This window comes from Acidovorax sp. NB1 (assembly GCF_005405905.1).
Classification (GTDB): domain Bacteria; phylum Pseudomonadota; class Gammaproteobacteria; order Burkholderiales; family Burkholderiaceae_C; genus Acidovorax.
On record NZ_BJHU01000016.1, the window covers coordinates 1 to 110,331 of the forward strand.

107 protein-coding genes, 1 tRNA gene and 1 pseudogene (1 of these 109 only partly in view) are annotated in these 110,331 nt (G+C 65.0%); 69 read left to right on the forward strand and 40 right to left on the reverse strand.

All coding sequences use genetic code 11. The features are described 5' to 3' along the window. Positions 1 to 474: 474 nt before the first annotated feature. The 3 genes from AvAM_RS06715 to AvAM_RS06725 are packed head-to-tail and all read left to right on the forward strand — an operon-like array spanning position 475 to position 2,049. Positions 475 to 864 (forward strand): type I restriction endonuclease subunit M, encoded by a 390-nt coding sequence (locus tag AvAM_RS06715; protein ID WP_249367985.1) that lies wholly within the window; start codon positions 475 to 477, stop codon positions 862 to 864. 1 nt (position 865) lies between these two features. Next, a complete protein-coding gene (locus AvAM_RS06720) occupies positions 866 to 1,603 on the forward strand; it encodes a hypothetical protein (protein ID WP_249367987.1) in 738 nt (245 codons plus the stop codon). Then, the gene (locus AvAM_RS06725) at positions 1,600 to 2,049 is read left to right on the forward strand and encodes a hypothetical protein (protein ID WP_137746360.1); all 450 of its coding nucleotides are present in this window, start codon (positions 1,600 to 1,602) and stop codon (positions 2,047 to 2,049) included. The genes AvAM_RS06720 and AvAM_RS06725 overlap by 4 nt, the downstream gene beginning before the upstream one ends. Positions 2,050 to 2,066: 17 nt before the next feature. On the opposite strand, the gene AvAM_RS06730 is transcribed toward AvAM_RS06725, so the two are convergent. After that, complete coding sequence (locus AvAM_RS06730; RefSeq protein ID WP_137746361.1) at positions 2,067 to 2,474, reverse strand: helix-turn-helix domain-containing protein; 408 nt, start codon at positions 2,472 to 2,474, stop codon at positions 2,067 to 2,069. A 56-nt stretch (positions 2,475 to 2,530) separates the two neighbouring features. On the opposite strand from AvAM_RS06730, the gene AvAM_RS06735 reads away from it, so the two are divergent. Together AvAM_RS06735 and AvAM_RS06740 are read left to right on the forward strand one after the other, a co-directional pair. Next, complete coding sequence (locus AvAM_RS06735; protein ID WP_249367989.1) at positions 2,531 to 3,724, forward strand: hypothetical protein; 1,194 nt, start codon at positions 2,531 to 2,533, stop codon at positions 3,722 to 3,724. 6 nt (positions 3,725 to 3,730) lie between these two features. Further along, entirely contained in the window at positions 3,731 to 4,756 is a 1,026-nt protein-coding gene (locus tag AvAM_RS06740) for a dienelactone hydrolase family protein (RefSeq protein ID WP_249367991.1), read from the forward strand. Between the two features lie 226 nt (positions 4,757 to 4,982). On the opposite strand, the gene AvAM_RS06745 is transcribed toward AvAM_RS06740, so the two are convergent. From AvAM_RS06745 to AvAM_RS06755, 3 genes are all read right to left on the reverse strand, one after another. Beyond that, positions 4,983 to 5,072, reverse strand: a tRNA-Ser gene (locus AvAM_RS06745). An 84-nt stretch (positions 5,073 to 5,156) separates the two neighbouring features. Then, a complete protein-coding gene (locus tag AvAM_RS06750) occupies positions 5,157 to 6,074 on the reverse strand; it encodes an SPFH domain-containing protein (RefSeq protein ID WP_137746362.1) in 918 nt (305 codons plus the stop codon). A gap of 51 nt (positions 6,075 to 6,125) precedes the next feature. Next, positions 6,126 to 6,551 carry an NfeD family protein gene (locus AvAM_RS06755; protein ID WP_137746363.1) on the reverse strand — a complete coding sequence of 142 codons (426 nt, stop codon included), beginning with the start codon at positions 6,549 to 6,551 and terminating at the stop codon, positions 6,126 to 6,128. Positions 6,552 to 6,698: 147 nt separating this feature from the next. Between AvAM_RS06755 and AvAM_RS06760 the strand changes: the two are divergent. Together AvAM_RS06760 and AvAM_RS06765 are read left to right on the forward strand one after the other, a co-directional pair. Next, positions 6,699 to 9,068: pseudogene (locus tag AvAM_RS06760) on the forward strand (Orn/Lys/Arg decarboxylase N-terminal domain-containing protein). Positions 9,069 to 9,248: 180 nt separating this feature from the next. After that, a complete protein-coding gene (locus AvAM_RS06765) occupies positions 9,249 to 9,809 on the forward strand; it encodes a fasciclin domain-containing protein (RefSeq protein ID WP_137746364.1) in 561 nt (186 codons plus the stop codon). Positions 9,810 to 9,859: 50 nt separating this feature from the next. On the opposite strand, the gene AvAM_RS06770 is transcribed toward AvAM_RS06765, so the two are convergent. Both AvAM_RS06770 and fabI read right to left on the reverse strand, forming a co-directional pair. Continuing rightward, the gene (locus AvAM_RS06770) at positions 9,860 to 10,687 is read right to left on the reverse strand and encodes a DNA ligase (protein ID WP_137746365.1); all 828 of its coding nucleotides are present in this window, start codon (positions 10,685 to 10,687) and stop codon (positions 9,860 to 9,862) included. Between the two features lie 123 nt (positions 10,688 to 10,810). After that, positions 10,811 to 11,611 (reverse strand): enoyl-ACP reductase FabI, encoded by an 801-nt coding sequence (gene fabI / locus AvAM_RS06775; protein WP_137746366.1) that lies wholly within the window; start codon positions 11,609 to 11,611, stop codon positions 10,811 to 10,813. 104 nt (positions 11,612 to 11,715) lie between these two features. Here fabI and AvAM_RS06780 point away from each other — a divergent pair, with 104 nt between their 5' ends. The 5 genes from AvAM_RS06780 to AvAM_RS06800 all read left to right on the forward strand — a co-directional run bounded on the left by AvAM_RS06780 (position 11,716) and on the right by AvAM_RS06800 (position 18,056). Then, positions 11,716 to 13,545: an extracellular solute-binding protein gene (locus AvAM_RS06780; protein ID WP_249367993.1), complete on the forward strand. Its 1,830-nt coding sequence runs from the start codon at positions 11,716 to 11,718 to the stop codon at positions 13,543 to 13,545. Positions 13,546 to 13,556: 11 nt separating this feature from the next. Further along, a complete protein-coding gene (locus AvAM_RS06785; RefSeq protein ID WP_137746367.1) occupies positions 13,557 to 14,600 on the forward strand; it encodes a microcin C ABC transporter permease YejB in 1,044 nt (347 codons plus the stop codon). 13 nt (positions 14,601 to 14,613) lie between these two features. Then, entirely contained in the window at positions 14,614 to 15,669 is a 1,056-nt protein-coding gene (locus AvAM_RS06790) for an ABC transporter permease (protein WP_171012151.1), read from the forward strand. Between the two features lie 17 nt (positions 15,670 to 15,686). Then, positions 15,687 to 17,312, forward strand: coding sequence for an ABC transporter ATP-binding protein (locus tag AvAM_RS06795; protein ID WP_137746369.1), 1,626 nt, complete (start codon positions 15,687 to 15,689; stop codon positions 17,310 to 17,312). Between the two features lie 150 nt (positions 17,313 to 17,462). After that, on the forward strand, positions 17,463 to 18,056 hold the full coding sequence (locus AvAM_RS06800; protein WP_212742259.1) for a hypothetical protein: 594 nt from the start codon (positions 17,463 to 17,465) through the stop codon (positions 18,054 to 18,056). Positions 18,057 to 18,132: 76 nt separating this feature from the next. Here AvAM_RS06800 and AvAM_RS06805 read toward each other — a convergent pair whose 3' ends face one another. Continuing rightward, complete coding sequence (locus AvAM_RS06805; RefSeq protein WP_137746370.1) at positions 18,133 to 18,495, reverse strand: FlxA-like family protein; 363 nt, start codon at positions 18,493 to 18,495, stop codon at positions 18,133 to 18,135. A gap of 89 nt (positions 18,496 to 18,584) precedes the next feature. Next, positions 18,585 to 19,484 (reverse strand): LysR family transcriptional regulator, encoded by a 900-nt coding sequence (locus tag AvAM_RS06810; protein ID WP_137746371.1) that lies wholly within the window; start codon positions 19,482 to 19,484, stop codon positions 18,585 to 18,587. A 114-nt stretch (positions 19,485 to 19,598) separates the two neighbouring features. Here AvAM_RS06810 and AvAM_RS06815 point away from each other — a divergent pair, with 114 nt between their 5' ends. From AvAM_RS06815 to leuD, 4 genes are read left to right on the forward strand one after another with little or no spacing between them, the layout of a single operon-like run. Further along, complete coding sequence (locus tag AvAM_RS06815) at positions 19,599 to 20,615, forward strand: tripartite tricarboxylate transporter substrate binding protein (RefSeq protein WP_137746372.1); 1,017 nt, start codon at positions 19,599 to 19,601, stop codon at positions 20,613 to 20,615. 23 nt (positions 20,616 to 20,638) lie between these two features. Next, entirely contained in the window at positions 20,639 to 21,541 is a 903-nt protein-coding gene (locus tag AvAM_RS06820) for an alpha/beta fold hydrolase (RefSeq protein ID WP_137746373.1), read from the forward strand. Between the two features lie 30 nt (positions 21,542 to 21,571). Next, complete coding sequence (gene leuC, locus AvAM_RS06825) at positions 21,572 to 22,990, forward strand: 3-isopropylmalate dehydratase large subunit (protein WP_137746571.1); 1,419 nt, start codon at positions 21,572 to 21,574, stop codon at positions 22,988 to 22,990. Next, the gene (gene leuD / locus AvAM_RS06830) at positions 22,987 to 23,655 is read left to right on the forward strand and encodes a 3-isopropylmalate dehydratase small subunit (RefSeq protein WP_137746374.1); all 669 of its coding nucleotides are present in this window, start codon (positions 22,987 to 22,989) and stop codon (positions 23,653 to 23,655) included. The genes leuC and leuD overlap by 4 nt, the downstream gene beginning before the upstream one ends. A gap of 101 nt (positions 23,656 to 23,756) precedes the next feature. Here leuD and AvAM_RS06835 read toward each other — a convergent pair whose 3' ends face one another. Continuing rightward, positions 23,757 to 24,743: a PhnD/SsuA/transferrin family substrate-binding protein gene (locus tag AvAM_RS06835; RefSeq protein ID WP_137746375.1), complete on the reverse strand. Its 987-nt coding sequence runs from the start codon at positions 24,741 to 24,743 to the stop codon at positions 23,757 to 23,759. 241 nt (positions 24,744 to 24,984) lie between these two features. Between AvAM_RS06835 and AvAM_RS06840 the strand changes: the two genes are divergently transcribed. The 4 genes from AvAM_RS06840 (at position 24,985) to AvAM_RS06855 (ending at position 29,874) form a co-directional block, all read left to right on the forward strand. Further along, positions 24,985 to 25,815: a hypothetical protein gene (locus AvAM_RS06840; protein WP_212742260.1), complete on the forward strand. Its 831-nt coding sequence runs from the start codon at positions 24,985 to 24,987 to the stop codon at positions 25,813 to 25,815. Positions 25,816 to 25,839: 24 nt separating this feature from the next. After that, a complete protein-coding gene (locus tag AvAM_RS06845) occupies positions 25,840 to 26,301 on the forward strand; it encodes a hypothetical protein (protein ID WP_137746376.1) in 462 nt (153 codons plus the stop codon). Between the two features lie 136 nt (positions 26,302 to 26,437). Further along, on the forward strand, positions 26,438 to 27,673 hold the full coding sequence (locus AvAM_RS06850; RefSeq protein WP_137746377.1) for a hypothetical protein: 1,236 nt from the start codon (positions 26,438 to 26,440) through the stop codon (positions 27,671 to 27,673). Then, on the forward strand, positions 27,658 to 29,874 hold the full coding sequence (locus tag AvAM_RS06855) for an ATP-binding protein (RefSeq protein WP_137746378.1): 2,217 nt from the start codon (positions 27,658 to 27,660) through the stop codon (positions 29,872 to 29,874). Before AvAM_RS06850 ends, AvAM_RS06855 begins: the two co-directional genes overlap by 16 nt. Positions 29,875 to 29,953: 79 nt before the next feature. Here the strand turns inward: AvAM_RS06855 and AvAM_RS06860 are convergent, their stop codons facing one another. Then, on the reverse strand, positions 29,954 to 30,946 hold the full coding sequence (locus tag AvAM_RS06860; RefSeq protein ID WP_137746379.1) for an NAD(P)-dependent alcohol dehydrogenase: 993 nt from the start codon (positions 30,944 to 30,946) through the stop codon (positions 29,954 to 29,956). 166 nt (positions 30,947 to 31,112) lie between these two features. Between AvAM_RS06860 and AvAM_RS06865 the strand changes: the two genes are divergently transcribed. Then, the gene (locus AvAM_RS06865; RefSeq protein ID WP_137746380.1) at positions 31,113 to 31,682 is read left to right on the forward strand and encodes a 2'-5' RNA ligase family protein; all 570 of its coding nucleotides are present in this window, start codon (positions 31,113 to 31,115) and stop codon (positions 31,680 to 31,682) included. Between the two features lie 82 nt (positions 31,683 to 31,764). Here AvAM_RS06865 and AvAM_RS06870 read toward each other — a convergent pair whose 3' ends face one another. Continuing rightward, complete coding sequence (locus AvAM_RS06870; RefSeq protein WP_137746381.1) at positions 31,765 to 32,658, reverse strand: LysR family transcriptional regulator; 894 nt, start codon at positions 32,656 to 32,658, stop codon at positions 31,765 to 31,767. Between the two features lie 106 nt (positions 32,659 to 32,764). On the opposite strand from AvAM_RS06870, the gene AvAM_RS06875 reads away from it, so the two are divergent. Genes AvAM_RS06875 through AvAM_RS06885 form a run of 3 tightly spaced genes read left to right on the forward strand, consistent with a single transcriptional unit; the run spans position 32,765 to position 35,556 of the window. Further along, positions 32,765 to 34,135, forward strand: coding sequence for an acyclic terpene utilization AtuA family protein (locus AvAM_RS06875; protein ID WP_137746382.1), 1,371 nt, complete (start codon positions 32,765 to 32,767; stop codon positions 34,133 to 34,135). An 11-nt stretch (positions 34,136 to 34,146) separates the two neighbouring features. After that, positions 34,147 to 34,518, forward strand: a complete 372-nt coding sequence (locus tag AvAM_RS06880) for a hypothetical protein (RefSeq protein WP_137746383.1) — start codon at positions 34,147 to 34,149, stop codon at positions 34,516 to 34,518. 45 nt (positions 34,519 to 34,563) lie between these two features. Continuing rightward, positions 34,564 to 35,556: a tripartite tricarboxylate transporter substrate binding protein gene (locus AvAM_RS06885; RefSeq protein ID WP_137746384.1), complete on the forward strand. Its 993-nt coding sequence runs from the start codon at positions 34,564 to 34,566 to the stop codon at positions 35,554 to 35,556. A 270-nt stretch (positions 35,557 to 35,826) separates the two neighbouring features. Here AvAM_RS06885 and AvAM_RS06890 read toward each other — a convergent pair whose 3' ends face one another. Further along, positions 35,827 to 36,720 carry a LysR family transcriptional regulator gene (locus AvAM_RS06890; protein WP_137746385.1) on the reverse strand — a complete coding sequence of 298 codons (894 nt, stop codon included), beginning with the start codon at positions 36,718 to 36,720 and terminating at the stop codon, positions 35,827 to 35,829. 125 nt (positions 36,721 to 36,845) lie between these two features. On the opposite strand from AvAM_RS06890, the gene AvAM_RS06895 reads away from it, so the two are divergent. From AvAM_RS06895 to AvAM_RS06905, 3 genes are read left to right on the forward strand one after another with little or no spacing between them, the layout of a single operon-like run. Next, on the forward strand, positions 36,846 to 37,712 hold the full coding sequence (locus AvAM_RS06895) for an MBL fold metallo-hydrolase (RefSeq protein WP_137746386.1): 867 nt from the start codon (positions 36,846 to 36,848) through the stop codon (positions 37,710 to 37,712). A 36-nt stretch (positions 37,713 to 37,748) separates the two neighbouring features. Further along, positions 37,749 to 38,021, forward strand: a complete 273-nt coding sequence (locus AvAM_RS06900; protein WP_249367995.1) for a hypothetical protein — start codon at positions 37,749 to 37,751, stop codon at positions 38,019 to 38,021. Positions 38,022 to 38,024: 3 nt separating this feature from the next. After that, a complete protein-coding gene (locus AvAM_RS06905) occupies positions 38,025 to 38,687 on the forward strand; it encodes a DsbA family protein (RefSeq protein WP_137746387.1) in 663 nt (220 codons plus the stop codon). Between the two features lie 232 nt (positions 38,688 to 38,919). Here AvAM_RS06905 and AvAM_RS06910 read toward each other — a convergent pair whose 3' ends face one another. Together AvAM_RS06910 and AvAM_RS06915 are read right to left on the reverse strand one after the other, a co-directional pair. Next, positions 38,920 to 40,062, reverse strand: coding sequence for a zinc-binding dehydrogenase (locus AvAM_RS06910; RefSeq protein ID WP_137746388.1), 1,143 nt, complete (start codon positions 40,060 to 40,062; stop codon positions 38,920 to 38,922). Between the two features lie 197 nt (positions 40,063 to 40,259). Then, the gene (locus tag AvAM_RS06915) at positions 40,260 to 41,135 is read right to left on the reverse strand and encodes a LysR family transcriptional regulator (RefSeq protein ID WP_137746389.1); all 876 of its coding nucleotides are present in this window, start codon (positions 41,133 to 41,135) and stop codon (positions 40,260 to 40,262) included. Positions 41,136 to 41,228: 93 nt separating this feature from the next. Between AvAM_RS06915 and AvAM_RS06920 the strand changes: the two genes are divergently transcribed. Beyond that, the gene (locus AvAM_RS06920) at positions 41,229 to 42,200 is read left to right on the forward strand and encodes a DMT family transporter (protein WP_137746390.1); all 972 of its coding nucleotides are present in this window, start codon (positions 41,229 to 41,231) and stop codon (positions 42,198 to 42,200) included. Positions 42,201 to 42,215: 15 nt separating this feature from the next. Here the strand turns inward: AvAM_RS06920 and AvAM_RS06925 are convergent, their stop codons facing one another. The 4 genes from AvAM_RS06925 to AvAM_RS06940 all read right to left on the reverse strand — a co-directional run bounded on the left by AvAM_RS06925 (position 42,216) and on the right by AvAM_RS06940 (position 45,554). After that, entirely contained in the window at positions 42,216 to 42,788 is a 573-nt protein-coding gene (locus AvAM_RS06925) for an ATP-binding protein (protein ID WP_171012152.1), read from the reverse strand. 362 nt (positions 42,789 to 43,150) lie between these two features. Beyond that, positions 43,151 to 44,020 (reverse strand): alpha/beta hydrolase family protein, encoded by an 870-nt coding sequence (locus AvAM_RS06930; RefSeq protein ID WP_375708140.1) that lies wholly within the window; start codon positions 44,018 to 44,020, stop codon positions 43,151 to 43,153. A 114-nt stretch (positions 44,021 to 44,134) separates the two neighbouring features. Then, the gene (locus tag AvAM_RS06935) at positions 44,135 to 45,082 is read right to left on the reverse strand and encodes an NAD(P)/FAD-dependent oxidoreductase (RefSeq protein ID WP_137746392.1); all 948 of its coding nucleotides are present in this window, start codon (positions 45,080 to 45,082) and stop codon (positions 44,135 to 44,137) included. Further along, a complete protein-coding gene (locus AvAM_RS06940; RefSeq protein WP_137746393.1) occupies positions 45,057 to 45,554 on the reverse strand; it encodes an Rrf2 family transcriptional regulator in 498 nt (165 codons plus the stop codon). The genes AvAM_RS06935 and AvAM_RS06940 overlap by 26 nt, the downstream gene beginning before the upstream one ends. Before the next feature lie 255 nt (positions 45,555 to 45,809). Here AvAM_RS06940 and AvAM_RS06945 point away from each other — a divergent pair, with 255 nt between their 5' ends. Together AvAM_RS06945 and AvAM_RS06950 are read left to right on the forward strand one after the other, a co-directional pair. After that, on the forward strand, positions 45,810 to 45,989 hold the full coding sequence (locus AvAM_RS06945) for a hypothetical protein (RefSeq protein ID WP_212742261.1): 180 nt from the start codon (positions 45,810 to 45,812) through the stop codon (positions 45,987 to 45,989). Positions 45,990 to 46,164: 175 nt separating this feature from the next. Continuing rightward, positions 46,165 to 46,695, forward strand: a complete 531-nt coding sequence (locus AvAM_RS06950) for a class I SAM-dependent methyltransferase (protein ID WP_137746394.1) — start codon at positions 46,165 to 46,167, stop codon at positions 46,693 to 46,695. A gap of 125 nt (positions 46,696 to 46,820) precedes the next feature. On the opposite strand, the gene AvAM_RS06955 is transcribed toward AvAM_RS06950, so the two are convergent. Next, complete coding sequence (locus AvAM_RS06955; RefSeq protein ID WP_137746395.1) at positions 46,821 to 47,168, reverse strand: hypothetical protein; 348 nt, start codon at positions 47,166 to 47,168, stop codon at positions 46,821 to 46,823. Continuing rightward, a complete protein-coding gene (locus AvAM_RS06960; RefSeq protein ID WP_137746396.1) occupies positions 47,165 to 47,665 on the reverse strand; it encodes a hypothetical protein in 501 nt (166 codons plus the stop codon). The genes AvAM_RS06955 and AvAM_RS06960 overlap by 4 nt, the downstream gene beginning before the upstream one ends. A 475-nt stretch (positions 47,666 to 48,140) precedes the next feature. Here AvAM_RS06960 and AvAM_RS06965 point away from each other — a divergent pair, with 475 nt between their 5' ends. From AvAM_RS06965 to AvAM_RS06990, 6 genes are all read left to right on the forward strand, one after another. Beyond that, positions 48,141 to 49,379, forward strand: a complete 1,239-nt coding sequence (locus AvAM_RS06965) for an ROK family transcriptional regulator (RefSeq protein ID WP_375708141.1) — start codon at positions 48,141 to 48,143, stop codon at positions 49,377 to 49,379. Beyond that, positions 49,376 to 50,866: a sugar ABC transporter ATP-binding protein gene (locus tag AvAM_RS06970; RefSeq protein WP_137746397.1), complete on the forward strand. Its 1,491-nt coding sequence runs from the start codon at positions 49,376 to 49,378 to the stop codon at positions 50,864 to 50,866. The genes AvAM_RS06965 and AvAM_RS06970 overlap by 4 nt, the downstream gene beginning before the upstream one ends. Next, complete coding sequence (locus tag AvAM_RS06975) at positions 50,847 to 51,908, forward strand: ABC transporter permease (RefSeq protein WP_171012153.1); 1,062 nt, start codon at positions 50,847 to 50,849, stop codon at positions 51,906 to 51,908. The genes AvAM_RS06970 and AvAM_RS06975 overlap by 20 nt, the downstream gene beginning before the upstream one ends. A 102-nt stretch (positions 51,909 to 52,010) precedes the next feature. Continuing rightward, positions 52,011 to 52,991, forward strand: a complete 981-nt coding sequence (locus AvAM_RS06980; RefSeq protein WP_121419798.1) for a substrate-binding domain-containing protein — start codon at positions 52,011 to 52,013, stop codon at positions 52,989 to 52,991. Positions 52,992 to 53,319: 328 nt separating this feature from the next. Further along, positions 53,320 to 54,330, forward strand: a complete 1,011-nt coding sequence (locus tag AvAM_RS06985; RefSeq protein WP_137746398.1) for a sugar phosphate isomerase/epimerase — start codon at positions 53,320 to 53,322, stop codon at positions 54,328 to 54,330. A gap of 56 nt (positions 54,331 to 54,386) precedes the next feature. Further along, positions 54,387 to 55,550: a Gfo/Idh/MocA family protein gene (locus tag AvAM_RS06990; protein ID WP_137746399.1), complete on the forward strand. Its 1,164-nt coding sequence runs from the start codon at positions 54,387 to 54,389 to the stop codon at positions 55,548 to 55,550. A gap of 22 nt (positions 55,551 to 55,572) precedes the next feature. Here AvAM_RS06990 and AvAM_RS06995 read toward each other — a convergent pair whose 3' ends face one another. Then, positions 55,573 to 55,929: a hypothetical protein gene (locus AvAM_RS06995; protein WP_137746400.1), complete on the reverse strand. Its 357-nt coding sequence runs from the start codon at positions 55,927 to 55,929 to the stop codon at positions 55,573 to 55,575. Positions 55,930 to 56,211: 282 nt separating this feature from the next. Further along, positions 56,212 to 57,711: a PLP-dependent aminotransferase family protein gene (locus AvAM_RS07000; protein WP_137746401.1), complete on the reverse strand. Its 1,500-nt coding sequence runs from the start codon at positions 57,709 to 57,711 to the stop codon at positions 56,212 to 56,214. Between the two features lie 151 nt (positions 57,712 to 57,862). On the opposite strand from AvAM_RS07000, the gene AvAM_RS07005 reads away from it, so the two are divergent. From AvAM_RS07005 to AvAM_RS07060, 12 genes are all read left to right on the forward strand, one after another. After that, complete coding sequence (locus AvAM_RS07005; protein WP_137746402.1) at positions 57,863 to 58,615, forward strand: c-type cytochrome; 753 nt, start codon at positions 57,863 to 57,865, stop codon at positions 58,613 to 58,615. Positions 58,616 to 58,627: 12 nt separating this feature from the next. Next, on the forward strand, positions 58,628 to 59,920 hold the full coding sequence (locus AvAM_RS07010; protein WP_137746403.1) for a cytochrome c: 1,293 nt from the start codon (positions 58,628 to 58,630) through the stop codon (positions 59,918 to 59,920). A 51-nt stretch (positions 59,921 to 59,971) separates the two neighbouring features. Beyond that, positions 59,972 to 60,376 (forward strand): thioredoxin family protein, encoded by a 405-nt coding sequence (locus AvAM_RS07015; protein ID WP_137746404.1) that lies wholly within the window; start codon positions 59,972 to 59,974, stop codon positions 60,374 to 60,376. Between the two features lie 171 nt (positions 60,377 to 60,547). After that, positions 60,548 to 63,961 carry a DEAD/DEAH box helicase gene (locus AvAM_RS07020; protein WP_137746405.1) on the forward strand — a complete coding sequence of 1,138 codons (3,414 nt, stop codon included), beginning with the start codon at positions 60,548 to 60,550 and terminating at the stop codon, positions 63,959 to 63,961. A 262-nt stretch (positions 63,962 to 64,223) separates the two neighbouring features. After that, a complete protein-coding gene (gene rimP, locus AvAM_RS07025) occupies positions 64,224 to 64,817 on the forward strand; it encodes a ribosome maturation factor RimP (protein WP_137746406.1) in 594 nt (197 codons plus the stop codon). Between the two features lie 78 nt (positions 64,818 to 64,895). Then, positions 64,896 to 66,383: a transcription termination factor NusA gene (gene nusA, locus AvAM_RS07030; RefSeq protein WP_137746407.1), complete on the forward strand. Its 1,488-nt coding sequence runs from the start codon at positions 64,896 to 64,898 to the stop codon at positions 66,381 to 66,383. 24 nt (positions 66,384 to 66,407) lie between these two features. After that, positions 66,408 to 69,275 carry a translation initiation factor IF-2 gene (gene infB, locus AvAM_RS07035; protein ID WP_137746408.1) on the forward strand — a complete coding sequence of 956 codons (2,868 nt, stop codon included), beginning with the start codon at positions 66,408 to 66,410 and terminating at the stop codon, positions 69,273 to 69,275. Positions 69,276 to 69,307: 32 nt separating this feature from the next. Then, entirely contained in the window at positions 69,308 to 69,688 is a 381-nt protein-coding gene (gene rbfA, locus AvAM_RS07040) for a 30S ribosome-binding factor RbfA (RefSeq protein WP_137746409.1), read from the forward strand. Then, on the forward strand, positions 69,685 to 70,653 hold the full coding sequence (gene truB, locus AvAM_RS07045) for a tRNA pseudouridine(55) synthase TruB (protein WP_137746410.1): 969 nt from the start codon (positions 69,685 to 69,687) through the stop codon (positions 70,651 to 70,653). Before rbfA ends, truB begins: the two co-directional genes overlap by 4 nt. 27 nt (positions 70,654 to 70,680) lie before the next feature. Then, entirely contained in the window at positions 70,681 to 72,504 is a 1,824-nt protein-coding gene (gene typA, locus AvAM_RS07050; RefSeq protein ID WP_056645675.1) for a translational GTPase TypA, read from the forward strand. 68 nt (positions 72,505 to 72,572) lie between these two features. Continuing rightward, entirely contained in the window at positions 72,573 to 73,448 is an 876-nt protein-coding gene (locus AvAM_RS07055; protein WP_137746411.1) for a DMT family transporter, read from the forward strand. Beyond that, positions 73,445 to 74,551, forward strand: coding sequence for an enoyl-CoA hydratase/isomerase family protein (locus tag AvAM_RS07060; protein ID WP_171012154.1), 1,107 nt, complete (start codon positions 73,445 to 73,447; stop codon positions 74,549 to 74,551). Before AvAM_RS07055 ends, AvAM_RS07060 begins: the two co-directional genes overlap by 4 nt. 105 nt (positions 74,552 to 74,656) lie before the next feature. Here the strand turns inward: AvAM_RS07060 and AvAM_RS07065 are convergent, their stop codons facing one another. From AvAM_RS07065 to smpB, 4 genes are all read right to left on the reverse strand, one after another. Next, a complete protein-coding gene (locus tag AvAM_RS07065; protein WP_375708142.1) occupies positions 74,657 to 75,571 on the reverse strand; it encodes an anti-sigma factor family protein in 915 nt (304 codons plus the stop codon). Further along, a complete protein-coding gene (locus AvAM_RS07070) occupies positions 75,571 to 76,101 on the reverse strand; it encodes an RNA polymerase sigma factor (RefSeq protein WP_137746412.1) in 531 nt (176 codons plus the stop codon). The genes AvAM_RS07065 and AvAM_RS07070 overlap by 1 nt, the downstream gene beginning before the upstream one ends. Positions 76,102 to 76,179: 78 nt before the next feature. Further along, positions 76,180 to 76,545, reverse strand: coding sequence for a hypothetical protein (locus tag AvAM_RS07075; protein WP_137746413.1), 366 nt, complete (start codon positions 76,543 to 76,545; stop codon positions 76,180 to 76,182). A 260-nt stretch (positions 76,546 to 76,805) separates the two neighbouring features. Beyond that, a complete protein-coding gene (smpB, locus tag AvAM_RS07080) occupies positions 76,806 to 77,279 on the reverse strand; it encodes an SsrA-binding protein SmpB (RefSeq protein ID WP_137746414.1) in 474 nt (157 codons plus the stop codon). A 132-nt stretch (positions 77,280 to 77,411) separates the two neighbouring features. Here smpB and AvAM_RS07085 point away from each other — a divergent pair, with 132 nt between their 5' ends. Both AvAM_RS07085 and AvAM_RS07090 read left to right on the forward strand, forming a co-directional pair. After that, positions 77,412 to 77,852 carry a type II toxin-antitoxin system RatA family toxin gene (locus AvAM_RS07085; protein ID WP_137746415.1) on the forward strand — a complete coding sequence of 147 codons (441 nt, stop codon included), beginning with the start codon at positions 77,412 to 77,414 and terminating at the stop codon, positions 77,850 to 77,852. Positions 77,853 to 77,871: 19 nt separating this feature from the next. Beyond that, positions 77,872 to 78,237, forward strand: coding sequence for an RnfH family protein (locus tag AvAM_RS07090; RefSeq protein WP_137746576.1), 366 nt, complete (start codon positions 77,872 to 77,874; stop codon positions 78,235 to 78,237). Between the two features lie 81 nt (positions 78,238 to 78,318). Here the strand turns inward: AvAM_RS07090 and AvAM_RS07095 are convergent, their stop codons facing one another. Next, positions 78,319 to 78,861 carry a DUF4124 domain-containing protein gene (locus tag AvAM_RS07095; protein WP_137746416.1) on the reverse strand — a complete coding sequence of 181 codons (543 nt, stop codon included), beginning with the start codon at positions 78,859 to 78,861 and terminating at the stop codon, positions 78,319 to 78,321. Positions 78,862 to 79,095: 234 nt separating this feature from the next. Here AvAM_RS07095 and guaB point away from each other — a divergent pair, with 234 nt between their 5' ends. From guaB to AvAM_RS07125, 6 genes are all read left to right on the forward strand, one after another. Beyond that, entirely contained in the window at positions 79,096 to 80,571 is a 1,476-nt protein-coding gene (gene guaB / locus AvAM_RS07100) for an IMP dehydrogenase (RefSeq protein WP_137746417.1), read from the forward strand. Between the two features lie 109 nt (positions 80,572 to 80,680). Beyond that, on the forward strand, positions 80,681 to 80,941 hold the full coding sequence (locus AvAM_RS07105; RefSeq protein ID WP_137746418.1) for a type II toxin-antitoxin system Phd/YefM family antitoxin: 261 nt from the start codon (positions 80,681 to 80,683) through the stop codon (positions 80,939 to 80,941). Continuing rightward, positions 80,938 to 81,372, forward strand: coding sequence for a type II toxin-antitoxin system VapC family toxin (locus AvAM_RS07110; protein WP_137746419.1), 435 nt, complete (start codon positions 80,938 to 80,940; stop codon positions 81,370 to 81,372). Before AvAM_RS07105 ends, AvAM_RS07110 begins: the two co-directional genes overlap by 4 nt. A gap of 12 nt (positions 81,373 to 81,384) precedes the next feature. Beyond that, a complete protein-coding gene (guaA, locus tag AvAM_RS07115; protein ID WP_137746420.1) occupies positions 81,385 to 83,001 on the forward strand; it encodes a glutamine-hydrolyzing GMP synthase in 1,617 nt (538 codons plus the stop codon). Between the two features lie 79 nt (positions 83,002 to 83,080). Further along, complete coding sequence (locus AvAM_RS07120; protein ID WP_137746421.1) at positions 83,081 to 83,668, forward strand: 2'-5' RNA ligase family protein; 588 nt, start codon at positions 83,081 to 83,083, stop codon at positions 83,666 to 83,668. 105 nt (positions 83,669 to 83,773) lie between these two features. After that, on the forward strand, positions 83,774 to 84,844 hold the full coding sequence (locus AvAM_RS07125; RefSeq protein WP_137746422.1) for a DUF6352 family protein: 1,071 nt from the start codon (positions 83,774 to 83,776) through the stop codon (positions 84,842 to 84,844). Positions 84,845 to 84,944: 100 nt separating this feature from the next. Here the strand turns inward: AvAM_RS07125 and putA are convergent, their stop codons facing one another. Next, on the reverse strand, positions 84,945 to 88,703 hold the full coding sequence (putA, locus tag AvAM_RS07130) for a trifunctional transcriptional regulator/proline dehydrogenase/L-glutamate gamma-semialdehyde dehydrogenase (protein ID WP_137746423.1): 3,759 nt from the start codon (positions 88,701 to 88,703) through the stop codon (positions 84,945 to 84,947). A 126-nt stretch (positions 88,704 to 88,829) separates the two neighbouring features. Between putA and AvAM_RS07135 the strand changes: the two genes are divergently transcribed. From AvAM_RS07135 to rlmD, 3 genes are all read left to right on the forward strand, one after another. Then, positions 88,830 to 89,303, forward strand: a complete 474-nt coding sequence (locus tag AvAM_RS07135; RefSeq protein WP_055398143.1) for an Lrp/AsnC ligand binding domain-containing protein — start codon at positions 88,830 to 88,832, stop codon at positions 89,301 to 89,303. Between the two features lie 113 nt (positions 89,304 to 89,416). Beyond that, positions 89,417 to 89,722 carry a hypothetical protein gene (locus AvAM_RS07140; protein WP_137746424.1) on the forward strand — a complete coding sequence of 102 codons (306 nt, stop codon included), beginning with the start codon at positions 89,417 to 89,419 and terminating at the stop codon, positions 89,720 to 89,722. 58 nt (positions 89,723 to 89,780) lie between these two features. Beyond that, the gene (gene rlmD / locus AvAM_RS07145; RefSeq protein WP_137746425.1) at positions 89,781 to 91,241 is read left to right on the forward strand and encodes a 23S rRNA (uracil(1939)-C(5))-methyltransferase RlmD; all 1,461 of its coding nucleotides are present in this window, start codon (positions 89,781 to 89,783) and stop codon (positions 91,239 to 91,241) included. A gap of 100 nt (positions 91,242 to 91,341) precedes the next feature. Here rlmD and AvAM_RS07150 read toward each other — a convergent pair whose 3' ends face one another. Both AvAM_RS07150 and AvAM_RS07155 read right to left on the reverse strand, forming a co-directional pair. After that, on the reverse strand, positions 91,342 to 91,722 hold the full coding sequence (locus tag AvAM_RS07150; protein WP_137746426.1) for a hypothetical protein: 381 nt from the start codon (positions 91,720 to 91,722) through the stop codon (positions 91,342 to 91,344). Positions 91,723 to 91,834: 112 nt separating this feature from the next. Further along, positions 91,835 to 92,530 (reverse strand): Bax inhibitor-1/YccA family protein, encoded by a 696-nt coding sequence (locus tag AvAM_RS07155; protein ID WP_137746577.1) that lies wholly within the window; start codon positions 92,528 to 92,530, stop codon positions 91,835 to 91,837. A 241-nt stretch (positions 92,531 to 92,771) separates the two neighbouring features. Here AvAM_RS07155 and AvAM_RS07160 point away from each other — a divergent pair, with 241 nt between their 5' ends. Beyond that, positions 92,772 to 93,179 (forward strand): heme-binding protein, encoded by a 408-nt coding sequence (locus tag AvAM_RS07160; RefSeq protein ID WP_015014564.1) that lies wholly within the window; start codon positions 92,772 to 92,774, stop codon positions 93,177 to 93,179. Positions 93,180 to 93,502: 323 nt separating this feature from the next. On the opposite strand, the gene hemP is transcribed toward AvAM_RS07160, so the two are convergent. The 9 genes from hemP to AvAM_RS07205 all read right to left on the reverse strand — a co-directional run bounded on the left by hemP (position 93,503) and on the right by AvAM_RS07205 (position 101,226). Then, complete coding sequence (gene hemP / locus AvAM_RS07165; RefSeq protein WP_137746427.1) at positions 93,503 to 93,724, reverse strand: hemin uptake protein HemP; 222 nt, start codon at positions 93,722 to 93,724, stop codon at positions 93,503 to 93,505. A 261-nt stretch (positions 93,725 to 93,985) separates the two neighbouring features. Beyond that, positions 93,986 to 94,393, reverse strand: coding sequence for a biopolymer transporter ExbD (locus tag AvAM_RS07170; RefSeq protein ID WP_063460710.1), 408 nt, complete (start codon positions 94,391 to 94,393; stop codon positions 93,986 to 93,988). Between the two features lie 3 nt (positions 94,394 to 94,396). Next, positions 94,397 to 95,116 carry a MotA/TolQ/ExbB proton channel family protein gene (locus tag AvAM_RS07175; protein WP_137746428.1) on the reverse strand — a complete coding sequence of 240 codons (720 nt, stop codon included), beginning with the start codon at positions 95,114 to 95,116 and terminating at the stop codon, positions 94,397 to 94,399. A 43-nt stretch (positions 95,117 to 95,159) separates the two neighbouring features. Beyond that, positions 95,160 to 95,846, reverse strand: a complete 687-nt coding sequence (locus AvAM_RS07180; protein ID WP_137746429.1) for an energy transducer TonB — start codon at positions 95,844 to 95,846, stop codon at positions 95,160 to 95,162. A 98-nt stretch (positions 95,847 to 95,944) separates the two neighbouring features. Then, entirely contained in the window at positions 95,945 to 96,217 is a 273-nt protein-coding gene (locus AvAM_RS07185; RefSeq protein ID WP_063460707.1) for a bacterioferritin-associated ferredoxin, read from the reverse strand. A 176-nt stretch (positions 96,218 to 96,393) separates the two neighbouring features. Beyond that, positions 96,394 to 97,539, reverse strand: a complete 1,146-nt coding sequence (locus AvAM_RS07190) for an alpha-hydroxy acid oxidase (protein ID WP_137746430.1) — start codon at positions 97,537 to 97,539, stop codon at positions 96,394 to 96,396. A 126-nt stretch (positions 97,540 to 97,665) separates the two neighbouring features. Continuing rightward, positions 97,666 to 98,358 (reverse strand): Fe2+-dependent dioxygenase, encoded by a 693-nt coding sequence (locus AvAM_RS07195; RefSeq protein WP_137746431.1) that lies wholly within the window; start codon positions 98,356 to 98,358, stop codon positions 97,666 to 97,668. Between the two features lie 70 nt (positions 98,359 to 98,428). Continuing rightward, positions 98,429 to 100,666 (reverse strand): TonB-dependent siderophore receptor, encoded by a 2,238-nt coding sequence (locus tag AvAM_RS07200; RefSeq protein WP_375708143.1) that lies wholly within the window; start codon positions 100,664 to 100,666, stop codon positions 98,429 to 98,431. 239 nt (positions 100,667 to 100,905) lie between these two features. Further along, positions 100,906 to 101,226, reverse strand: a complete 321-nt coding sequence (locus AvAM_RS07205) for an SWIB/MDM2 domain-containing protein (protein WP_015014555.1) — start codon at positions 101,224 to 101,226, stop codon at positions 100,906 to 100,908. A gap of 277 nt (positions 101,227 to 101,503) precedes the next feature. Here AvAM_RS07205 and rraA point away from each other — a divergent pair, with 277 nt between their 5' ends. Further along, entirely contained in the window at positions 101,504 to 102,016 is a 513-nt protein-coding gene (gene rraA, locus AvAM_RS07210; protein ID WP_137746433.1) for a ribonuclease E activity regulator RraA, read from the forward strand. Between the two features lie 24 nt (positions 102,017 to 102,040). Here rraA and AvAM_RS07215 read toward each other — a convergent pair whose 3' ends face one another. After that, positions 102,041 to 102,949 carry a DMT family transporter gene (locus tag AvAM_RS07215; protein WP_249368003.1) on the reverse strand — a complete coding sequence of 303 codons (909 nt, stop codon included), beginning with the start codon at positions 102,947 to 102,949 and terminating at the stop codon, positions 102,041 to 102,043. Between the two features lie 84 nt (positions 102,950 to 103,033). Between AvAM_RS07215 and AvAM_RS07220 the strand changes: the two genes are divergently transcribed. From AvAM_RS07220 to pheT, 8 genes are all read left to right on the forward strand, one after another. Further along, complete coding sequence (locus AvAM_RS07220) at positions 103,034 to 103,453, forward strand: gamma-glutamylcyclotransferase (protein ID WP_137746435.1); 420 nt, start codon at positions 103,034 to 103,036, stop codon at positions 103,451 to 103,453. Between the two features lie 253 nt (positions 103,454 to 103,706). Further along, a complete protein-coding gene (gene aceA, locus AvAM_RS07225; RefSeq protein ID WP_055402695.1) occupies positions 103,707 to 105,038 on the forward strand; it encodes an isocitrate lyase in 1,332 nt (443 codons plus the stop codon). Positions 105,039 to 105,356: 318 nt separating this feature from the next. Further along, the gene (thrS, locus tag AvAM_RS07230; RefSeq protein WP_137746436.1) at positions 105,357 to 107,276 is read left to right on the forward strand and encodes a threonine--tRNA ligase; all 1,920 of its coding nucleotides are present in this window, start codon (positions 105,357 to 105,359) and stop codon (positions 107,274 to 107,276) included. A gap of 81 nt (positions 107,277 to 107,357) precedes the next feature. After that, positions 107,358 to 107,963, forward strand: coding sequence for a translation initiation factor IF-3 (gene infC, locus AvAM_RS07235; protein ID WP_082836404.1), 606 nt, complete (start codon positions 107,358 to 107,360; stop codon positions 107,961 to 107,963). A 183-nt stretch (positions 107,964 to 108,146) separates the two neighbouring features. Next, positions 108,147 to 108,350 carry a 50S ribosomal protein L35 gene (rpmI, locus tag AvAM_RS07240; protein WP_008904041.1) on the forward strand — a complete coding sequence of 68 codons (204 nt, stop codon included), beginning with the start codon at positions 108,147 to 108,149 and terminating at the stop codon, positions 108,348 to 108,350. A 26-nt stretch (positions 108,351 to 108,376) separates the two neighbouring features. Continuing rightward, positions 108,377 to 108,736, forward strand: coding sequence for a 50S ribosomal protein L20 (gene rplT, locus AvAM_RS07245; RefSeq protein WP_055402682.1), 360 nt, complete (start codon positions 108,377 to 108,379; stop codon positions 108,734 to 108,736). 101 nt (positions 108,737 to 108,837) lie between these two features. Further along, positions 108,838 to 109,890: a phenylalanine--tRNA ligase subunit alpha gene (gene pheS, locus AvAM_RS07250; RefSeq protein ID WP_137746437.1), complete on the forward strand. Its 1,053-nt coding sequence runs from the start codon at positions 108,838 to 108,840 to the stop codon at positions 109,888 to 109,890. Positions 109,891 to 109,979: 89 nt separating this feature from the next. Further along, a protein-coding gene (gene pheT / locus AvAM_RS07255; protein WP_137746438.1) for a phenylalanine--tRNA ligase subunit beta crosses the window boundary here: on the forward strand, positions 109,980 to 110,331 show its beginning. The gene runs 2,096 nt beyond the window's last position; only the first 352 of its 2,448 coding nucleotides appear in the window; the start codon lies at positions 109,980 to 109,982; its stop codon lies off the right edge, out of view.

Genomic DNA, 110,331 nt, shown 5'->3' on the forward strand with positions numbered 1-110,331 from the left:
CGCAGGAGGGGGCCTCGCCTGACGGCTCGGGAATACCAACTACCAGTTCAAAAAAAGGAGGTGCTACCGAACCATCCAACCTATAGTTATCCACAGCTGGCTTCTAATGGAACCAGCTTCAGCCCCTGGTCAATGTTCGACTGGCACTGCTGATCACGATTGCACTGGCGCTAACAGCATCAGTGCCGATGGAGAAATGCCCTCACTTCTGAGCGTATGGCTATCAGCTACTGACCAATTTGCGGACTGGATCGAGCAGCCATACGCCTCGGACTCTGATCTGCTGACCGCGCTTTGCCAAGCGCAAGTTTCGTTGATGGCCTCTCGCTGAGACCCTGTCTCTCGTCGGCTGCTTTTCTGCGACCGCACTGATTTCTCTCTCGCTTGCCTTCCATCCGCCATTCGTTCGCGGAGGACTACGCACGCTCGTTTGTTTTCGCCGCTTTGTTTCGTTCCCTACCTATGGAGATTCCCATGACCACAACACCCGAATCCACATTAAGTCTGGCGTCATCTTCACCTACCGTCGCCACCGTCATCTACTCCAACACTGCCAAGTTTCCGCTGGGCCAAATCGTCGCCACGCCAGGCGCTTTGGAACTGCTGCAAGAAACTGGCTTCAGCGCGGCAGCCCTGATCAGCCGTCACGTGCATGGCGATTGGGGCGATCTGTGCGACGAAGACCGCGCAGAAAACGACTTCGCCATCTCCCGCAGGTTGCGGATTCTGAGTTGCTATCGGCTGGTCGATGCAGAGCGACTGGCTGCGACACCCAGAGACAAACGTTCGTCGCTTCCAACACTATGGATCATCACTGAAGCCGACCGTAGCGTGACTACGCTGTTGTGTCCAGATGAGTATTGATATGTCCAATGCCGTCTCATCGAAGCGCGCTGAGCCGTCCTACACGTTTCAGCGCGTCCATGCGGCGCTGCAGACTGGCCATGCACTAACTGTTCAACAAAAGCGCGAAGAGCCGGTGCCAGTCTTTATGCAGCAATCGGTTTTGGACGCATCTTGTGGGACTCACATGCTGGCGATGCTGTTGATCACCCTTGGACAGGCTAAGGCGTCGGCACTGCACGACATGTCACGGCGCAAGCATGGTGTAGCAGCTGCAGTTTGGACCGCAATGTCCCCGTACTACTTCACCGGCATCAATCCGAAAGATTGGGTGGATGCAGTGAACAGCCTTGGACTGCCACTTGAACTCACCGCTCGCTACTGCATTGAGCACGAAGTGGATGCCCCCGCCGTCAAATGGCTCATGCAAGGCGATCTGGTTGCCATTGCATTTGCCTCGGTGAAGCATCACCGCACCAAGCATTGGGCTCTCGCGGTAGGTGTGGAGGGTTTGGTGGTCGGGAAAAGCCACTTTCCGCAGCGCATCCTGCTACTGGACAGTGGTGGCGCAGAACCATGTTTCTACGCCCATAACGCACGGCTGCGTTTGCCAGATGCTGGCCCTGGTAGCCGTCGTGCCAAGCCTGGTTGGCATAAAGAGCCCAAGCAGAAGATGATTATCTGGATGCACGAGTCGGAGTCTTGGCAACCTGAGGCGGTTCGGTTGCTAGCGGCCATACGGGTTCGGAGAACGTCATGACACTAAACCGGCGCGAATGTTTGCGGACGCTGGCTCTGGTGTGCATGCCAACTCCTTCTGTCGTGTACTCGGAAAGGGTTCTTGACGATCTGTGGGCGGCGACAGAGCTAGACGCGATGCCAGCATTGGACTGGGGCGATTTGAGCGCGGTGATGGCGTGTTGGGGGCGGTCCACCTGGAACCATGCCGTTACCGGCCATCACTGCGACCTGCAAACCATGCTCCACGACAGCATCACGGCCACCGCACAGCAGGTGTCAGCAGAACACCCATCGACTGTCATCGTGGTGCTACGCGGCGGCTGCGGCTTGCATCTGGATCAGTGCAGGGCGGTATCCAGCGCGTTCCATAGCGCGGTGGCAGCTCGTTCTGAACTGTGGTTTGCAGCAGCGCCTGCCCCGGCATTGGTGGACAAGCTGCGACTGACAGTGGTCGTGAGCGGCTGAACCGAACTGATCAGCACCTACTCAGCGGCAGCTTTACCCGGCACTTTGGCGCGCTTGGCTGCTGGCTTCTTGTCGAGCACCGCTTGATTGGCGCGACGCAGTGGCCCACCCTCGGTGGTGGGTGGATGTGCCAGCCGAATGCCACCGAACAAGTCGGCCAGGGTGATGTTCAGCACGTGGCAGATGGTGGCGAGTGTCAAAACACTCGGGTTCACCAGACCCAGCTCCAGTTTGGACACCCGAGTGCGCTCCACCTCGGCACTCATTGCCAATTCCAACTGCGTCATGCCGTTTTGCTCGCGGAAGTGCCGCAGGTTCTGACCGACCGCCAACGTGATGGCATTCGGTATGAGTCGCACCTTGCGGCGGCGCTGAACCGGCGTCTCGCTGGCAGTGCTTTGTTTCTGTGGGGCAGTCCGTGACATGCTCCACAGGCTCTCGAAATGTGCCTACTGAGGAAACGTCTTATAAGGAACATTACATGCCAGAATGTTCCTTGAGAGGCACAAATTTTTACAATCAACAGGAAGAAAAAATGAACCCCAAAAGAGCTACCGCCGTGACCTTGGCGGCAACGTCCGTGGTCTTGCTGGCTGCATGCGGTGACAAAGCGCCGTCCTGCGCTGATCCGGCCACGGTGTCGCTGGTCCAGCAGATTTACCAGCAGAGCTTTGACAAAGAGCATGCCAGCATGAGCCCTGAGCGCCAGCGCAGCGTGCAGATCACCAGCAAGAACACCAAAGTCACGGTGGAGTCCATCACCACCGCTCGCAGCGACGAATCGACAGGGAAGAAAACCTGCTCAGCGGTCCTGACGGCGGTGATGCCGCAAGACGCCATTCCCACCGATCAACGGATGCTCAATCATCTACGCGGCACGTATGAGCCTCAAGGCGCAGCGTTGGATGGCAATACGGTCAAGGGCAATGTGACCTACACCGTCCAGCGCACCGAAGACAGCAAGGAGGTTCTGGTCAAGCTCACGGGACACTTGGCATTCATGGGGTTGTTCCACGATCTGGCGATGCTCCGGGTGTTCGACAAGAGCGAAGCGGAGATTGCCAAGATCGCTGGAGAAGCTCCACCAGCAGCCGAGGCTAAGCCAGCGGAGCCAACTCCAGCGGAGGTATCGCCAGCCACCCAACCTGCGCCGGCCGTAGCTACGCCACCGCCAGTGAACATGACACCCGCTGCGGCGCCAGTCGCTCCGCCAGCCAACGTGACGGCTGCTGCTCCGGCTGTGGCTGTCCCTCACCTATGTACGGCCGCTGAGACCCCGATCTTTGCGTGTTCCACCGGAAAGAAGCGCGCCTCAGTGTGTATTGGTCGTGCTGGTGGCAATGAGCAGTTGGCGTATCGGATAGCACCGCAGGAAGGCGCAGTGGAGATGGAATATCCGAGTGGTGGCGCTGGTGCGGCTTCAGTTTTCCAGCGTGGCTCACAGGTCGCTCAAGACGGCACTACTGTGAGCTTCTTGTCCTTTGACAAAGGCAACTATCGCTATGTTGTTTATGCCGGTGACGGTGAAAATGGACGCAAGGGAGTGGTGGTGGAGCAGGGCGGCAAACGCATTGCTGATCTGCGTTGCCAAGGTGATGCTATGTCCCGTTTCGACCCCGCGCAGCTTCAAAAGATGGGGCTGAGCATAGACAGCCGGACGCTGCCACTGCAGTGAGCACCTATGTTGGAGTCAAAACAAAAAATGAAAAATCAACCTCGCACCGCTTTTCGCTCGCTTCTTGGTGCCGCAGTGCTATTTGTGGCATCCACCTCATCCTGGGCCGCCTCAGACGATGTGATTCCCATCGAGAAGTACCAACCACCCATCGTGGAGCAGTATCCACCGGCATCGTCCCATGGCTGGAACATGGAGCGACCGCTGGTGAACAATGGGCTCAACCTGTTCGCCGCCAACGTCCCGTCTTATGACGGCAAGGGCATGCTGTTCTCTAGCTGGACAGCACAGAACGGTCGAGTGTTTGAGCGCCCCACCATCATCATCGTTCATGGTGGTCACGGTGTGGCACCCGGCAACCTGGACACCGCTGTGTGGGCCAAACGCAACCTCGACGCCAACATTCTGATTCTCGATTCGTATTGGTCACGGGGGCGCACGGAAAACTGGCTCAGTTGGACTCGCTTTGGTGCCAACATGCGTGTGCTTGATCTAATCGCCGCTGCACGGTTCACACAATCCGAAGGTGCTGATCCTAAGAAGACGTTCGTGATTGGCGACAGCCAAGGCGGATGGACTGTGTTGCGAGCTTTTACCAATCACAACCTCAGTGGCGAAGTGAAGTCACTGCTGGCTGGTGGCGTTTCGCTGTACCCCAACTGCTACGTGAAAGAGTCCATTTTTGGTCGTGCGCCCAGCGGCAGTACGGATCGTGAAGACGCTCCTCCGCTGGGCAACTATGTGGCACCTGTGATCGCTTTCACCGGAACTGCCGACACCGCCACGCCGCTGTCTCAGTGCAACGTGGACAAAGTGTTCAAGGGCGTCGAGAAGTGGACGAACTTTGAAGGCGCCACGCACGCATGGGACTCGCCAACCCGAGGTGTTGGTCGTCGGGCGGAAGACAACGTGTGCACGCGGGCGCTCAACAAGTACAACCCGTTCCCGATTTGCAGCAGCAACAAGTTCACGGACATTACGCGGAGCGACATTCTGGCGTTTGTTGAGAGGCACCTTCCAAAAGCACCGTGACCGATTAAGCGGCACTAGATCAAGCCGGACAGCATTCAATGTGCCAATTGCTCTCAAGACGAATGAGCCTTCGGTGCGATCAGAATTTGTACTGATCGTCCGAGGTGGTCTAGCGGAATCCTATTGAAGCCACCAATGAAAGATGGTTAGAAAAGTGGCTAGAAAACAAAAAAGCCACCTTGCGGTGGCTTTTTGCTTTCTAAATCAATAACTTAGAAAATTTTTGTGGCGGAGAGGGCGGGATTCGAACCCGCGGTGGGGATTAGCCCACACACGCTTTCCAGGCGTGCGACTTAAACCGCTCATCCACCTCTCCGAAGCCCTCGATTATAGCCACAGGTTCCCACCGATCTGAGAGAACGGCGGCATCGAAGGCAAAAAAACTGGTGCTTGTCCGTCCTCAGCCTGCTTTCTGCGACGTCTGTACCATCTTCATGGCCGAGCCGATCAAGGCCGACACCTCGGTCATGTTGCTGGGCACGATGAGGGTGGTGGTGGCGTCGGATGCCACCTGGCTGTAGGCGTCCACGGCCTTCTCTGCGACCTTGAGCTGCACGGCCTGTTCGCCGCCAGGCTGGCGGATGGCGGTGGCCACGCGCTCGATGGCCTCTGCGGTGGCCTGGGCCACGGCGCGAATGGATTCGGCCTCGCCCATGGCCTTGTTGATGACAGCCTGTTTTTCACCTTCGGAGCGGGCAATGAAGGCTTCGCGCTCGCCGGTGGCGATGTTGATCTGTTCCTGGCGGCGGCCTTCAGAAGCCGCAATCAGCGCGCGCTTTTCGCGCTCGGCAGTGATCTGGGCCTGCATGGCGTGCAGGATTTCCTTCGGCGGTGTGAGGTCCTTGATTTCGTAGCGCAGTACCTTCACGCCCCAGTTCAGCGCAGCCTCGTCGATGGCCTGCACGACCTGGGCGTTGATGATGTCGCGCTCCTCGAAGGTCTTGTCCAGCTCCAGCTTGCCGATCACGGACCGCAGCGAGGTCTGTGCCAGCTGCGTGACGGCCATGATGTAGTTGCTGGAACCGTAGCTGGCTCGCATGGGGTCGGTGACCTGGAAATACAGGATGCCGTCCACCTGCAGCTGCGTGTTGTCGCGCGTGATGCAGACCTGGCTGGGCACGTCGAGCGGAATTTCCTTGAGGCTGTGTTTGTAGGCCACCTTGTCCACAAACGGCACCAGGAAGTTCAGGCCCGGTGTGAGGGTGCCTGCATATTTGCCCAGCCGCTCTTTCACCCAGGCGTTTTGCTGGGGCACGACCTTGACGGAGCGTGCGATGAATATCACGGCAATGATGAGAATGACGATGGCGACTTCCATGGGAAACCTCTCTTTTTTTGTGAGCTGCAAAGCTAAAGTGATGGCCGGTCTCTAAAGTGGATCCACCAGAAGGCGATTGCCCACCAATTCCGCCACCCGGTGCATCCCGGTGGAGGGTGTGACGCCAGGGCGGTGAATGGCGATCCAGGACGCGCCCCGATATTTCACGGTGGTGGTTCCATCAGGGTTCCAGCCCTCGATCAGGATCGTTTCTCCCACATCCAGATTCACACTGCGGTCGGCGCGGGCAGAGGGCTCTCCAGGCTTTTTCTTCTTGAGGTAGTACCAGCCCACCACAGCACCGCCGCCTACCAAGGCTGCTGCCACCAGTTGAGCCGCAATGGGCAGTCCCAGATGGGCTGCCAAAGCTGCCGCCGCGAGACCTACGGCCACCATCAGCAGATAAAACGTCCCGGTAAGCAGCTCCGCAACGACCACTGCCCCCGCTGCCAGCCACCAGATGGTGGATGCCTCCATGCTGAACCTCCTTGGGTCGGTTGTGTTTAGTGCACCACATTCTGGGTCAAAAGAGTGGCAGTTCAAAGGCGCGTCAACGTTATTCCTTACACTTCGCGCCTATTTCGTTTTTTGGCCGGGCAGGGCACGTTTGCACGGAGGCTGCGCATGAAGTTTCGCTTTCCCATCATCATCATCGATGAAGACTATCGTTCCGAGAACACCTCGGGTCTGGGTATCCGCGCCCTGGCGCAGGCCATCGAGGCCGAGGGCTTTGAGGTAGTCGGGGTCACCAGCTATGGGGATTTGTCCCAATTTGCGCAGCAGCAAAGCCGCGCCAGCGCATTCATCTTGTCCATCGACGATGAAGAGTTCACTGTTGGCGAGGGGCTGGACCCCATCGTTCTGAGCCTGCGCAACTTCATCGGCGAAGTGCGTCGCAAGAACGCCGAAGTGCCTATTTACGTGCACGGCGAGACCAAGACCAGCCGCCACCTGCCCAATGACATCCTGCGCGAGCTGCACGGTTTCATCCACATGTTCGAGGACACCCCCGAATTCGTGGCGCGCCACATCATCCGCGAGGCCAAGAGCTACCTGGAAAGCGTGCAGCCGCCGTTCTTCAAGGCCTTGCTGGATTACGCCGAAGACGGCTCGTACAGCTGGCACTGCCCCGGCCACTCGGGCGGCGTGGCGTTTTTGAAGAGCCCCGTGGGCCAGATGTACCACCAGTTCTATGGTGAGAACATGCTGCGCGCCGACGTGTGCAACGCGGTGGAAGAGCTGGGCCAGCTGCTGGACCACAACGGCGCCATTGGTGAATCGGAGCGCAACGCCGCGCGCATCTTCAATGCCGACCACTGCTTCTTCGTGACCAACGGCACGTCCACATCGAACAAGATGGTGTGGCACCACACGGTGGCGCCGGGCGACGTGGTGGTGGTGGACCGCAACTGCCACAAGTCCATCCTGCACAGCATCATCATGACCGGGGCCATCCCCGTGTTCATGAAGCCCACGCGCAACCACTTCGGCATCATCGGGCCCATTCCGCAAAGCGAGTTTGAGCCTGCTGCCATCCAGGCCAAGATCAAGGCCAACCCGCTGCTCAAGGGCGTGGATGCGAAAAAGGTCAAGCCGCGCGTGCTCACGCTCACACAGAGCACCTACGACGGCGTGCTCTACAACACCGAGACCATCAAGGGCATGCTTGACGGTTACGTGGACAACCTGCACTTTGACGAGGCCTGGCTGCCGCACGCCGCCTTCCACCCGTTCTACGGCAGCTACCACGCCATGGGCAAGAAGCGCACGCGCCCCAAATATTCGGTGACGTACGCCACGCAGTCCATCCACAAGCTGCTGGCCGGCATCAGCCAGGCATCGCATGTGCTGGTGCAGGACTCGCAGACCGCCAAGCTCGACAGGCACCTCTTCAACGAGGCCTACCTGATGCACACGTCCACGTCGCCTCAATACAGCATCATCGCCAGCTGCGACGTGGCCGCAGCGATGATGGAGCCGCCCGGCGGCACCGCGCTGGTGGAGGAAAGCCTGCTCGAAGCCCTGGACTTCCGCCGCGCCATGCGCCAGGTGGAGGAAGACTTCGGCAAGAACGACTGGTGGTTCAAGGTCTGGGGCCCCGACAAGCTCGTGGACGAGGGCCTGGGCCGTGCCGAGGACTGGATCATCCGCAGCGATGGCAAGGGCAAGAAGAGCGGCAGCAAGTGGCACGGCTTTGGCCAGCTGGCCGATGGCTTCAACATGCTGGACCCGATCAAGTCCACCATCGTCACGCCGGGCCTCAACCTCGACGGCAAGTTCGACAAGACAGGCATCCCCGCGTCCATCGTGACCAAGTACCTCGCCGAGCACGGTGTGGTGGTGGAGAAGACGGGCCTGTACAGCTTCTTCATCATGTTCACCATCGGCATCACCAAGGGCCGCTGGAACACGCTGCTCACGGCGCTGCAGCAGTTCAAGGACGACTACGAGAAGAACCAGCCCATGTGGCGCATCCTTCCGGAGTTCTGCCAGCAGCACAAGCGCTATGAGCGCATGGGCCTGCGCGACCTGTGCCAGCATGTGCACGAGATGTACGCCAAGTACGACATCGCCCGCCTGACGACCGAGATGTACCTGTCGGACCTCACGCCCGCCATGAAGCCCTCGGACGCCTATGCACACATTGCGCACCGCACGACCGAGCGGGTCGAGATCGACCACCTCGAAGGCCGCATCACCGTGGGCCTGGTCACGCCGTACCCGCCGGGCATTCCGCTGCTAATCCCCGGCGAGGTGTTCAACAAGAAGATCGTGGACTACCTCAAGTTCGCCCGCGAGTTCGCCAAGCTGTGCCCGGGTTTCGAGACCGACATCCACGGCCTGGTGGAGGTGGAGGACGAGAATGGCCAAGTGCGCTTCTACGCCGACTGCGTGGCGTAGCCAACCATGCCAGACAAGGAGCCTGGGCCTTTGGCTCCTGTCAAGAATCTGGCGAAAGTAAACGAAGACGGGTGTTACGGGCGCAACCTGTAGTCACTGTCTTTGCGCGGGTGTATATACACCTGCCTCCCAAAAATCGCTCCCCCGGCATGGCTGGCGGAGCGATTTTTTTTGTGCACTTGAATCCGCTGAGGTGGCGCTGCCGTATTGACTCTTAGCCGCGTGGTTCGCATGCGGTGACGACTGTCTTCACCTACCTTTCAGGAGATTCTCATGACCTTCCGATTCAACGCCCGCCTCGCCACCATTGCCCTGGCTGCTGCAGTGACCGCTGCTGCAGTGCCCGCGATGGCACAGGTCATGGTGGGCGGTGCGCCCATGCTGGCCAGCAAGGACATCATCGACAACGCCGTGAATTCCAAGGACCACACCACGCTGGTGGCGGCAGTCAAGGCGGCTGGTCTGGTGGATACGCTCAAGGGCCCTGGTCCGTTCACCGTGTTTGCGCCCACCAATGCAGCATTTGCCGCATTGCCCGCAGGCACGGTGGACACGCTGCTCAAGCCCGAGAGCAAGCCCACTTTGACCAAGGTGCTCACCTACCACGTGGTGGCTGGCAAATACGACGCAGCAGCCTTGTCCAAGCTGATTGCCGATGGCAAAGGCATGGCCAGCCTCAAGACCGTGGCGGGCGGCGCACTCACTGCCAAAGCCAGCGGCAACGCCATCATGGTGATGGACGAAAAGGGCGGTACGGCCACGGTGTCGATTGCCGATGTGTACCAGTCCAACGGCGTGATCCACGTGGTGGACAAGGTGTTGTTGCCCAACTGATGGGTGATGATGGGCGAAAGGTAGGGTCGCCCGCAGCCTCCGCGCAGCCTTTAGCGAGGTGGCTGCATATCGCTCCGCACCCGCACAAAACTTGCAAAACGCGGCAGGCCGCCGTCGTGCGTGCCGCGAAAGCGGTAGGTCACCCAGCTGCCAATGGGCGGCGGATCGGCGCGGTCGGCATCGGTCAGCCCTGCGCCCAGCTTGAAGCGCTGGCCGGTGGGCATTTCCACCAGCAGTGCGCCCAGCCGCCCGGCGTGTTTGCCCTTGCCGGGCAGGTGGCCCACCACCAGGGCCTCGGTGTCTTCGTGGGTTTTGAGTTTGATGAGATCGTCGCTGCGGCCCGAGCGGTACAGCGAACTGCCCTTGTGCAGCATCAGCCCCTCGCCGCCAGCGCGCACCGTGCGCTGCAGAAGGGCCTGCAGGGCAGCATCGGTGGCCACACGCTGCTGCGGCACGGCCTGCACCCAAGGCTGGTGGATTTGCGCCACCAGCGCTTTCAAGGCGGTGAGGCGATCGTCAAACGGGCCGGCCTGGGCGGGCAGGTCAAACACCATGAAGCGCATCTGCCGCCAGGCCGCATCGTCAGGCTGTTGCTGGCGCGTGGTGGACTGGGCATGTGCAAAACGCCCGCGCCCGGCCCACAGCTCGCCGTCCATGGGGGTGGCAGGCCAGCTTGCGGTGAACCACGCGGGCGCCGCCACGGTTTCACCGCCGCGCGTGCGCAGCGTGTGGCCGTCCCAATAGCCGCGCACGCCGTCGTACTTCTCGCTCACCCAATAGTCGGCCAGCGGCATGCCGGGGCGGTACACGTTGGCCAGCAGCAGGGCAGGGGGCTCTGCCGCATGCACTGCCGTCGCCGTGGGCAGCAGGCCCAGCATCGCCAGGCCCAGGCAGTGCCTGCGGGTTAGATTGCTATTGAAAATATAGCTGCTTGCGCTTGATGGACGCGCGGTAGCAGCCATTTTTCTTTAGATTTTGATGTGATCCGACGCGTGGTGTGCTCAGACTTGGTCGGCAGACAGGCCCGCCGTCTGGCTGAAGCCGCCGTCCACGTAGGTGATCTCGGCCGTCATGCCGCTGGCCAGGTCGGACAGCAGGAAGGCTGCCACGTTGCCCACGTCTTCAATCGTCACATTGCGGCGCAGGGGCGAGGCATCGGCCACGCGGCTGAGCAGCTTGCCGAAGTCCTTGATGCCGCTGGCTGCCAGGGTCTTGATGGGGCCCGCGCTGATGCCGTTGGCGCGGATGCTGCGGCCGTCTTCGGTGCGGCCCACGGCTTCGGCCAGGTAGCGCACCGAGGCTTCGAGGCTGGCCTTGGCCAGGCCCATGGTGTTGTAGTTGGGGATGGAGCGCAGCGCGCCCAGGTAGCTCAGGGTGATCAGCGACGACTTGTCATTCAGGTAGGGCAGGGCCGCCTTGGCCATGGCCGGGAAGCTGTAGGCGCTGATGTCGTGCGCAATGCGGAAGCCTTCGCGGCTCAGGCCTTCGAGGAAGTTGCCCGCAATCGCCTCGCGCGGCGCAAAGCCGATGCTGTGCACAAAGCCGTCAAATTGGGGCCAGGTCTGCGACAGCTCGGTGAACATGCGCTCGATCTGCTCGTCGCTGGCCACGTCGCAGTCAAACACCAGCTTGGAGTTGAACTCGGCTGCGAAGTCGGTGATGCGGTCCTTGAAGCGCTCGCCCACGTAGCTGAATGCCAGCTCGGCACCTTGCTCGTGGCAGGCCTTGGCAATGCCGTAGGCGATGGAGCGGTTGGACAAAACACCTGTGATGAGCAGCTTCTTGCCGGTCAGAAAACCCATGTTCAATCTCCTTTTGGAATAGCGGAATGTGGGCCGGCGGGCGGGGGCATAGGGGTATGCGCTAAGTGCCACGGGGGCCGGCGAACGTAGTGCAGAATTGTCGCATGCGCCTTGTAGCAGTCTGTTCTCGCTGGGCCCGCGCGGCGTTGTGTGCTGTGTGTGGCATGGTTTTGGGTCCTACCTCCTGGGCCGCACATGCCTATGCCCAATTCGGCGATGTGAAGTACCCGCCTGGTTTCACGCATTTTGACTATGTCAATCCGAGTGCTCCCAAGGGGGGCGAGATTCGCCTGGTTCCGCCGATTGCAGTCACCAATTTCGACAAGTTCAATCCGTTCACGCTGAAGGGAACGCCGCCTGCGGGGATGCTGGAGCTGGTTTTCGAGTCCCTGTTGATCGGCAATTCAGAGGAGCCGTCCACAGGGTATGGCTTGCTCGCAGAAGATGTGGAAGTGGCGCCGGATGGTTTGTCGGCCACCTTTCGCATTCGCAAGGAAGCGCGATTCAGCGATGGGTCTGCAGTGATGGCCGCCGATGTGGTCCATTCTTTCAACACCCTGATGAGCAAGCAGGCATCGCCGCAGTTCAAGACGATCTTTGGGGATATCAAAGCGGTCCGGGCCCTGGCTGAGCGCTTGGTCAAATTTGAATTTGCCAGTTCCAATCGAGAACTGCCGCTTGTGGCTGGGAGTGTCCCGGTCTTCAGCCGGAAATGGGGGGCTGGAAAGCCCTTCGATGCAGTCATCACAGATGTGCCCATTGCCTCGGGGCCCTACCGGCCCTCCAGTGGGCAGCTGGGGCGCGACATCACCTACGTTCGCGACAAGAACTACTGGGGGGCTTCCTTGCCGGTGCGCAAGGGTCTCTATAACTTCGATCGCATCACCTACAAACTCTATCTCGATGACACCAGCCGGTTTGAGGGACTCAAAGCGGGTGAATATGACCTGAAGCGGGAGTTCGTTTCCAAAAACTGGGCGCGCCAATACAAGGGTAAGGCCTTTGACTCCGGAGCCGTCAAGAAGCAGGTGTTCGAGCACCGCAATCCTGGTGATTTCCAGGGCTACACATTCAACCTGCGCAACCCCAAGTTCAAGGACATTCGCGTTCGCAAGGCCATTGCGCTGACGATGGACTTCGAGTGGCTCAATCGCCAGATGTTTTATGGTTTGTACAAGCGGGTGGAGGGGTATTTCCCGAACAGTGACTTCCATGCGTCGGGGCTGCCAGGGCCTGCAGAAATGGCTTTGCTGGAGCCGCTGCGCGACAAGCTGAGTCCCGACGTGTTTGGCCCGGCCTTGCGATCACCGAGTACGCTGCCTCCATCCAGTTTGCGGGACAACCTGCGCCAGGCGAAACAGTTGCTGGCGGAGGCAGGCTGGGTCTACCGTGACGGAGCCCTGAGAAATGCCCAGGGCGATGCGTTTGAGATGGAGTACCTGAATGCACAGCCGTCCTCGGTGCGGCTGGTCAGCCCCATGCAGATTGCTTTGAAAAAGCTGGGGATCAATCTGAAGATACGCAATGTGGACGGAGCCCTCTACCAGCAGCGAATGGATGAGTTCGAATTCGAGCTGGGCAGCCTTCGCATACCAGGACGGACTTCCCCAGGCAGCGAACTTTTTGAATACTTTGGCTCCAAGGCCGCCGCGACACCCGGCTCGGCCAACATGTGGGGCATTGCCGATCCGGCAGTGGACAGCCTGATTCGTTCCGTGCTCAGTGCCCAGACCAAGGCGGATGTATCGGCTGCGATGCGCGCGCTGGATCGTGTTTTGTCCCACGGCTATTACTCGATTCCCCAGTGGTACAGCGATGAGTTTTTCGTGGGCTATCGGCCCGCTGGTTTTGTGTTGCCCTCGACAATTCCGCCCTATTACCAGCCGGATTCTTGGGCTGCCGCCACGTGGTGGGCTTCGCCAACCAACCGCTAGGGTCACACCGCATGCTCAGCTACATACTCAAACGCATCTTGTTGATGGTGCCCACGCTGCTGGGGGTGCTGCTGCTGACCTTTGTGGTCATCCAGTTTGTGCCCGGCGGGCCGGTGGAGCAACTGGTGTCGCAGTTGCAGGGGCGCTCCTCTGGTGGGGAGGGGGCTTCGCCGAGTTCAGGAGCAGGGGGGGACTACCGTGGCCGCCAAGGGTTGAGCCCGAAGCAACTGGAGGAAATCAAGGCGCTGTACGGGTTCGACAAGCCTGCGCATGAGCGCTTCGCGCAAATGCTTTGGTCGTTTGCACGGTTTGACCTCGGGCAGAGCTTCTATCAACGAAAGGCCGTCTCTGACCTTGTGCGTGAAAAGCTCCCCGTTTCAATAAGCCTGGGTCTGTGGACTTTTTTCATCAGCTATCTGGTGGCCGTGCCGCTGGGTGTGGCAAAGGCGGTGCGGGCCGGGTCACGGTTTGATCTGGTCACCACCTTGCTCATCCTGGTCGGCTACGCCATACCCGGCTTCGTGCTGGGTGTGGCGCTCTTGGTGATCTTCGGCGGGCAACTGCAGTGGTTTCCGCTTCGGGGGCTCACATCGGCCAACTGGGAGCAACTGTCCTGGGGCGCGCGCATCGTGGACTATTTGTGGCACATCACGCTTCCCGTCACGGCCATGGTGCTGGGCAGTTTTGCCGTCACGGCCATGTTGACCAAAAACGCGTTCCTCGAGGAAATCCGCAAGCAGTATGTGCTCACGGCCCGCGCCAAGGGCCTGAGCGAGCGCCAGGTGCTGTGGAAGCATGTGTTCCGCAATGCGCTGATTCCCATCATCACGGGCTTTCCCGCTGCCTTCATCGGCGCGTTCTTCGCAGGTTCGCTGCTCATCGAAACCCTGTTCTCGCTCGATGGCCTGGGTCTGCTCAGCTACGAGAGCGTGATCCGCCGCGACTACCCGGTGGTGCTGGGCACGCTGTATTTGTTCACGCTGATCGGGCTGTTGACCAAGCTCATCAGCGACCTTTGCTATGTGTGGGTGGACCCGCGCGTGAAGTTTGACTAGCCCGAACGCACCGATGGCCCCGATGAGTCCTGCCGCTACACCGCTTTCACTCTCCCCGTCCCGCCGCGCCTGGCTGCGCTTCAAGCGCAACCGTCTGGGGTACTGGAGCCTGCTCATTTTCTGCGCCCTGGTGCTGATCAGCCTGGGGGCTGAACTGGTCAGCAATGACAAGCCGCTCATCGTGCGTTACGAAGGGCAGACCTATTTCCCCATGCTCAAGGACTACCCCGAAAAGACTTTCGGGGGTGACTTCGAGACCCCCACGGATTACCTTGACCCTTTCATCAAGGAGCGGCTGAGCATGGGCAGCAATTGGGCGCTGTACACCCTGAACCCCTACGGCCCCAACACGCTCAACTACTTTGCCAAGGCGCCCAACCCCTCGGCCCCCACGGCCGACAACTGGCTGGGCACGGACGACCGGGGGCGTGACCTGCTCGCGCAGCTGCTGTACGGCTTTCGGGTGAGTGTGTTGTTTGGCCTGGCGCTCACCATGACCGGCGTGATTCTGGGGGTGGTCACTGGCGCCATCCAGGGGTTTTTTGGCGGCAAGACCGACCTTGCCTTTCAGCGGTTTATCGAGATCTGGGGCTCCATGCCCGAGCTGTATTTGCTGATCATCTTCAGCGCGGTGTTTGCGCCCAGTGTGTCGCTGCTGCTCATTTTGCTGAGCCTGTTCGGCTGGATGGGGCTGTCGGACTATGTGCGTGCCGAGTTCCTGCGCAACCGTCAGCTCGACTACGTGAAGGCGGCCCGCGCGCTGGGGGTGAGCAATACGCAAATCATCTGGCGGCACATCCTGCCCAACAGCCTCACGCCCGTGGTCACCTTTTTGCCGTTCCGCATGAGTGCGGCCATCCTGGCACTCACCTCGCTCGACTTTCTGGGCCTGGGGGTGCCGCCCGGCACGCCGTCGCTGGGCGAGTTGCTGAGTCAGGGCAAGAACAGCATTGATGCGTGGTGGATCTCGCTGTCTACCTTTGCCGTGCTGGTCACGACCCTGTTGCTGCTGACGTTCATGGGCGATGCGCTGCGCGATGCGCTCGACCCCAGAAAGGCCGACCTGTGATAGCGACCTCATCGGCCATGAATCTCGCCTTGCTGCAGGTACAGGACCTGCATGTGCGCTTTGGCCCTAAAGAGGTGGTGCGTGGCGTCAACCTCCACATTGCCGCAGGCGAAAAGCTTGCCCTCGTGGGCGAGTCCGGCTCGGGTAAGACCATCACCGCGCTCAGCCTGCTGCGCCTGGTGGGCGATGCCACCATCACCGGTCAGGCCCACCTGCAAGGGCGTGGCGACCTGCTGGCATTGACCGAGCGCGAGATGCGCGGTGTGCGCGGCGACGACATTGCCATGGTGTTCCAGGAGCCCATGACCGCGCTCAATCCATTGATGACGATTGGCGCGCAGATTGCCGAAATTTTGCAGCTCAAGCGCGGCCTCACAGGCGCCCAGTGCGCGCAGGCCACCATCGATCTGCTGGCACAAACGGGCATCCCCGAGCCCGCGCGCCGTGCCAACAGCTTTCCGCACCAGCTCAGCGGCGGCCAGCGCCAGCGCGCCATGATCGCCATGGCCCTGGCCAGCGCGCCCAAGCTGTTGCTGGCCGACGAGCCCACCACGGCGCTGGACGTGAGCCTGCGCGGGCAGATACTGGACTTGCTGAGCGACCTGCAACGTCAGACCGGCATGGCCGTGCTGCTCATCACGCACGACCTGAACCTGGTGCGCCGCTTTGCCGACCGCGTGGCCGTGATGGAGCAGGGCGTGCTGGTGGAGCAGGGCACCGTGGCCGATGTGTTTGGCGCCCCGCAGCATGCCTACACCCGCCGCCTGATCGCCAGCCAGCCGCGCCGCGATGTGGTCGAGGCCGACCCGCCTGCTGACACCGCGCCCGTGGTGCAGACGCAGGATCTGCGCGTGGCCTACCCCACGCCGCTGCCGGGCCTGAAGGGCTGGTTCCAAAAGGGCGAGTTTGTGGCGGTGCAGGGCGCCGCGCTGCAATTGCTGCCGGGGCAGACGCTGGGCGTGGTGGGCGAATCGGGCTCGGGCAAGTCCACGTTGGCCCAGGCCATCCTGGGGCTGTTGCCTGCCAAGGGGCAGTTGCAGGTGGGCGGCCAGGCGTGGCAGCAGCCCGCCATGCGCAACACGCCCACCAACCAGCAGTTGCGCCGCCGGGTGCAGGTGGTGTTTCAAGACCCGTTCTCGTCCCTGTCGCCGCGTCTCACGGTCGAGGAGATCGTGGGCGAAGGCCTGAAGGTGCACGAACCAACGTTGACCGTGGCCGAGCGCCGCAGCCGCGTGGAAGCCATGCTGGCCGAGGTGGGCCTGACCGAAGCGCAGTTCCCGCGCCTGCTGGCGCGCTATCCGCACGAATTCTCGGGCGGCCAGCGCCAGCGCCTGGCCATTGCGCGTGCCCTCATCGTGCAGCCGCAGGTGCTGGTGCTGGACGAACCCACCAGCGCCCTCGACGTGACCATCCAGCAGCAGGTGCTGGGCCTGTTGCAGCGCCTGCAAAAAGAAAAAGGCCTGAGCTACCTGCTCATCACCCACGATGTGGATGTGATCCGCGCCATGGCGCACGATGTGCTGGTGATGAAGGATGGCGCGGTGCTGGAAAGCGGCCCTGTGAATGTGGTGCTGGATGCGCCGCAACACCCCTACACGCAGCGCCTGGTGGCGGCTGCCAGCGCACCGGGCGTGGCGGGCTGATGGACTGACGGGCTGGGGTGGCCTGTCAGCGTGCCCGCCCGCAGCATGCGGTTGCGCATGCTGCCCGGCCGTGGAAAGATGCCTGCATCCCCCGCAACCCGCCAGCACATACCCGCCGCAGCCACCATGCCACCAACCACCCCTGACTCCATGCCAGATCAGCTCCCCACCCTGCCAGGCTGCGGCGACGTAGCGCCCCAGGTGGACCTGGGCGTGGTGTATCGCCAGGCCCACGCCCTGGTGGCTCCCGGTTCATGTGTGACCGCGCTGCACTTGGGCTCCGAGCACAGTGAGCTTGCAACGGGGCAGGAGCCCACGAAGCCTTCGGCCACGCTGACGCTGGCCCTGGGCCAGCAGAAAACGGTGCGTGATTTTTTTCGCAGTGCTGTGCCGACACCGCTGGAGCTGGAAACCGCCATCGCCTGGGTCGAAGACGAGGTCTATGCGGCCCATGTGCGCCACCGCCAATGGGTGCCCGAGGGGCACACAGCCTTGCTGTTATCCGTCGATCCGATGCTGCATGAGATCGCCACTTTGGCGGGCGTTGCGCCAGGGGCCGAGCGGGTGCTGACGCTGGAGGCCATGGAGCGGCTTTTCAACCGGCTCGCCGCAGTGGTGCAAGGCCGCCCTGCCGCGCATGAAGGGCTGCCCGCCAGCCCCGCTTTTGCGGCCAGCTTGCTGATCTTGCGCGAGCTGATGCACCACATGCCTTTTGCGCACATCACCTTGCTGGACAAACGGTAAGTGCCGTTAAAGGGGGCGCGGCGGGGGAGCGCCGGTGCGACACCCGCTGGAGTCGCCGCTGTGGGCTGCGGGCCCTTCAGGCAAAGGTATCGACGGACTCCCCCAGCCCTGGCGCGGGGCGGGTGCGGTGTGTGCCGCCGACAGACGCCTGCCGGTCTGCCCGGGCCCGCTGTTGGGCCTGTTGCTGCGCCTGCATTCTGTCCACCTGCTCCTGCTGCGTCTGGCGCTGGATGGCGGCAATCTGCTGCTGCACCATCTGGATCTGCGCCTGCAGCAGCTTCGCCTTCGCCTGCTTGGCCTTGGTCTCCATGTTCTGCCCGGCCAAGCTGCGCAGTTCGTTGGTCAGCTCGCGCAGCTGCTTTTGCAGTTTGTTGATGTCGCTGGCGGCGCTGGCGCTGGACGCGGCGCCCGAAGACGAGGTGGCACTGGATATCTGCATGCCGCTTTATCGGCAATTCGGCGGCAATCTCAAGGGTTGCGCTGGCGCATGGTGCTGGTCCTGGTGCCCCACCGTGTGCCCTGGGCGCGTCATGCCGGTCGCGGCGCCGCAAACCAGTCCCGCAGGAAGTCTGCCAGCGCCCGCGTCTTGGCCGACAGGTCGCTGCGCGTGGGGTACACCAGCGTCACGTCGGCCGCAGGCGGGGCCCACGCGGACAGCACGCGCACAAGGCGGCCTGCGGCCAGGTGGGCCGCCACGTCCCATTCGGAGCGCATGAGCACGCCGTGGCCCTCCAGGGCCCAGGTGGTGGCGGCGGCGCCGTCGTTGGTGCTGAGCATGCCGCGCACCTTCACGGTTTCCTGCCGCTCGCCCTGGTGCAGGTGCCAGGTGCCATAGGTCTCGTCGCTCTCGCGGATCACGATGCACTGGTGGGCCAGCAGGTCGGCCGGCTGGGCGGGCTCGCCGGCCTGGGCCAGGTAGGTGGGCGATGCGCAGAGCAGCCGCTGGTTGGCCATCAGCCGCCGTGCCGTGAGGCGCGAGTCCGGCAGGTCGCCAAAGCGCACGGCCGCGTCAAAGCCTTGCTCCACCAGGTTCACGGTGCGGTCCGTCAGGTGCAGCTGCACTTCCACCTCGGGGTAGGCGCGGGCAAAGGCCGACAGCGCGGGCGCGATGTGCACGCGGCCGAAACCCAGCGTGGAGGCCAGTTTGATCAGCCCCCGGGGCGAGCTGCGGGCGCCGGCCACCGTGCGCTCCAGCGCCTCCAGGTCGCCCAGGATGCGGGCGCCGTCGAGCAGGTAGGTCTCGCCCTCGGGCGTGAGGCGGATGCGTCGGGTCGTGCGGTGCAGCAGGCGCACGCCCAGGCGGTGCTCCAGCTGCGCCAGGCGCCGGCTCACCGCCGGCGGGGTGATGCCCATCTGCTGCGCGGCCGCCGCCAGGCTGCCTTCCTTCATGAGCAGCGCAAAAAAGCGCAGGTCAGAAAAGCCGTCCATGGGTGCTTGATTCGTGCGTTGAATTTATGAATGAAGTAATTTTGACGGTATTTATGGCTTTGGACATCACTCCTAAGATCCCAACCACAACACATACCGCAGGAGACAAGCCCCATGACGACACTTCCGACGCTCCGCCGCCGCCTGGCCAATGCCACTGTGGCTAGCGTGGCTGCTGTGGCAGCCGCCACGCTGGCCCTGCTGGCGGCCCCCGCCGCCCTGGCCCAAGGCGCGGCCTACCCCGGCAAGGCCATCAAGCTGGTCGTGCCCTACGCCCCGGGCGGCAGCGCGGACATCGCTGCGCGGATGGTGACGGACGAATGGGGCAAGGCCCTGGGCGGCTCGCTGTTCATCGAGAACAAGGGCGGTGCGGGCGGCAACATCGGCGTGGACATGGTCGCCAAGGCGCAGCCCGACGGCTACACCATCGGCCTGCAAACGGTGTCGCTGGCCATCAACCCCGCCCTCACGGCCCGGATGCCCTACGACACCCTGAAGGACCTCGTGCCCATCGGCATGGTGGCCAGCTCTCAGCACGTGCTGGTGGTCAACAACGCGGTGCCGGCCAAGAACCTCAAGGAGCTGCTTGCGCTGCTCAAGGCCAAGCCGGGCCATTACACCTACGGCTCGGCCGGGCCGGGCAGCACCTTTCACATGTCGGCCGAGCTGTTCAAGGCCGTGGCGGGCACGCCCATCGTCCATATTCCGTACCGTGGCGGCGGCCCGGCCATGATCGACACCATGTCGGGCCAGGTGGCGATGAGCTTCCCCGTGCTGTCGGCCGCGCAGCCGCATGTGCAGGCCGGCAAGCTGCGCGCCCTGGGCGTTACCGGCACGAAGCGCTCTGCGCTGATGCCCGATGTGCCCACCATTGCCGAGGCGGGCCTGCCGGGCTATGCGTTTGAAACCTGGTTCATCGTGTTCGCGCCGGCCGGCACGCCCAAGCCCATCATCGAGCGGCTCAACACCACGCTGAACCAGGCACTGGGCACCCCCGCGCTCAAGGAGCGCATGGCCAAGGACGGCTTCGACCCCATTCCCTCGACCCCCGAGCAGGCCCGCGTCCGGCTGGAGACGGAGATGCCGCAATGGGCCAAGCTCATCAAGGAGCGCGGCATCACGGCCGAATAGACCACTGCGACGACACCATGACCATGACCACGACCCCGCTCTTCCCCGGCTTCAATGCCCACCGCCTGCCCACGCCCGACGGCCAGCACATCCATGCACTGGTCGGCGGCACGGGCCCGGCCTTGCTGCTGCTGCACGGCCACCCGCAGACATCGGCCATCTGGCACAAGGTGGCGCCCTTGCTGGCGCAGCACTTCACGCTGGTGCTGGCGGATCTGCGGGGCTACGGCGACTCGGCCAAGCCCGCCGGCGATGCCGAACACCTGCTCTACAGCAAGCGCACCATGGCCGCCGACATGCTGGCCGCCATGCAGCACCTGGGCCATGCGCGCTTTGCCGTGCTGGCCCACGACCGCGGCGCCCGCGTGGCGCACCGCCTGGCGGCCGACCACCCCGAGGCGGTCTCGCGCATGGTGCTGCTGGACATCGCGCCCACCCTGGCCATGTACGAGCAGACCAGCCAGGCCTTCGCCCGCGCCTACTGGCACTGGTTCTTCCTGATCCAGCCCGCGCCGCTGCCCGAGCGCCTGATCGAGGCCGACCCCGCCGCCTACGTGCGCGACGTGATGGGCCGGCGCAGCGCCGGCCTGGCGCCGTTCGACCCACGGGCCCTGGCCGAGTACGTGCGCTGCCTGGGCCTGCCGGGCGCGGCCCACGGCGTCTGCGAGGACTACCGTGCCGCCGCCGGCATTGACCTGGTGCACGACAGGGCCGACCGCGATGCGGGCCGCCAGCTCGCCATGCCGCTCCTGGCCCTGTGGGGCGAGCAAGGCGTGGTGCACCAGTGCTTCAAGCCGCTTGCAGAGTGGCAGCGCGTGGCGGCCGACGTGCGCGGCCACCCGCTGCCCTGCGGCCACTACATCGCCGAAGAGGCGCCCGAGGCGCTGCTCGACGCCGCCTTGCCGTTCCTTCTTGCCGGCCGGTAACAGCACACAAAAACACACACCACGATGACCATGACCACCCCCTCCACGCTCTACCAGAAGCTGGTCGCGTCGCACACCGTCGCCGTTCTCGATGAACAGAACGTGCTGCTCTTTTGCGACCTGCACCTGATGAACGAATACACCAGCCCCCAGGCCTTCGCCGGCCTGCACGAGGCCGGGCGCGGCGTGCCCGTGCCGGGGCAGAACGTGGCGGTGGTGAGCCACATCATCCCCACCCACCCCGTGCGCTGGCGCACCATCCAGGACCCGCCCTCGGCCCTGCAGGCCAGCAACCTCAAGGCCAACTGCGACCGCCACCACATCCCGCTGTTCGACACCAACGACCCGCTGCAGGGCATCGAGCACGTGATCGCGCCCGAGCACGGCATGGTGCGCCCGGGCATGGTCATCATTTGCGGCGACAGCCACACCACCACCTACGGCGCGCTGGGGGCGCTGGGTTTCGGCATCGGCACGTCCGAGGTGGAGCATGTGCTGGCCACGCAAACCCTGGTCTATCGCCTGGCCAAGGACATGCGCATCCGCGTGGATGGCCGTCTGCCCACGGGCACCACGGCCAAGGACCTGATCCTTCTCATCATCAGCCGCATCGGTGCGCAGGGCGCGCGCGGCTTTGTCGTCGAATTCAGCGGCAGCGCCATCAGCGCGTTGTCGGTGGAGGCGCGCTTCACGCTGTGCAACATGGCGGTGGAAGCGGGTGCGCGCGGCGCGCTGATCGCCCCGGATGCCACCGCCATCGACTACGTGCTGGCCAAGGCCCCCGACATCACCGGCGGCGTGCGCGAGCAGGCCCTGGCCCACTGGGCCACGCTGCACTGCGACGAAGATGCCGTGTTCGACGTGGAGCACGTGTTCGACGCGGCCGAGGTGGCCCCCTTCGTCACCTGGGGCACCAGCCCCGACCAGGCCATGGCCGTCAACGCCACCGTGCCCCGGCCCGAGGACATCACCGACGCCGTGCAGCGCGGCAGCGCCGAGCAGGCCCTGCGCTACACGGCCCTGTCCGCCGGCCAGCCGCTGGCGGGCGTGGCGGTGCAGCACGTGTTCATCGGCTCGTGCACCAACGCCCGCATCGAAGACCTGCGCGAGGTGGACCGCATCGTCGGCAGCCGCCGCGTGGCCCCGGGCGTGCGCGCGATGGTCGTGCCCGGCTCGGGCGCGGTGAAGGCCCAGGCCGAGGCCGAAGGCATCGCCGCGCGCCTGGTGGCGGCCGGCTTCGAATGGCGCCGGCCCGGCTGCTCCATGTGCCTGGCCATGAACGACGACGTGCTGGCCCCGGGCCAGCGCTGCGCCTCCACCACCAACCGCAATTTCGAAGGCCGCCAGGGCAGGGGGGCGATCACGCACCTGATGAGCCCGGCCATGGCCGCCGCCGCGGCCGTCACCGGCTGCATCACCGACGTCAGAACCCTGGAGGTGACTGCATGAGCGCCGACAACACCAACACCACCTTGCGCGGCAGGGCCGCACTGCTCGACATCGCCAACCTGGACACCGACCAGATCATGCCCAAGCAGTTCCTGCGCGGCATCGACAAATCGGGCCTGGCGCCGGGCCTGCTGTACGACCTGCGCTTTGACGGCGCCGGGCAGCCGCGCGAAGACTTCGTGCTCAACCAGCCAGCGTTTGCCGGCACCGATGTGCTGCTGGCGGGCAGCAACTATGGCTGCGGCTCCAGCCGCGAGCATGCCGTGTGGGGCATGCAGCAGTACGGCTTCAAGGCCGTGGTGGCGTCGAGCTTTGGCGAGATCTTCTACTCCAACGCCATGAACAACCGCCTGCTGCTGGCGATGGTGAGCGAGGACGATGCCCAGGCCTTCATGCGCGAGGCCCGTGCCACCCAGGGGCCACTGGCGATGGAGATCGATGTGGAGCAGCGCCAGGTGCGCACGGCAGGGCACAGCGCACCGTTCACCATCTCCGAGCGGCACCGGCGCATGTTCATCGACGGCCTGGATGTGATCGGTGCCTCGTTGACCTACGGGGACCAGATCACGGCGTTTGCCCAGCGCCACTGGGAGGCCCAGCCCTGGGTGAAGGATGTCGCGCGGCGCACGCGTGAGCGCCTTGCTGCGGCGGCCGGCCCGGCTTGAGGGGACGAGGCGGCCGGGCCGCACGGCCCGCGTGCCTGGCTACCTGGCGGCAGACTTGGCCGCCTGCTGGCTACCTGGCGGCAGACTTGGCCGCCTGCTGGCTACCTGGCGGCAGACTTGGCCGCCTGCGCCGCCTTCTGGGTCTTGTTGTAGACCTCCATCACGGTGGAGAAGTCACGCTCGAAGTTGATGGGCAAGAAAGTGTCGTTGCCCGGCAGCAGCTGGCGCAGCTTGGGCGAGAAGCTGTAGCTGTACGAGCACTTCTTCACGCGCGCCTGCAGCTCGGGCGACACGTCCTTGCCCAGGGTCCAGGTCTCGGTCATGAAGGGCGGGCTCTCCCACAGCGTGCGGATGCTCGATCCCTTCACGTCGCCCTTGACCACCATGCGCTGGTACAGGTCGCTGGCCACGGCTGCGGCGGGGTAGAAGCCGTGCATCACGCCGGTCACCGAGCGCTCGTGTCCGTTGGAGAACACCACCTCGTAGTTCTGGTCCGGCACCAGCCCGATGGCCGGGAACAGTGCGCGCGGCGCCAGGTTGCCCGAGTTGGATGTGGGTGTGGAATGGGCAATCTTCTTGCCGATAAGGTCTTTGGGCTCCTTGAAAGGGCTGTCCACGCGCGAGATCAGGATCAGCGTGTAGGAATTGCGTTTGCCGCTGGCCTTGTTGCCGGGCACACCAAACGGGGCGGGTTGGCCAGCACCCACCAACTGGGGCACCAAGCCGGGGTTGACCTGCGCCAGCTGCGCCTTGCCGGTGAGTAGGCTGTCGATCAGTTCCTTTTCGCCCAGCACATCGATGTTGGTGCTCTTCTCCAGCGATTCGCCCTGCTGGTTCTGCAGATCGACGTTGCCGCAGCGTGCCAGGTGGTTGAAGTAGTCGCCCCACAGCAACATGGTCTCGGCCTTGGCATAGGTCTTGGGCATGGCTACCACCAGCTTTTCACGCGGGCTGTTGGTGAACTGGCTGGCGGCTTGTGCCGCAGCTGCGGGCCTGGCCGGTGCGGCGCGCTCAGTTTGCGCAGCCGCAGGGCCCAGCGTGAGCGCAGCGCCAGACAGCAAGGCATAGAAACGGGCGTTGAATCGCATGGTGGTGTCCTCTCCGGTGTTTTGGTTGTGTGATCGGGCCCAGCCCGCGCGCCCGGAGTATGCAGGAGCTTGATGCTCAGATCGGGCACGCAGGCGACTCTGCACAGGTGCTTTGAACACTGGACAATTTGTAAACTCGCTGCCTCGGCGCACTGGACAAGGCGGTAAGGGACAGAGGCAGGGCTGCTCCGCACAATCTCCACACTCCACCACTGCAGGCCTTCAACCCCGTTCGAGTCCCATGTCGCAGAACACACTCACGCTACAACTGTTCTTTGAAGATCCGATCAAGCTCAAGATCGGCCAGCTGGTCTACCAGTACATGTGCGCAGACAACACCGAGCAGGCCCAGCGCTGGGCCAACAAGCTGGGCGCCCCTAGCCTGGAGGCGCTGTGGGACATGGAATGGTTCAACCAGTCCGCGTCCGCCGCGCCGTCGCACCTGGTGCTGCAGTTCGACACCGGCACCAGCGGCGACCTGCCCTTGCTGCAGATCGAAACCCTGTTCAGGCACGGCCTGCAGGCTGCGGTGCTGGAGGTGTTCTACGACCAGGTCGGGGAAACCGAGCGCATGCACTTCGACCGGGGCCAGTGGGTGTCACGCCAGGCGTTCACGGACGCCAACCCGCAGTGGCGCGCTGAGGTGGAGCCCGCGCACCAGGACGGCGAAAGCCACGACGGGGAGGCCGAAAACCGCTACGCCTGTTCCAAAGACCCGGCCAAGCCGCTGGCCGTGGCCAAGCTGCGCCAGCAGGAAGAAAAGCGCAAGCGCGAGGCCCGGGAGGCGGCCGAGGCGTTTGTCGAAATGGCGCGGGCCATGGGCAAAAGCGGCAAGTCGCCCGTGCAGGGGCTGATGGCCGTGCTGCTGTTGCGGGCCGGGTTCAAAGGGCTGGTGCATGCGGTGGTCTTTACGGTGGTCACCGTGCTGCTGTTCAAGGGCTTCTGGCTGTGGATGGGCGTGGGGCTGGTGCTGGCCGTGGCGCTGCCGCTGTACTACATGGCCACTGAACACAAAGAGCTGCGCGGGGACGACGGGGACGATGGCCCCGCCACGGTGATGGCAGCGCAGTAAAAAGAGTCTCAGGAGAACAACAACATGCTGACGCAAATCGAATGGTGGGGCGGGGTGATTTTTGTGCTGGGGGCACTGACCTACCGCATGGTCATGGGGGCGCTGGAGCGGCCGGTGGAGGGCTTCCCCTGGTATCGGCTCATGATGCACGTGTTCTTTCTGGCCCCGGCCGCGCTGCTGGCGGGCTATTTCTATCCGCTCACGCAGCCCGCGCTGCAATACGGCTACCTGACGCTGCTGGCCATTTCGCTGCTGATCGTGGCCGTGATGCTGGTGCAGGAGATGACCGGCGATTCGGGTGAGGGCAAAGAAGAGGGGCGCAGCAAAGAGCCCTTGAAGGAGGGCGCAAAAGCCGAGGCCGAAGACTACGAAGAGCCCGGCTGGCTGATGTCGGTGGTCGGCGCCATCGTGCTGTACAGCCCGGTGCTCACGGCCTGTGGCTTGGCCTGCGCCAAGGCTTGGCCCATGGTGCAGCCGCTGCTCTAGCGCATCGGCAACGCCGATACCTTGCGGCGGGTGGCTGGGCACCGATGACAATGCCCGCCAGCCAACCGCCGCTTTTCTGCTGCCCGGGCCACCTTTTAGTTCTAGCGCGTCCATCCTCGCCACCGCCGCACCACCCATGTCTGCCGATTCTTTTGCCGATCTCCTGTCGATCTACATGCGCCGCATCCGCGCCAGCGCCTCGGGTGTGGCCACCGAGATCGGCCTGAGCCGTGAGGCCGTCAACAACTGGCGCAACGGCATCTCGGTGCCCAACCCGCGCTCGCGCGACAAGCTGGTGGCCTGCACCCGCTACCTGCGCCTGACCGAGAGCGAGGCCAATCGGCTGCTCAGCGCCGCAGGGTTCGCGCCCGAGTTTCCGCTGCAGGCCGAATCTACCGGCGCGCAGCCGTTTGCCGCGTTCCAGGACAAGGTGTTTGCGCAGCTGGCGCAGGCGGTGCCGTACCCCATCTCGCTGCTGCTGTCGCCTGCGCATTGGGGCCAGCCGCCGTTCCGGCACGAGCTGCTGCAGCGCGCCCGCGCGCAGTATGGCGAGGGTTCGGTCCTGCACATCCAGCCTCCCTACAGCGTGAGCACCGTGCCCGCCGAATACTTCGCCGCCATCGGCCGCCAGTGCGGGCTGGGCGATGTGGTGTCGGACTACGAATTCGAGTCCGCTCTGGAGCGCCGCTTGCTGGCGGGCGAGCGCATCTTCTGCCTGGTCAGCCGCTTTGAGCAGGGCACGCCCGCGCTGCGCGAAACCCTGGCGGGCATCCTGCGCAGCCTGAGCGAGATGCACAGCGGCCGCCTGCACCTGCTGCTGTGTGGCGGCGAGGCGCTGGCCGACCTCAAGTACCGCAGCGGCGACCTGTCGCTGCTCAACATCGCACAGGTCCACCACTGGCCCGACCCGACGCAGGACGACCTCCTGCAACTGGCCCACCACCGCTGGCCCGAGCACCGCTGGAGCCCCCCCGTGGTGGCCGCGCTGCAGGCGCTCAGCGGCGGCCACCCCGCGCTGTTTGAAGAAGGCCTGCAGTGGCTGGTGGACCACCCGGCGACGGACGAGGGCGTGAGCGAAGAGGCCGCATCGTCCAGCGCACTGCGCACCCACCTGGCCAGCAGCCCGCGCCTGTGGCAAACGTTTCTGCCGCTGGCGCAGGCGCCTGCGAGCCGGGCGCGCCTGCAGCAGTTGCTGAGCGCCGACGACCTCGGCCGCGCGCGGCCCTACCTGCAGGACGACGACCTGCGCAGCCTGTTCTGGGGCAACCTTATCCTGGCGCGTGGCACGGGCGATGCGGCGCGGCTGCACTGGCGCAGCCCCACGGTGCGCGAGGCGGGCTGGATGGTGCTGGATTCATGCTCGGCCGACTGATGCCCTGGCTGTCCCGGCCCGTGGTGCGCGCCGTGGTCATTGCGCTGGTCACGCTGTTTGTGGCCAGCGCCTTGTTTCTGCCCCAGCACAACCCGGCCACGCGCGGCAGCTTTCTGGCGTCGATGAACGCGGGGCCCGTGTGGGGCGAGCTGGTGCAGTGGCGTGTGGCCATGGTCAACGCGCGCAACGAGCTGGGTGCCTGGCCCACCGACATTCAGAAATACGCGCCCCCCATTGCCAACCCGCAGTTGCGCGTCACGTCCCCGCGCCCCAACGTGCTGCAGGCCGACATTGCCCACAACCCTGAATTGGGCAAGCTGGCGGGCGCGCAGGTGGTGGTGGAGCTGCAGCGTGGCGGCCACGACTGGACCTGCAGGCCGGGCACGCCGCCCATTCCTGTCGGCTACCTGCCCATCAACTGCCTTGAAGGCGCTGCCAACGACTTTGAGCCCGCCAAGCCTGCGCCGGACGCGGACCCCTTCGGCTGGGTGCGCTCGCTGATTGCCTGGTGCGCCGTGATCTTTGGCGTGGGTGCCGTGCTGTGGGTGGTGCGTCACCCACTCATCGGTGCGGGCCAGCTGCGCCCTGCGCGCCTGCGCCGCACGCCGTTGGCGCGACTGCCGCACATCGACCGGCTGCTGCGCTGGCTGCGGCGGCTGGAGCCCACACTGCTGGCTGCCGACATCCGCATGGTGGACTGGCGCCGCGCCGTGGCCTGCGCTCAGGCCACGGGCAGTGAACGCGCCGCAGCCCTGGCGCGTGCGCTGGCCGAACGTGTGTCCGCCCGCTGCCAGCCCAGCACCGATTGGGCACTGCCCGGTGCGGTGTTTGAATGGTCGTTCCCGCCCGACCTGCCCGTGTCGCTGGACCGCTGCCTCGTCTTTGTGCCCACGCCCGGCATCGACGAAGCCACCGTGCTGCGCCAACTGCGCGCCGTGCAGACCGGCAGCGACGTGCTGCTGATCCTGAGCGAGCACAGCGTGGACACACCCTGGCCGCTGCTGAACGCCCACACCCAAGACCGCGCCAACCTGCATGTGATGGCCGACAGCGCCAGCCAGACCGAATGGCTGATCGGCGGCGACGCCCTGCAAGTGTTGCTGCGCCTGCTGGCCGCGCAACTGCGCATCACGCGCATATCGCCCTACCAGACGCGCGGCGGCGTCACGCGCGAAGGCGCCTTCTTCGGCCGCGCCCAGTTGCTGGCCCGTGTCATCAACCGCGAGCCCGCCAACTACCTGGTGGTGGGCGGGCGCCAGTTGGGCAAAAGCAGCCTGCTCAAGGCCGTGCAGCGCCGTATGGCGGGCCACCCGCACACCGTGTGCCACTACGTCTCGCTGCGCGACCACCGGCTGGCACCGCGCATGGCGCTGCAGTTTGGCCTGGCGGCCGACACACCGCTCGAAGCCATCGTGGACCACCTGCAGGCGCAGTACCAGGGCAAACGCCTGGTGCTGCTCATCGACGAGGCCGACCTGTTCTTCCGTGACGAATCGGCCAACGGCTACGTGCAGCTCTCTACCCTGCGCGCACTCAGCGAAGAGGGACGCTGCTGGTTCATGCTCGCGGGCTTCTGGGACCTGTATGCCACGGCCGTGCTCGACTACCAAAGCCCGCTGCGCAACTTTGGCGAGGTGTTGACCATCGGCGGCTTGGAGCGCGATGCCTGCCGCGAGCTGGCCACCGAGCCGCTGCGCAAATTGCGCCTGGGCTTTGACAACGAGCGCCTGGTGGACCGCCTGGTGGACGCCAGCGGCCAGCGCGCCAACCTGGTCGCCATCCTGTGCCAGGAATGCCTGGAGGCGCTGGCGCCCGGCGAGCGCGTGATCGAAAAGCGCCATCTCGACCAGGCCCTGGCCTCGCAGGCCGTGCAAGACGCGTTGGCGGGCTGGGGCCGTCTGAGCCACGACGACGCCGCCTGCCGCCTCGACCGCATCGTGGTCTACCACACGGCCCAGGCGGGGCAGTCCAGCCTGGTCACGCTGGCCCAGCTGCTGCAAAGCCACGGCATCGCGGGCGACGCGCAGGCGCTGCGCCAGTCGCTGGCGCGCCTGCAACTGGCCTATGTGCTGCGCAAGCACGAGGCGGGCGAATACCGCTTTGCTATCCCGCTGCTACAGGACCAGTTCGAGCCGACCGAGGTGGAACTGCTGCTGCACCAGGAGCTGGCCGTGCTGGCGCGCAGTGACGCCAAAGTATGAGCAAAAAAGGCCGTTTCCGCGCTATGGATAAGCGCTTTTAGCTATTAATTTGATAGTAATCCGCTGCGCGCCTTGAGGCTCACGGCAGCGCCACCACCACGGCCCCGCGCTTGCGCCCGGTCTCCACATACGCGTGTGCGGCGGGCAGGTCGGTAAACGGATAAGCGCAGTCCAGCACCGGCCGCAGTGCGCCCGCCTGGGCCAAGTCCATCAAGGTGTGCAGGTCTTCGGGCCGCTCTGTGGCCGGGCCGCCGATGCTGCGGCGTGTGCCGCGCGGGCGGGCCAGCACCTGGGCCAGGCTGCCTGCCACGGCCAGGTAGCGGCCATGCTCCTTCAGGCGCGGCAGGCAGGCGGCAAAGCTGCTGGCGCCGACGGTGTCGGCCACCACGTCCCACTGCTGCGGGGCCTGGGTGAAGTCCTGCTCGGTGTAGTCGATCACCGCTTGCGCGCCCAGCGTTCGGGCCAGCGCGGCGTTGCCGCCGCTGCACACCGCCGTCACGTGCGCGCCCCGGTGCCGGGCCAGCTGCACCATCGCGCTGCCCACGGCGCCCGCCGCGCCAATCACCAGCACCGACTCGCCCGCGCGCAGGTTCGCCTTGTTCAAAAAGTGCAGTGCCGCCAGGCCGCCAAATGGCAGGCAGGCCGCGTCCACAAACGAAAAGCGCTCGGGCTTGTGCACCAGGGGCTTGTGACTGGGCAGCACACAGTATTCGGCATGGCCGCCCATGGTTACGCCAGTTGCGCCCACCACGGCGTCGCCGGGCGCAAAGCCGGTCACGTCGCGGCCCACGGCCTCCACCACGCCCGCCACATCGGTGCCCAGCACCGGCTGGCGTGGCCGCGTGATGCCAAACGCCAGCCGCCCCAGCAGGCCAAAGCCGCGCGGCAGTTTCTGCGTGCGCACGCGCACGTCGGCCGACGACACACTGGCCGCCAGCACCCGCACCAGCACATCGCGCGGGCCTGGCACCGGGCGGGGCAGGGTGCGCAGCCGCAGCACATCGGTGCCGCCATACTGGGTACAGACCCAGGCGAACATGGTGGTGGAGGTGGGCGGAGTGAGTGTGTGCATGGGCGGCAGGGTGGGGCGCACGAAGAGGGAGCGGCTTGCAGGGCGCGGCCTGGTGGTGCCAGCGGGCAGCTTAGGCGGCCGGGCAGGGCGCGCACAACCCGACCTTGGGTGGGGCGGCCGGTGGTGGCCATGCCCTGCTTGCGCGCTACCCTTGTGGGGTTGTTGAATGGATGGACTGATCGATTGCTCCAAAGGCCCCACCGTGCACCCCACGCTCTACACCGTTGCCTACCCCTCTTGTGCGCCCCAGGACATGTTGGCCATCGACACCTGGCGCGCCGCCAACGACCCCACCGGCCACGCGCTGGTGCGCCCGCATTTCACGCTGGTGTTTGCCAGCAACGCGGTGGACGAAGCCACCTACCTTGCCCATGTGGCGGCGGTGGCGGCGCGCACGGCGCCCATCACATTTCACTGCCGCTACGCCATGCTGGGGGCTGATGCCCACAGCCCGCGCGCCCATGCCTACCTGGTGCCCGACGAAGGCTATGCCGCGTTGTCTCTGCTGCACGACGCGCTCTACACCGGCGCGCTGGCCGATGCGCTGCGGCTGGATCTGCCCTACACGCCACACATCACCGTGGGCACCTTCGAGTCAGCGCCCATGGCGCGCGCATGGTGCGCCGAGCGCAACCAGGCGGGCGTGTCGGTGCCCGGCCAGGTGGCTGCGCTGTGGGTGGGGCAGGTGGTGGACGGGCGGTTTGAACACCGGGGCCAGTTCGATCTGATGGGCTAGTTTTCTGAAGCAAAAGCGGCCTTTGCCGCGCGTCCATCAAGCGCTTTAAGCTATCAAATATGTAGCTTTGCCGCTAGGCCCTTCAGGGCCGCTGCGCCATCACCAGCGCATACAGCGCCTGCGCCGCCACCGACAGGCTCTCGTCCCGCCGCCGCACCAGATAGATCTGCCGCGTCAGCCCCGGCAGCGACAGCGGCCGTGTGACCAGCCCCGGCTGGTCAAAGTGGAACAGCGTGAGCGCAGGCACCACGCTGATGCCCAGGCCCGCGCGCACCATGCCCATCACGGTGGCGAGCTGCTCCACCTCCATCAGCGTGTGCATGGCCTGCGGGTGCAGCGCGGCCTCCAGGTACTGGCGCACGCTGCTGGTGCGCGCCAGGTGGATGAAGGGCCAGGCCGCCAGGTCCTGCGCGGTGATGGCCTTGCGGCGGCGCGCCAGCGGGTGGTCGGCCGGACACACCAGGTAGAAGTCGTCGCTGCAAAACGGCTCGGCCTGCAGCGCGGGCGTGTCGGCGCGAATGGCCGCCAGCGCAAAGTCGGCATGGCCGCTGGCCACACGGTCGATACAGGGCTCGGACAGCACATCGGCAATGTCGATCTCGATGCCCGGGTGGGCCGCGCTGTACTGCGCCAGCACGCCCGGCAGCCAGCCTGCCGCGAGCGACGGCAGCAGCGCCACGGCCACACGCCCGCGCTGCAGCGTGGCGGCACTGCGCATGGCAGCCAGGGCGCTGGTGATTTCGGTGCGGATGCGGCGGGCCGACTCCAGAAAATTCTGCCCCTCGGGTGTGAGGTCCACATGCCGCGTGCTGCGGTCAAACAGGCGGAGGCCCAGGTCGTCCTCCAGCGCGCGGATCAGGGCGCTGAACGCGGGCTGCGACAGGTGGCACAAGGTGGCGGCGCGCGTGAAGCTGCGCTGCTCGGCCAGCGCGAGAAAGGCATCAAGCTGGCGGCTGGAGAGGTGAGGGGTGCTCATGCGGTGCTGGTGTGATTCATCTGATTTTCAGATGGATTCATCGTAGCAATCGATTTCACAGAATACAGCCATGTTCCTACAGTCACGCTCAGGAGACAACGGATTCATGCCGAACGACCAAAAAACCAAGCTGCTGGTGGGCTGCGCCGCCGGCTTTTCGGGCGACCGCACCGACGCGGCCCTGCCCGTGGTGCAGGCGCTCATCGCCAGCGGCCAGCCTGCGGTGCTCATCTTCGAGACGCTGGCCGAGCGCACGCTGGCCCTGGCCCAGCTGGCGCGCCGCACCGACCCCGACGCTGGGTATGAGCCGCTGCTGGTGGACCTGCTGCGCCCCGTGCTGGCGCAGTGCCTGGCCCACGGCGTGCGCATCGTCAGCAACTTTGGCGCGGCCAACCCCCACGGCGCCGCGCGCCGCATCCACGCCCTGGCGGCCGAACTGGGCCTGGCCCGCCCGCGCATTGCCGTGCTGCAGGGCGACGACCTGAGCGGCGCCGAACACCGCGCGCTGCTGCAGGGTGCACTGGGCAGCGCGATGCCCACCGAGCCCATCGTCAGCGCCAATGCCTACATCGGCGCGCAGGCCATTGCCGATGCGCTGAGCGCAGGCGCCGACATCGTGGTGTGCGGCCGCGTGGCCGACCCTTCGCTGGTGCTAGGTCCTGCGCTGGCGCACTACGGCTGGGCGCTGGACGACTGGGACCGGCTGGCCCGCGCCACCATGGCCGGGCACTTGCTGGAATGCGGCGCGCAGGTGTCGGGCGGCTACTTTGCCGACCCCGGCTACAAAGATGTGGCGGGCCTCGCCCAGCTGGGCTACCCGATTGCTGAGATTGACGCCGACGGCCACTGCACCATCACCAAGCCCCCTGGCACGGGCGGCTGCATCACCGAACGCACGGTGAAGGAGCAACTGCTGTACGAGCTGCACGACCCGGCCGCTTACCTCACGCCCGACGTGGTGGCCGACATCACCACTGCCCGCGTGACCACCGTGGGCCCCGACGCAGTGCGGCTGGAAGGCGTGCAGGGCCACGCGCGGCCCGCCACGCTCAAGGTCAACGTGTGTTTTGAATCCGGCTGGTTTGCCGAGGGCGAAATCTCCTACGCCGGCCCGCGCGCCGAAGCCCGCGCCCGCCTGGCGGGCGAGGTGCTGCGCGAGCGCCTGCAGGGCCTGGGCCCGCTGCGCATCGACCTGATTGGTGTGACCAGCATCTTTGGCGACGACACCAGCCGCTGGCTGGACGACCCCGCAGCAGGTGATGCTCGCAATGACCCCCGTGACGTGCGCCTGCGCGTGGCCCTGCAGCACCGCGACCACGCCAGCGCCCAGCGCCTGGTGCGCGAGGTGACCGCGCTCTACACCTGCGGCCCCGCAGGCGGTGGTGGCGTGCGCACGGCGATGCGGCCGCGCCTGGGTACCGTCTCGTGCCTGGTGCCGCGCGAGGCCGTGTCCGTTTACTTCGAGATGGTGGATTGAGGACTCAAGCCATGACCACTACAAACCTTACCGTCACTGTTCCCTTGTACCGCCTGGCCCACAGCCGCACGGGCGACAAAGGCAACCGCTCCAACATCAGCGTCATCGCCTGGCACCCCGTGCTGTGGGATGTGCTGGTCGATCAGGTCACCGAGGCCGCCGTGGCGCAGCAGTTTGCGCAGCGCCGCCCGCGCCAGGTCACGCGCTACCTGCTGCCGCAACTCCAGGCCATGAACATCGTGCTGGACGACGTGCTCGACGGTGGCGTGAACGACTCGCTCAACCTCGACAGCCACGGAAAGGCGCTGAGCTATCTGCTGCTCGATATGCCCGTCACTGTGCCCGTCCACCTGGCTGCGCACTTTGGCGGTCCCACGGCCTAGACCTCCCGTTTCGCTTTTCTATCCATACCAACACCAGGAGACAACATGACCCCTTCATCCCCCCGCCGCGCTCTGCTCGCCACCGCCGTCGCTCTGGCGCTCGGCGCATTGCACGCCCCAACAGCTCTGGCCCAGGCGGCCGGTGGCTACCCCGCCAAGGCCATCACCTTCGTCGTGCCCTTTGCCGCAGGCAGCGCCACCGACCAGCTGGCACGCGCGCTGGGCCAGTCCATCACCAACGACACCAAGCAGCCCGTGGTCATCGACAACAAGGCGGGTGCCAGCGGCATGATCGCCGCGTCGGCCGTGGCCAAGTCGGCGGCCGATGGCTACAGCGTGCTCATCACCACCAACACCACACACGCCGCCAACGAGCACTTGTACAAAAAACTCTCGTACGACCCCGTGAAGGACTTTGCGCCCGTCACCGGCCTGGGCAAGGGCGGGCAGGTGCTGGTGGTCAACGCCAGCGCGCCGTACAAAAACGTGGGCGAGCTGCTGGCCTTTGCCAAGAAGAACCCTGGCAAGCTCAGCTTTGGCAGCGGCAGCTCATCGAGCCGCATGGCGGGCGAGATGCTCAAGCAACTGGCGGGTGTGGACATCCTGCATGTGCCCTACAAGAGCAACCCGCTGGCCATCACCGACCTGCTGGGCGGGCAGATCGATTTGATGATCACCGACACCTCCACCGGCGTGCCGCAGGTCAAGGCGGGCAAGCTGAGTGCGCTGGGGTACTCCACGCAAAAGCGCAGCACCCAGCTGCCTGATGTGCCCACCATCGACGAAGCCGGTGTAAAGGGCTACGACATGGGCTACTGGTTTGCGGCCTACGTGCCAGCGGGCACGCCCGCGCCTGTGGTGGCGCGCCTCAACGAGCTGCTGACCGCCGCCACCAAGAGCGCTGCGGCGAAGAGCTTTTTTGACAATGCGGGCTCCGAAGCCTGGACGACCACACCTGATGAACTCGCCAAGTTCCAGGCTGCGGAAACCCAGAAGTGGGGCAAGGTGATCAAGGCGGCGGGGATTGAGGCAGAGTAAGCCACAGGCCCGTTAGCGGCGGTGGGAACACGCGCCACCCCGGTCTTCACTCCCTCTCCCCTCGTGGGAGAGGGCGGGGGAGAGGGGGCTCCTGCTCTGGGCGCAGCGCCCCATGCTCCCCCTCTCCCCAACCCTCTCCCGCGAGGGGAGAGGCAGTGTCCGCGCGCTTTCAAAGGATTCTGAGAATCAAGCTAAATGGGCCTCTACCGCCTGATAGGTAAGCGCTGAATGCTATTAAATTTGTAGTAATTCAGCCGAGGCGACCATCCCTCACCACGGCACCCCCGCAAACCGCTCCACCAAAAAATCCAGCAACGCCCGCACCGCAGGCGACAAGTGCCTGCGCGAGGGGTACAGCGCATAGATCGTCATCACCGGCAAGTCCCACTGTGGCAGCACTGTCTGCAGCTCGCCGCTGTGCAGGTAGGGGTTGACCAGATACGTCGGCTGCATCGCAATGCCGCCGCCCGCCAGCGCCGCGCGCATCAGCGTGGTGGCCTCGTTGGCGCTGAAATGGCCGCTCACGCCCACGCGTTCCACCACGTCGCCGCGCGTTAGCTGCCACACGCTTTTGCCAAAGTTGGCATAGCTCAGGCAGCGGTGTTGTGCCAGGTCGGCAGGCAACTTCGGCATGCCGTGGGCGGCCAAGTAGGCGGGTGATGCCACCAGCACCGAATCACACCGCGCCAGCGGCCGGCCGATGAGCAGCGGGTCGGGCTCGGCGCTGATGCGGATGGCCAGGTCGATGCGCTTTTCGACCAGGTTCAATGATCCTTCGCTCGCGTCCAGGTCAATCTTGAGCTGCGGGTGCTGCGCCAGAAAGTCCGCAATCGCCGCACCCATCTGCGCAAACGCAAACGACACGCTGCAGGTCAGCCGCAGCTGGCCGCGCAATGCGCCTTCGGTGGTGGTGGCGGTTTCTTCTTCCAGGTCTTGCGATAGCGCCAGCATTTGCTGGCAGCGGCGCAGCGCGTGTTCGCCCGCGTCGGTCAGCGTCACGCTGCGGGTGGTGCGCTGCAGCAGGCGGGCCTGCAGCCACTGCTCCATCTCGCCCACATAGCGCGTGACCATGGCACGCGACATATCGAGCTTGTCGGCCGTGGCACTGAAGCTGCCGCTGGTGGCGACTTCGGCAAACACATGCATGGCGGTCAGGCGGTCCATAGGTGGGTTATTTGATCGAATGGTGAAACAAATATGCGCGAATTATCGTGTTTATTAGATCGATTGGTGCAAATAAACTTCATTTCGTTCTCTGCACAACCTCTCTAAACCCAGGAAAAACCACCATGTTCCGCACCACCCTCATCGCCGCCACCCTTGCTGTTGCCTTCACCGGTGCCCAGGCCGCCCAGCCTCTGCAGGTCAAGGTCTACAACGCCGACGGCAACAGCTTCAACGTCAACTCCACGCTGGTCTATGGCGAGAAAGAGGCCATGGTCATCGACGCAGGCTTCACCCGTGCAGACGCGCTGCGCATTGCGGCCAACGTGCTCGACACCGGCAAGGAGCTGAAGACCATTTACGTGAGCCAGGCCGACCCCGACTACTACTTCGGCGTCGAGACGCTGAAAGAAATCTTCCCCAAGGCCGACGTGGTGACCACGCCCGCCGTGCTGGAGAAGATCAACGCCAAGCTCGCCGGCAAGATCGCTTTCTGGGGCCCCAAGATGGGCGCCAACGCACCGCGCACGCCCGTGCTGCCCAAGGCCATCAGCGGCAACACGCTGAGCGTGGACGGCCAGACGGTCGAGATCCGTGGCACCACCGGCCTGCTGGCGCACCGCCCGTATGCGTGGATTCCGTCCATCAAGGCCGTGGTCGGCACCATCGGCGTGTTTGGCACCAACACCCATGTGTGGACGGCCGACACCCAGACCGTGGCCGAGCGCAGCGCCTGGGTGGCCCAGCTCGACGAAATGGCTGCCCTGCAGCCCGCACTGGTCGTGCCCGGCCACATGCCCGCTGGCGGCGCGCTGGATGCTGCCAACATCAGCTACACCAAGGGCTACCTGCAAGCGTTCGAGAAGAACGCCGCCGCCACCAAGACCAGCGCCGAACTCATCGATGCGATGAAAAAGGCCTACCCCGCAGCGCCCATGGGCCTGTCGCTGGACATCGGCGCCAAGGTCAACAAGGGCGAGATGAAGTGGTAAGGGTTGTCAAACCAAGTTATTGAAAGGAACCAGATCGTGACCACGCACCCGCTCCATCCAGTCCTGCAGCACCTGCACGCCGGGCGCTGGAACGCGGCGCACGATCTGGTGCAGCACGACGGCTCCATGCTCGCAGCCTGGCTGCACGGCATCCTGCACCTGCAAGAGGGCGACCTGGAAGACGCCGAAAACTGGTACGACCGCGCAGCCCGCCACTTCCGCAGCCGGGGCACGCTGGCCGAAGAAATTGCCGCGTTGGAAGCCGCACTGGCCGCTTCCGAAAGCCCAGCCTCCCAAGAAAGACCTTGATCCATGCCCTCCACGCAAACCGTCACCGTGACCTACCTGTTCGACCCCCTGTGCGGCTGGTGCTATGCCGCCGCACCCGCGCTCCAGCACCTGCAGGGCGTGGAGGGGATGGATGTGGCCCTCGCGCCCACCGGCCTGTTCGCAGGCGCAGGCGCGCGGCCCATGGACGCGCAATTTGCCACCTACGCCTGGGCCAACGACCAGCGCATCCAGCAGCTCACCGGCCAGCCCTTCACACAGGCCTACCGCGACCACATCCTGGGCGCTGAGGGCGGCCGTTTTGACTCCGGCCCCGCCACGCTGGCCCTCACTGCTGTGGCGCAGACGGCGCCTGAGCGCGAGCTGGATGCGTTGCACGCTTTGCAGCACGCCCGCTATGTGGAGGGCCGCGACAACGCAGACCCCGCCGTGATCGCTGAAGTGCTGCGCGCCCTGGGCCTGCCAGAAGCCGCCGCCCTGGCCTTGGCGCCAGACACCGCCTTGCGGCGCGCCACCGCCGAACGCACCGCCACCGCCCAGGCCACGCTGCGCGCCGTGGGTGCGCGTGGCGTGCCGCAGCTGGTGGTCACGGGGCAGGGTGGGGCGCTGCGGCTGCTGGGCGGCGATGCGCTGCTGGGGCCGCGGGAGCAACTGGTAGCGCTGGTGCGCGCTGCGGCTGCGGCCTGACTGAGACCAGCTGCGCTCGATCAAAAGCCGCCCAATGTTCACGCTGAGCTGGCCCCAGCGCGGCGCGAGGCTTCGACAGGCTCAGCCCGAACGGTGAGGGGTGAAGGGCGGTGAATTCAAAAAATACCGTTCACGCTGAGCTTGTCGAAGCGCCGCACAGGGCATCGACAAGCTCAGTCCCGACAAGTGTGGGTGATGGAGCAAGGTGTCGCGTGAAAGCGCCCGCTCTGGCTCACTCCATCGACGGATCAATCAGCACCTTGGCCCCGGTATTGCGCGGGCCATAGAAGGCGATGGCTTCGGCGCTCAGCGCCCCTGCCAGCGACACGGTGCGCGCGTAGTGGCTGGCGAACGTGGTCTTCAGCTCGGCCGCCACACGCTGGCGCAGGGCCTGGGTGGCTTCGTCACCAATCTTCTGCAGGAACGGAAACAGCAGCCACCCGCCCATGCCCCAGGCCATGCCAAAGGTGCGCTGCACTTCGGTCGGGCGCGTGTCCAGGTGGCCGTACAGGTACACCTGCTTGTGCACGGCCGAACCGTAGCGGCTGTACTCCTTGGCTGTGCGGTTGATGGCGGCCTCCATGCACTGCAGGATCTGCCCGGCCAGCGTGCCGCCGCCTGTGGCATCAAACGCGATGGTGGCGCCCGTGGCGGCCAGTGCGTCGGTCAGCTCTGCCATGAAGGTGGGCGCGCTGCTGTCGCACACATGCTGCGCGCCCAGCCCGCGCAGCAGCGCCGCCTGCTCGGGCTTGCGCACGATGTTGACCAGGCCAATGCCGTCCTTCTGGCAAATCTTGAGCAGCATCTGCCCCAGGTTGCTGGCCGCAGCGGTGTGCACCAGCGCGGTGTGGCCCTCGCGCTTCATGGCTTCCACCATGCTCAGCGCCGTCAGCGGGTTCACAAAACACGAAGCACCCTCGGCCGCCGTGGTGCCGGGCGGCAGCGGCAGGCACTGCGCCGCAGGCATGGCGCGGTATTGCGAATACATGGCGCCGCCAATCACCGCCACCGTGCGGCCCAGCAGCGCCTGCGCGGCGGGCGATGCACCAGCGGCCACCACCAGGCCCGCGCCTTCGTTGCCCACCGGCATGCTCTGGCCCAGGCGTGCGGCCATGCCCGGCATGGCGCGCTCCGGGATGCGGGCCGTGGCCACCGGCCGCTCGGCCGTGCCAGACACCTGCACGGTAGACAAATCGGCCGGGCCCAGCAGCAGGCCGATGTCCGACGGGTTGATGGGCGCAGCCTGCACCTGGATCAGCACTTCGTCGGGCCCTGGCGTGGGCACGGGCGTGGGCTCCAGGCTGAGCTGCAAGCGGCCATCTGCGGTGACGAGGGTGCGCAGTTGCAGGGCGGATGTGGGGATGGTGGTGGTCATGGATGGCTTTCGGTGGGAGGGGAGCGCGCCCTTCATTCAACGGCGCGGCCTGGTGCGGAGCATTAGAACGTGACTGCGCCGCAAACAGGGTCGCGCAAGTGCCTTGCGGCAGCAGGGTTGCTGTGGGTGATGGCATGGCACGGGGTCCCAGCTGGGGCTGGTTGGCAGGTCACCGTCAATGCACGATCAACACACCATCAATGTGCTGTCGGCCCCAGCGTGCGCACCATCTGCTCATACATCGCATCCACCGCTGGTGAGCGCTGCGACACCTTGCTGCGCAGCACCGCCACGTGCATGGCATCCAGCGGCGGCAGCTCAAACTCTGCAGGCAGGTTCTGCAAAATTTGCAGATGGGGCGGCACGCTGCAGCGCGTGAGCACGGCCACGGCCAGCCCGCTTTCGACAGCCGCCAACTGGCCCGCCAGGCTGGAGCTGTGGTACACGATGCGGTACGCGCGCCGCCGCGCCGCCAGTGCCGACAAGGTGGCCTGCCGCGCCATGCTGGCAGATTCATACACCGCAATGGGCAGCGGGTCGCGCCGCCACACCTCGTACTGCGCGGCGCCCACCCACACCAGCGGCTCGTCAAACAAGAAATGCCCGCGCTGCGGCTTGTCGCGCGAAATGAGCGCCAGGTCCAGTTCGCCCTTCACCAGGCGCGGGATCAGCGCGGTGGACTGCTCGCAGGTCAGCTCAATCTCCACCCCCTGGTAGCGGTGCGCAAAGCTGCGCAGCACCGGCGTGAGGTAGGCGCTGGCGTAGTCGTCTGGCACGCCCAGCCGCACCCGGCCCGCCAGCCGGGGGCCAAACAGCGCAGCATGCGCCTCGGCCTGCAGGTCCAGCACACGGCGCGCATACGACAGCAGCTCGGCGCCCGCTGGCGTTACCTCCAGGTGGCGCGGCCCGCGCAGCAGAACGGGGCGGCCCAGGGCCGTCTCCAGCTTCTTGATCTGCATGCTCACGGCCGACTGCGAGCGGTGCACCAGCGGCGCCGCGCCCGAGAGCGAGCCTGCATCCACCACCGCCACAAAGGCGCGCAGCCAGTCGATCTGAAAGTCCGGGTAGTTCATGGAGCGGCGCCTGCTTATAGATTCGTTAATCGGATGGTATCTGTTCGATTTATCCGTTTTACACCATGAACGGAAAGCGGGAGCATCGGCGGCATGCACCCCTCCAAAGCCAGCGCCGCAGCATCCGCATCCGTGTCCGCATCCGTTCCCAGCGCACCGCTGCCCGCCCCCACCCGCGAGCGCGACGGCCAGTGGCTGCTGGTTGCCGGTGGCGTGCTGCTGGGCACCATCGGTGTGTTTGTGGAAGAGGCGGGCCAGCACCCGCTGGTCACCGTATGGTTCCGCTGCGCCTTTGGCGCCATGGCGCTGCTGGCGTGGTGCCTGGCCACCGGTCGGGGGCGTGAGCTGGTACTGAACGGCCGTGCCCGCTGGGTGGCCTGCGCCTCGGGCGTGCTCATGGTGCTGAACTGGGCGCTGTTCTTCGCGGCCATCCCGCGCACCTCCATCGCCGTGGCCACGGTCATCTTTCACATCCAGCCCATCTGGGTCATTGTGTTCGGCGCGCTGTTTCTGCGTGCGGCCATCTCGCCCATCCAGTGGCTGACCACCCTGGCCGCGCTGGCAGGCCTGGTGCTGACCACCGGGCTGCTCGACGGCGCAGCCGCTGCCGCCGCAAGCAACAGCAGCCAAGGCTACCTGGCCGGTGTGCTGATGTGCCTGGGCGGCTCGCTCTGCTATGCGGGCGTCACGCTGCTCGCCAACACACAAAAGGCCATCAGCCCCTACGCCATGGCGCTGTGGCAGTGCCTGGTGGGCGCGGTTGCGCTGGCCTGGGCTCCATGGGCGCTGGGCTGGCCGCCGCTGGGCGCCGCCTGGGGCTGGCTGCTGGGCCTGGGCGTGTTGCACACCGGGCTGGCCTATGTAGTGCTGTTTGCGGGCATGGCGCGCCTGGGGCTGGGGCGCATTGCAGTGCTGCAGTTCGTGTACCCGCTCACCGCCGTGCTGGTGGACTGGGCCGTGTATGGCCGCACGCTCAGCCCCGTGCAGCTGGCAGGTGTGGGGCTGATGGCGGCTGCGCTGTGGACGCTGCGGCGGCCGGGCAAGGCCGCCGCCAGCGCCGGTTGATCTGCCCGGACTCCGTCACAGCGGCTGATGTGCCTGCGGCACGAACACCACCGTGTGCGCCTCGCACTCACCCTGGTCCGGTGGTTGCCACAGGTCGCTGGCCAGCTCAAAAATGTGAGGTGGCACCACCATGGAAAACGTCTCGCCCCTCTCGGTATTGCGCTGGTTCACGCGCGCACGGCGTAGCTCACGCGGGGCGTCCAGCACGTACACCGTCATGGCTTCGGCCCAATGCCCCATGCGGGTATAGAACGCATCCCGCTCCTGCTGCTGGATGAGGCCAATCTCCAGCACGACATCGGTGCCAGCGTGCAAAACGGCTTCGGCGGTTTTCCAGATCTGCGAGAGGCAGCGCTGAGTGCGCGCGATGTACCAGGCCATCACATCGGCGCTAGGCAGGTCCGGCCGGTCGGGCGAGAACAGCGTGGCCATCCAGTCGTCCAGGTTCAGCGGCACGGCGCTGTGCTGCTGTACCAATTGGCGGGCAAAGGTGGACTTGCCTGCGCCCACGGGGCCGATGACCAGATGAATGCGAGGGGCGGTGCGCGCAACGGCTGCGGTGGCTGTGTGGTTTGACGTGGTGTGCATGAGAAAGGGCTCCAGAAAAACAAAAAGCCCTCCCTGCAAGCAGAGAGAGCTTTCTATACGGCGGACGAAAAAAAGCCCTCGACGGTGGCGGAGGGCTTTGCGGTTCGCGCCGACCCAAAAGGTCAAACGCGATAAGGGCAGTGTAGGTGCCTGCTGCGGGCTGCGTCAACCCATTGGTCGTGCGGTGTGGCGAATGCCGAACTGCGCTCAGGGCGCCTTGCCCGCCGCCAGATGTTGCTGGAAAAAACCCACCACCTTCGCATTGAACCCCTGGTGAAACGCCACCCGGTCAAACCCCGGCGCGTCGCGGCAAATCTCGGGCGCCGCCTCGGCCAGCGCGGGCGGGCAGGGCGCCAGAAAGGCTAGTGCTCTGCGTTGGCGGCCACATGCCAGTCGGGTGCGCGGGGCAGGCCCTGGCGCAGCGTCTCCACGCTTGGCAGCGTCACACCACTGCCCCCCAGTGCCGAGGCCCACAGCTGCACCGGCACGCCGACCTGCCCCAGCCCCTTGGCATCGAACACGCTCAACGGGTCCACGATGACCGCCGCTTTGATGCGCGCGTCCGGCGCTGGTGTGGCGGGGATCTCATTGCGCCGTATATCGCCACACAGGGGCCGCATGGACAGTGGCGGGCACAGGTCTGGGCGCAGCGTCCAGTCTGGCTTGGCACCGATGGCCACCAGCCCCGTGTAGCCGCCGCGCGAATAGCCAAAAAAGCCCACCTTGCCCGCGTCCAGCTGCGCGCGATAGGGCCAGGCGCCCAGCATGTAGTCCGTCAGCCGCCGCATGTCCACCGGCCGCGTGGCAAAGGCCGACAGGTGGCCCTGGCGGCTCATGTCCTGAAAGTTGTCGCCGGGGTGGTTGATCGCGGCCACCACATAGCCCGCATCGGCCAGCGTGGCCGCCGTGTCGTGGTGCCCCAGGGCCGACCCACCCGCTCCGTGCGACACCACCACCAGCGGCAAGCCCTGGCCAGCCACGGCGCAGTCGCGCGTGCCTTGCAGCACCAGCGGCGCCAGGTCGATGCGGCCCGCTGGCGTGCTGCAGGGCGACCACACGGCGCCGCGCAGCGCGGGCCCGTCCTTGTCGGCAGGCACCTCGATGAAAGTGAAGCCCGCCGCCTGGGCCAAGGTGGCGGCGCCGCATAGCGCAGCGGCCGACAGCCAACGAATGCCTGGGCGCGAAGGGGAGAGCGCACGAAGGCCGAGGCGGCGCAGAGATGAAAAGGTCATGGCGATGTGCTGGCGCAGGTAGGGGACACGGGGGCAGTGCCCGCCGAGTGTGCCGCAGCTTAAGCACCTTGACCGCTCCAGGGCGCAGCCACAGCGAAGCAGCGCTGCAGCAAGCTACTGCCCAAACACCAGCGCCTGGTGCGCCCCCACACCCGCCAGCACGCCTTCGGCCGATGCCAGCGTGGCGTTGTGCCGCATCAGCGTCAGGTCGCCAGCGGCATACACGCCGGGCACCGTGGTCATCTTGTTGGCATCGGTGCGGAGGTAAGGGCCCATGGGGCCTTCGTCGAACGTGCAGCCCAGCTGCTCGGCCAGCGGGCTGGCAGGGCGGGTTGTGGCGGCCACATACAGCGCAGCCAGCGGCACCACGCGCGCGTCACCGCTGCCGGTGGCCTGCAGGCGCACGCCCTGCAGCGCCTGGCCCGGGCCTTCCAGCGCCGCGATGGATGCGGGCTCGATGGCAATGCCCAGCGCCTGCAGCCGTTCGCGCTCGGCGCTCTCCAGCGTGGTGTCGCCGTTCAGGAAGAGGGTGGTCGGCCCCCAGTCGGCAATCAACTGCGCGTGCATGGCCGAGCCTGCCGAGTGGTACAGCACGCCCAGCCGCTGGCCCGCAAACTCGTAGCCGTGGCAGTACGGGCAGTGCAGCACCGATGCGCCCCAGCGCTCACGCAGGCCTGCAATGTCGGGCAAACCGTCTTGCACGCCAAACGCCAGCACCAGCTTGTGGGCCTCCATGGTGGCGCCATCGTCCAGCGCCACTTCAAAACCGTTCTCCGGCGACCCCGCACTGTGCTGCGGCGTGGCAGACACGGCAGTGCCCTGCCGCAGCGTCACCGTGGGGTAGGCCGCCAGCTTGCGCCGCGCCTGCTCGATCATCGCCAGCGGCGCTTCGCCGTCCTGCCCAAAAAAGCCGTGCGACGCCGCCGCAAACCGGTTGCGCGGCTGGCCCGCGTCCACCACGCACACCCGCCGCCGGGCGCGCGCCAGCTGCATCGCGGCCGACAGGCCCGCAAAGCTGCCGCCCACCACGATCACGTCAAACGCCTGGGTGGTTGTTGTCATCACTGCTGCTGCCGTTGTCATGCTCAATCTCCTTGTGCCCGTGGCACCCGGCCACCATGCGTTCATGAAACTCGGCCGACAGCTGCGCCAGCGTCACCGCACCCAGCCGCGCCAGCAGCGCCTCTTCGGCCGCCTGGTAGGCGTCGGTCAGCGCACGGTTCACCGCTTGTTCGACGATGCAGCCGGGGCTCTCCACCCTGTTGCCCACCGCCAGCAGCGTGGGCGCGCCCAGCGCCTCGTAGATGTCGCGCAGCGTGATGTCCGTGAGCGGGCACGACAGCACCCACCCCCCGCCATGCCCCTTGGCCGACGAGACAAAACCCGCGTACCGCAGCCCCGCCATCAGGCGGCGCACCACCACCGGGTTGGTCTGCATGGCCTGCGCCATCGCCTCAGACGTGGCGGGCCCCTCCATCTCTGCCATATGCAGCAGCGCGTGGAGAACATTGGAAAGTCGGCTATCTCGTTTCATGCAACATTAAAAGTTGCGTGATGGTAGCATGGCGCTGCCAAACGTGCCTGTGGCGTCTGCTGCGTAGGTAGTTTGCTATTGAATAAATAGCTATCAAGGCAATATGGACAGGCGGTAGCGGCCAATTTGATGCCAAAAAATGCAAGGCCAACACCCCTGCCATCCCCAACGCCGCACCGGCGCCCCGCCACCGCCCGGCGCATCGGCCCAGCCCCACCCGGCAACACCGCCGGCCCGCCCACCAGCCACCACCCCATGACCCACCCCCACGCCCCATCCGCCTTCACCGATCCCGCCGCCGTCGCCCGCTACGCCGAAGGCCCCCGCCGCAACGTGCCCGGCTACGACAGCCTGCTGCGCATGTCGCGCATCCTGCTGGCCGAGCGCGTGCCCGCCCACGGCCGCGTGCTGGTGGTGGGTGCGGGCGGCGGGTAGGAGCCTGTCGGGCTTGGAGCGTCGATAGCGAAAATTGGCCCCAGCGAGGACAGTTTTTGCCGGATTTGCAGCCCCATAGCCTGGCTATGGGGCAAAAAGCCGGGGAAAAACGGACCGCTGCGGTCAATTTGCAGCCGACGATTTCAAGCCCGGCAGGCTCCGACAGCTGGAAGACATGGCGCTGGCACACCCCGGCTGGCGGTTTGACGGCGTGGACCCCAGCCAGCCCATGCTGGGCCTGGCGGCCCAGCGGTTGCAGAGCGCGGGGGTGCCCGGCGACCGCGTGGCGCTGCACCACGGCTATGTGCCGAGCGCACCTGCCGGGCCGTTTGATGGCGCGACGTGCCTGCTGACTTTTCACTTTGTGCCGCGTGAGGAGCGCATGCCCATGCTGGCGAAGATCCGGCGGCGGCTCAAGCCCGGCGCACCGCTGGTGGTGGCGCATCTGAGTGTGGCGGATGGTGCCGGCCCTGGCGGCGATGGCGGGGCAGGGGAGCGCGATCTGTGGCTGTCGCGCTATGCCGCGTTTCAGGTGGCGTCCGGCGTGCCGCCGGAGCATGCGGCCAGGGCGCGGGACAAGGTGGCTGCGGAATTGGCGGTGTTGACGCCGGGGGAGGATGAGGCGATTTTGAGCGAGGCGGGGTTTGGCGATGTACGGCTGTTTTACAAGGGGTTTGCGTTCAGGGGGTGGGTCGCTTGCGCGTGATCGGCATGAAATGCCGTACTCGGCCACTAGCAGTCGGTGGTGGCAGGTGAAAGCGGACGCTCAACGTTGGAGTTCAGCGGCTGTCGAAGGCAGTCTGCTGCAACGAAGGGTTAGGCCTGCGAGTTCTAGTCCCCGATGCTCTTGACGCCCGAAATCTTCGCCCGAATCTTGGCTAGGCGATCCGGGATGCCAAGAGCGTGGCGCTTCGCCGAGAGAAAAAGAGCATTCATGAAGTCGTAATCGGACCCACCCGCGTCTACATACCAAGTGTCCAATGTGTTTCCCGCAAGGTCACGCAGGGCGAAAGAAACGAAACCCTCATCAGTTCTTTCATCCGTTCCGGCCCAAAGCACAAACTTGTTGTCGTCAATCGTGATCTCCACACTGTGTTGATCAGACTTCCAGGTTGCTTTTCCGCTGTCCGTCAGCTTATAGAGATCGTTCAACAGATCGCGGTAGTCTTTTGGAATCATGGCACTGTACTCACGGTTGATACTAGGCGACTGGCGTTTGCTGCAAGTTGGGTGTGGAGTCTGGACGTGCGATGGATCAACGCCTCGCGTTCGTCAGCGGTCCAGCGATTCGCAACGGCGATCGACTCTAGACGTTCATGCAAACTGTCGACCTCCTCCCTTACCTTAGTCCACAGCGTTGTCTCCGACGCAGACTCTTTGGATGAAGGCTGGTATTTGGATACGGCATCTCTCAACTCGAAGGCTGCTGCTGCTGCTGCTGCAAGGTTTTTTGACTTGATTAAGTTCAGTAGATTACGCGAGCGACCGGCAATATCCTGCAGTGTAGACACCGCGTACATCTTGCGTACTCCATCTACGGCTTCTGCCGCAGAATCCCGTGCTGCCTCCGCCGCGGCTTTAGTCTTCCAGATCTGCCAGATCGCAATAGCGAAGCCCGCGATTGAAACCAGCAGCCCCAACACGCCAACGATGTCCATGCCGGAGAGGTTTGTCATACCTGGTTCGGATGCCTAACGCAATTTAGACCGCCAAACCTCCGGGATAAACTGGACAGTGCGGGATATCTGGACACTGATTTCTCCTGGAGGCCGCTTGCAGCATAGCGTTGCAAGCGACGAGCTGTTCAAACGTCCAGGTATAGAACTTCCATGAAACCCGGCACGCGCTAAGTCCAACTATAGCTTGCCGTAGGCAGACACCGGGATTTCCAGCAGCCGCGGCAGCAAGTCAAGGGCGGCTTCCAGGCCGCACTACTGAACGGCTGCTGTGGGCTCCAACCAGTCCCTCCGATCTGGGATGGAGTTGTAGTGTGACCTCCCCCCCGCAGCTCGAATCTCTCTGCATTTGTTGATTCTTCGAGCTTTTTTAGGTCGAAGTTCAGTCTTGCCCGGCCAAAGTAGACCGCATAGCATCCCTGTCAAGCACCCACCACCATGAGGTGCTGCACAAAAACATGACAGGAGACAAGCCTTGCCATCCACCCGCTGGAGTCACTGCGGCACTGAAGACCTGAGCGTCTTGCAGACCATCTTCTGGTCCGCAGGCGCGTCGCGCAATGCGCTGGCGCAGCGTCTGGCCTATTCCAAGAGCAAGGCCAACGCCATGGTGGCGGCGCTGCTGGATGAAGGCCTGCTCGACGAGGTGGGCCTGCAGGAATCCTCTGGCGGCCGGCGCGCCGAAACCCTGCGTTTGAGCGAAACCCTGGGCGTGGTGATTGGCGCCGACCTGGGCGCGACCAGCATGCAGATAGCGGTGATGCGGCCCGACATGACGGTGCTGGCGCGGCACCGCGAGCCCATTGATGTGCGCCAGGGGCCGGGCGTGATCCTGGCGCGGGTGCGGGGGCTGATGCGGGAGCTGCTGGCGCGCTGCGGGCTGGCCCCCAACCAAGTGATTGCCATCGGCATGGGCGTGCCGGGGCCGGTGGATTTTGAAAGCGGGCAGCTCGTCAACCCGCCGCTGATGCCCGACTGGGACGGCTTCTCGATCCGCGACTACCTGCGCGAGGCGTTTGCCGCGCCGGTGTTTGTGGACAACGACGTGAACCTGATGGCGCTGGGCGAGATGTACCGGCTGCAGCGCAATCTGCCCAACTTCCTCGTCATCAAGGTGGGCACGGGCATTGGCTGCGGCATCGTGTGCCACGGGCAGGTGTACCGGGGCGCCAACGGCTCGGCGGGCGATGTGGGCCACATCTGTGTGGACCAGCACGGGCCGCGCTGCCATTGCGGCAACCAGGGCTGTGTGGAGGCCATGGCCGCTGCACCCGCCATGGCGCGCATGGCTATCGAGGCCGCGCAGCGCGGCGATAGCGCGCTGCTGGCCGAGCGGCTGCAAAGCACGGGCACGCTGACGATTGAAGACGTGGCCCAGGCCAGCCGCACGGGCGATGTCGCGGCCAACGCCATCATCCAGCGCGCGGGCAGCCTGGTGGGGCAGATGCTGGCGTCCATCGTCAACTTCTTCAACCCGTCGCATGTGTTCATTGCGGGGCGGGTGACGGACATGGGGCCGCTGTTCCTCGCGTCGGTGCGGCAGAGCGTGTACCACCGCTCGCTGGCGTTGTCTACGCGGCACCTGGAGATTCAATACGCGCCGCTGGCCGACGATGCGGGTGTGGTGGGCGCGGGTGTGCTGGCGATGCAGGAGAGCCTGTCGCGCGCGGGCTCAGTGACGGGTGCAGGTGTTGGTGTGGGGGCTGTGCGATGAGCGTCGCCGTCGCCTTCCGCAACGTCACCAAGGAGTTTGGCCCCGTGCGGGTGCTGCATGGGGTGGATTTTGCGCTGCAGCCGGGCCGTGTGTACGGCCTGCTGGGCGAGAACGGCGCGGGCAAGTCCACGCTGATGAAGATTCTGGCGGGCTACGAGAGCCCGACCACCGGCGAGGTGGTGGTGGACGGCGCGGTGCGCGCCCCGGGTGGCGGTTCGCGCGCGGCCGAGGCGCAGGGCATTGTGCTGATCCACCAGGAGTTCAATCTGGCGGACGACCTGACGATTGCGCAGAACATCTTCTTGGGCCATGAGATCAAGCGCGGGCTCTTTCTGGATGACAAGGCGATGCGCGAGAAGACGCGCGAGGCGCTTGCGAAAGTCGGCCTACCGCTGGACCCGGACACGCGGGTGCGCAAGCTCATCGTGGCCGAAAAGCAGCTGGTGGAGATTGCCCGCGCGCTGGCCCGCAATGCGCGCCTGCTCATCATGGACGAGCCCACCGCCACGCTGACCCCCGGCGAAACGGAGCGCCTGTTTGCGCTGATGGCCGGGCTGAAGGCCGCAGGCGTGACCATCATCTACATATCGCACAAGCTCGACGAAGTGGAGCGCACCACCGACGAGGTGGTGGTGATGCGCGACGGCCTGCTGGTGGCGCGCGAGGCCACGGCCAGCGTGACGCGGCGGCAGATGGCCAACCTGATGGTGGGCCGCGAGCTGGCTGATCTGTTCCCGCCCAAGCTGCCTGCGCCGCAGGATGGCGCGCCGGCCATCAAGGTGCGCGGCCTCACAGTGCCGGGCTGGGCCGAGGACGTGAGCTTTGACGTGCGGCGCGGCGAGATTCTGGGCTTTGCCGGGCTGGTGGGCGCTGGGCGCACGGAGCTGTTTGAAGGCCTGCTGGGCCTGCGCCCGCGCACGGCGGGCACGGTGGAGATTGCAGGCCAACCCGTGCAACTGAAAAGCCCGCGCGATGCGGCGCGCCACGGCCTCACGTACCTGAGCGAAGACCGCAAGGGCAAGGGCTTGCATGTGCACTTTGGCCTGCGGCCCAACCTGACGCTGATGGCGCTGGAGCGCTACGCCAAGCCCTGGCTCGACTCGGCGGCCGAGCAGGCTGCGCTGCGCGATGCGGTGCAGGAGTTCGGCATCCGCACCGGGTCTCTGGACGTGCGCGCGTCGTCGCTGTCGGGCGGCAACCAGCAAAAGCTGGCGCTGGCCAAGGTGCTGCACCCCGGCCCCAACGTGGTGGTGCTCGACGAGCCCACGCGCGGCGTGGACGTGGGCGCCAAGCGCGAGATTTATCACCTGGTGCAGCGCCTGGCGGAGCAGGGGCTGGCGGTGATCGTGATTTCTTCCGAACTGATGGAGCTGATCGGCCTGTGCCACCGCGTGGCGGTGATGCGCGCCGGGCGGCTGCAGACCACGCTGCAAGCGCCGCATTTGACCGAAGAGGAGTTGATCGCCCATGCCACAGGCACCCGTTAACGTACCGGCCGAAAACGCCGCAGCCCCGCAGGCAGGCGGCAGCCGCCATGCCGCAGCCACTGCGGCGGGAGCCACCGGCGTCAGCGCCTGGTGGGGCAAGCTGCACGGCCTGGGCCCGGTCATCGGCCTGGTGCTGCTGTGCATTGCGGGCACGCTGCTCAACAGCAACTTCGCCACCTACGACAACGTGATGAACGTGCTCACACGCACGGCCTTCATCGGCATCATCGCGGTGGGCATGTGCTTCGTCATCATCTCGGGCGGCATCGACTTGTCGGTGGGGTCGATGGCGGCGCTGATCGCGGGCTCGGTCATCCTGTTCATGAACGCCATGGCGCCCGTGCTGGGCTCGCCCATGGCGGCCGTGGTGGTGGGCATGCTGCTGGCGGTGGTGCTGGGCGCGGTGTTCGGGCTGGTGCATGGCCTGCTCATCACCAAGGGGCGCATCGAGCCTTTCATCGTCACGCTGGGCACGCTGGGCATCTTCCGCGCGTACCTCACGTACTTCTCCAACGGCGGCGCGATCACGCTGGAGAACGATCTGTCGGACATCTACAGCCCGGTGTATTACGCCAACCTGCTGGGCGTGCCGATTCCGGTGTGGATCTTTCTGCTGGTGGCTGTTGTCGGCGGCGTGATCCTGAACCGCACGGCCTATGGCCGCTATGTGCAGGCCATCGGCTCCAACGAGCAGGTGGCGCAGTACGCGGCGGTGGACGTGCACAAGATCAAGATCCTTACGTACATGCTGCTGGGCGTATGCGTGGGCATTGCCACGCTGCTGTATGTGCCTCGCCTGGGCTCTGCATCGCCCACCACGGGTCTGCTGTGGGAGCTGGAGGCGATCGCCGCCGTCATCGTGGGCGGCACGGTCTTGAAGGGCGGGGCGGGCAGCATCACCGGCACGGTGGTGGGCGCGATCCTGCTGTCGGTCATCAGCAACATCCTCAACCTCACCAGCATCATCAGCGTGTATTTGAACGCGGCGGTGCAGGGCTTCGTGATCATTGCTGTGGCGTTCATGCAGCGCGGAAAGCGGTGATGGATCTTCGGTTTTCTCGGTAGGTCGTTTGACTTTCGTGTTCCCCAGCCGGCCAGCTTCCATGGCCATTTTCAGCAAAGCAACAGCAACAGGAGACAACGCATGAACAGCCAACTTTCTTCTTTCACCCGCCGCCTGGCCTTGTCGGCCGTGGGCGCCGCCGCCTTCGCATTGGCGGCCCCTGCCATGGCGCAGGCCAACAAGACGGTGGTGGGCGTGGCCATCCCCTCGGCCACGCACGGCTTCACGGGCGGCATCGTGTACTGGGCCAACCAGGCCAAGAAGGACCTGGAGAAGGCCCACCCCGGCCTGCAGGTGATCGTGAAGACGGCAGGCGGTGCGCCCGAGCAGGCCAACCAGCTGCAGGATCTGGTCACGGTGAACAAGATCAATGCGCTGGTCATCTTCCCCTTTGAATCTGCGGCGCTGACCAAGCCCGTGGCCCAGGTCAAGGCCAAGGGCGTGTACGTGACGGTGGTTGACCGGGGCCTGACCGACACCAGCGCGCAGGACGCGTATGTGGCGGGTGACAACACCGCGTTCGGCAAGATCCCGGCCGAGTACATCGCCAAGGCGCTGGGCGGAAAGGGCAACGTGGTGGCCATGCGCGGCATTGCAACCACGCTGGACAACGAGCGCATGGACGCGTTCAACAGCGTGCTGAAGAACCACCCCGGCATCAAGCTGCTGGACGCCAAATACGCCAACTGGAACCGCGACGATGCCTTCAAGGTGATGCAGGACTACCTGACCCGCTTCCCGCAGATCGACGCGGTGTGGGCCGCCGACGACGACATGGCCGTGGGCGTGCTCAAGGCCATCGAACAGGCCAAGCGCAAGGACATCAAGCTGGTGTTCGGCGGCGCGGGTGCCAAGGGCATGATCAAGACGCTGATGGACGGCAGCAACCCTCTCATCCAGGCCAACGTGTCGTACAGCCCCAAGTTCATCTACGACTCGATCAAGCTCACGGCCGAGGCGCGCATCAAGGGCGAGAAGCTGCCGGCCAACACCATCATTCCGTCGGTGCTGATCACCAAGGAAACGGCGAAGGACTTCTACTTCCCCGACTCGCCATTCTGATGGCGGAAACAGTAGCCTGATTTGCCTGATGGGGAACACCGCTCAGATGAGGACATCAGCCCGTGCACCCGCAGCGGCGCCGGGGATTGACTCCCTCTCCCCTCGCGGGAGAGGGTGGGGGAGAGGGGGCTGCACCCGCGCAGCGCCTGTTCCCCCCCCCTCTCCCCGGCCCTCTCCCACCAGGGGAGAGGGAGTGGGGAATCCTCTGAGATGTGTGCCAATTCAAGCCAAATTGGCCTCTGCCGCCTATCCATTAAGCGCTAGTAGCTATCAAAAATATAGCTTGTAGCCGCTGTGAACCTGCAACCCTCCGCCCCTTGGAGCCACCATGCCAAGACCCGTCACCCTCTTCACCGGCCAGTGGGCCGACCTGCCTTTGGCCGAACTCGCGCCGCTGGCCAAAAGCATGGGCTACGACGGCCTGGAGCTGGCCTGCTGGGGCGACCATTTCAACGTGCAGGAGGCGCTGTCGTCGCCCCAGTACGTCAAAGACAAACATGCACTGCTGGCCCAGCATGGCCTGCAGTGTTTTGCCATCGGCAACCACCTGGTGGGCCAGGCCGTGTGCGATTTGATCGACGAACGCCACCAGTCCATCCTGCCGCCGCATGTGTGGGGCAACGGTGAACCCGAGGGGGTGCGCCAGCGTGCAGCGGCCGAGTTGGCCGACACGGCGCGTGCTGCCGCGAAGTTCGGCGTGAAGACGGTGACGGGTTTTACGGGCTCATCGGTGTGGCATTCGATCTACGCCTTCCCGCCCACCACGCAGGCGTACTGGGACAAGGGGTTCGTGGACTTCGCGGACCGCTTCGGCCCCATCCTCGATGTGTTCGAGCAGCACGACATCAACTTTGCGCTGGAAGTGCACCCCACCGAGATCGCGTTCGACATCGCATCGGCCGAGCGCGCGATTGCGGCGGTGGGCGGCAACAAGCGCTTTGGCTTCAACTACGACCCGAGCCACCTGGCTTACCAGGGCGTGGACTACATCAAGTTCATCCGCCAGTTCGGCAATCGCATCTACAACGCCCACATGAAGGACGTGTGGTGGGGCAAGGGCGACGGCACGGTGGGCACGTTTGGCGGGCACACCAGCTTTGGCGATGCGCGGCGGAACTGGGACTTTCGCAGCGTGGGGCGCGGGATGATCGACTTTGAATCCATCATCGTCGCGCTGAACGACATCGGCTACCAGGGCCCGCTCTCGGTGGAATGGGAAGACAGCCGCATGGACCGCGTGCACGGCGCCACGGAGAGCGCGGCGTTCTGCAAGCGACTCGACTTCAAGCCCGCAGTCGGCGCGTTCGACGCCGTCTTTGCGCGCGACAAGCAGGCCTAGCCGCACCCCTGCATAAAACCGATAACAACAACACACAGCGAGCAAAGGCGTTTCGTATGTCCAGTCCCCAAAAGCTCCGCTACGCCATGGTCGGCGGCGGCCACGGCGCCTTCATCGGCGCGGTGCACCGCAAGGCGATGGCGCTCGACGGCCAGTTCGAGCTGGTGGCCGGCGCGCTCTCGTCATCGCCCGAGCGCGCCCGCGCATCTGGCGCCGAACTGGGCCTGGCCGACGACCGCAACCACGGCAGCTGGCAAGACCTGCTGGCCGACGAGCTGCGCCGCCCGGCGCATGAGCGCATCGACCTGGTGAGCATCGTCACGCCTAACCACATGCACCACCCGGTGGCGCTGGCGTTTGTGCAGGCGGGCTTTCATGTGGTGTGCGACAAGCCGCTGGTGCACACCAGCGCGCAGGCCGACGAACTGGTGGCGGCAGTGAAGAAGGCAGGCACCGTGTTCGGCGTGACCTACAACTACACCGGCTACCCCATGGTGCGCGAGGCGCGGCACCTTGTGCACAGCGGCGCGCTGGGCCCGCTGCGCAAGATCACCGTCGAATACAACCAGGGCTGGCTGGCCACGGCGGTGGAAGAGGGCGGCGCCAACAAGCAGGCCGACTGGCGGCTGGACCCGGCACGCAGCGGCAGCGCGGGCACGCTGGGCGACATCGGGTCGCACGCCGAGAATCTGGCCGCCACTGTCACCGGCCAGCACCCCGCCTGGGTGTGCGCCGACCTCACGACGTTTGGCGCCGGGCGCAGGCTGGACGACGACGCCCAGCTGCTGCTGCGCTACGACAGCGGCGCACGCGGCTTTATCGTGGCATCGCAAGTGGCGGCGGGGCTGGAGAACGACCTGCGCCTGCAGGTGTCGGGCACGCTGGGCACCATCACCTGGCGGCAGGAAGAACCCAACCAGCTCGTCCATTCCCCTGTGGACGGCCCGCGCCGCATTCTCACGCGCGGCTCACCCTGGCTCAGCCCGGCGGCGCTGCGCGCCGGGCGCATTCCTGCGGGCCACCCCGAGGCCTTCATCGAAGCCTTTGCCAACGTCTACCTGGGCGTGGCCGCCGACATCCGCGCGCGGCAGGCAGGCACGGCGCCCGACCCGCTGCACGCCGACTACCCGCGCGTGGAAGACGGCGCACGCGGCGTGCGTTTTATCGAGCGGGTGGTGGGGTCTGCGGCCAGTGCGCAGAAGTGGACGGCGCTGGGGTGACCTGGCCCCAAGCGACCAGGGCTCAGGGGTAGCCGTCGGCCAGCTGAAACCGCTGGTCAAAGTTCATCTTGCCCAGCAGGCGCAGCGCCGCGTTGCGGGTGGTGTTGTCCACCTTGCTGATGTCCAGGCTGTAGCGTTTGGCGGTGGACACCACATCCACACATTTGTGCCCCCATTGCACTGCCACGAGCAGGGCGGGGCGCTGGCCTGCCTCGGCGCCTACCGAGACGCCGCGCTGTTCGGGGCGCAGCATGAATTCGAGGTGGGGGGTGCGCACCAGCGTCAGGCGGTCGGTGCCCCGGGGGCCCAGCGCGAACGAGACGACCCAGTCGTCTTCATCTTCCACCATCACAAACGGAACATGCTGGGGTGCGGCCATGGGTGCTGGGCGTTGGGATTGAAGGGCGGGCGGGTGGGCCGCCTGGCGTTGCGCTGCCCGGGGTGCGGGCGGGCGTCAGTATGCCGCTGCAAGCGCCGTGCCTGGGGCGGGAGAACCCGAGGTTGGGCCTTTCCAACGCGGGGCTTGGGTGTCAGCCTGGTGCAAGGCTGGCCCAGTGAGCGGCGATGCCGTGCGTGGGTGGGGCAGACAAGGCTGGATGGTGGCCTAAGGCGGAAAATGTTTGGCAAAAAATTGGCTTTTGCGCGCGACCAGTATGCCTTTTTAGCTATTGTTTTGATAGTTTTTGGGTGAGGGCTGGTGCTCTGCCGCGCCCATGGCCGCTCCCGTGGCCAATCCGGTCGCCAGCTGGCCCACGGTGGCCAGCGCGGCCTCCAGCCGGTGGTGGGCGGGGTGGCCGTAGTTGATGCGCACGCAGTGCGCAAACCGCTGGTCGGCCGAGAAGATTTGCCCCGGCGCCAGGCTGATGCCCCGCTGCAGTGCGAGGCGGTGCAGATCCAGCGCGTTGACCGCAGGCGGCAGCTCCACCCACAAGAAGTACCCGCCCTCGGGCCGCGACACGCGTGTGCCGCGCGGGAAGTGCAGGGCCACCGCTGCCAGCGCAATCGCCTGTTGTTGTTCCAGGCTGCGGCGCAGGGCGCGCAGGTGCCTGTCGTACCCGCCCTGGGCCAGGTATTCGGACAGCGCCTGCTGCGACGGCGTGGCGGCCGAGAGCGTGGTCATCAGCTTGAGGCGCTGCACCGCCGTGGCAAAGCGGCCCGCCGCCACCCAGCCCACGCGGTAGCCGGGCGCCAGGCTTTTGCTGAACGAGCTGCAGTGCATCACCAGCCCTTCGCCATCAAACGCCTTGGCAGGCGGCGGGCGCTGGGGTCCAAAGTGCAGCTCGCCATACACGTCGTCTTCGATCAGCGGAACGCCGTGGCGGGCGAGCAGGGCGACGAGTTCGCGTTTTTTGCCCTCGGGCATCAAGCTGCCCAGCGGGTTCTGAAAGCTGGGCATGAGCCAGCAGGCCTTGATGGGCTGGTGGAGTGGCTGGCGCTGCAGCGCCTCGGCCAGCGCGGCCAGGTCGATGCCGTCGCGCGGGTGGGTGGCGATTTCCAGCGCCTGCAGGTTCAGCCGCTCCAGCGCCTGCAGCGCGGCGTAGAAGGTGGGGGACTCGACTACCACCACATCACCGGGCTGGGTGACGGCCTCCAGGCAGAGGTTGAGCGCCTCCATCGCGCCGTTGGTGATGATGATTTCTTCCACATCCACCGCTGTGCCGTGCACGCCGTAGCGCAGCGCGATCTGCTGGCGCAGGCGTTCGTCGCCGGGCGGCAGGCTTTGCACGATGTTCCACGGATCGAGCTTGCGCATGCCGCTGGCAAGGCACCGCGCCAGGCGGTCCAGCGGAAACAGCTCCAGCCCCGGGAAGGCCGAGCCCAGCGGTACCAGGTCGCGGTCGCGCGCCAGGCCCAGTACCTCAAACACCAGGTCGCTGATCGCCACGCCGGTGGAGGTGGCGGCGGGCTGCGAGGGCAGGGGCTCGGCCGGGCGGGCCTCGGCCGTGCCGGGCAGCCGGGCGCTGACGTAGTAGCCCGAGCGGGGGCGCGCGTGGATCAGGCCCTGGGCCTCCAGCAGGTAATACGCCTCAAACACGGTGGACGGGCTGATGCCGCGCGTGCGGCTGGCCTCGCGCACCGAGGGCACGCGGTCGCCGGGGCGCAGGGCGCCGCTGTGGATGAGCTGGGCGATGGCGTCGGCGTGGCGTTCGTAGCGTTTCATGGGCGAAAAACCGGGTGCGGGCGTTGATGCAGGGCAAACTGATCTGTATTTTTAACCTGAAACTGAATCTGTACTGTTTTTGGGTGAGCGCTTAGAGTGGCGGTGGAATCTCTTCGTGCTCTCCTCGTGCTCTGTTTGCCGCCACATCCCCATGATTGATCGCTTGCGCCACCTGCTGCGTCCCCTTGCCGTTGTGTTCTTTCTGTCTGCGGGCCTGGCTGCCGGGGTGGCGGCCCAGCAGCCCGCCCCTGCCACTGCGGCACCCGCCGCCGCCATGGCGCCGCGCGTGCTGGCCTGCACGGTGTGCCACGGCAAGGAGGGCCGGGCCACGCCAGACGGCTACTTCCCCCGCATTGCGGGCAAGCCGGCGGGCTATCTGGCCAACCAGCTGCTCAACTTCCGCGACGGGCGGCGCAGCTACCCGCAGATGACTTACCTCATTGAGCACCTGACCGATGACTACCTGCGCGAGATGGCCGAGCACTTTGGCGCGCTGGACCTGCCTTACCCGCCGCCGCCTGCACCCCAAGCGCCCGCCGCTGTGCTGGAGCAGGGCCGCCAGCTGGTGCAGCAGGGCGATGCGGCCCGCAACATCCCCGCCTGCGTGGCCTGCCACGGCGTGGCCATGACGGGCGTGGCGCCGTCCGTCCCGGGTCTGCTGGGCCTGCCGCGCGACTACCTCAACAGCCAGCTGGGCGCCTGGAAGACCGGCCAGCGCCGCGCACACGCCCCGGATTGCATGGCCGACATTGCGCGCCGGCTCACGCCCGACGAGGTGAGCGCCGTGTCTGCCTGGCTGGCTGCCCAGCCCGTGGCGGCGGGCGGCAAACCCGCGCGCACCCTGCCGGCCGCCATGCCCGCCCGGTGCGGGGGCGTGGCCGATGTGCCGGTGGCTGGCCGCTGAGGAGGCACAACGATGAAACGCATCCTCTGGACGATCTCTTCCACACTCGCGGCCGTGGGCATTGCCGCCGCTGTGGTGGTTACCTTGAACCTGCAGGGCGAAGCGCCGCTGCCCGCCACCGAAACCCTGCAATCCACGCCCGCGCTGGTGCAGCGTGGCGAATACCTGGCCCGCGTGGGCAACTGCATGGCCTGCCACACCACGCAGGGCGGGGCGCCGTTTGCGGGCGGGCGCGGCATCGAGACGCCGTTTGGCGTGGTGCACAGCTCCAACCTCACGCCCGACAAGGCGCACGGCATTGGCAGCTGGACGTCCGCCGAGTTCTGGCGCGCCATGCACCATGGCCGCAGCAAGGATGGACGGCTGCTGTATCCCGCCTTTCCGTACCCCAACTACACGCAGGTGACGCGGGAGGATTCGGACGCCATCTTTGCCTACCTGCAAAGCCAACCCGCCGTGGCCGAGCCCAACCGGGCCCACGCGTTGCGGTTCCCGTACAGCACGCAGGCTGCGCTGGGCGTGTGGCGGGCGCTGTTCTTCGCACCGGGGGCGCCGCAGCCTGAAGCCAAGCAAACCGCGGAGTACAACCGGGGCGCTTACCTGGTCAACGGCCTGGGCCACTGCACCGCCTGCCACACGCCGCGCAATGCGCTGGGCGCCACGTCGGACGCCAAGGCCTTCACGGGCGGGCTGATCCCGGTGCAAAACTGGTATGCCCCCGCGCTGAATGCGGCGCACGAGGCGGGCGTCAAAGAATGGAAAACCGACGATGTGGTGGCCTTGCTGAAAACCGGCGTGGCCCCGCAAGGCTCGGTGCTGGGGCCCATGGCCGAGGTGGTGTTCCGCAGCACGCAATATTTGAGCGACGCCGATGCGCGCGCCATGGCGGTGTATCTGCAGGCCCTGCCGCAACAGGAGCGCAAGGCCCCTGCCACCGTGACTGCACCCCCGGCCAGCGCCATGGCCAGTGTGATCGCGCGCGGCGGCAAGGTGTACGAACAGCAGTGCGCCCAGTGCCATGGCGACCAGGGCCAGGGCGAGCCGGGCGCCTTCCCGCCGCTGGCAGGCAACCGCGCCGTCATGATGGCCGACCCCACCAACCTGGTGCGCGTAGTGCTGCAAGGTGGCTACCTGCCCGCCACCCAAGGCAACCCGCGCCCGCATGGCATGCCGCCGTTCCAGCAGTTTCTGTCTGACGAAGATGTGGCGGCCGTGACCACCTTTGTGCGCAACAGCTGGGGCAACCGGGCGCCGGGTGTGGGTACCATCGAGGTTTACCGCGCCCGCGAACGGCGCGGCTTGTAGCGCGGGGTCCGGTGTAGCTGGCCCCTGCCGCCAGCCCCAGGAGCCCGTTTGATGTCCAGCCCCGCCGCACTGCCCCCGTCCACCCCTTCAACCCCGGCGGCCACCGCACCCGGCGGCTGGTGGGCCGTGTGCCTGTGTGCGGCCTGGTGCGGCACCTGCGGCATCTACCGCCCCCTGTTTGACGAGCTGGCCCGTGCGCACCCGGACGTGCGCTTTGAATGGGTGGACATCGAGGACGAATCCGATCTGGCGGGCGACCTGGATGTGGAAACCTTCCCCACGCTGTTGATTGCCGATGGCCAGCGTGCGCTGTTTTTGGGCCCGCTGCTGCCGCAGGCGCCAGTGCTGGCGCGGCTGCTGACCAGCCTGCAGGCGGCCACCCCCGGCAGCGGGGCCGGGGCAGGGCCGGAGGCTCAGGGCATGTTCGAGCGTGTGCGCGCTGCGCGCAGCCGATAGGGTGCCGTGGCGCCGCGTGGAATGGATGCTCCTTTTTTGATAGCTATTTGGGCTTGATGGTCGCGCGCAGGGGCCGTTTTTTTCTTGGAATCTGTGTCTTCCTCCTCTGATTTTTGGTTTCCTATCAACTCGCTGCAGGCCCAGTGCGACCCCGGCGCGTGGTCGCGGGGCATGGACCTTTTTCGCCAGGCGGCGGTGGTCCACATCGACATCGAGGAGCGCGGCGACAGCGCCTTCACCCTCCGGGGCGAGGTGCTGGGCACCCAGCCCGAACCGTATAGGCTGTCGGTGGAAATGCAGCTGGCGCCCAATGGCCAGGTCAGCGCCTGGTCGGGCGAATGCAGCTGCCCGGTCGGGGAGGACTGTAAACACGCTGTGGCACTGACGTTGAAGGCGGCGCAGCTGCGCTCGGGCCCGGCCCCCACGCCTTCATCCACACCTTCACCCGTGTCTGCGCCCCTTTCGGCCCAGGCCGTGCAGGCGCTCCAGGCCATGCAGGACCGTGTGGCCGCCCAGGCCCGTGCCGAGGCCGAGGCGCGTCTGGTGCGCTGGCTCAGCGACTGGGACCTGGCCGCAGACAATGCCGCGCAGCCCCCGCCCGGCGCGCGGGCCGACCGGCCCGAGTGTTATCTCTATTTGCTCTCCACCGTGGGGCGCCTGCGCTCCGGCGCACCGCAGCTGCAGATCGAGGCCGTGGTCTCCTACGCCAAGCTCACCGGAGGCTGGGCCAAGCCCAAGACCATCCGCACCCAGCCCGGCCCCGGCCAGGCGGTGTATGACCGCGCCACCGATGCCGACCGCCAGCTGCTGCAACTGCTGCGGGCCATGCCGCGCAGCACCGGTTATTACTCGGCCTACAGCGGCGCGCCGTCGGGTGTGCTGGAGGGCACGGTGGGCCTGCTGGCACTGCAGCAGGCCGCTGCCACGGGCCGCCTGTTTGCCGATGCAGGGGGCGCCACCGTGGGGGTGCCACTGCGCTGGGGCGAGCCGCTGCCCATTGCCTGGGCCTGGAACGAGACCCCGGCCCCCCAGGCGGGTGGTGACAGTGCCTGGCGCCTGCAGGCCCGCCTGCCCAGCGGCAGCGCCATGTTGTGCTCCAACGACCCGCCGCTGTACCTGGATACCGATCAGGGCCTGTGTGGCCCCGTGCTGGCCGAAGGCCTGAGCGCCGCACAACTGCAGCTGCTGCTGCAAGCCCCCCCGCTGGGCACCGCCGCGCTGCAAAAACACCATGCCGATGTGGCCAGCCGCCTGGGCGGCACGCTGCCGCTACCGCCCGTGCTCAGCCCCCTCACGCGGGTGCAGGGCGTGAAGCCCTTGGCGTGCCTGCACCTGGCGCCCGTGCCCGAGGCCGATGTGCCGGGCCTGGGCCTCATCACCGCCCAGCTGCGCTTTGACTACCAGGGCCATGTGGGTTGGTGGGCCGGGCAGGAGCTGGGTGTGCTGGTGCCAGGTACCGACGGCGGCCAGGTGCTGCTGCAGCGCGATGCAGCGGCCGAGCTGGACGCCGTCGAGCGCCTGATGGACCTGGGCCTGCTGGCCACCGACGACGGCTTGTTCGGCATCCCCGGCGAGGAATCGCAGGACGACTGGATGCACTGGTGTGACAACGGCTTTGTGGTGCTGCGCGAGGCCGGTTTTGTGCTGACCCTGGATGCCGCCTTGAACGGCTGGATCACCCATGCCGAGGCGTTGAGCGTGGCATTGCAACCCAGCGGTGAGGACGAAGCCACATCGCCCTGGTTTGCGCTTTCGCTGGGCATCGAAATCAATGGCGTGCGCCACAACATCCTGCCGCTGCTGCCCATGCTGATTGCGGCCGCCGCCCAGCAGCCGCCCGACCCTGCCACGGGCCAGCCGCAGCTGCCGCCGTTTGCCTATTTGCGGGGCATGGGTGTATCGGGTTTTGTGCGGGTGCCGACCGACGCGCTGCGCCCCTGGATGGCGGCCCTGCTCGACCTGGTGGGCGACCGCGCGCACGACTTCCGCGGCGACAGCCTGAAGCTCTCGCGCTTGGACGCGCTGCGCACCAGCGCTGCGCTGAGTGAGGGGGCGTTGGGGGCGCTGGGCGAGGGCGCGGTGTGGAAGGGGGCCGACGCGTTGCAGGCCCTGGTGGCGCAGCTGCGCGGCGCCAGTGCGCTGCCCACGGTGCCCGTGCCTGCGGGTGTGCAGGCCACCTTGCGGCCCTACCAGCAGCAGGGGCTGAACTGGCTGCAGTTCTTGCGCGCGCATGGCCTGGCCGGGGTGCTGGCCGATGACATGGGCCTGGGCAAGACGCTGCAGACGCTGGCCCACATCCAGGTCGAAAAAGACGCGGGCCGCCTGAGCGACCCCGCCCTCATCATTGCGCCCGTGAGCCTGATGGGCAACTGGCAGCGCGAGGCCGCGCGTTTTTGTCCTGGCCTGCGCTGCCTGGTGCTGCACGGCGCGGGCCGCCACGCCGTGGCGGATGCGGTGACCGAACACGACATCGTCATCGCCCCGTACTCGCTGCTGCAGCGCGACCGCGAACGCTGGCTGGCGCAGCCCTGGCACCTGGTGGTGCTGGACGAAGCACAGAACATCAAGAACGCCAGCACCCACGCCGCGCAGGTGGTGGGCGAGCTGCAGGCGCGCCACCGCCTGTGCCTGTCGGGCACGCCCATGGAAAACCACCTGGGCGAAATCTGGAGCCTGTTCCACTTCCTGATGCCCGGGTTTCTGGGTAGCCAGCAGCGCTTCAAGGAACTCTTCCGCAACCCCATCGAAAAGCAGGGCGACACCGCCCGCCTGGCGCAGCTGCGCGCCCGCGTCACGCCGTTCATGCTGCGGCGCACCAAGGCGCTGGTGGCGGCCGAATTGCCGCCCAAGGTGGAGTCGGTGATGCCGGTGGAGTTGACTGGCCCGCAGGCCGATCTGTATGAAACCATCCGCCTGGGGATGGAGAAAACCGTGCGCGAGGCGTTGCAGACCAAGGGGCTGGCCAAGTCGCAGATCACCATCCTCGATGCGCTGCTCAAGCTGCGCCAGGTCTGCTGCCACCCTGCGCTGGTGCCGCTGGATGCCGCCAGGCAGGTCACCACCTCGGCCAAGCTGGAGCAGCTTATGGCGCTGCTGCCCGAAATGCTGACCGAGGGGCGGCGCATCCTGCTGTTCTCGCAATTCACCAGCATGCTCACGCTGATCGAGGCCGAGCTGAAGAAGCAGGGCTTGCCCTGGGTCAAGCTCACGGGGCAGAGCCAAAAGCGCGACGCGATCATTGAGCGGTTCACCAGCGGGCAGGTGCCGCTGTTTCTCATCAGCCTGAAGGCGGGCGGGGTGGGGCTCAACCTGCCGCAGGCTGACACCGTGATCCATTTCGACCCCTGGTGGAACCCAGCCGTGGAAAACCAGGCCACCGACCGCGCCCACCGCATCGGCCAGACGCAGAGCGTGTGGGTGGTAAAGCTGGTGGCGCAGGGCACGATCGAGGAGCGCATCCTGGCGCTGCAGGAGCGCAAGGCGCAGCTCGCAGGCAGCCTCTACAGCGACGCGGCCGCACGCGAGCAACCGTTATTTACCGAGAGCGATCTCGCAGAGCTGCTGCAGCCGCTATCGTCGTTGTAGCTGTTTGCGCTTGCTGGGCAAGGCTTCAAGTCTTTTCGGGCCGTGTGTGCCGCGCTGGCGGGTTAACAACAGCCATCGGGGTGCGCCATGGGCGCCGTCTTGGCAAAAGCGTGCTTTACGCGTTACAATAAGAGCCTCACGACCAAACGGGCGGGTACCAACCGCCCGTTTTTTTTGGTCGATTGCTTTTCGAGCTCGAAGCTGCCGGAGAAGTCTCCGGGGGTTATCGGGTTTTTTGTTTTTCCGGGATTGAACTGAACACGTGGCGCTACAGCAAGTCGTTGAACAAATTGTGACGGGCCTGGACTATGACCTGGTGGAGATTGAGCGCTCCGCCGGTGGTTTGCTGCGCGTCACCATCGACTTGCCCTGGGTGCAGCCGGCCGCCGATGCGCCCGCACCCGTGGTCGAGCAGTTCGTCACCGTCGAGGATTGCGAGAAGGTCACCCGCCAGCTGCAGTTTGCGCTGGAGGTCGATGGCGTCGAGTACAAGCGCCTCGAAGTGTCTTCCCCCGGCATCGACCGCCCCCTGCGCCATGAGCAAGACTTTGCGCGCTTCGAGGGTTCGGTCATCGATATCACCTTGAGGGCGCCCATTGGCGCTGCAGGCGGGGGGCAGGTCAACGCCACCCGCAAGAAATTTCGCGGCACGCTGGAGCGCGCCGAGGCGGGTGGCTGGCAGATCGTCTGGAGCGACGAGCCGCCGGTCAAGCCAGGTCAAAAAGTGAGCAAGAAACGTGTGCCCGCCCCCTTGCAGGCGCTGGGCTTCACTCTGGATGAGCTGCGGGATGCGCGCCTGGCGCCCATCGTGGACTTCAAGGGGCGTGCAGGCAAGGCCGGGTCGGCAGCTGCCTGAGTTGCTGAATGGATTGGGGTGGGTGGTCGCTGCGCGCAGCCTTCCATCTTCGGGTGATTGAAACAGGAGAGTCGTCGCATGAATCGCGAATTGTTGATGTTGGTTGAGGCCATTTCGCGCGAGAAGAACGTGGAGCGTGATGTGGTCTTGGGCGCCGTGGAGTCGGCCCTGGCCCAGGCTACCAAGAAGCTGTACCAGGGCGAGGTGGACATCCGCGTGGCGATTGATCGCGACAGCGGCAACTACGAGACTTTCCGCCGCTGGCTGGTGGTGCCCGACGACGCCGGCCTGCAGAACCCCGAAGCCGAAGAGCTGCTGATGGACGCGCAGGAGCGCATCCCCGACATCGAAGTCGGTGAATACATCGAAGAGGGCGTCGAATCCGTGCCCATCGGCCGTATCGGCGCCATGGCGGCCAAGCAGGTCATCCTGCAGAAGATCCGCGACGCAGAGCGTGAAATGCTGCTCAACGACTTCATGTCGCGCGGCGAAAAAATCTTCACCGGCACCGTCAAGCGCATGGACAAGGGTGACATCATTGTCGAGTCCGGCCGCGTGGAAGGCCGCCTGCGCCGTGGCGAGATGATCCCCAAGGAAAACCTGCGCAGCGGCGACCGCGTGCGGGCCATGATCATGGAAGTGGACCTCACGCTGCGTGGCGCGCCCATCATCCTGTCGCGCTCGGCGCCTGAGTTCATGATCGAGCTCTTCCGCAACGAAGTGCCCGAAATCGAGCAAGGCCTGCTGGAGATCAAGTCCTGCGCCCGTGACCCCGGCTCGCGCGCCAAAATCGCCGTGCTGTCGCACGACAAGCGCGTGGACCCCATTGGCACCTGTGTCGGCGTGCGTGGCACCCGCGTGAATGCCGTGACCAACGAACTCGCTGGCGAGCGCGTGGACATCGTGCTGTGGTCCGAAGACCCAGCCCAGTTTGTGATTGGTGCGCTGGCCCCGGCCAACGTGTCCTCCATCGTGGTCGATGAAGAAAAACACGCCATGGACGTGGTGGTGGACGAGGAAAACCTCGCCATCGCGATTGGCCGCGGCGGCCAGAACGTGCGCCTGGCGTCCGATCTGACCGGCTGGAAGATCAACATCATGGACGCCGCCGAAAGCGCGCAGAAGCAGGCTAACGAGACCGACACGGCCCGCAAGCTGTTCATGGAAAAGCTGGATGTGGACGAGGAAATCGCCGACATCCTGATCTCCGAAGGCTTCAACAGCCTGGAAGAAGTGGCCTATGTGCCGCTGCAGGAAATGCTGGAGATCGAAAGCTTCGACGAAGACACCGTCAACGAGCTGCGCGCCCGCGCCAAGGATGCGCTGCTCACGATGGAAATCGCCCGCGAGGAAAGCGTGGAAGAGGTCTCCCAGGACCTGCGCGACCTCGAAGGCCTCACCCCCGAACTGATTGCCAAGCTGGCTGACGGTGGTGTGCACACACGTGATGACCTGGCCGACCTGGCCATCGATGAGCTGACCGACCTGACCGGACAGTCTGCGGAAGACGCCAAAGCCTTGATCATGAAGGCGCGCGAACATTGGTTCGCGGGGCAACAAGAGTAAGGGTCAGGGAGGCACGAACCACATATGTCCAGTAACACTGTCGCCGAGTTCGCAACCGAACTCAAAAAATCGCCTGAAACCCTGCTCGACCAGCTCAAAGCTGCGGGCGTGGGCAAGGCTGCCCCTTCCGACGCACTGACCGAGTCGGACAAGCAAAAGTTGCTCGCCTATCTGCAGGCCAGCCACGGCACGGCATCTGCCGATCGCAAGAAGATCACGCTGACCAAGAAGTCCACCAGCGAGATCAAGCAGGCCGACGCCACGGGCAAGGCCCGCACCATCCAGGTGGAAGTGCGCAAGAAGCGCACGTTCATCCAGCGTGATGAAGGCACCGAGGCGGCCGCCGAGGCCACGGCTTCGGTCATGGAAGAGGCTGCCGTGTCGAGCGAAGACCTGGAGCTGGCGCGCCGTGAGGAAGAAGCCCGCCGCCAGGCCGAGCTGATCCGCCGCCAGGAAACCGAGCTGGCCGAGAAGCGCGCCGAACGCGAAGCCCGCGAAAAGCGCGAGCGCGAAGCCGAAGAGCGCGCTGCTGCCTACGCCGCCCAGGAAGCCGAAAAGAAGGCCCAGGCCTCGGCCGTCAAGCAAGAAGCCACGCGTGAGCAGGCTGCCGAAGCTGCTGCACGTGCCGCCGCCCAGACGGAAGCCCGTGAAAAGGCCCAGGCAGAAGCCAAGGCCCGTGCGGATGAAGAGTCTGCACGCGCCCGTGATCTGGAAGAGCGCCGCCGCAAGGCCCTGGCCGAGGCGGAAGCCATTCGCGCCATGATGGCCACGCCCAAGAAGGCGGTCATGGTCGCCAAGAAGCCCGAAGAACCCAAGCCAGTGGCCAAGCCTGCTGCTGTGGGCGATGCCAAGAAGGGCACGCTGCACAAGCCTGCCGTTGGCACAGGCGGCCCGCGTGCGGGTGCCGCAGCTCCGGCCGGTGCTGGTGCTGCCCCGGGTGCGGGCAAGGAAGTCAAGTCGGCCAAGCTGTCGTCCAGCTGGGCCAACGACACGGCCAAGAAGAAGGAAATCAAGACCCGTGGCGACAGCAGCGGTGGTGTGGGCCGCAACAACTGGCGTGGTGGCCCCCGTGGCCGCCGTGGCGATGGCCGCGACCAGCGCGACGATCACCAGCAGTCTGCCCCGGTCGAGGCACGCATCATTGAAGTGCATGTGCCCGAAACCATCACGGTGGCAGAGCTGGCGCACAAGATGTCTATCAAGGCATCCGAAGTCATCAAGGCGCTGATGAAGATGGGCCAGATGGTCACCATCAACCAGCCGCTGGACCAGGACACCGCCATGATCGTGGTGGAAGAGCTGGGCCACAAGGCTGTGGTGGCGGCGCTGGACGATCCCGAGGCGTTCACCGACGACGATTCGCAGCAGCAGAACGCTGAACTGCTGCCCCGCGCACCAGTTGTCACCGTCATGGGCCACGTGGACCACGGCAAGACCTCGCTGCTGGACTACATCCGCCGCGCCAAGGTCGCAGCGGGCGAAGCGGGCGGTATTACGCAGCACATCGGCGCCTACCACGTGGAAACGCCACGCGGCATGGTGTCGTTCCTCGATACCCCGGGTCACGAGGCCTTCACGGCCATGCGTGCCCGTGGCGCACAGGCCACCGACATCGTGATCCTGGTGGTGGCAGCCGACGACGGCGTGATGCCCCAGACCAAGGAAGCCATCAAGCACGCCAAGGCGGCTGGTGTTCCTATCGTTGTGGCCATCACCAAGGCCGACAAGCCCGATGCCAACCCAGACCGCGTCAAGCAGGAGCTGGTGGTGGAAGAGGTGGTGCCGGAAGAATACGGCGGTGATTCGCCGTTCGTGCCGGTGTCTTCCAAGACCGGTATGGGCATCGACACGCTGCTGGAGCAGGTTCTGCTGCAGGCCGAAGTGCTGGAACTGAAGGCGCCTGTCGAATCGCTGGCCAAGGGCCTGGTGATCGAAGCCCAGCTGGACAAGGGCCGTGGCCCGGTGGCCACGGTGCTGGTGCAGTCCGGCACGCTCAAGGTGGGCGATGTGGTGCTGGCTGGCCAGACCTTTGGCCGCGTGCGCGCCATGCTGGACGAAAACGGCCGCGTGGCCAAGACGGCCGGTCCTTCGATCCCCGTGGAAATCCAGGGTCTGACCGAAGTGCCGCAGGCGGGTGACGAGTTCATGGTGCTCACCGACGAGCGCCGTGCACGCGAAATCGCTACCTACCGCGCTGGCAAGTTCCGCAACACCAAGCTGGCCAAGCAGCAGGCTGCGAAGCTGGAGAACATGTTCGCCGACATGACGGCGGGCGAGGTCAAGACCCTGCCCATCATCGTCAAGGCCGACGTGCAGGGTTCGCAGGAAGCGCTGTCGCAGTCGCTGCTCAAGCTCTCGACCGACGAGATCAAGGTCCAGCTGGTGTATGCCGGCGTGGGCGGTATCAGCGAGTCCGACATCAACCTGGCGATCGCCTCCAAGGCCATCGTGATCGGCTTCAACGTGCGTGCCGATGCCGGTGCGCGCAAGACGGCCGAGAGCAATGGCGTGGACCTGCACTACTACAGCATCATTTACGACGCTGTGGATGAGCTGAAGGTGGCGATGTCCGGCATGCTGGCTCCCGAACAACGCGAGGAAGTCATCGGCACGGCCGAGATCCGCACGGTGTTCGTCGCCACCAAGATCGGCACGATTGCCGGTTCGTACATCACGTCGGGCATGGTCCATCGCAACGCACGCTTCCGCCTGCTGCGCGACAACGTCGTGGTCTACACGGGCGAAGTCGATTCGGTCAAGCGCCTCAAGGACGATGTCAAGGAAGTCAAGGAAGGCTTCGAGTGCGGTATCAAGCTCAAGAACTACAACGACATCAAGGAAGGCGATCAACTCGAATTCTTTGACATCAAGGAAATCGCACGCACGCTGTAAGGCGAGGCGACGACGAGAGCAACGACAACGACATGGCTGCGAAGAAATCCGCCACTCCCAACCGCGCCTTCAAGGTGGCCGATCAGATCCAGCGTGATCTGACGGAACTGATCGCGCGCGAGTTGAAAGACCCGCGCGTGGGCATGGTGACGCTGCAGGGCGTGGAGGTGACCCCCGACTACGCCCACGCCAAGGTGTTCTTCAGCCTGCTGACAGGTGACCCTGTGGAAACCCAGGCGGCGCTCAACCAGGCGGCGGGCTTCCTGCGCAATGGCCTGTTCAAGCGCTTGCACATCCACACGGTGCCCACACTGCACTTCGTGTTCGACCGCACCTCCGAGCGTGCGGCCGACATGAATGCGCTGATTGCGCGCGCTGTGGCTTCCCGTTCCAAAGACGACGAGGCAACATGACCGAGCGCGCTCCCCGCATCCGGGTGCAGCGGCGCCCGGTGCACGGAGTGCTGCTGCTCGACAAACCCCTGGGCCTGTCCAGCAATGACGCCTTGCAAAAGGCGAAATGGCTGCTGCGCGCCGAAAAAGCGGGCCACACCGGCACGCTAGACCCACTCGCCTCGGGTGTGCTGCCCTTGTGTTTTGGTGCGGCCACCAAGTTCAGCCAGCTGCAGCTCGAAGCCCCCAAAACCTACGAAGCCGTCGCGCTGCTGGGCACCACCACCACCACCGGCGATGCCGAGGGCGAGGTGCTGCAGCGCTGCGATGTGGACGCCGCCCAGCTCACGCCCGAGCGCCTGGCCGCCGTGCAACAGCAGTTCACCGGTCCCATCCGCCAGGTGCCGCCCATGCACAGCGCGCTCAAGAAGGACGGCAAGGCGCTGTACGAATACGCACGTGCAGGGGTCACGGTGGAGCGTGAGCCACGCGATGTGGTCATTCATGCATTAAAACTGACACTTACGCGCATTGATCAAGCACTGTTTGCTATCAAAATGGTAGTAACCTGCAGCAAAGGCACCTACATCCGTACCCTGGGTGAGGACATCGGTGCTGCGCTGGGCTGTGGGGCGCACCTCAGCTTCCTGCGGCGCATCGACACCGGTGGCATTGGTGTGGAGCGCTGTGTCACGCTGGCGCAGCTGGAGGCCATGCCCGAGGCCGAGCGCCTCGCCAGCCTGGAAGCCCCCGAATCGTTGCTGGCCGGGCACACGCGTGTCACTCTGGACAGCGACAATGCCGCTCGTTTCCTGTCGGGCGTGCGCCGCCGTGGTGCTTGGCCCGATGCTGGCACGGTGGCGGTGTTTGGAGAAAGCCCCCCGGCGTTGCTGGGGGTGGGCCACATTGCTGGCGGGGAGCTGGTGCCGGGCAGGCTCCTGAGTCCGCTGGAAATTCAACAAATCTTGGAAGCACGCCGCGCCTGATACAGCCAGCGGCACATTGGAAAAACTATGACTAAACAGATCCGCAACATCGCCATCATCGCCCACGTTGACCATGGCAAAACCACCATGGTGGACCAGCTGCTGCGCCAGTCCGGCACCTTTGCCGACCACGAAAAGGTCGTCGATACCGTGATGGACAACAACGCGATTGAAAAAGAGCGTGGCATCACCATCCTGGCCAAGAACTGCGCCGTGAGCTGGAAGGGTACGCACATCAACATCGTGGACACCCCCGGCCACGCGGACTTCGGCGGCGAAGTGGAGCGTGCCCTGTCGATGGTGGACAGCGTGGTGCTGCTGATCGACGCGCAAGAAGGCCCCATGCCCCAGACGCGTTTCGTGACCAAGAAGGCCCTTGCCCTGGGCCTGCGCCCCATCCTGGTGGTGAACAAGGTGGACAAGCCCGGTGCCAACCCCGACAAGGTGGTGAACGCTGCGTTCGACCTGTTCGACAAGCTGGGTGCGACCGACGAGCAACTGGACTTCCCCGTGGTGTACGCCTCGGGCATCAACGGCTGGTCTTCGCTGGAAGAAGGCGCGCCTGGCGAGCAGTGGGGCCCCGACATGTCGGCCCTGTTCGACACCATCCTTTCGCACGTGCCACCGAATACGGGTGACGCCAACGCCCCGCTGCAGCTGCAGATTTCGGCGCTGGACTTCTCCACCTTCGTGGGCCGCATCGGTGTGGGCCGTATCAGCCAGGGCACCCTCAAGCCCATGATGGACGTGGTTGTCATGGAAGGCCCTGATGGCAAGGCCGTCAAGGGCCGTGTGAACCAGGTGCTGACGTTCCAGGGTCTGGACCGCATGCAGACGCCCCTGGCAGGCCCTGGCGACATCGTGCTGATCAACGGCATTGAAGACATCGGCATCGGCGTGACTGTGACCGACCCTGCCAACCCCGCGCCGCTGCCTATGCTGAAGGTGGACGAGCCCACGCTGACCATGAACTTCTGCGTGAACACCTCGCCACTGGCAGGCCGTGAAGGCAAGTTCGTGACCAGCCGCCAGATCTGGGACCGCCTGCAAAAGGAACTCCAGCACAACGTGGCCCTGCGCGTGAACGAGACCGACGAAGAAGGCATCTTCGAAGTGATGGGCCGGGGTGAACTGCACCTGACCATCCTCTTGGAAAACATGCGCCGTGAAGGCTACGAGCTGGCAGTGTCCAAGCCCCGCGTGGTGTTCAAGGACATCGACGGTGTCAAGCACGAGCCTATCGAGCTGGTGACGGCCGACATCGAAGAAGGCCACCAAGGCGGCGTGATGCAAGCCCTGGGCGAGCGCAAGGGCGAGCTGGTGAACATGGAGTCTGACGGCCGTGGCCGCGTGCGCCTGGAATACCGCATCCCGGCCCGTGGCCTGATCGGTTTCACCAACGAATTCCTGAACCTGACGCGTGGCTCTGGCCTCATCAGCAACATCTTCGACAGCTACGAGCCGCACAAGGGCGACATCGGTGGCCGCAAGAACGGCGTGTTGATCTCCATGGACGACGGTGAAATCTTCACCTACGCCCTGGGCAAGCTGGACGACCGTGGTCGCATGTTCGTGAAGGCCAACGACCCTGTGTACGAAGGCATGATCGTCGGCATCCACAGCCGCGACAACGACCTGGTGGTGAACGCCACGCGCACCAAGCAGCTGACCAACTTCCGCGTATCCGGCAAGGAAGATGCGATCAAGATCACGCCCCCGATCGACCTCACGCTCGAATACGGCGTGGAATTCATCGAAGACGACGAGCTGGTCGAGATCACGCCCAAGTCCGTGCGTCTGCGCAAGCGCCACCTGACCGAAAACGAGCGCAAGCGCGCTTCCCGGTCCTGATGGGCTGAGCGTTCCCGGAAGGGCCACTGCTGCGCAGTGGCCTTTTTTCCGTCTGCAACCCGAAATCCATGTTGAAACTCACGCATTCCCGCGCTGTGCTGCTGATGGTGGCGGTCACCCTGATGTGGTCGATCGCCGGGGTGGTCACGCGCCATCTGGAGCACGCAGCGAGTTTCGAGGTGACCTTCTGGCGCAGCTTTTTTACGCTGGTGTCGCTGCTGGTCATCCTGCCGCTGCTGCAGGGGCGGGCGGTGTTTGTGGCCATGCGCCGGGGTGACAGCGCGTTGTGGATCTCCGGCATCTGCTGGAGCGTGATGTTCACGGCCTTCATGGTGGCCCTGGTGCTCATGCCCGTGGCCAATGTGCTCGTGACCATGGCGGTGGGGCCGCTGCTCACGGCCTTGTTTGCACGCATCTTCATTGGCCACCATATTGCCGCGCGCACCTGGGGCGCGATTGCGGTGGCGGGCCTGGGCATTGGCTGGATGTACGGCTCGCAGATGGCGGGCCTGCCGCTGGCGGGCACGCTGGTGGCCCTGTGTGTGCCGGTGGCGGCGGCCGTCAACTGGACGGTGGTGCAGCATTCACAGCGCCATGGCCATGCGGTGGACCTGGTGCCCGCCGTGCTGGTGGGAGCGGTGATCTCGTCCCTGGCGACCCTGCCGCTGGCCTTGCCGTTTCAGGCCTCGGGACACGACCTGGCCTTGCTGGCGCTGCTGGGCGTGGTGCAATTGGCGATTCCCTGCGTGCTGGCCGTGCGCTGCGGCCGCGTGCTCAAGGCGCCCGAGTTGGCGCTGCTTGGCCTGCTGGAAGTGATTTTTGGCATTTTGCTGGCATGGCTGGGGGCGGGCGAAAAGCCCGCTGCAGCGGTGCTGACGGGGGGCGCATTGGTGATTGGTGCGCTAGTGTTCAATGAACTATTAGGTTGGAAGGAACAAAAATGACGGAGACGGTTGTGTCGGCAGTTGCGAGCGAAGTGTTGAGTGAAGTGCGGGGCCAGGTAGGCTTCATTACGCTGAACCGCCCCCGGGCGCTCAATGCGCTGTCGTTGTCCATGGTGCGCGACCTCATGGGCATCCTGCTGGCCTGGCAGAACGATGCACGCGTGCTGGCGGTGGCGATCCGGGGCAGCAACAAGGAAGGCCCGTTTGGCGCCTTCTGCGCGGGTGGTGACATCCGCTTTCTGCACCAGGCGGGCAGCCAGGGCAATCCGCAGCTCGAAGACTTCTTCACCGAGGAGTACGCGCTCAACCACCTCATCCACAACTACGCCAAGCCCTACATCGCCTTCATGGACGGCATCGTGATGGGCGGCGGCATGGGCATCAGCCAGGGCGCTGCGCTGCGTGTGGTGACCGAGCGCACCAAGATGGCCATGCCCGAGACCGCGATTGGCCTGTTCCCCGATGTTGGAGGCGGCTACTTCCTGAGCCGCTGCCCTGGCCGTGTGGGCGAGTGGCTGGCACTGACGGGCGACACCATCGGCGCTGGTGATGCCATCGACAGCCAGCTGGCCGACGGCTGCCTGCCTTCGGACCAGCAGGCCGCCGTGTGGGAGGCCCTGGCCACGCAGACCTTTGCCAGTGGCGCTGCAGTGAAAGACTTTGTTGCTTCTAAATTTGTAGCTACAAAGGCAATGCAGTCAGGCGACAGGGTGCAAATTGACCAGTATTTTGCGTTGCCCTCGGTGGGGGAGGTCGTGCTGGCTCTGGAGTCCGCCGACAGCGACTGGGCGCGCGCCACTGCCGCCACCTTGCGCAAGCGTTCGCCGTTGATGCTGAACGTGGTGCTGGAGCAGATCCGCCGCGCCCGCAGCATGGGCCTGGCCGACGACCTGCGCATGGAGCGCGACATGGTGCGCCACTGCTTCTACCTGCGCCCCGGCCAGAGCGAGACGGTGGAAGGCATCCGCGCCCTGGCGGTGGACAAGGACCATGCCCCGAAGTGGAACCCCGAGCGCATCGAAGACGTGACCCCCGAGATGGTGGCCCCCTTCTTTGCCAGCCCCTGGCCTGCCCACGCGCACCCGCTCGCCATGCTGGCCTGAGGGCGTTGAAAAAGGGGGGCGGAAGGCTCTGTGCCTGAGCCTGCGGACGCTGCAGGCCGATGACGCGCTGACCGCCGTGGCCGGAACGATTTGGCTAGGCCGTTCTCAGGGCTGTAACTGCTGGTAGACAGCAGTGGCCAGTTCCAGCAGTTCGGCACGGGGCATCTGCCCGCTCAGCGCGTAGCCAAAACCGCCGTCCGTCCAATAGAACCCGGCCACGCTGCCTTCCTGGCTGAACTGGAACCCTGTGTCTGCGGCCATGGGCTGAGTCGCCTTCGCTGCAGAAGGTGGTGGCCTGGAGGCAGCCGGTGTCGTGGTCGGCACCAGTCCGCCCAGGTACAGCGTCACGCGCTGGCCCGCTCCGTTCTGGTACATGAATTGCGCGCGTGCGCCCGTGTCGCCCGGAAGCAGGCGGCCGCCCACCAGCTCGTAGCCCAGCGGGCCCAGGCTGGGCACTTTCAGCGCCCGGTCCAAGCGCTTGGAAAGCCACTGCACGAGGTGATCCTGCTGCGCCGCGGTCACTTCAACCGGGTGGCGCACTTCTGGCTGGTACACCGCGTGCGCTATTGCCGCCTGCTGCACAAAACGGTGGGCCACAGCCACCGGTTGGCTGGCGCTGTTCGGCATCATTGCGATGGTGCTGCCCGCCGGAGCCTGCCACTGCGCCCGGCCGGTCCAGCCCAGCACAAAGGCGAGCAGCACGGAAGCAGCCATGCCACCCCAGCGCCACCATTGCGCCTGCGCGGCGCGGCGGTCTGCCAGGCGCAGTGCGGCTGCATTCAGCGCATCGGGTGCCGGTGCATGCAGCAGGTCGCGGTGCAAGGCCTTCAGTTGTTCTCGCTGCCACTGCCAATGCGCCAACATGTCCGCCTTGGTCGCATCCTCCGTCAGTTGGCTGCGTAGCGCCGCTGCCTCATCGGGCGGCAACTGGCCATCTACCAGGGCATGCCAGCGCAGGCTGTCTTCGCTGTCTGGGTCCCGGCCGGCGATGAGGGAGGGGGTGTTTTTCGTCATCGTCATCACTTGAGGCGGCGCAGCGTGGGCGGCTGGCCGGCGGGGGCTGCCACCGGCGGTACTGCTGGAGCGGTGTGGTCCATGAGCGCACGCAGCCGCGTACGGGCGCGCGACAGGCGTGACATTACCGTACCCACCGGTATGGACAGGATGCGCGCCGTGTCCTCGTAGCTCATGTCCTCCATGGCCACCAGCAGCAGCACGGCGCGCTGGTCGGCTGGCAGGCGCTGCAGGCAGCGCTCAAGGTCCAGGGCATCGTCAGAAGGGCTGCTTCGGGCATGGAGCTGATCCTGCACCTCCTCGATGTCGAGAGGCGCCAGGGCGGGCAAGGCTCGGCGCTGGTTGAGGTACAGGTTGTGCATCAGCGTGAACAGCCAGGCGCGCAGGTCGGTGCCAGTGCGCCACAGCAGCCATTTGCTGCAGGCGCGCTCCAGTGTGTCCTGTACGAGGTCGTCTGCGGCCCAGGCATCGCCTGTCAGCACCCGGGCATAACGCCGCAGGCCGGGCAACTGCTCAATGACTTGGGCGCGGTTCATGCGGAGTGTGGCGTCACGGTTTGTATTGCCTCTGTCACGCAGCGAGACGTGGGGCGTGACAGGGGCGTTCCCACAGACTTACGGGCGCGCAGTGCGCCATACCTGGTTGACGCCTTCCCCGGTCTTGTCGCCGGGCTTGGTGTCTTTGGCCCAGTAGTAAAGGGGCTTGCCTTTGTAGGCCAGCTGGGTCTTGCCGTCGTCGCGCGTGACGATGCCGTAGTCGCCGCCAGGGGCCGTGGTGGCCAGCAGTGGAGGCCAGTTGGTGGCGCAGGGGCCGTTGCACACCGACTTGCCGCTGCCAGCCGTGTCGCGGTCGAACGTGTAAAGCGTCATGCCGCCCGCGCCAACGAGCACGCCGTCGATGGTTTTGACAGGGCCATCGGTCGCCATGGTGGAGCAGCCGGCAATGGCCAGGAACGCAGCGATGGACAGGATTGTTTTCATGGTTTCTCCAGGTGCAAGAAGAGGGGTTGCAGGCAACGGCACATGCCGCCTTGCACCTCCACAAACACATGGACATGACGGTTTATTCCACCACGCACACAAAAAAATCCGCAAAGATCAGGCCTGCTCAGGCAGGTCTCCGCTTTCCACCGCGCCTCCAAGAGGCGCGGCGCCAGCCCAGCGCTCCCGTGCAAGGACTTCCCCGCCGCACCAGGGGCGTTCCTCCCCCACGGGAGGAAGGTGCGCGGCACCTCAGGGGGTTATCGGTTCCTGCTCTTCATCGCGCGCTCCACCTCGCGCTTGCCTTCGCGGTCCTTGATGGTGTCGCGCTTGTCATGTTCGGCCTTGCCCTTGGCCAGTGCGATCTCGCACTTCACAAAGCCGTTCTTCCAGTGCAGATTCAGGGGCACCAGCGTGTAGCCCTTTTGCTCGACCTTGCCGATCAGGCGCTTGATGTCGTCCTTCTTGAGCAGCAGCTTCTTGGTGCGCGCCGACTCAGGGTTGACGTGGGTGGACGCCGTCTTGAGCGGGTTGATCAGGCAGCCCAGCAGGTACAGCTCGCCTTCGCGTATCAGCACATAGCCGTCGGTCAGCTGCACCTTGCCCTCGCGCAGCGCCTTGACTTCCCAACCGTGCAGCACCATGCCTGCTTCGTGGCGCTCTTCGAAGAAGTAGTTGAATGCTGCCTTTTTGTTTTCGGCGATGCGGGAAGGGGAATCGGGGTTCTTGGCCATGAAGTTCAGATGCGGCGCTCTGCGGGAGATAAAAGATCTCCGTACATACAATTGTGGCCGTTCAAAGACCCGCGATTCTAGTTCCCTGGCCCATCTTCCCCTTACACAGAAAGTCTGGCGCCAGCCGTCTGCATGAAAACCGTTCAAAAGTCCGTCCTCATCTGGTACAGCCCCGAAGAAATGTTTGCCCTGGTCACCGGGGTGGAGCACTACCCGCAGTTCTTGCCCTGGTGCGATCGTTCTGCAGTGCTGGAGCGGACCGAGGACGGCATGACCGCCGAGGTGGGCATAGCCTTGGGGGGCATTCGCCAGACCTTTGTGACGCGCAACACCCACGAGGCAGGTCGGCGTGTACAGATGCACCTGGTCAAGGGCCCGTTCTCGCGCCTGGATGGGGACTGGCATTTCCACCCCGTGGGCGATGGGCAGCAGCGCGCCTGCAAGGTGGAACTGCTCCTCAACTACGGTTTTGACAGTGCCGCGCTGGCTGCGCTGGTGGGGCCTGTGTTTGACCGCATCGCGGGCAGCATGGTGGACGCGTTTGTGAAGCGCGCAGAGCAGGTGTATGGCTGAGGCGTGCGCAGAGGGCACTATGGGGCCCGGTGGAGGTGGCGCCACGGTGCAGGTCACCGTGGTGATCTGCCTGGCGCCGCGCGAGACCCGGGAGTGGATTCTGGATCTGCCCCAGGGCGCTTTGGTGGCCGATGCCCTGCGGGCCTGCGGTGCCCTGCCGCCATCGTCTTCAGCGTTGGCCAGCGAGACCGTTGCGCCGCTGGTGGGGGTGTGGGGGCGGGCTGTGGCGCTGGAGGCGCGATTGCAGCACCTGGACCGTGTGGAGGTCTACCGGCCCCTCAAGGTGGACCCCAAGGTGGCCCGCCGGGAGCGGTTTGCCCGCCAGGGGGCACGTTCCACGGGCCTGTTCGCTCGTCAGCGCCCCGGGGGCAAGTCAGGGTACTGAAGGCCCTGTCGGGCACTACGGGCTCGCGCCGCCAGCCCTGTGCCCCATCACAAGGGCAAGGGCATCAGGGACGTGCCGTGGTCAGCGCGCGCAGTCGGAGGCAACGATGCCGTCGATGCGTTTGGCTTCCGCTGCGCGGGCGGTGCCGTCCAGGAAGATGCGCTCGCCCTGGGCGTTGGTCTGGGTGATGGGTTTTCCTGCATCGAATGCGGCTTTGGCGGCACGGGCGCGGGTGCAGTTCTCGGCCTTGGTTTTGGCGATTTTCTCGTCTTCGGCCTTCTTCTTGGCTGCTTCGGCTGCTTCGGCCTGGGCCTTCTTCTCTTCCAGCTCCTTGTCCTTGCCACTGCCTGCGGCACTGGCTGCGAGCTTGGGGGCTGGTGCCGCCGCAGGTGCGGCGGCGGTGGCGGGCGCATCGCCCGTGGCCGCTGCTGCGGGCGCTGGCGCCGGGCGCGCTGGGAGGGCGCCTCCGGGCTGCTTCAGGATATTTTTTTCCTGAACATCAGCCGGTGGCGGGCGGTCGCTGAAGACCTTGCGCCCGTCCTTGTCGATCCACTGCCACTGCGCTGCCGCGCCCATGGCCCAGGTGCAGGCCACGGCCAGCAGAAGAATCTTGTGCATTTTCATGCGAGGAAGTTTAGCCGTGTGGCCCGCCACCCGCCAGTGCGGCGGATAGGCGGCCACTTTGGGTTGGCGTGTTGCACGGGCGCTTGGCGTGTGGCCATGCTGCTTGCGCTGCCCGCAGTGGAGGGCTGCGCTGGTATTTGCTACGGCAGAGTAGGTGCGCAGCGCGGGGGAAATGGGCGTGTCGGCGGTGCACCACACGCGGCACGGGTACAATCCGTTTTTTGGAGCTTTCTCATGCGCCTTCTTGGAAAAGCGCTCACCTTCGACGATGTGTTGCTGGTGCCAGCGTACTCCCAGGTCCTGCCCAAGGACACGTCCCTCGCGACGAAACTCTCCCGCAATATCCAACTGAACCTGCCGCTTGTGTCCGCCGCCATGGACACCGTGACCGAGGCACGCTTGGCCATCGCTATCGCCCAGGAGGGCGGCATCGGCATCGTGCATAAGAACCTCACCGCGCAGGAGCAGGCTGCCCACGTGGCCAAGGTCAAGCGCTACGAATCCGGCGTGCTGCGCGACCCCGTGGTCATCACCCCCGAGCACACCGTGCTGCAGGTGCTGCAGCTGTCCGAGCAGCTGGGCATCTCGGGCTTCCCGGTGTGCGACGGTGGCAAGGTGGTCGGCATCGTCACTGGCCGTGACTTGCGCTTCGAGACCCGCTACGACGTCAAGGTCCACCAGATCATGACCCCGCGTGAGAAGCTCATCACGGTCAATGAAAAAGAGGGCACCACGCCTGCACAGGCCAAGGCGCTGCTCAACAAGCACAAGCTCGAACGCATCCTGGTCGTGAACGACGCCTTTGAACTCAAGGGCCTGATCACGGTGAAGGACATCACCAAGCAAACCAGCTTCCCCAACGCCGCGCGCGATGCTGCTGGCCGCCTGCGCGTGGGCGCAGCGGTGGGTGTGGGCGAGGGCACCGAAGAGCGCGTCGAGGCGCTGGTCAAGGCTGGTGTGGACGCCATCGTGGTGGACACGGCCCACGGCCACAGCAAGGGCGTGATCGAGCGCGTGCGCTGGGTCAAGCAGAACTACCCCCAGATCGACGTGATCGGCGGCAACATCGCCACCGGCGCGGCGGCGCTGGCGCTCGTTGAGGCGGGTGCCGACGCCGTCAAGGTCGGCATCGGTCCCGGCTCCATCTGCACCACCCGCATCGTGGCCGGTGTGGGCGTGCCTCAGATCATGGCCATCGATAACGTGGCCACGGCGCTCAAGGGCACGGGCGTGCCGCTGATTGCCGACGGCGGCATTCGCTACAGCGGTGACATTGCCAAGGCCCTGGCCGCTGGCGCAGGCACGGTGATGATGGGCGGCATGTTTGCGGGTACTGAAGAAGCACCTGGCGAAGTGATCCTGTTCCAGGGCCGCAGCTACAAGAGCTACCGCGGCATGGGCTCCATTGGTGCCATGCAGCAGGGCAGTGCCGACCGCTACTTCCAGGAATCGAGCACGGGCAACCCCAACGCCGACAAGCTCGTGCCCGAAGGCATTGAAGGCCGCGTGCCCTACAAGGGCTCCATGGTCAGCATCGTCTACCAGATGGCGGGCGGCGTGCGTGCCTCCATGGGCTACTGCGGTTGCGCCACCATCGAAGAGATGAACAACAAGGCCGAGTTCGTCGAGATCACCACCGCCGGTATTCGCGAAAGCCATGTGCACGATGTGCAGATCACCAAGGAAGCGCCGAACTACCGCGCTGACTGATCGTTGTCGATCCAATCTGGCCTGATTGAAAAAATCTGGTCAGACTGATATAGTCTGGTCTGAATTCATTGTTCAGACCAGACTTTTCTTTTTTGGGGTCCGCTTTTCCATGCAGTCCGTCGGTATCTACGAAGCCAAGAGCAGGTTCTCCGCCCTGATCGAGCTGGTCGAGCAGGGTGAAGAAGTGCGCATCACCCGCCACGGCAAAGAGGTGGTACGCATGCTGCCCGTGCGCCGTCGCCCCGTCATCACCGACGAGCAGATCGCCCGCGAGCTGGGGCAGATTGACGCGCTGCATGCCACGGTTCGCCCCGCAGTCGGGGCGGACACTCCCGATACTTTGCGCCGCAAGGGCCGGAGCGCTGCATGACCGCCTTTGTGCTTGATGTCTCCGTCACCGCCGCGTGGCTGCTGCCCGACGCGGCCAGCGAACACACCCGCCGCCTGTACACCCTGATCCGCCGCGACGAGGTCGAACCGCAGGCGCCCAATCTTTGGCAATGGGAGTGCAGCAACCTCATCAGTAGCGGCGTGCACAGCGGCCGCATCCCGGCCGCCTCGGTTGAAGGCCTGTGGAGCGTGCTGGAGGCGATTCGCCACCGCGTAGAGCTGCACGACCTGGCCCCCGCCCAGCACAAGGCCGTGATGGACGTGGCGCTCGACACCGGCCTGCCCACCTTTGATGCCGCCTACCTGTGGCTGGCGCGCTCGTTGCGCCTGCCGCTGGCCACTTTCGACCCCCAGCAGATCGCTGCTGCCCAGCGCAGCGGCCTCCCGCTTCTTGATCTCTCCAGCCTCTGACGGACCACCACCATGCAACACCAGAAAATCCTCATCCTCGATTTCGGCTCGCAAGTCACCCAGCTCATCGCTCGCCGCGTTCGCGAGGCCAACGTCTACTGCGAAGTGCACCCTTGCGACGTGACCGACGAATGGGTGCGCGAATACGCCAAGGACGGCTCGCTCAAAGGCGTGATCCTGTCTGGCAGCCACGCCAGCGTGTACGAGGTGGACGACAAGGCGCCGGATGCGGTGTTTGAGTTGGGCATCCCCGTGCTGGGCATCTGCTACGGCATGCAGACCATGGCCCAGCAGCTAGGCGGCAAGGTCGAAGGCTCCAACACCCGCGAGTTTGGCTACGCCGAAGTGCGCGCCCATGGCCACACCGAGCTGCTCAAGGGCATCGAAGACTTCGCGACACCCGAAGGCCACGGCATGCTCAAGGTGTGGATGAGCCACGGCGACAAGGTCACCGCCTTGCCCCCGGGCTTCAAGGTGATGTGCTCCACGCCCTCGTGCCCCATCGCAGGCATGGCCGACGAAAGCCGCCGCTACTACGCCGTGCAGTTTCACCCCGAAGTCACGCACACCGTGCAGGGCAAGGCGCTGCTGGAGCGCTTTGTGCTGGGCATCTGCGGCACACGTGCCGACTGGATCATGGGCGACTACATCGAAGAAGCCGTCCAGAAAATCCGTGATCAAGTCGGTGACGAAGAAGTGATTCTGGGCCTGTCGGGTGGTGTGGATTCGTCTGTGGCCGCAGCGCTCATCCACCGCGCCATCGGCGACCAGCTCACCTGCGTGTTTGTGGACCATGGCCTGCTGCGCCTCAACGAGGGCGACATGGTCATGGACATGTTCGAAGGCAAGCTGCACGCCAAGGTCATCCGCGTGGATGCCAGCGATTTGTTCCTGGGCAAGCTGGCCGGGGTGAGCGAGCCCGAGCAGAAGCGCAAGATCATCGGCGGCCTGTTTGTGGACGTGTTCAAGGCCGAAGCTGCCAAGCTCAAGGCAGGTACCGGTGGCCACAAGGGCGCGACCTTTTTGGCCCAAGGCACGATCTATCCCGACGTGATCGAATCCGGCGGCGCCAAGAGCAAGAAGGCCGTCACCATCAAGAGCCACCACAACGTCGGTGGCCTGCCCGAGCAACTGGGCCTGAAGCTGCTGGAGCCTCTGCGCGATTTGTTCAAGGACGAAGTGCGCGAACTGGGCGTGGCCCTGGGCCTGCCGCCCGACATGGTCTACCGCCACCCCTTCCCCGGCCCCGGCCTGGGCGTGCGCATCCTGGGCGAGGTGAAGAAGGAGTACGCGGATCTGCTGCGCCGCGCCGACGCGATCTTCATCGAAGAGCTGCGCAACTTCCGCGACGAAGCCACCGGCAAGACTTGGTACGACCTCACCAGCCAGGCTTTCACGGTGTTCCTGCCCGTCAAGAGCGTGGGTGTGATGGGCGATGGTCGCACGTACGACTACGTGGTGGCCCTGCGCGCGGTGCAGACCAGCGACTTCATGACCGCCGACTGGGCCGAGCTGCCTTACGCACTGCTCAAGAAGGTGTCGGGCCGCATCATCAACGAAGTGCGCGGCATCAACCGCGTGACGTACGACGTGAGCAGCAAGCCGCCAGCGACAATTGAGTGGGAGTGAGTGGAGGGTAAATCGAAATACTGGTTATTTAAACAGTATTGGCGCACAATGCGACGGATCTTCCGGAGCTTTGTGTGCCATGTTCCAGCTTCACGATCTCTACTATTTTCTCTCCCCTCCGCAGCTTGCCGCCGAGACGGCCAAGGGGTTACTGCAGCGCCTCCAAGAACCCCGTTGGGCGGGCAGAGGCGAGCCAATGTCCTTGGATCGGCTGCACATCACGCTCCATCACCTGGGGCGCTTCCTGAACAGCATCCCCCGAGAGGTAATCGACTTGGCGCTGGCGGCGGGTAGCGCTATGGACTACGAACCGTTTGGGGTCCGCCTCGACGTGCTGCAGTCCCGGGGCGGCTTTGAAAAGGGGACTTTCGGCACCGTTGAGCTGGCGCCACAAGCGGGCGCCGCGCGTGACCTGCGAGGGTTTCAACATGCGCTTGGCAACACGATGCGCCGCATGGGCTTTGCAGAAACTCAGATCCGCAGCCATTTCAATCCGCACATGACATTGCACTACAAGCACGAACGCATTGACCGCATGGTTGTCGCTCCAGTGGCGTGGACTGTGGTGCAGTTTGCCTTGGTAGACAGCCTCTACGGCCTGAGCAGGCATGATGTGCTTGCGCGCTGGACTTTGAAGGCACGGCAGCAGGTCTTTCTTGACTGGTGATGTTGCGAAGCAAGCGGGCACCCATGCGTACTCGCGGTGCGGCACCGTCGTGCGGAAGCTTCCGCGGCTACCATCCCCTGAGGCCATCGGCTCTCTCATTTCCTCATGACGACACTTCACGATTTCTGGCCCGGTTGTGGTTTCCAAACGCTCGATCACGATGTCCGTGGCTGGCTGCTCCCCACCGACGGATACCTGCTTTGGCTGCTGGCCCGACCAGAGCTGGCACTGGTGCCGGAGTCGTGCGCTGCTGAGATCGCACTGCATGAATCGCTGAAGGTGTCACCCGCGCGGGCGGTTATCTCTGCGGAGCTGGCTGCATTGCAGGACGATGACGCCCGTGAGAACTACACCGTGTTCCTGCGCTTCCGCGATGGCCTGCTGGCCGCCGGCACGCTGGAGGCTTATTACCTGCAACTCATGCGCAGTGGGGCGGTGAATGTGCCCGCCGTGTTCATCGACGCCGTGGTGCAGGCCCTGCTGCGCAACCTACTGGACAACTGCAACGACGCCTTCGAAGCCCGCGCTGCCGAGATGCTGTTTCGGCCCCAGCGCATCACCTTGCAAGAGGGGCAAATGCTGGCAGGCGACCGGGCAACCCTGGACATGCTCAATGAAACAGCAGGCCTGGGCGAAGTCGGGCGGCTGCTGCTGCAAAGCGGCGCACTGCAGCCCACTGCCCAGGTCAAGGTGCTGTCGGCCGACAATGCGGCGCAATATTGGCATGAGAGCGAACGACACCACTTTCTGCTCGACTTGACTCATGAGCTGACGCAGGACCTGAGCCATGGCCTGACCTTCAAGATGACCCGTGCACGCTCAGGCCTGAAAGCCTTGGCCCGCGTGCTGGAGCGCTGGGTGGCGCATCTGTTGGGTGTGCAGGTGCAGATCGAGCCTGTGCACCAGGTCATCGACAGCGCGTGGCGCTGGCATGTGGGGCTGGATGTGGAGTCCACCGCCATCCTCAACGACCTGTACCAGGACCGGCCCGTGGAGCCAGAGCGTATGGCACGGCTGGTCAGCCTGTTTACGCTGATCTTTGCGAACCCGGCCGAGATGCGTGCCGATGTGGCGGGCAAGCCGGTGTACCTGGGGCTGGCGACCAACGCCGAGGGCGTGGTGCGCATCAAGCCGCAGAACCTGTTGCTCAATCTGCCGCTGGCATCAGCATCCTGATTGCTATTGAATTGATAGCTATCAAGGCATGATGAACAGGCGGTAGCAGCCCCTTTGATTCAAAAAGTATCCCCTTGGTTGGTAGTCTGGTAACCAGCCCTCATCCAATCGTCATCAGGCTTGCGTTTCCGCCAGCTGCTGCGGTGTTCACACTCAGCGCCCGTTCGATCAGCAAGCGCTCCAACGGGATGTCGGTGGCGCCGGGCTGCAGCGCGGTCACGCCCACGATGGGCCCGGGGCGGCGGGCGAGGGTGGTGCATACCGTCTGCAGCGATGCGGCGTCGCCATGGTGCAGTACGGCGTCCAGTGCCACGGTGGCATCGCTCAGGGCGTTGTCTTGCAGCATGACCTGGGCCTGCACGTGGGTGGGCAGCTTCGCGCGCAGCCCTGCATGGGCGTGGGGCCACAGGGCTGTCCCTCCGCTGGCGAGCACGGCGGCCGTCTGCACCAGCAGATCGTCCGCGCTGGGTGCCAGGCACAGCACACGGGCGCGGGGGGCCAGGGTGTAGACATTGCGCTCACCCGTGGGGCCGGTCAGGGTGCGGGCGGTGCCGCTCTGTGTTTCTCGCGCAAAACGCTGGCAGTGGCCCGCCAGGGCCAGGTTGCCCTGGTTATGTGCCCATTGCTGCAAGGTGCCTAGTGGGGCCAGCTGGCGCTCGCGCCGCTCGGTATCGGGCGGGCTGGTGCGGTCGGCCTCGGCCAAGGTGCGCGCCAGTGCATTGGCTGGGCGCTGCGACAGCAGGCGCAGCAGGTACAGCGGCCCACCGGCCTTGGGCCCCGTGCCGGACAGGCCTTCGCCACCAAACGGCTGCACGCCCACCACGGCGCCGACCATGTTGCGGTTCACGTACACGTTGCCCGCATGGGCGCGGTTGACCACGCGGGCAATGGTTTCGTCGATGCGGGTGTGCACGCCTTGTGTGAGGCCGTAGCCGGTGGCGTTGATCTGATCGAGCAACTGGTCCAGGTCATTGCGGGCGTAGCGCACTAGGTGCAGCACGGGGCCGAAGACTTCTCGCTGCAACTCGCCAATGTGCTTCAGCTCGATCAGCGTGGGCGGCACGAAAGTGCCCTGTGCGCTGCTCATTGCCAGATGGCTGGAGTGCTGGAACACGCGGTGGCCTTGGGCCTTGAATTTTTCGATGTGCTGGGTGATGCCTGCCTGCGCCTCGGCATCAATGACGGGGCCTACATCCACGCGCAATTCGCCGGGGTTGCCCACGCGCAGCTCGCCCATGGCGCCCTGCAGCATCTCGACCACGCGGTCGGCGGCTTCTTCCTGTACGCACAGCACGCGCAGGGCAGAGCAGCGCTGGCCCGCGCTGTCAAAGGCGGACGACACGGCATCGCCCACCACCTGTTCCACCAGCGCGGACGAGTCCACGATCATCGCGTTCTGCCCACCCGTTTCGGCGATCAGCGGGATGGGGCGGCCTGCGGCATCCAGCCGCCCGGCCACGGTGCGCTGCAGGATGCGGGCGACTTCGGTAGAGCCCGTGAACATCACGCCCATCACGCGGGCGTCGCCAATCAAGCGCGCGCCCACGGTCTCGCCCTGGCCGGGCAGCAGTTGCACTGCCGCGCGGGGCACACCCGCCTGCCACAGCAGGCGCACGGCTTCGGCGGCGATCAGCGGGGTTTGCTCTGCCGGCTTGGCCAGCACGGGGTTGCCTGCGGCCAATGCTGCGGCCACCTGACCCATGAAGATGGCTAGCGGGAAGTTCCAGGGGCTGATGCAGGCCATGGGGCCCAGCGGGATGTGGGTGGCGTTGTCGAAGGTGCTTTGCACCTGCGCGGCGTAGTAGCGCAAAAAGTCCACCGCTTCGCGCACTTCGGCCACGGCGTTGCTGGCGCTTTTGCCCGCTTCGCGCATCAGCAGGCCCAGCAAGGGCAGCATGCGCTCTTCCAGCAGGTCGGCGGTGCGCAGCAGGGCTGCAGCACGCTCGGCGGGTGGCGTGGCGGCCCAGGGGGCTGCGGCGGCCTGGGCTTGGGCCAGGGCCTGGTCTACGTCGGCGGCGGTGGCTTCTTGCACCTGGCCCACCACGTCGTTGTGGTCGGCGGGGTTGCGCACGGGTTGGGTGGGGCCTGCGGGCACATCAGCGGCCAGCAGGGGCGCTGCCGCCCAGGGCTGGCTTGCCGTGGCTTGCAGCGTGGCGGCCAGATCGGTCAGCGTGTTCTCGTTTGACAGGTCCAGCCCGCGCGAGTTGGTGCGGTGCGTGCCATACAGGCTCTTGGGGGGGGCAATGCGGGGGTGGGGCAGGCCAGCGGTGCCTTCGGTGGCAGCTTGCTGGTCTACCACCTGCACGGGGCTTTTCACTAGCTCATCCAGCGCAATGGTTTCGTCGGCAATGCGGTTCACGAAGGATGTGTTGGCACCGTTCTCCAGCAGGCGGCGCACCAGGTAGGCCAGCAGCGTTTCGTGCGTGCCCACGGGGGCGTAGATGCGGCAGGGGCGGCCCAGCTTGCCCGCAGCGATGGCGCCCACCACCTGCTCATACAGCGGCTCGCCCATGCCGTGCAGGCACTGGAACTCGTACTGCCCAGCGTAGTAGTTGCTGCCCGCCAGTTGGTAGATGGTGGCTACCGTTTCTGCGTTGTGCGTGGCGAACTGGGGGTACACGGCCTCGGGTGCTGCCAGCAGTTTCTTGGCGCAGGCGATGTAGGAAATGTCGGTGTGCACCTTGCGGGTGTAGACGGGGTAGTCCGTGAGGCCATCGACCTGGGCGCGCTTGATTTCGCTGTCCCAGTACGCGCCTTTGACCAGGCGCACCATCAGGCGGCGCTGGGTGCGGCGGGCCAAGTCCACCACATAGTCGATGACGAAGGGGCAGCGCTTTTGGTAGGCCTGGATGACGAAGCCAATGCCGTTCCAGCCCGCCAGCGTGGGCTCGTGGCACAGGCGCTCCAGCAGGTCCAGCGACAGCTCCAGCCGGTCGGTTTCTTCGGCGTCGATGTTCAGGCCAATGTCGTATTGCTTCGCCAGAGCTGTGAGGCGCAGCACCAGCGGGTACAGCTCGTCCATCACCCGGCCCAACTGTGCGCGGCTGTAGCGCGGGTGCAGGGCCGAGAGCTTGATGGAGATGCCCGGGCCTTCGTAGATGCCGCGCCCGGCCGAGGCCTTGCCAATCGCGTGGATGGCCTGCTCGTACGATGCGTAGTAGCGCTGGGCATCTTCGCTGGTCAGCGCGGCCTCGCCCAGCATGTCGTACGAATAGCGAAAGCCCTCGGCCTCCATCGTGCGGGCGTTGCGCAGGGCTTCGTCAATGGTCTCGCCGGTCACAAACTGCTCGCCCATCATGCGCATGGCCATGTCCACGCCCTTGCGGATGAGTGGCTCGCCGCCCTTGCCGATCAGGCGGCTGAGCGAGTTGCCCAGGCTGCTTTCGCTGTGCGTGGCCACCAGCTTGCCGGTGATGAGCAGGCCCCAGGTGGCGGCGTTAACGAAGAGCGAGGGGCTCTTGCCCAGGTGTGCATCCCACTGGCCATTGCTGATCTTGTCGCGGATGAGCGCGTCGCGCGTGGCCTTGTCGGGGATGCGCAGCAGCGCCTCGGCCAGGCACATCAGCGCCACGCCTTCTTGGGACGACAGCGAAAACTCTTGCAGCAAGCCCTGCACGATGCCTGCGCGCCCGGCGCTGGCCTTGCGTTCGCGCAGCGCCTTGGCAATGCGCAGGGCCAGTTGCTCGGCCGCTGTGGCTTGATCGGCAGGCAGGCGGGCCTGGGCCAGCAGCGGGGCCAGGGCCTCGGGCTCGGGGCGGCGGTAGACGGCTGTGATGGATGCGCGCAGCGGGTTGGAGAGCGGCGTGCGGGGCGCGAAGTCTGCAAACGGAGTGGAGTGCTGGACGGAGGGCTGCGTCATGGCGTCGTCTTTCTGTGATTTGTGGGGCCAAGCGAGGGTTTGGCGCGTTATGGGCGATGATCCTTGGGATGGTGGTGAATAAATGGTCGAAAATTCGCGTTAAAGCCGAATAAATATCTAATCGAAATGCAAACAGAACCCGATCTGGACCGCATCGACCGCAAGATTCTGTCAATCCTGCAGGAAGATGGCCGCATTGCCAACCTCAAGCTGGCCGAGGCCGTGGCCTTGTCGCCCACGGCTGTTCTGGCTCGGGTGCAGCGTCTCACGCGCGACGGCTTCATCCTGGGCTACGAGGCCCGCCTGAACCCGCTCAAGCTGGGCGCAGGCATGCTGGTGTTTGTGGAGGTGCTGCTGGACCGCACCACGCCCAACGTGTTCGACCAGTTCAAGGCCGCCGTGCAGGTGCACCCGGAGATCATGGAATGCCACATGGTGGCGGGCGGGTTCGACTACCTGCTCAAGACGCGATCCGCTGACATGAACGCCTACCGCGTGTTTGCGGGCAATGTGTTGTGGCAACTGCCCGGCGTGCGCGAGACGCGCACCTATGCAGTGATGGAAGAGGTCAAGCACACCAACCATTTGCACCTGCGGTGAGAGGGCGGGGCGGTGGCAGAAGACTAGTACGGCCGCAGCCCGAGCCAGATTGGCTCTGCAGGGCAAAGCCCGCATAATGCAACGCAGCAACCGTCAGACTGAGGAGAAGAACCATGAGAGCCCTTCCAACCGCTGCCGCCGCCTTGTTGGCCGCCCTTTTCAGCCAGTCGGCCGCCGCCGGGTGTTATGTGGTCTATGGCCCCAACAAGGACATCGTCTACCGCGCCCCCGAGCCACCGGTCGATATGTCGCGCCAGATCCACGAAACCCTGCCGCGTGTGGCTCCGGGGGGCACCCTGGTGTTCTCACCCGACGATTTTGGCTGCGAACTCACCATCAACAAGCTGCCGCTGGCTTCGGCCGCTTCAGCCGTATCGGCGCCAGGGGGCATGCGCCCCGCACGCGCAGACCGGGGCTAAACCAGCCCCACGACTCGGCCCGCTGCAGCGGCGGCCCTGGGCCTGAGACAATCGGGGGATGAGCGAACCGAAAGAACTATCCCCCTCGTTTGAACCCGTGGCGCAGGATGCCACCGACCTGCCCGAGGGCTGGCTGCAGGTGCAGTCCATGGACCTTGACGCCCAGGGCGTTGCCCGTAAGCCCGACGGCAAGGTCGTCTTCATCGATGGCGCCCTCACGTCCGAGCTGGTCACTGCCAACACCCACCGCAAGAAGAACAACTGGGAGCAGGCCAGCCTGGTGGCCATCCACCGCGAGTCGTCGCAGCGCGTGCGCCCTGGCTGCCAGCACTTTGGCCTGCATGCAGGGGCCTGCGGAGGCTGCAAGATGCAGCACTTGCACGTGAGTGCGCAGGTGGCCGTCAAGCAGCGTGTGCTGGAGGACAACCTCTGGCACCTGGGCAAGGTCAAGGCCGAGACCGTGATGCGCCCCATTGAAGGGCCCGCCTGGGGCTACCGCTTCCGTGCCCGCCTGGCTGTGCGCCATGTGATCAAGAAGGGCCAGGTGCTGGTGGGCTTTCATGAGCGCAAGAGCCGCTACATCGCCGACATGCAGACCTGCAAGATACTGCCCCCGCATGTGGACGCGATGCTGATGCCGCTGCGTGCGCTGATCGCCAGCATGGACGCGCGCGACACCTGCCCGCAGATCGAACTGGCCTGTGGCGACAGCGTGACCGCCATGGTGCTGCGCCATCTGGAGTCGCTCTCCGCAGACGACATCGTCCGGCTGCGTGCCTTTGGCGCGGAGCATGGCGTGCAGTGGTGGCTGCAGCCCAAGGGTCCCGACACGGTGAAGCTGCTGGACGAAGTTGGCGAGCAGCTGTCGTATGCGCTGCCGGACTTTGGCATCACCATGCCCTTCAAGCCCACGGACTTCACCCAGGTGAACCCGCACATCAACCAGGTGCTGGTGACCCGGGCGCTGCGCCTGCTGGATGTGAAGCCGCACGAGCGCGTGATCGACTGGTTCTGCGGCCTGGGCAACTTCACGCTGCCGCTGGCCACGCAGGCCCGCGAGGTGCTGGGCATCGAGGGCAGTGAGGCCCTGGTGGCCCGTTCGCGCGAAAACTATGCATTGAATCAGGCCCTTGCGCGCGACCAGAAAGTGCTGGCAGCTACTGATTTTGTAGCGCGCAACCTGTTTGAGATGACCCCCGAAATGCTGGTGGCCGATGGCACTGCCGACAAGTGGCTGGTGGACCCGCCGCGCGAAGGCGCGTTTGCGCTGGCCAAGGCGCTGGCCGACATCGAACAGGCCCGCATCGGTGCCGAGGGCGCTGGCCCGTTGCCCGCCGGGGCTGAGGGCTGGACGCCCCCGAAGCGCATCGTGTACGTGAGCTGCAACCCCGCCACCCTGGCGCGGGATGCAGGCCTGCTGGTGCACCTGGCAGGCTACAAATGCACAGCGGCGGGCATGGTCAACATGTTCCCGCACACTGCGCACGTTGAGAGCATGGCGGTGTTCGAGCGGGTGTAGAGGAGGGGCAATGCTGCCGGGGCGTGTGGCCCTGGCGTGCATGCCAGCCGAAAGACTCGGAGACGAGAGGCGGGGCCTTGCCCCTGGCGAGCCAGACCGCTCAGCTGCGGCTGCGGCTGGACGCGGGGTCGCGGGTTTCTGTTTCGATCTCGGTGTTGCTGCTGCCCTTGCGCGGCTCGGGCTTCTCGGCCTTGGTCAATACCGAGGGCGTGCCCTCGATCTTGTTCTCGCGCATGTAGGCGTCCATCTCTTTCCACCCCGCAAACACCGAGGCCTTGGCGGCCTTGGGGTTCAGGGTGTAGCAGTCTTCCAGTCCACGCAGCGCGTGGCGGCAGGCTCCGCCAATGGCCTTGGCCTCGGCGTCGCGTTGCGCAACGCGAGGGTCAGGGCCCAGGCCGGGGATCTTGTCGCAGCCAGCAAGCAGCAGAAGGCCCGCCAGAACCGTCAGGCGTATCGCGGTGGAGGGGCTTTGTGGATACATGTACTTGCATTATCGGCACACTGGCCGCGCTATTGAGGCCTGATCCGGGTGCGCGGTCCACAAAAAAGGCTCCCGAGGGAGCCTTTTGGTGGTGGTCAAGGGAACGGCGGGGTTATTCGCGCTCGCCGCCCATGATGCCCAGCAGGGCCAGCAGGCTCTGGAACACGTTGAAGATGTCCAGGTACAGGGCCAGCGTGGCGCTGATGTAGTTGGTTTCGCCACCGTCCAGGATCTGCTTCAGGTCATACAGCATATAGGCGCTAAAGATGCCGATGGCCAGCATCGAGATCACCATCATGCCCACGGTGGAACCCACGAACACATTGATGATGCCGCCCACCATGAGCACCAGCGCGCCCACCATCAGCCACTTGCCCATGCCCGACAGGTCGCGCTTGATCACGCTGGCCAGGCTGGCCATCACGAAGAACACACCGGCGGTGCCGGCAAACGCCGTCATGATCAGGTCGGTGCCGTTCTTGAAGCCCAGCACCATGCCGATCAGGCGCGAGAGCATCAGGCCCATGAAGAACGTGAAGGCCAGCAGCACGGGCACACCGGCCGCCGAGCGCTTGGTCTTTTCGATCGCGAACATGAAGGCGAACGCGCCGCCCAGGAACACGATCAGGCCCACGCCGCCGCGCAGCGACTGGGTGATGCCAGTGGCCACACCGATCCAGGCGCCCAGCACCGTGGGGATCATGCTCAGGGCCAGCAGCCAGTAGGTATTGCGCAGCACCTTGTGGCGCTCTTCCTGCGAGATGCCATAGCCCGCAGAGTGGCCCAGGGTGGTGACTTGGTCGTTCATCATCTTGTGTCTCTCCTTGTTGGCCTGCACAGCGCAGACGCCCCAAATTTTAGGCGTTGGTGGTTTTTGGCCGCCCAATAACCGCATCCGGTCACCTACTTTTGGTAAGGGTACTTTCACCCTGCGTGGGGGTGAGCGCGCCCCGTGATGCCGCTATGCTTGCGGCTTCCTCGGTCCGGGCGCTCCAACAGGGCGGCCCGCGCGATCTTTCTCCTTCCTTCTCCTATCCGGACACCTCGCCATGAAAACCAAGCATGAACTCGAACTGGCCGACGTCAAGGCCGTTGCCGCCGCTGCCGAAGCCGAGGCCCTCAAGAACAACTGGGCCGTGACCATCGCCATCGTGGACGACGGCGGCCACCTGCTGTGGCTGCAGCGCCTGGACGGCGCCGCTGCCGTGTCCTCGCACATTGCCCCCTCCAAGGCCCGCACGGCCGCGCTGGGCCGCCGCGAGAGCAAGGTGTACGAAGATGTCATCAACGGTGGCCGCACCTCGTTCCTGAGCGCGCCCACCATCGACGGCCTGCTTGAAGGCGGCGTGCCGATCATGAAGGACGGCCAATGTCTGGGTGCCGTGGGCGTGAGCGGCGTAAAGTCCACCGAAGACGCGCAGATCGCCCGCGCAGGGATTGCGGCCCTGGGCCTGTAAGGACTGGACTGCACGCGTGGATGGGCCGTGTGGCGTCATCCTGAAGCGGGGGGCGTCACAGACCTGCACTTCGCGTCACGCATAAAAAAACCGGCTGAAGAGCCGGTTTTTTTATGGTGCCTTCGCTGCATGTTCTGACAGCGGTGACCGAGAGATCGGTGGAGAAAAAAAGCCTGGCTACGCGGGCGAACCCGTTGGCTGGCAAAAACGACCCTTGCGAGCTTGTTGCAAGCCCGGGAGTCGCCCCACGATGAAACTGTTGGGGGCCTGGCAGCAGCCTGAATGTGCTGCCGAGGGGGAGGAGGGGAGCAGGGCGGCTGCGCTTATTTGGTCAGGATCAGCTTGCCCAGCTTGGTGGCCTGCAGGCGGTACACCGAGCCGTTGTGGCTGATCGCCACGGCTTTCTGGCCCTGCAGCAAGGCGCTGCTGTCCACGGCGGCCGACACGGCTTCGGCGCTCTGGGCGCCTTCGCCAGGGGCGAGCGAGGCCGCCTTGTCGGAGGCGACAGAGCGCAGGAGCGAGGCGGCGGTCATGGTGGCTTGCATGGAGGTTTTTTCCTGTGTCATTGCATTGCGTTTTGCTAATGATAACGATTCGCAATTACGAGTCAAGCGAATTGCATGTTTCTTTTTGTTCTTTTTTCCCGGCGGTCAGCACGTGAGAAATTGAACGGTGGCATGCCCTGGTGTTGATCCGCCTTGCGCCTGGCTTGTAGGGCCGGACAAGGCCCGGCGATGTGGCGGCCCACAAAAAAGCCCGGCAAGCAAGGCTGGCCGGGCGGGGGCAACAAACCCTTTGGGGGGCTGTTACTGCGGGTCGGTCACAAACCCGATCTTGCGCACCCCGGCGCGCTGCGCAGCGGCCATGGCCTGGGCCACGTATTCGTAGCGCACGCTCTTGTCGCCCCGGATGTGCAGGTCGGGCTGGGGCTCCTTGGCGGCCTCGGCCTGCAGGCGGGGGAAGAGTTCTTCTTCCGTCACCTGCGATTCGTTCCAGTAGAACTTGCCATCGGCCGCCACCGACAGGCGCACGGTTTCCGGCTTGACGTTTTCGGGCTGGTTCGTGGCCCGGGGCAGGTCTACGTTGACCGAGTGTTTCATCACCGGCACGGTGATGATGAAGATGATGAGCAGCACCAGCATGACGTCCACCAGGGGCGTCATGTTGATCTCGTTCATCACATCATCGGCATCGTCTTGCGTTCCGAAAGCCATGGCTTAGTTGCCTTTCTTGATGGGCAGGACCTTGCCCTGTTCGCCACTGGCAGACACGCGGGCACCGGTCACGAAGTAGGCATGCAAGTCGTGCGCAAAGCTGTTGAGGCCGCCCAGGATGGATTTATTGCCACGCACCAGCGCGTTGTAGCCCAGCACGGCGGGGATGGCCACGGCCAGGCCCAGGGCGGTCATGATCAGCGCTTCGCCGATGGGGCCGGCCACCTTGTCGATGGTGGACTGGCCCGAGGTGCCGATGGCCACCAGCGCATGGTAGATGCCCCACACGGTGCCAAACAGGCCGATGAACGGGGCGGTAGAGCCCACCGAGGCCAGGATGGCCAGGCCCGATTGCAGGCGGGCGGTGAATTCGTCGATGCAGTTGCGCAGGCAGCGTGTGACCCAGTCGCTCACGTCCAGGCTGTCGTGCAGGTGGGCCTTGGTGTTGCGGTGGTGGGCGGTGGCTTCACGGCCTTCCAGCGCCAGGTGGCGGAAGGGGTTGGTGGGGTCGGCGCCCAGCTTGGTCAGGCCGGCGGCAAAGTCCTCGCTGTGCCAGAAATCTTGTGCGGCGCGGGTGTGCTTCTTGAACTTGATGATGTCCAGCGCCTTGATGAGGATGACAACCCACGAGGCCAGTGACATGGCCAGCAGGATGATGGCGACGGCGCGGGTGACGAAGTCGCCCTGGATCCATACGTTGGCGATGCCGAATTGCGATTCCATGAAAAAACTCCCTGAAGCGGTGATCTGAAACTGTGAACTGTGGTTATTCGAGAACGAAGTTGACCGGGACCAGGTTCCACATGGTCTCGACCACTCCGTTGCGTTTGCCGGGCACGAAGCGCCAGCGCATGACGGCCTCCTGGGCCTGGCGGTCCAGGCGCTCAAAGCCGCTGGACTTGTTGACTTCCACCTTCTGCGGCGTGCCGTCGGTGCCGATCAGCACCCGCAGCACCACCTTGCCTTGCTCGCCCATGCGTTTGCTGATGGCGGGGTAGCTGGGCTTGGGGTTGTTCAGGTAAGCGGCGTCGCTGGAAGGCAGCTCGATCTTGGGCGGCGCAGGCGGTGCCGGTGGGGCGGGCGGCGCCGGGGGTGCAACAGGCGCCTCGATGGGAGGTGCGGGTGGCTGGGGCGTGGTGATGCCCGTGGGGGCATTGGGCGCCGGTGTCGGGTCGGCAATGGCCACAGGCATGGGGGCCGGGCGCGGCGCGACCTTGGGGGCCGGGCGGGGCGGTGGTGGCGGCGCCGGGGGCGGCGGTGTGACCTTGGGGGGGGCGGGCGGGGCGATGAACTCGCTCAGTAGCTCGGCGGGCACGATGACCTCGGCCGCGCGGCGCAGCAGGCCGGACTGCAGGGCCCAGATGCCTGCCACGTGCAGGGCAATCACGGAGCCCACGATCACGGTGTTGCGGCTGACACCCCCGGGAGTGGCAAAACGATCAGGGTGAGACATAAAAATGATAGCAACCAGCGCTTGTGTATCAGGCGCCAGGGGCTTAAAAGACCGATGTTACTTGCGGAAGATCCACCAGGCAGAGCCTGCCACGAGGATCAGGCTGCCAGCGAGTGTTGAGAGGAGTTCCATGACTTGCTTTCCAGGATGGAGCTGGCAAGCTGGATCGGCTGCGGTGCCACGTCATTGTGCAGGGCGGCCACAGGATTCGAAACACTGCACTGCGCCACCACGTCGCGGGCGCAGCTTTCGCAGCAACCGCATTGGGTGGCCACGCCCAACTCGAACTGGATTTCGTCAAAGCTCATGCCAGCACGCGCATGGCGGGCAATCTCACGGTCGGAAACCCGGCGGCAAACACAGACGATCATGGGGAGCAGGCAGTGTGGCTGGCTGTTGAAGGGGTGACGAGATTATAAATACGAATCTATCGCATTTGCAATAAATCATTCCTGCCGACAGGGGCAAGGCTTTGATCGGCGTCAACACCTGTCCCGGCCATGGTCGCTGGCCATGGTTTTTGGCCATCCTCGGCCATCGCCAGGCATCACGCGCCGGGGCGCAACGCCTGGGTCTCTGTGGCGTCCAGCAGCGCAGGGCGGGCGTCAGCCAGTGTGGCGCAGCCGGTGAGGGCCATGGCAACCTCCAGCTCGTCACGCAGCACGCGCAGCACATGGGCCACGCCTGCGGCCCCGGCATTGGCCAGGCCCCACACGGCGGGGCGTCCCACCAGCACGGCCGATGCGCCCAGGGCCATGGCCTTGAGCACATCGGTGCCGCGCCGGATGCCGCCGTCCACCAGCACCGGCAGCGCGCCGCCCACGGCCTGCACCACGCGGGGCAATGCGGTGGCGGTGGCGGGCGCAGTGTCCAGCGTGCGGCCGCCGTGGTTGGAGACGATCAGGCCCGCCGCGCCCGCTGCCACCGCCTGGCGTGCGTCGGCCGGGTGCAGCACACCTTTGAGCAGCACGGGCAGGCGGGTGATGGACCGCAGCCAGGCCACGTCGTCCCAGGTGGGGGCCTGGTGCAGCAGTCCGTCAAACAGCGCGCTCTGGCTGGGGCGCAGATCGGGTTGTGGAGGCGGGGGCAGGCCTGCGAGGTTGACCGGGCCCACGCCAGGCGGCAGCCGGAAGCCCGCCCGCCGTTCGCGGTCGCGCACGCCGCTGGCGGGTGCATCCACCGTCAGCACCAGGGCCTCGTAGCCCGCTGCCTCGGCCCGCTGTACCAGCGCCTGGGTAAAGCCCCGGTCGTGCTGCAGGTAGAGCTGGAACCACAGCGGGCCGCGCCCCGGGTCGGGCTGCACGGCCTCGGCCACGGCTTCGAGCGTCACGCTGGCCTGGGTGCTGAGCACCACGCCCGCACCCAGCGCCGCCGCCGCGTAGGCCATGGCCAGTTCGCCATCGGGATGGGCCAGGCGCTGGAAGGCCACCGGCGCCAGCAAGATGGGGTGGGCCAGCGTGCGGCCCAGCAGCTGTACCCGGGTGTGGCCGCCCGCCAGCGGCCGCAGCACGCGGGGCCACAGGGGTAGGGCGTCCCAGGCGCTGCGGTTGGCGCACAGGGTGATTTCATCGCCCGCGCCCCCGCTGAAGTAGGCCCAGGCGTTGTCGTCCAGCTGCTGGTGCGCCTGCAGTTCGTGGTCGGCCAGGTTGGCGATCTCGGGGGGCAGCCGGTGGCGGGCGGGGGTGTAGGTCATACCAATGAAAAAAGCACCTTGCGCGCGTTCAGTATGCGCGAGGTGCTATTGAAATAGGAGTAAATCTGGCAAGGCAGGGGCCATGGCCTGAAGGAGCCGTGGTGCCTGGGTGCCGGAGGAGGCGGGTCACACGTCGGCCCACATGCGCAGCAGGTTGTGGTAAGTGCCCGACAGCGCAATGACCGAGGGCTCCGTTTCGCCCACGCTCTGGCGCAGCCGCAGCAGCGACATGTCCATGTCGAACAGCAGCTGCCGCTGCTCCAGCCCGCGCACCATGCTCTCGACCCAGAAGAAGCTGCTGATGCGCTGCCCGCGTGTGACGGGCGACACCTGGTGCACGGTGCTGCTGGGGTACACCACCATGTCGCCCGCGGGCAGCTTGATGCGCTTTTCGCCCCAGGCTTCGGTGGCCACGAGTTCGCCGCCTTCGTATTCGTCCGGCGGGGTGAGAAACAGCGTGCACGACAGGTCGCTGCGCACCCAGGCGTTGTCGGCCGTGGAGTGCATGACGGCGCTGTCCACGTGCTTGCCGTAGAAGTTGGCGCCGTCGCCGTAGCGGTTGAACAGCGGGTTGTAGATGCGCCGGGGCAGGGCGGCCGAGAAGAACAGTGCGTTACGCGCCAAGGCGGCCTTGACCAGGCCTTGCAGCTGGGCCGACAGCTCGCTGCCCTGCGCCAGCTGCAGGTTGTTCTTCTGGTGCACGGCCTGGCCGCCTGCGCTGCGGGCGCCGTCCACCCAGGGGGCGTCGGGGGCCCAGAGCTGCTGTCGGAAGAACGCGACTTCTTCAACGGTGAGAACGTGGGGGATGTGCAGGAACATGGGGGCCCATTGTGACTCCGCCCCAGTGAAGGGGCGGAGTCGTTTCGTCAGAGCATCAGCGCATCAAAGGTCAGAAGCGCGTCTTGATGGACACCTGCACGGCGCGGGGAGCGCCCGGCGTGTAGAAGCCACGGTAGAGGCCGTCGGCGTAGGTGCGGTCGAACAGGTTGCTCACGTTCAGCTTGAGCGAGGTCTTGTCGTCAAACGCGTACTCGGCCATGGCGTCCATCACGGCAAAGCCGCTGGCGTACACCGCGCGCGAACCCTCGGGGTTCTGCTTGCTGCGGTAGGTCAGGCCTGCGCCCACGCGCAGCTTGGACGTGACGGCGTAGGTGCTCCACACGCTGCCGCTGTGCTTGGGCGTGAGGCCGGGGCGGTCGCCCTGCACCTGTGCGCCACCACCGTTGGCTGCCAATGCCACGTTGCTCTTGTCGATCTTGGCCGAGGGGATCCAGGTGTGGTTGACGAACAGTTCCCACTTCGGCGTCAGGCGGCCTGCCAGGTTGAACTCCATGCCCGTGGCGTGGCGCTTGCCGGACAGCAGCTCTTGCGCGGCGGCGGTGTCGGGGTCGGTGTTGCGCTCGTTGTACTTCTCGGTGCGGAACAGGGCCACACCCAGCAGTGCGCGGCGCTCGAACAGCTCGAACTTGCTGCCGATCTCGAAGTTGCGGCTCTTTTCGGGGTCGGTGTTGGCGGTGCGGGCCGTGTTGGCACCGGGGTTGCCGAACTGGTAGGTGTCGCCCGAGGTGTTGTACGAAGTGCCGAACGAGGCGTAGTAGGAAGCCAGCTCATTGGGCTGGAACAGCAGGCCCACGCGCGGGCTGACCAGGCTGTCGGAGCGTGAGTTGCTCAGCGCGCCGGTGGCGTTCTTGTAAGAGGCCTTGAAGTTGTCATAGCGCAGGCCGCCCACCAGCTTGAGGGTGTCGTTCAGCGCCATCGTGTCCTGGAAGTACAGGCCCAGGTTGCGTGACTTGAAGGTGTTCCACTGCACGGGCGCACGGCCATCGGCCACCCAGGCGCCATCATTCGGCGAGCCGACGGTGGTGGTGGGGCGGGTGGTGGTGTTGGGGTAGTTCTGGTTGCGCTTGGCATCGTCGTCAAAGTAATCGACGCCCGCCAGCACGGCGTGCTTCTTGCCGCCCCAGTTGAAGGTGTTGCTGTAGTCGCTTTGCACCTGCAGCACGTCGCTTTCGCCCAGGCGGCCCTTGGAGCCGCGCGTCAGCACGGTGTTGCCGTTGATCTGGTCGAGCGTGATGGCGCTGTTCTGGAAGCCGATGGTGCTGGCCAGCAGGTCGCGCTCGTAGGTGCCGTAGCGCAGGCGCGTGTTCAGCTCGCCGTTGTCGTCAAAGCGGTGGATGTGGCCCAGAGTGACGTGTTGCGCCGAGGTGTTGTTGTGGTCGCTGGCCAGGCCGTAGTAGTTGCGGGCTTCGAGCGGCGTGTTGATCTTGCCGTCCACCACGCGCCAGGGGTGGTTGTACAGCGGGCGGCCCTTGGATTCGAGGTAGTACAGGCCGATGGAGAACTCATCGCGCGTGCCGATGCCCCAGGCGAATGTGGGTGCAATGCCGCGCTTGTCCTGTTTGGCGCCGTAGTTGTCGAACTCCTGCACCATGGCGTTCAGGCGGAAGGCCGCGTTTTCGCCGGTCTTGAAGTTGAAGTCGCCCGTGGCGCGGTGGTATTGGCCGGTGCCGTAGGTGTACGAGGCTTCGTGCTGGTCAATCAGCAGCGGGGCCTTGTTGACCTGGTTGACGACGCCGCCGGTCGAACCCTTGCCGAACAGCATGGATGCCGAGCCCTTGAGCACTTCGACGCGGTCCAGGTTGAAGGTGTCGCGCTCGATCAGCGGGGCGTCCTTCATGCCGTCCACATAGATGTCGCCCGCCTGGCCCAGCGAGAAACCGCGCAGGCGCACGTCTTCTTCACCCGTTTCGCCCGACTGGAAGGTCACGCCCGCGGTGTTGCGCAGCACCTCGCGGAAGTCGTCCAGGTTGCGGTCGTTCATCTGCTTTTCGGTGAACACCGTCACGGACTGGGGGATGTCCTTGATGTCCTGGTTGCCCTTGCCGACCGTGGTTTTCTTGAGCAGCAAGGTGTCCTTGCCTTGCACGTCGGCGGCTTCCTGCACCGTTACGGTGGACAGGGTGGCTTCCTTGGTGGCGGTCTGTGCCATGGCGCCCATGGAGGCGGCCAGCATCAGCGCGCCCAGGGGCAGCAGAGCCTTGTCGGACGCGGCGACGGGGGCAAGGGAAATGGGGGATGCGGTTTTACGCAGCGCGGAGCTGCGGCGCAGAGCGCGTGATTTTGCCAAGATGGCCTCCATCGATGGGGTGCAGGGGGGCGATGTGTGAATGGTGCGCGGGGCGCCAGAAGCGGCGAGAGGCAGTGGCTAGATCAACATGGCTGTGCGTCGTCGTGCTGCTTGATGTTACATCAAATGCGGGTCATTCTCATTTGTGTTGATGTTCGCATGCCACACCTCGGTGACACGCCCAATAAAAAAAGCCGGCAAAGCCGGCTTTTTTTGTGCTGCGGGTGCAGTGCGTCTGTTTACTTGACGTGCTTGCCGATCAGGCCAGCCAGTTCAAACATGGAGACCTGGGGCTTGCCGAACAGCTCCTTGAGCTTGGCATCGGCGTTGATGTTGCGCTTGTTGGTGGCGTCCTGCAGGTTGTTGGCCTTGATGTAGACCCACAGCTTGCTGATGATCTCCGTGCGTGGCAGCGGTGCCGAGCCCACCACGGCGGCCAGCGCGGGGCTGGGCGTGAGCGCCTTCATGAAGGCGGCGTTGGGGGTGCGCTTCTTGGCGGGGGCAGCGGCCTTCTTGGCTGCTGGGGCTGTGGTTGCCGGAGCTTTTTTTGCAGTTGCCATGTTGGGTTTTCCTTGTTGGAAGTAAATTTTCACCAGCGAAAACGACGCTTTCCCACTGGCAGAGCGATGCTAATGGGAAAAAAACGGGTTTCCAAGGGAGAAACGGCTTTTTTTGCCTCGATTTGTAGCTGTGGCGCCGCGCAGCGCGCAGCAATTCAACGCAAAGCCGCACCAGCCTTGACAAAAGCGGGGCGGCCTGGGGCAGGCGTTGGGCTGACAATCCCGTTCTGGCCCGTTTCAGTGTCACCGACCCACTTTCTAAAAGGTTTTTGTCGATATGTCTGCAGCTTCCGCCCCTTCCTTCTCCACCTGCGACTTCTGTGACGAACACAAGACCGATGTGAGCGGCGCGTTCCGCGTTCTGCCACCCGTCTTTCACAGCTACGGCGGCAAACCTGCCTTTGCGGGCCCGGTCACCACCGTCAAGTGCCACGAAGACAACTCCCTGGTCAAGGCGGCCGTGGAGTCGCCGGGCGAGGGCCGCGTGCTGGTGGTGGACGGTGGGGGCTCACTGCGCCGCGCGCTGGTGGGGGGCAATCTGGCGGCCGCAGCGGCACGCAATGGCTGGGCGGGCCTGGTGGTGGACGGCTGCGTGCGCGACGTGGCAGAGCTGAATGCTGCCGCCGTGGGCATCCGGGCGCTGGCGCTCATGCCGCTGCCGACGGAGCGGCGGGGCGAAGGGCAGCGCGATGTGGCTGTGCTGATACAGGGTGTCTGGGTGCGGCCCGGCGATTGGCTGTATGCCGATGCCGACGGCATGGTGGTGAGCGCGCAGGCGCTGGCGGCCTGACGGCCTCACGGCAGTGGGGCTGCGTCAGCCGGTGCGGTCGCCCCGGCCCACGCGCAGTGCGGCACGCGAGGGCAGGGTGGCCATGATGACGCTGGCCAGGGCAATCGCGAAGGCAAACCACTGCATGCCCGTGAGTGACTCTCCCAGCACCAGCACACCCACCAGGGCCGCACTGACCGGCAGCAGCACCGAGAACACGCCGCCCTGTGCTGCAGGCACGGCCTTGAGCCCTGTCATCCAGAGCCACACGGTCCACATGCAGGCCGCCAGGGCATAGAACAGCAGCAGTGCCCAGGTGCCCCAGCCGACGGCTGCAAAGTCGAAATCGAGCGCCAGGTACAGCCCGAACGGCGTGGTCAGCACAAAACCCCACAGGTTGATGAGCGAGGTGATGCGTTTGGGCCCCAGGCTGCCCGTGAGTTTTTTGCCGATCACCGTATAGGCCGCTTCGCAAACCACCGCGCCTATCAACAGCAACTGCCCCAGCCACGCTGTGTTCTGGGAGTTTTTGGGGCCTGCCGCCTGTCCCATATGGGATGAGTGCTCTGGTTTTGATAGTGCAAACAGCGCAATCCCTGCCACCGCGCAGACCACGGCCAGCCAGGTGCGTGGCGCCACCCGTTCGCGCAGAAACGCCCAGCCCATCAGCGCCACGGCGGCCGGGATGGCGGCCATGGTTACGCCTGCTGACACTGCATCGGTCAGGCTCACGCCGTAAATCATGCAGATGGTGAACAGGAAGTTGCCCAAAAACGACTCCAGGAACAGCAGCCGCCGGGTTTGCGGTGTCAGCGGGGGCTCGTCCGCTGGCTTCTTGAGCCAGTGCAGCATGGCCACACCGCCGATCCCAAAACGCATCCAGGCCAGCAAAAACACCGGCAGCACCGCTGCTAGTGGTTTGGACAGCGCCACATAACTTCCCACCAGCGACATGCTAAGTGCCAGGCACAGGTAGGCAAAGGGGCGGTTGGGCGTGTTCACTAGACTGGGCGCTATTCAAAAAAAAGAGTGCGCATCATGCCCGACGAATCCGTGCCCTCTCGCCCGCTCCGCTGCGTTTTTGTCTACGGCACGCTGCGCCGTGGCGGCAGCAATGACATCACGCGGCTCAAGCCCGCGCCCCGCTATGTAGGGCCTGCACAAGTGGCCGGGGTGCTGTACCACCTGGGGGCCTACCCCGGCATGTTGCTGGGCGGTGGCCGGTGCGTGGTGGGCGAGGTCTATGCCATCACGCCAGCGCTGGAGGCGGTGCTCGACGGCATCGAGGACGTGCAGGGCGAACCCGGTGACGAGTACATCCGGCGAGAGGTGGCCGTGCAGGTGGCGGGGCAATTGCTCCCGTGCCTGGTGTACGAGATCAACCCGCAGCATGTGGTGGCGGCCCCGGAGATCCCGCACGGCGACTGGCTCCGTGCGGTGGGTCGCCAAACCAATTGAATTTATCGCAATGTGAAAGTTATTTTTCTTGATGCGGAATGCGATAGATGTTGCATTGCCGCAATTTTTCTCGATATGAGAAATCAATTTCTGTATTGAGAAATCGCGTGGTTAAGTAGTTGTTTTGCAAGGAGAAAATTTATCTCTTCTATAAGACATAAGAGCTTGCGCAAGTCTTATAGAAGACTTAAAGTTGTCTTCAAGGGCGGCACACAGCAGCCCGGCGTTTTCAACCAACCCCTGGAGTGATCTCATGCCCCAATCCCTCAACGAACAACTGAGCCGCGAACAGCAAATTGCCGCCCTGGAAAAAGACTGGGCGACCAACCCCCGCTGGAAGGGTGTGAAGCGCGGTTACAGCGCAGCCGACGTGGTGCGCCTGCGTGGCTCGCTGCCTATCGAGCACACGCTGGCCAAGCGCGGTGCTGAAAAGCTGTGGGACAAGATCAACGGCGGCGCCAAGAAGGGCTATGTGAACGCGTTCGGCGCGATCTCTGCCGGCCAAGCCATGCAACAAGCCAAGGCCGGTCTCGAAGCCGTGTACCTGTCGGGCTGGCAAGTGGCTGCCGACGGCAACACCAGCGAAACCATGTACCCCGACCAGTCGCTGTATGCGTATGACTCGGTGCCCACCATGGTCCGCCGCATCAACAACACCTTCAAGCGCGCTGACGAAATCCAGTGGGGCCGTGGCATCAACCCCGGCGACAAGGAATTCATCGACTACTTCCTGCCCATCGTGGCCGACGCAGAAGCTGGTTTCGGCGGCGTGCTGAACGCCTTCGAACTGATGAAGAACATGATTCAAAGCGGCGCTGCTGGCGTTCACTTTGAAGACCAGCTGGCTGCCGTGAAGAAGTGCGGCCACATGGGTGGCAAGGTGCTGGTGCCTACGCAAGAAGCCTGCGAAAAGCTGATCTCCGCACGTTTCGCTGCTGACGTGATGGGCGTGTCCACCATCGTGCTGGCCCGCACCGATGCCGAAGCCGCCAACCTGATCACGTCCGACCACGACGCCAACGACAAGCCTTTCCTGACCGGCGAGCGCACGCAAGAAGGCTTCTACCGCGTGAAGAACGGTCTGGAGCAAGCTATCAGCCGTGGCGTGGCCTACGCCCCTTACGCCGACCTGGTGTGGTGCGAAACCGGCGTGCCAGACATCGGCTTTGCCCGTGAATTCGCTCAGGCCGTGCACGCGGCCTGCCCTGGCAAGCTGCTGTCCTACAACTGCTCGCCATCGTTCAACTGGAAGAAGAACCTCAACGACAAGCAGATCGCATCGTTCCAGGAAGACCTGTCGGCTCTGGGCTACAAGTACCAGTTCATCACGCTGGCCGGTATCCACATCAACTGGTTCAACACCTTCCAGTTCGCCCATGCATACGCCCAAGGCGAAGGCATGAAGCACTACACCGAAATGGTGCAAGAGCCAGAATTCGCAGCACGCGAAAAGGGCTACACCTTCGTGTCGCACCAACAAGAAGTGGGCGCAGGCTACTTCGACGACGTGACCACCGTGATCCAGGGCGGCTCGTCCAGCGTGAAGGCCCTGACGGGTTCGACCGAAGAAGAGCAGTTCCACTGATCTTGAGGGGCTGATGCGCTGCCAGGGTGTGGCGCAAAATGCACCGAATGAAAGCCCGAAGCGCCCGCTTCGGGCTTTTTTGTTGGTGGCAAGGTTAAAATGCCAGCAAATTCACTGCACAAGAGCGAGAAAGGCAATCTGGTTATGACACCGCGAACTACATCGGAGATGTTGACCGGCCTCTAAGGCTGGCTGTTCGCGCCTGCACGAGATTGCACACACCTCCAAAAAGCGCGGACCTGTTCCGCGCTTTTTTGTTTTACGGGCCTGGCGCGTGCCCGCACCCCTTGCACTGATTGAAAAGAAAGAGTTACTCCCATGATTCACATCACGCTTCCTGATGGCTCGCAACGCGAATTCCCGGGCCCTGTGACGGTGGCCGAAGTGGCGGCCTCCATTGGCACGGGCCTGGCCAAGGCAGCCCTGGCGGGCAAGATTGACGGCAAGGTGGTGGATACCAGCTACCAGATCACGGCCGACAGCCCGCTGTCCATCGTCACTGCCAAGGATGCTGATGGCCTCGAAGTCATCCGCCACTCCACGGCCCACTTGCTGGCCTATGCGGTGAAGGAGCTGTTTCCTGATGCGCAGGTCACCATCGGCCCGGTGATCGAGAATGGCTTCTTCTACGATTTCTCGTACAAGCGCCCCTTCACGCCCGAAGACCTGGTGGCCATCGAAAAGCGCATGGCCGAACTCGCCGCCAAGGACGAGCCCGTGGTGCGCCGCGTTCTGCCACGCGACGAGGCTGTGGCCTATTTCAAGGGCCTGGGCGAGCACTACAAGGCCGAGATCATTGCGAGCATCCCCAGCAATGAGGATGTGAGCCTGTACCGCGAAGGCAATTTTGAAGATCTGTGCCGTGGCCCCCACGTGCCCAGCACGGGCAAACTGAAGTTCTTCAAGCTCATGAAGGTGGCGGGTGCCTACTGGCGTGGCGATCACCGTAATGAGATGCTGCAGCGTATCTATGGCACGGCCTGGACTTCCAAGGAAGAACTGCAGCAGTACCTCACCATGCTGGAAGAGGCTGAAAAGCGCGACCACCGCAAGCTGGGGCGTGAGCTGGACCTGTTCCACATGGACGAGCATTCGCCCGGCACCGTGTTCTGGCACCCCAAGGGCTGGGCACTGTGGCAGGAGGTCGAGCAGTACATGCGCCGCGTGTACCGCAACAACGGCTACCAGGAGGTCAAGGGCCCGCAGATCCTGGACAAGAGCCTGTGGGAGAAAACGGGCCACTGGGACAAGTACCGCGACAACATGTTCACGACCGAATCGGAAAAGCGCGACTACGCGCTCAAGCCGATGAACTGCCCCGGCCACATCCTGATCTACAAGCAGGGTATCAAGAGCTACCGCGACCTGCCGCTGCGGTACGGCGAGTTCGGTGCCTGCCACCGCAACGAGCCCACGGGTGGCCTGCACGGCATCATGCGCGTGCGCGGTTTCACGCAGGATGATGGCCACATCTTCTGCACCGAAGAGCAGGTGCAAGAGGAGTGCGCAAACTACACGGCTTTGGTGCAGAAGGTCTACAAGGACTTCGGCTTCACCGACATCATCTACAAGGTGGCCACGCGGCCCGAGGCGCGCATCGGCACTGAAGAGGCCTGGGATCGCGCCGAAAAGGCGCTGATGGATGGCTTGCGCTATTCGGGCTGCGAGTTTGAGATCGCTGAAGGCGAGGGTGCGTTCTATGGCCCCAAGATCGAGTACACGCTGAAGGACGCGCTGGGTCGCCAGTGGCAATGTGGCACGATGCAGATCGACCCCAATCTGCCCGAGCGCCTGGACGCTGAGTACGTGGCCGAAGACGGCAGTCGCAAGCGCCCGCTGATGCTGCACCGCGCGACGGTGGGCAGCATGGAGCGTTTCATTGGCATGCTGATCGAGCACTACGCGGGCGCGTTCCCTGTCTGGCTTGCTCCTGTGCAGGTGGCGGTGCTTAACATCACCGATGCACAGGCCGATTACTGTCGCGAAATTGCAGCAAAGCTGCAAAAAGCACTGCCGAATCAAGACCTTAGAGTGGAGACCGATCTGCGCAACGAGAAGATTACGTATAAAATACGTGAGCATTCGTTGCAAAAGCTGCCGTACATCCTTGTCGCGGGCGACAAGGAGAAGGCCGCAGGAGCCGTCGCAGTGCGCGGCCGGGGCAATCGTGACCTCGGCGTGATGTCTGTTGAAGCGTTCGCCGAGCTGATCGCCCAAGACATCGCCACCAAAGCCTGACTCTTGCATGAAAAAGTGCTTTGGCGCCTGCCAGTTGTGCGGTTGTTGCTACAAAAATTGTAGTGTTTTGATTCAAGGAAGATAGCCATCGCTACTGAATTTCGTGATCGTCGCCACCGTGAAGAGCGCAAGCATCGCCTGAACCGTGAAATCATGGCCCCGGAAGTGCGTCTTTCCGGGCCTGATAACGAGCCTTTGGGTGTTGTCAGCCTGATGGAGGCCCTGCGCATGGCTGGCGAGCTGGACGTGGATCTGGTGGAAATTGCTGCCACTGCAAATCCACCGGTGTGCCGCCTCATGGACTACGGCAAGTTCAAGTACCAAGAGCAAAAGCGTGCGGCGGAAGCCAAAGCCAAGCAGACGGTCATTGAGATCAAGGAAGTCAAGTTCCGTCCCGGTACGGACGATGGCGACTACAACATCAAGATGCGCAATATCCGCCGCTTTCTGGCGGATGGCGACAAGTGCAAGATCACGCTGCGTTTTCGTGGCCGCGAGATCACGCACCAGGAGCTGGGCCTTGCACTGCTCAATCGCATTCGCGATGAGCTGGCAGACACCATCATCATCGAGCAGTTTCCCAAGCTGGAAGGCCGTCAGATGATCATGATGATTGCGCCGGGCCGCAAGAAGCCGGCTGCCAAGCCGGCTGCAGAAGGTGCTCCGGCACCAGGAGCAGCTGCCTGAGCGGCATCGGCATAGATGCCAGGATTTGAGCATTGCGCCTGAAAGGGCGAGGTGCTTGAAGGCGGTGTGAAAGCACCGCCAAACGAGAAAGGCGAAAGCCTTTCGAAAAAGTGGCTCGGGGCCAACAAGTTTGCAGATCGGTTTGCAAACGCCTCACGAGCACAATGAAAAAGGAGCATTCACATGCCCAAAATGAAGACCAAGAGCAGCGCGAAAAAACGTTTCCGCGTTCGTCCCGGTGGCACCGTCAAGCGCGGTCAAGCCTTCAAGCGTCACATCTTGACCAAGAAGACCACCAAGAACAAGCGCCATCTGCGTGGTGCGGTTGCTGTGCACGAGACCAATATGGGCTCGATTTCACAGATGCTGCCCGGCATGGGCGTTTAATTTACTGACGAACAAGGAGTACATACATGCCTCGCGTCAAACGTGGTGTAACGGCCCGTGCCCGTCACAAGAAAGTTCTCGCCCTTGCTAAGGGTTTCCGTGGTCGCCGCGGTAATGTCTACCGTATCGCCAAACAGGCGGTAATGAAGGCTGGGCAATATGCCTACCGTGACCGCCGCACCAAGAAGCGCGTGTTCCGCCAGCTGTGGATCGCCCGTATCAACGCCGCTGCCCGTGAGCTGGGCCTGACCTACAGCCAGTTCGCCAACGGCCTGAAGAAGGCTTCCATCGAGATCGACCGCAAGATGCTGGCCGACCTCGCAGTGCACGACAAGGCTGCCTTCGGTAGCATCGTGGAGCAAGTCAAGGCCAAGCTGGCTGCTTGAGTTCACGATGAGCGGCTATCGTTCTGATAGCTGCTTGCGCAATAACAGCAAGGGCTAGGGCTTGAAAAGGCACTAGCCCTTGTTCATTTTCAAGAGTCGATATGAACGAGTTGGATTCCCTGATCGAAAGCGCGACGCAGTTGTTTGCCCAAAGCGCTACCCCCGCTGATCTGGAAAATGCCAAGGCGCAGTTTCTGGGCAAGTCGGGCCGCGTGACCGAACTCATGAAGGGCATGGCACAGCTTTCCGTCGAGGAAAAAAAATCTCGCGGTGCCGCCATCAACGTAGCCAAGCAGGCGATCGAGGCAGCACTGACGGCGCGCCGTCAGGCCCTGGCCGATGCGGAACTGCAAGTGCAGCTCAAGGCCGAAGCGCTGGATGTGAGCCTGCCAGGCCGCCAGCGCGGGCAAGGTGGATTGCATCCCGTTTCCCTCACGCTGGAGCGTATCCAGGGCATCTTCGGCTCCATGGGCTTTGATGTGGCTGAAGGCCCCGAGATCGAAACCGACTGGTTCAACTTCACAGCATTGAACACGCCGGAAGACCATCCTGCGCGTTCCATGCACGACACTTTTTATGTGGAAGGCGGCACGCCCGAAGCGCCCAACCTGCTGCGCACCCACACCAGCCCCATGCAGATCCGCCACGCGGTGCAGCATGTGAAAAAACACCGTGCGCTGCTTGACGCGGGCCAGACCATGCCCGAGATCCGTGTGATCGCCCCGGGCCGCACCTACCGCGTGGACAGCGATGCCACGCATTCGCCCATGTTCCACCAGTGCGAAGGCCTGTGGGTGGGCGAGAACGTGAGTTTCAAGGACCTGAAGGTGATCTTCACCGCCTTCTGCCGCACCTTCTTCGAAAGCGACGATCTGGTGCTGCGTTTCCGTCCGAGCTTCTTCCCCTTCACGGAGCCCAGCGCCGAAATCGATATCCAGTTCCAGACAGGCCCGCTCGCCGGCCGCTGGCTGGAGGTGGCCGGCTCCGGCCAAGTGCATCCCAACGTGGTGCGCAACATGGGGCTGGACCCTGAGAAGTACATCGGCTTTGCCTTTGGCATGGGCCCCGACCGCCTGACCATGCTGCGCTATGGTGTGAACGATCTGCGCTTGTTCTTCGACGGCGACGTCCGCTTCTTGTCGCAGTTCCAGTAAGCAACAAGGCCCGGGCCCACAAGCCATTTTCGCCCTGGCGCGCGCACTGACCCTGGCCGCGCGGGCACCTTCCGTACAAGAGTTCGACTATGCAATTCCCTGAATCCTGGTTGCGTGAGTTCTGCAACCCACCCCTTTCGACCGCCGAGTTGGCCGAGACGCTGACCATGGCCGGCCTGGAGGTGGAGGAGCTGCGCCCTGTGGCGCCACCGTTCTCCAAGATCGTCGTGGGCGAGATCAAGGAGGCCGTGCAGCACCCCGACGCTGACCGCCTGCGCGTGTGCCAGGTGGACGTGGGGCAGGGCGCCTTGCTCAACATCGTCTGTGGTGCACCCAATGCGCGTGTGGGAATCAAGGTGCCCTGCGCCCTGGTGGGTGCCGAGTTGCCGCCGGGCGACGATGGCAAGCCCTTCCTCATCAAGGTTGGCAAGCTGCGCGGTG

What these genes read in the sequence shown, in the direction of transcription:
- AvAM_RS06980 (WP_121419798.1), top strand. Translation starts at nt 52,011, where the DNA reads ATGAACAGCCAACTTTCTTCTTTCACCCGCCGCCTGGCCTTGTCGGCC.
- aceA (WP_055402695.1), top strand. Translation starts at nt 103,707, where the DNA reads ATGCCCCAATCCCTCAACGAACAACTGAGCCGCGAACAGCAAATTGCC.
- AvAM_RS06930 (WP_375708140.1), bottom strand. Translation starts at nt 44,020, where the DNA reads ATGACCTTTTCATCTCTGCGCCGCCTCGGCCTTCGTGCGCTCTCCCCT.
- AvAM_RS06910 (WP_137746388.1), bottom strand. Translation starts at nt 40,062, where the DNA reads ATGACCACCACCATCCCCACATCCGCCCTGCAACTGCGCACCCTCGTC.
- AvAM_RS06940 (WP_137746393.1), bottom strand. Translation starts at nt 45,554, where the DNA reads ATGAAACGAGATAGCCGACTTTCCAATGTTCTCCACGCGCTGCTGCAT.
- AvAM_RS07060 (WP_171012154.1), top strand. Translation starts at nt 73,445, where the DNA reads ATGACGGAGACGGTTGTGTCGGCAGTTGCGAGCGAAGTGTTGAGTGAA.
- AvAM_RS07205 (WP_015014555.1), bottom strand. Translation starts at nt 101,226, where the DNA reads ATGGCAACTGCAAAAAAAGCTCCGGCAACCACAGCCCCAGCAGCCAAG.
- AvAM_RS06730 (WP_137746361.1), bottom strand. Translation starts at nt 2,474, where the DNA reads ATGTCACGGACTGCCCCACAGAAACAAAGCACTGCCAGCGAGACGCCG.
- guaB (WP_137746417.1), top strand. Translation starts at nt 79,096, where the DNA reads ATGCGCCTTCTTGGAAAAGCGCTCACCTTCGACGATGTGTTGCTGGTG.
- guaA (WP_137746420.1), top strand. Translation starts at nt 81,385, where the DNA reads ATGCAACACCAGAAAATCCTCATCCTCGATTTCGGCTCGCAAGTCACC.
- AvAM_RS07125 (WP_137746422.1), top strand. Translation starts at nt 83,774, where the DNA reads ATGACGACACTTCACGATTTCTGGCCCGGTTGTGGTTTCCAAACGCTC.
- AvAM_RS06845 (WP_137746376.1), top strand. Translation starts at nt 25,840, where the DNA reads ATGCTGACGCAAATCGAATGGTGGGGCGGGGTGATTTTTGTGCTGGGG.
- AvAM_RS06720 (WP_249367987.1), top strand. Translation starts at nt 866, where the DNA reads ATGTCCAATGCCGTCTCATCGAAGCGCGCTGAGCCGTCCTACACGTTT.
- AvAM_RS06740 (WP_249367991.1), top strand. Translation starts at nt 3,731, where the DNA reads ATGTTGGAGTCAAAACAAAAAATGAAAAATCAACCTCGCACCGCTTTT.
- AvAM_RS07070 (WP_137746412.1), bottom strand. Translation starts at nt 76,101, where the DNA reads ATGAACCGCGCCCAAGTCATTGAGCAGTTGCCCGGCCTGCGGCGTTAT.
- AvAM_RS06955 (WP_137746395.1), bottom strand. Translation starts at nt 47,168, where the DNA reads ATGATTCCAAAAGACTACCGCGATCTGTTGAACGATCTCTATAAGCTG.
- AvAM_RS06925 (WP_171012152.1), bottom strand. Translation starts at nt 42,788, where the DNA reads ATGCACACCACGTCAAACCACACAGCCACCGCAGCCGTTGCGCGCACC.
- putA (WP_137746423.1), bottom strand. Translation starts at nt 88,703, where the DNA reads ATGACGCAGCCCTCCGTCCAGCACTCCACTCCGTTTGCAGACTTCGCG.
- rplT (WP_055402682.1), top strand. Translation starts at nt 108,377, where the DNA reads ATGCCTCGCGTCAAACGTGGTGTAACGGCCCGTGCCCGTCACAAGAAA.
- AvAM_RS06890 (WP_137746385.1), bottom strand. Translation starts at nt 36,720, where the DNA reads ATGGACCGCCTGACCGCCATGCATGTGTTTGCCGAAGTCGCCACCAGC.
- AvAM_RS06875 (WP_137746382.1), top strand. Translation starts at nt 32,765, where the DNA reads ATGCCGAACGACCAAAAAACCAAGCTGCTGGTGGGCTGCGCCGCCGGC.
- AvAM_RS06985 (WP_137746398.1), top strand. Translation starts at nt 53,320, where the DNA reads ATGCCAAGACCCGTCACCCTCTTCACCGGCCAGTGGGCCGACCTGCCT.
- AvAM_RS06815 (WP_137746372.1), top strand. Translation starts at nt 19,599, where the DNA reads ATGACGACACTTCCGACGCTCCGCCGCCGCCTGGCCAATGCCACTGTG.
- AvAM_RS06750 (WP_137746362.1), bottom strand. Translation starts at nt 6,074, where the DNA reads ATGGAAGTCGCCATCGTCATTCTCATCATTGCCGTGATATTCATCGCA.
- AvAM_RS06855 (WP_137746378.1), top strand. Translation starts at nt 27,658, where the DNA reads ATGCTCGGCCGACTGATGCCCTGGCTGTCCCGGCCCGTGGTGCGCGCC.
- AvAM_RS06735 (WP_249367989.1), top strand. Translation starts at nt 2,531, where the DNA reads ATGCCAGAATGTTCCTTGAGAGGCACAAATTTTTACAATCAACAGGAA.
- fabI (WP_137746366.1), bottom strand. Translation starts at nt 11,611, where the DNA reads ATGGGTTTTCTGACCGGCAAGAAGCTGCTCATCACAGGTGTTTTGTCC.
- AvAM_RS06945 (WP_212742261.1), top strand. Translation starts at nt 45,810, where the DNA reads ATGACCCACCCCCACGCCCCATCCGCCTTCACCGATCCCGCCGCCGTC.
- AvAM_RS07170 (WP_063460710.1), bottom strand. Translation starts at nt 94,393, where the DNA reads ATGGCTTTCGGAACGCAAGACGATGCCGATGATGTGATGAACGAGATC.
- AvAM_RS07185 (WP_063460707.1), bottom strand. Translation starts at nt 96,217, where the DNA reads ATGATCGTCTGTGTTTGCCGCCGGGTTTCCGACCGTGAGATTGCCCGC.
- AvAM_RS06715 (WP_249367985.1), top strand. Translation starts at nt 475, where the DNA reads ATGACCACAACACCCGAATCCACATTAAGTCTGGCGTCATCTTCACCT.
- AvAM_RS07175 (WP_137746428.1), bottom strand. Translation starts at nt 95,116, where the DNA reads ATGGAATCGCAATTCGGCATCGCCAACGTATGGATCCAGGGCGACTTC.
- AvAM_RS07135 (WP_055398143.1), top strand. Translation starts at nt 88,830, where the DNA reads ATGCAAACAGAACCCGATCTGGACCGCATCGACCGCAAGATTCTGTCA.
- AvAM_RS06790 (WP_171012151.1), top strand. Translation starts at nt 14,614, where the DNA reads ATGGCCCCGATGAGTCCTGCCGCTACACCGCTTTCACTCTCCCCGTCC.
- AvAM_RS07085 (WP_137746415.1), top strand. Translation starts at nt 77,412, where the DNA reads ATGAAAACCGTTCAAAAGTCCGTCCTCATCTGGTACAGCCCCGAAGAA.
- AvAM_RS06865 (WP_137746380.1), top strand. Translation starts at nt 31,113, where the DNA reads ATGGATGGACTGATCGATTGCTCCAAAGGCCCCACCGTGCACCCCACG.
- AvAM_RS07195 (WP_137746431.1), bottom strand. Translation starts at nt 98,358, where the DNA reads ATGTTCCTGCACATCCCCCACGTTCTCACCGTTGAAGAAGTCGCGTTC.
- AvAM_RS06920 (WP_137746390.1), top strand. Translation starts at nt 41,229, where the DNA reads ATGCACCCCTCCAAAGCCAGCGCCGCAGCATCCGCATCCGTGTCCGCA.
- AvAM_RS07020 (WP_137746405.1), top strand. Translation starts at nt 60,548, where the DNA reads ATGGACCTTTTTCGCCAGGCGGCGGTGGTCCACATCGACATCGAGGAG.
- AvAM_RS07120 (WP_137746421.1), top strand. Translation starts at nt 83,081, where the DNA reads ATGTTCCAGCTTCACGATCTCTACTATTTTCTCTCCCCTCCGCAGCTT.
- AvAM_RS06960 (WP_137746396.1), bottom strand. Translation starts at nt 47,665, where the DNA reads ATGACAAACCTCTCCGGCATGGACATCGTTGGCGTGTTGGGGCTGCTG.
- AvAM_RS07065 (WP_375708142.1), bottom strand. Translation starts at nt 75,571, where the DNA reads ATGACGATGACGAAAAACACCCCCTCCCTCATCGCCGGCCGGGACCCA.
- typA (WP_056645675.1), top strand. Translation starts at nt 70,681, where the DNA reads ATGACTAAACAGATCCGCAACATCGCCATCATCGCCCACGTTGACCAT.
- pheS (WP_137746437.1), top strand. Translation starts at nt 108,838, where the DNA reads ATGAACGAGTTGGATTCCCTGATCGAAAGCGCGACGCAGTTGTTTGCC.
- AvAM_RS06860 (WP_137746379.1), bottom strand. Translation starts at nt 30,946, where the DNA reads ATGCACACACTCACTCCGCCCACCTCCACCACCATGTTCGCCTGGGTC.
- AvAM_RS06820 (WP_137746373.1), top strand. Translation starts at nt 20,639, where the DNA reads ATGACCACGACCCCGCTCTTCCCCGGCTTCAATGCCCACCGCCTGCCC.
- AvAM_RS07090 (WP_137746576.1), top strand. Translation starts at nt 77,872, where the DNA reads ATGGGGCCCGGTGGAGGTGGCGCCACGGTGCAGGTCACCGTGGTGATC.
- AvAM_RS06795 (WP_137746369.1), top strand. Translation starts at nt 15,687, where the DNA reads ATGAATCTCGCCTTGCTGCAGGTACAGGACCTGCATGTGCGCTTTGGC.
- nusA (WP_137746407.1), top strand. Translation starts at nt 64,896, where the DNA reads ATGAATCGCGAATTGTTGATGTTGGTTGAGGCCATTTCGCGCGAGAAG.
- AvAM_RS07000 (WP_137746401.1), bottom strand. Translation starts at nt 57,711, where the DNA reads ATGAAACGCTACGAACGCCACGCCGACGCCATCGCCCAGCTCATCCAC.
- AvAM_RS06935 (WP_137746392.1), bottom strand. Translation starts at nt 45,082, where the DNA reads ATGACAACAACCACCCAGGCGTTTGACGTGATCGTGGTGGGCGGCAGC.
- AvAM_RS07075 (WP_137746413.1), bottom strand. Translation starts at nt 76,545, where the DNA reads ATGAAAACAATCCTGTCCATCGCTGCGTTCCTGGCCATTGCCGGCTGC.
- AvAM_RS06770 (WP_137746365.1), bottom strand. Translation starts at nt 10,687, where the DNA reads ATGCTGGGCCTGCTGCCCACGGCGACGGCAGTGCATGCGGCAGAGCCC.
- AvAM_RS07160 (WP_015014564.1), top strand. Translation starts at nt 92,772, where the DNA reads ATGAAAACCAAGCATGAACTCGAACTGGCCGACGTCAAGGCCGTTGCC.
- AvAM_RS06785 (WP_137746367.1), top strand. Translation starts at nt 13,557, where the DNA reads ATGCTCAGCTACATACTCAAACGCATCTTGTTGATGGTGCCCACGCTG.
- AvAM_RS07105 (WP_137746418.1), top strand. Translation starts at nt 80,681, where the DNA reads ATGCAGTCCGTCGGTATCTACGAAGCCAAGAGCAGGTTCTCCGCCCTG.
- AvAM_RS06895 (WP_137746386.1), top strand. Translation starts at nt 36,846, where the DNA reads ATGTTCCGCACCACCCTCATCGCCGCCACCCTTGCTGTTGCCTTCACC.
- AvAM_RS06850 (WP_137746377.1), top strand. Translation starts at nt 26,438, where the DNA reads ATGTCTGCCGATTCTTTTGCCGATCTCCTGTCGATCTACATGCGCCGC.
- AvAM_RS07055 (WP_137746411.1), top strand. Translation starts at nt 72,573, where the DNA reads ATGTTGAAACTCACGCATTCCCGCGCTGTGCTGCTGATGGTGGCGGTC.
- rpmI (WP_008904041.1), top strand. Translation starts at nt 108,147, where the DNA reads ATGCCCAAAATGAAGACCAAGAGCAGCGCGAAAAAACGTTTCCGCGTT.
- hemP (WP_137746427.1), bottom strand. Translation starts at nt 93,724, where the DNA reads ATGCAAGCCACCATGACCGCCGCCTCGCTCCTGCGCTCTGTCGCCTCC.
- truB (WP_137746410.1), top strand. Translation starts at nt 69,685, where the DNA reads ATGACCGAGCGCGCTCCCCGCATCCGGGTGCAGCGGCGCCCGGTGCAC.
- smpB (WP_137746414.1), bottom strand. Translation starts at nt 77,279, where the DNA reads ATGGCCAAGAACCCCGATTCCCCTTCCCGCATCGCCGAAAACAAAAAG.
- AvAM_RS06725 (WP_137746360.1), top strand. Translation starts at nt 1,600, where the DNA reads ATGACACTAAACCGGCGCGAATGTTTGCGGACGCTGGCTCTGGTGTGC.
- AvAM_RS07180 (WP_137746429.1), bottom strand. Translation starts at nt 95,846, where the DNA reads ATGTCTCACCCTGATCGTTTTGCCACTCCCGGGGGTGTCAGCCGCAAC.
- AvAM_RS06990 (WP_137746399.1), top strand. Translation starts at nt 54,387, where the DNA reads ATGTCCAGTCCCCAAAAGCTCCGCTACGCCATGGTCGGCGGCGGCCAC.
- AvAM_RS06800 (WP_212742259.1), top strand. Translation starts at nt 17,463, where the DNA reads ATGCCAGATCAGCTCCCCACCCTGCCAGGCTGCGGCGACGTAGCGCCC.
- AvAM_RS06840 (WP_212742260.1), top strand. Translation starts at nt 24,985, where the DNA reads ATGTCGCAGAACACACTCACGCTACAACTGTTCTTTGAAGATCCGATC.
- AvAM_RS06915 (WP_137746389.1), bottom strand. Translation starts at nt 41,135, where the DNA reads ATGAACTACCCGGACTTTCAGATCGACTGGCTGCGCGCCTTTGTGGCG.
- infB (WP_137746408.1), top strand. Translation starts at nt 66,408, where the DNA reads ATGTCCAGTAACACTGTCGCCGAGTTCGCAACCGAACTCAAAAAATCG.
- AvAM_RS07140 (WP_137746424.1), top strand. Translation starts at nt 89,417, where the DNA reads ATGAGAGCCCTTCCAACCGCTGCCGCCGCCTTGTTGGCCGCCCTTTTC.
- AvAM_RS06870 (WP_137746381.1), bottom strand. Translation starts at nt 32,658, where the DNA reads ATGAGCACCCCTCACCTCTCCAGCCGCCAGCTTGATGCCTTTCTCGCG.
- AvAM_RS06780 (WP_249367993.1), top strand. Translation starts at nt 11,716, where the DNA reads ATGCGCCTTGTAGCAGTCTGTTCTCGCTGGGCCCGCGCGGCGTTGTGT.
- AvAM_RS06950 (WP_137746394.1), top strand. Translation starts at nt 46,165, where the DNA reads ATGGCGCTGGCACACCCCGGCTGGCGGTTTGACGGCGTGGACCCCAGC.
- AvAM_RS07215 (WP_249368003.1), bottom strand. Translation starts at nt 102,949, where the DNA reads ATGTCGCTGGTGGGAAGTTATGTGGCGCTGTCCAAACCACTAGCAGCG.
- rraA (WP_137746433.1), top strand. Translation starts at nt 101,504, where the DNA reads ATGTCTGCAGCTTCCGCCCCTTCCTTCTCCACCTGCGACTTCTGTGAC.
- AvAM_RS06835 (WP_137746375.1), bottom strand. Translation starts at nt 24,743, where the DNA reads ATGCGATTCAACGCCCGTTTCTATGCCTTGCTGTCTGGCGCTGCGCTC.
- leuD (WP_137746374.1), top strand. Translation starts at nt 22,987, where the DNA reads ATGAGCGCCGACAACACCAACACCACCTTGCGCGGCAGGGCCGCACTG.
- AvAM_RS06995 (WP_137746400.1), bottom strand. Translation starts at nt 55,929, where the DNA reads ATGGCCGCACCCCAGCATGTTCCGTTTGTGATGGTGGAAGATGAAGAC.
- AvAM_RS06765 (WP_137746364.1), top strand. Translation starts at nt 9,249, where the DNA reads ATGACCTTCCGATTCAACGCCCGCCTCGCCACCATTGCCCTGGCTGCT.
- AvAM_RS07005 (WP_137746402.1), top strand. Translation starts at nt 57,863, where the DNA reads ATGATTGATCGCTTGCGCCACCTGCTGCGTCCCCTTGCCGTTGTGTTC.
- AvAM_RS06885 (WP_137746384.1), top strand. Translation starts at nt 34,564, where the DNA reads ATGACCCCTTCATCCCCCCGCCGCGCTCTGCTCGCCACCGCCGTCGCT.
- AvAM_RS06755 (WP_137746363.1), bottom strand. Translation starts at nt 6,551, where the DNA reads ATGGAGGCATCCACCATCTGGTGGCTGGCAGCGGGGGCAGTGGTCGTT.
- rlmD (WP_137746425.1), top strand. Translation starts at nt 89,781, where the DNA reads ATGAGCGAACCGAAAGAACTATCCCCCTCGTTTGAACCCGTGGCGCAG.
- AvAM_RS07110 (WP_137746419.1), top strand. Translation starts at nt 80,938, where the DNA reads ATGACCGCCTTTGTGCTTGATGTCTCCGTCACCGCCGCGTGGCTGCTG.
- AvAM_RS06970 (WP_137746397.1), top strand. Translation starts at nt 49,376, where the DNA reads ATGAGCGTCGCCGTCGCCTTCCGCAACGTCACCAAGGAGTTTGGCCCC.
- AvAM_RS07015 (WP_137746404.1), top strand. Translation starts at nt 59,972, where the DNA reads ATGTCCAGCCCCGCCGCACTGCCCCCGTCCACCCCTTCAACCCCGGCG.
- thrS (WP_137746436.1), top strand. Translation starts at nt 105,357, where the DNA reads ATGATTCACATCACGCTTCCTGATGGCTCGCAACGCGAATTCCCGGGC.
- AvAM_RS06810 (WP_137746371.1), bottom strand. Translation starts at nt 19,484, where the DNA reads ATGGACGGCTTTTCTGACCTGCGCTTTTTTGCGCTGCTCATGAAGGAA.
- AvAM_RS07095 (WP_137746416.1), bottom strand. Translation starts at nt 78,861, where the DNA reads ATGAAAATGCACAAGATTCTTCTGCTGGCCGTGGCCTGCACCTGGGCC.
- AvAM_RS07155 (WP_137746577.1), bottom strand. Translation starts at nt 92,530, where the DNA reads ATGAACGACCAAGTCACCACCCTGGGCCACTCTGCGGGCTATGGCATC.
- rbfA (WP_137746409.1), top strand. Translation starts at nt 69,308, where the DNA reads ATGGCTGCGAAGAAATCCGCCACTCCCAACCGCGCCTTCAAGGTGGCC.
- AvAM_RS06905 (WP_137746387.1), top strand. Translation starts at nt 38,025, where the DNA reads ATGCCCTCCACGCAAACCGTCACCGTGACCTACCTGTTCGACCCCCTG.
- leuC (WP_137746571.1), top strand. Translation starts at nt 21,572, where the DNA reads ATGACCACCCCCTCCACGCTCTACCAGAAGCTGGTCGCGTCGCACACC.
- AvAM_RS07220 (WP_137746435.1), top strand. Translation starts at nt 103,034, where the DNA reads ATGCCCGACGAATCCGTGCCCTCTCGCCCGCTCCGCTGCGTTTTTGTC.
- AvAM_RS07190 (WP_137746430.1), bottom strand. Translation starts at nt 97,539, where the DNA reads ATGACCTACACCCCCGCCCGCCACCGGCTGCCCCCCGAGATCGCCAAC.
- AvAM_RS06805 (WP_137746370.1), bottom strand. Translation starts at nt 18,495, where the DNA reads ATGCAGATATCCAGTGCCACCTCGTCTTCGGGCGCCGCGTCCAGCGCC.
- AvAM_RS07010 (WP_137746403.1), top strand. Translation starts at nt 58,628, where the DNA reads ATGAAACGCATCCTCTGGACGATCTCTTCCACACTCGCGGCCGTGGGC.
- AvAM_RS06880 (WP_137746383.1), top strand. Translation starts at nt 34,147, where the DNA reads ATGACCACTACAAACCTTACCGTCACTGTTCCCTTGTACCGCCTGGCC.
- AvAM_RS06975 (WP_171012153.1), top strand. Translation starts at nt 50,847, where the DNA reads ATGCCACAGGCACCCGTTAACGTACCGGCCGAAAACGCCGCAGCCCCG.
- AvAM_RS07150 (WP_137746426.1), bottom strand. Translation starts at nt 91,722, where the DNA reads ATGTATCCACAAAGCCCCTCCACCGCGATACGCCTGACGGTTCTGGCG.